General features: G+C 66.8%; 104 protein-coding genes and 1 pseudogene (1 of these 105 running past the window's edge). 55 read left to right on the top strand and 50 right to left on the bottom strand.

What is annotated here, in order from left to right:
• From ppgK to A5784_RS35070, 9 genes are all read left to right on the top strand, one after another.
• Positions 1-622 carry the 3' portion of a polyphosphate--glucose phosphotransferase gene (ppgK, locus tag A5784_RS35110; protein WP_064949466.1) on the top strand. It extends 185 nt beyond the left edge of the window, so 622 of the gene's 807 nt are visible here — the last part of the coding sequence; the start codon falls outside the window, past its left edge; the stop codon is at positions 620-622.
• 247 nt (positions 623-869) lie between these two features.
• Positions 870-2,294: an RNA polymerase sigma factor gene (locus A5784_RS35105; RefSeq protein WP_082945282.1), complete on the top strand. Its 1,425-nt coding sequence runs from the start codon at positions 870-872 to the stop codon at positions 2,292-2,294.
• A gap of 149 nt (positions 2,295-2,443) precedes the next feature.
• Positions 2,444-2,881: a MarR family winged helix-turn-helix transcriptional regulator gene (locus A5784_RS35100; RefSeq protein WP_064949464.1), complete on the top strand. Its 438-nt coding sequence runs from the start codon at positions 2,444-2,446 to the stop codon at positions 2,879-2,881.
• Positions 2,882-2,933: 52 nt separating this feature from the next.
• Positions 2,934-3,803: an LLM class F420-dependent oxidoreductase gene (locus A5784_RS35095; RefSeq protein WP_064949463.1), complete on the top strand. Its 870-nt coding sequence runs from the start codon at positions 2,934-2,936 to the stop codon at positions 3,801-3,803.
• A 136-nt stretch (positions 3,804-3,939) separates the two neighbouring features.
• Positions 3,940-4,566, top strand: a complete 627-nt coding sequence (locus A5784_RS35090) for a LuxR C-terminal-related transcriptional regulator (RefSeq protein WP_064949462.1) — start codon at positions 3,940-3,942, stop codon at positions 4,564-4,566.
• A gap of 21 nt (positions 4,567-4,587) precedes the next feature.
• Positions 4,588-5,445 carry a hypothetical protein gene (locus A5784_RS35085; RefSeq protein ID WP_064949461.1) on the top strand — a complete coding sequence of 286 codons (858 nt, stop codon included), beginning with the start codon at positions 4,588-4,590 and terminating at the stop codon, positions 5,443-5,445.
• 87 nt (positions 5,446-5,532) lie between these two features.
• Positions 5,533-6,210, top strand: coding sequence for a Pvc16 family protein (locus A5784_RS35080; RefSeq protein WP_082945275.1), 678 nt, complete (start codon positions 5,533-5,535; stop codon positions 6,208-6,210).
• 11 nt (positions 6,211-6,221) lie between these two features.
• Positions 6,222-8,258, top strand: coding sequence for an ATP-binding protein (locus A5784_RS35075; RefSeq protein ID WP_064949460.1), 2,037 nt, complete (start codon positions 6,222-6,224; stop codon positions 8,256-8,258).
• Entirely contained in the window at positions 8,255-10,291 is a 2,037-nt protein-coding gene (locus A5784_RS35070) for a zinc ribbon domain-containing protein (protein WP_064949459.1), read from the top strand. Before A5784_RS35075 ends, A5784_RS35070 begins: the two co-directional genes overlap by 4 nt.
• Before the next feature lie 6 nt (positions 10,292-10,297).
• On the opposite strand, the gene A5784_RS35065 is transcribed toward A5784_RS35070, so the two are convergent.
• Genes A5784_RS35065 through A5784_RS35055 form a run of 3 tightly spaced genes read right to left on the bottom strand, consistent with a single transcriptional unit; the run spans position 10,298 to position 13,201 of the window.
• The gene (locus A5784_RS35065; RefSeq protein ID WP_064949458.1) at positions 10,298-11,206 is read right to left on the bottom strand and encodes an RsiV family protein; all 909 of its coding nucleotides are present in this window, start codon (positions 11,204-11,206) and stop codon (positions 10,298-10,300) included.
• A gap of 16 nt (positions 11,207-11,222) precedes the next feature.
• Entirely contained in the window at positions 11,223-11,717 is a 495-nt protein-coding gene (locus A5784_RS35060; RefSeq protein WP_064949457.1) for a hypothetical protein, read from the bottom strand.
• A complete protein-coding gene (locus tag A5784_RS35055) occupies positions 11,714-13,201 on the bottom strand; it encodes a peptidoglycan DD-metalloendopeptidase family protein (protein WP_082945274.1) in 1,488 nt (495 codons plus the stop codon). The genes A5784_RS35060 and A5784_RS35055 overlap by 4 nt, the downstream gene beginning before the upstream one ends.
• 226 nt (positions 13,202-13,427) lie before the next feature.
• Between A5784_RS35055 and A5784_RS35050 the strand changes: the two genes are divergently transcribed.
• Positions 13,428-15,017, top strand: a complete 1,590-nt coding sequence (locus A5784_RS35050; RefSeq protein WP_064949456.1) for a hypothetical protein — start codon at positions 13,428-13,430, stop codon at positions 15,015-15,017.
• Here the strand turns inward: A5784_RS35050 and A5784_RS35045 are convergent, their stop codons facing one another.
• Entirely contained in the window at positions 15,018-15,716 is a 699-nt protein-coding gene (locus A5784_RS35045; RefSeq protein ID WP_197514983.1) for a hypothetical protein, read from the bottom strand.
• A 152-nt stretch (positions 15,717-15,868) separates the two neighbouring features.
• Between A5784_RS35045 and A5784_RS35040 the strand changes: the two genes are divergently transcribed.
• The 5 genes from A5784_RS35040 (at position 15,869) to A5784_RS35020 (ending at position 19,684) form a co-directional block, all read left to right on the top strand.
• Positions 15,869-16,645, top strand: a complete 777-nt coding sequence (locus tag A5784_RS35040; protein ID WP_064949454.1) for an IclR family transcriptional regulator — start codon at positions 15,869-15,871, stop codon at positions 16,643-16,645.
• Between the two features lie 62 nt (positions 16,646-16,707).
• Positions 16,708-17,544, top strand: a complete 837-nt coding sequence (locus tag A5784_RS35035; RefSeq protein ID WP_064949453.1) for an ABC transporter substrate-binding protein — start codon at positions 16,708-16,710, stop codon at positions 17,542-17,544.
• Positions 17,545-17,562: 18 nt separating this feature from the next.
• Positions 17,563-18,276 carry an amino acid ABC transporter permease gene (locus A5784_RS35030; protein WP_064949452.1) on the top strand — a complete coding sequence of 238 codons (714 nt, stop codon included), beginning with the start codon at positions 17,563-17,565 and terminating at the stop codon, positions 18,274-18,276.
• A complete protein-coding gene (locus tag A5784_RS35025) occupies positions 18,273-18,917 on the top strand; it encodes an amino acid ABC transporter permease (RefSeq protein WP_064949451.1) in 645 nt (214 codons plus the stop codon). The genes A5784_RS35030 and A5784_RS35025 overlap by 4 nt, the downstream gene beginning before the upstream one ends.
• A gap of 2 nt (positions 18,918-18,919) precedes the next feature.
• Positions 18,920-19,684: an amino acid ABC transporter ATP-binding protein gene (locus A5784_RS35020; protein ID WP_064949450.1), complete on the top strand. Its 765-nt coding sequence runs from the start codon at positions 18,920-18,922 to the stop codon at positions 19,682-19,684.
• 447 nt (positions 19,685-20,131) lie between these two features.
• Here A5784_RS35020 and A5784_RS35015 read toward each other — a convergent pair whose 3' ends face one another.
• Positions 20,132-24,130, bottom strand: a complete 3,999-nt coding sequence (locus A5784_RS35015; protein WP_232006371.1) for a phage tail protein — start codon at positions 24,128-24,130, stop codon at positions 20,132-20,134.
• A 21-nt stretch (positions 24,131-24,151) separates the two neighbouring features.
• Complete coding sequence (locus A5784_RS35010; RefSeq protein ID WP_064949449.1) at positions 24,152-24,847, bottom strand: eCIS core domain-containing protein; 696 nt, start codon at positions 24,845-24,847, stop codon at positions 24,152-24,154.
• Between the two features lie 280 nt (positions 24,848-25,127).
• Between A5784_RS35010 and A5784_RS38940 the strand changes: the two genes are divergently transcribed.
• The 13 genes from A5784_RS38940 (at position 25,128) to A5784_RS34950 (ending at position 38,350) form a co-directional block, all read left to right on the top strand.
• Complete coding sequence (locus A5784_RS38940) at positions 25,128-26,879, top strand: hypothetical protein (protein ID WP_064949448.1); 1,752 nt, start codon at positions 25,128-25,130, stop codon at positions 26,877-26,879.
• Between the two features lie 242 nt (positions 26,880-27,121).
• On the top strand, positions 27,122-28,666 hold the full coding sequence (locus A5784_RS35000) for a phage tail sheath family protein (RefSeq protein WP_064949447.1): 1,545 nt from the start codon (positions 27,122-27,124) through the stop codon (positions 28,664-28,666).
• A gap of 24 nt (positions 28,667-28,690) precedes the next feature.
• On the top strand, positions 28,691-29,137 hold the full coding sequence (locus A5784_RS34995; RefSeq protein ID WP_029370186.1) for a phage tail protein: 447 nt from the start codon (positions 28,691-28,693) through the stop codon (positions 29,135-29,137).
• Complete coding sequence (locus tag A5784_RS34990) at positions 29,137-29,586, top strand: hypothetical protein (protein ID WP_156750945.1); 450 nt, start codon at positions 29,137-29,139, stop codon at positions 29,584-29,586. The genes A5784_RS34995 and A5784_RS34990 overlap by 1 nt, the downstream gene beginning before the upstream one ends.
• Positions 29,583-29,729, top strand: a complete 147-nt coding sequence (locus tag A5784_RS38935; RefSeq protein WP_197514982.1) for a DUF6760 family protein — start codon at positions 29,583-29,585, stop codon at positions 29,727-29,729. The genes A5784_RS34990 and A5784_RS38935 overlap by 4 nt, the downstream gene beginning before the upstream one ends.
• 13 nt (positions 29,730-29,742) lie before the next feature.
• Positions 29,743-31,962, top strand: coding sequence for a hypothetical protein (locus A5784_RS34985; protein ID WP_156750944.1), 2,220 nt, complete (start codon positions 29,743-29,745; stop codon positions 31,960-31,962).
• 16 nt (positions 31,963-31,978) lie between these two features.
• Entirely contained in the window at positions 31,979-32,446 is a 468-nt protein-coding gene (locus A5784_RS34980; protein WP_064949445.1) for a phage tail protein, read from the top strand.
• Positions 32,439-33,212, top strand: a complete 774-nt coding sequence (locus A5784_RS34975) for a CIS tube protein (protein ID WP_064949444.1) — start codon at positions 32,439-32,441, stop codon at positions 33,210-33,212. The genes A5784_RS34980 and A5784_RS34975 overlap by 8 nt, the downstream gene beginning before the upstream one ends.
• Positions 33,213-33,217: 5 nt before the next feature.
• Positions 33,218-35,032 carry a VgrG-related protein gene (locus tag A5784_RS34970; protein ID WP_064949443.1) on the top strand — a complete coding sequence of 605 codons (1,815 nt, stop codon included), beginning with the start codon at positions 33,218-33,220 and terminating at the stop codon, positions 35,030-35,032.
• Positions 35,033-35,072: 40 nt separating this feature from the next.
• Positions 35,073-35,330: a PAAR domain-containing protein gene (locus A5784_RS34965; protein ID WP_232006370.1), complete on the top strand. Its 258-nt coding sequence runs from the start codon at positions 35,073-35,075 to the stop codon at positions 35,328-35,330.
• Between the two features lie 4 nt (positions 35,331-35,334).
• Positions 35,335-35,784, top strand: coding sequence for a GPW/gp25 family protein (locus A5784_RS34960; RefSeq protein ID WP_064949441.1), 450 nt, complete (start codon positions 35,335-35,337; stop codon positions 35,782-35,784).
• 2 nt (positions 35,785-35,786) lie between these two features.
• Positions 35,787-37,751 (top strand): putative baseplate assembly protein, encoded by a 1,965-nt coding sequence (locus A5784_RS34955; protein ID WP_064949440.1) that lies wholly within the window; start codon positions 35,787-35,789, stop codon positions 37,749-37,751.
• Positions 37,752-37,780: 29 nt separating this feature from the next.
• Positions 37,781-38,350, top strand: coding sequence for a phage tail protein (locus tag A5784_RS34950; RefSeq protein ID WP_064949439.1), 570 nt, complete (start codon positions 37,781-37,783; stop codon positions 38,348-38,350).
• A 1-nt stretch (position 38,351) separates the two neighbouring features.
• On the opposite strand, the gene A5784_RS38015 is transcribed toward A5784_RS34950, so the two are convergent.
• The 3 genes from A5784_RS38015 to A5784_RS34940 all read right to left on the bottom strand — a co-directional run bounded on the left by A5784_RS38015 (position 38,352) and on the right by A5784_RS34940 (position 40,644).
• Positions 38,352-38,606, bottom strand: a complete 255-nt coding sequence (locus tag A5784_RS38015) for a hypothetical protein (RefSeq protein ID WP_082945270.1) — start codon at positions 38,604-38,606, stop codon at positions 38,352-38,354.
• A 9-nt stretch (positions 38,607-38,615) separates the two neighbouring features.
• Positions 38,616-39,632: a C45 family autoproteolytic acyltransferase/hydrolase gene (locus tag A5784_RS34945; RefSeq protein WP_082945269.1), complete on the bottom strand. Its 1,017-nt coding sequence runs from the start codon at positions 39,630-39,632 to the stop codon at positions 38,616-38,618.
• Positions 39,633-39,726: 94 nt separating this feature from the next.
• The gene (locus A5784_RS34940; RefSeq protein ID WP_064949438.1) at positions 39,727-40,644 is read right to left on the bottom strand and encodes a LysR family transcriptional regulator; all 918 of its coding nucleotides are present in this window, start codon (positions 40,642-40,644) and stop codon (positions 39,727-39,729) included.
• 107 nt (positions 40,645-40,751) lie between these two features.
• Here A5784_RS34940 and A5784_RS34935 point away from each other — a divergent pair, with 107 nt between their 5' ends.
• A complete protein-coding gene (locus tag A5784_RS34935) occupies positions 40,752-41,093 on the top strand; it encodes a CBU_0592 family membrane protein (protein ID WP_064949437.1) in 342 nt (113 codons plus the stop codon).
• A gap of 330 nt (positions 41,094-41,423) precedes the next feature.
• On the opposite strand, the gene A5784_RS39520 is transcribed toward A5784_RS34935, so the two are convergent.
• Positions 41,424-41,618, bottom strand: a complete 195-nt coding sequence (locus A5784_RS39520; RefSeq protein WP_232006369.1) for a hypothetical protein — start codon at positions 41,616-41,618, stop codon at positions 41,424-41,426.
• 380 nt (positions 41,619-41,998) lie between these two features.
• On the opposite strand from A5784_RS39520, the gene A5784_RS39515 reads away from it, so the two are divergent.
• On the top strand, positions 41,999-42,205 hold the full coding sequence (locus A5784_RS39515; protein ID WP_232006368.1) for a hypothetical protein: 207 nt from the start codon (positions 41,999-42,001) through the stop codon (positions 42,203-42,205).
• A 39-nt stretch (positions 42,206-42,244) separates the two neighbouring features.
• Here the strand turns inward: A5784_RS39515 and A5784_RS34925 are convergent, their stop codons facing one another.
• Both A5784_RS34925 and A5784_RS34920 read right to left on the bottom strand, forming a co-directional pair.
• A complete protein-coding gene (locus A5784_RS34925; RefSeq protein ID WP_064949436.1) occupies positions 42,245-45,142 on the bottom strand; it encodes an AfsR/SARP family transcriptional regulator in 2,898 nt (965 codons plus the stop codon).
• A 189-nt stretch (positions 45,143-45,331) separates the two neighbouring features.
• The gene (locus A5784_RS34920) at positions 45,332-46,195 is read right to left on the bottom strand and encodes an IclR family transcriptional regulator (RefSeq protein ID WP_064949435.1); all 864 of its coding nucleotides are present in this window, start codon (positions 46,193-46,195) and stop codon (positions 45,332-45,334) included.
• A gap of 214 nt (positions 46,196-46,409) precedes the next feature.
• Between A5784_RS34920 and A5784_RS34915 the strand changes: the two are divergent.
• A pseudogene (locus tag A5784_RS34915) lies at positions 46,410-47,235 on the top strand (alpha/beta hydrolase).
• 103 nt (positions 47,236-47,338) lie between these two features.
• Here A5784_RS34915 and A5784_RS34910 read toward each other — a convergent pair.
• The gene (locus tag A5784_RS34910; protein WP_064949434.1) at positions 47,339-48,973 is read right to left on the bottom strand and encodes a flavin-containing monooxygenase; all 1,635 of its coding nucleotides are present in this window, start codon (positions 48,971-48,973) and stop codon (positions 47,339-47,341) included.
• A gap of 123 nt (positions 48,974-49,096) precedes the next feature.
• On the opposite strand from A5784_RS34910, the gene A5784_RS34905 reads away from it, so the two are divergent.
• From A5784_RS34905 to A5784_RS34895, 3 genes are all read left to right on the top strand, one after another.
• Entirely contained in the window at positions 49,097-49,537 is a 441-nt protein-coding gene (locus tag A5784_RS34905) for a wax ester/triacylglycerol synthase domain-containing protein (RefSeq protein WP_286159457.1), read from the top strand.
• 104 nt (positions 49,538-49,641) lie between these two features.
• Positions 49,642-50,418, top strand: a complete 777-nt coding sequence (locus A5784_RS34900) for a glucose 1-dehydrogenase (RefSeq protein ID WP_064949432.1) — start codon at positions 49,642-49,644, stop codon at positions 50,416-50,418.
• 40 nt (positions 50,419-50,458) lie between these two features.
• Positions 50,459-51,250: an SDR family NAD(P)-dependent oxidoreductase gene (locus A5784_RS34895; RefSeq protein ID WP_064949431.1), complete on the top strand. Its 792-nt coding sequence runs from the start codon at positions 50,459-50,461 to the stop codon at positions 51,248-51,250.
• Between the two features lie 23 nt (positions 51,251-51,273).
• Here A5784_RS34895 and A5784_RS34890 read toward each other — a convergent pair whose 3' ends face one another.
• Positions 51,274-52,332: an acyl-CoA dehydrogenase family protein gene (locus A5784_RS34890; RefSeq protein WP_064949430.1), complete on the bottom strand. Its 1,059-nt coding sequence runs from the start codon at positions 52,330-52,332 to the stop codon at positions 51,274-51,276.
• Positions 52,333-52,576: 244 nt separating this feature from the next.
• Between A5784_RS34890 and A5784_RS34885 the strand changes: the two genes are divergently transcribed.
• Positions 52,577-53,380, top strand: coding sequence for an IclR family transcriptional regulator (locus A5784_RS34885; protein ID WP_064949552.1), 804 nt, complete (start codon positions 52,577-52,579; stop codon positions 53,378-53,380).
• A gap of 3 nt (positions 53,381-53,383) precedes the next feature.
• Here the strand turns inward: A5784_RS34885 and A5784_RS34880 are convergent, their stop codons facing one another.
• The gene (locus A5784_RS34880; RefSeq protein ID WP_064949429.1) at positions 53,384-54,481 is read right to left on the bottom strand and encodes an acyl-CoA dehydrogenase family protein; all 1,098 of its coding nucleotides are present in this window, start codon (positions 54,479-54,481) and stop codon (positions 53,384-53,386) included.
• A gap of 83 nt (positions 54,482-54,564) precedes the next feature.
• Between A5784_RS34880 and A5784_RS34875 the strand changes: the two genes are divergently transcribed.
• Complete coding sequence (locus A5784_RS34875) at positions 54,565-55,527, top strand: acyl-CoA dehydrogenase family protein (RefSeq protein ID WP_064949428.1); 963 nt, start codon at positions 54,565-54,567, stop codon at positions 55,525-55,527.
• Here A5784_RS34875 and A5784_RS34870 read toward each other — a convergent pair.
• Positions 55,474-56,967, bottom strand: coding sequence for a wax ester/triacylglycerol synthase family O-acyltransferase (locus tag A5784_RS34870; protein ID WP_232006367.1), 1,494 nt, complete (start codon positions 56,965-56,967; stop codon positions 55,474-55,476). The two genes, A5784_RS34875 and A5784_RS34870, sit on opposite strands and share 54 nt — an antisense overlap.
• 94 nt (positions 56,968-57,061) lie before the next feature.
• Between A5784_RS34870 and A5784_RS34865 the strand changes: the two genes are divergently transcribed.
• The 6 genes from A5784_RS34865 to A5784_RS34840 all read left to right on the top strand — a co-directional run bounded on the left by A5784_RS34865 (position 57,062) and on the right by A5784_RS34840 (position 62,882).
• Positions 57,062-58,708, top strand: coding sequence for an AMP-binding protein (locus tag A5784_RS34865; RefSeq protein ID WP_082945267.1), 1,647 nt, complete (start codon positions 57,062-57,064; stop codon positions 58,706-58,708).
• Positions 58,705-59,661, top strand: coding sequence for an alpha/beta hydrolase (locus A5784_RS34860; RefSeq protein ID WP_064949427.1), 957 nt, complete (start codon positions 58,705-58,707; stop codon positions 59,659-59,661). The genes A5784_RS34865 and A5784_RS34860 overlap by 4 nt, the downstream gene beginning before the upstream one ends.
• 129 nt (positions 59,662-59,790) lie before the next feature.
• Positions 59,791-60,489 carry an SDR family NAD(P)-dependent oxidoreductase gene (locus tag A5784_RS34855; protein WP_353651932.1) on the top strand — a complete coding sequence of 233 codons (699 nt, stop codon included), beginning with the start codon at positions 59,791-59,793 and terminating at the stop codon, positions 60,487-60,489.
• Positions 60,489-61,262, top strand: coding sequence for a glucose 1-dehydrogenase (locus tag A5784_RS34850; protein ID WP_064949426.1), 774 nt, complete (start codon positions 60,489-60,491; stop codon positions 61,260-61,262). The genes A5784_RS34855 and A5784_RS34850 overlap by 1 nt, the downstream gene beginning before the upstream one ends.
• Positions 61,263-61,610: 348 nt before the next feature.
• The gene (locus tag A5784_RS34845; RefSeq protein ID WP_064949425.1) at positions 61,611-62,405 is read left to right on the top strand and encodes an alpha/beta hydrolase family protein; all 795 of its coding nucleotides are present in this window, start codon (positions 61,611-61,613) and stop codon (positions 62,403-62,405) included.
• Between the two features lie 72 nt (positions 62,406-62,477).
• On the top strand, positions 62,478-62,882 hold the full coding sequence (locus A5784_RS34840) for a RidA family protein (protein ID WP_064949424.1): 405 nt from the start codon (positions 62,478-62,480) through the stop codon (positions 62,880-62,882).
• Here A5784_RS34840 and A5784_RS34835 read toward each other — a convergent pair.
• A complete protein-coding gene (locus A5784_RS34835) occupies positions 62,834-63,196 on the bottom strand; it encodes a DUF952 domain-containing protein (RefSeq protein WP_064949423.1) in 363 nt (120 codons plus the stop codon). The two genes, A5784_RS34840 and A5784_RS34835, sit on opposite strands and share 49 nt — an antisense overlap.
• Positions 63,197-63,355: 159 nt before the next feature.
• On the opposite strand from A5784_RS34835, the gene A5784_RS34830 reads away from it, so the two are divergent.
• Positions 63,356-63,547, top strand: a complete 192-nt coding sequence (locus A5784_RS34830; protein ID WP_029370160.1) for a DUF7455 domain-containing protein — start codon at positions 63,356-63,358, stop codon at positions 63,545-63,547.
• Positions 63,548-63,608: 61 nt separating this feature from the next.
• Entirely contained in the window at positions 63,609-64,589 is a 981-nt protein-coding gene (locus A5784_RS34825; protein ID WP_064949422.1) for a YihY/virulence factor BrkB family protein, read from the top strand.
• Here A5784_RS34825 and A5784_RS34820 read toward each other — a convergent pair.
• On the bottom strand, positions 64,579-64,815 hold the full coding sequence (locus tag A5784_RS34820; RefSeq protein ID WP_018600547.1) for a DUF3039 domain-containing protein: 237 nt from the start codon (positions 64,813-64,815) through the stop codon (positions 64,579-64,581). The genes A5784_RS34825 and A5784_RS34820 overlap by 11 nt on opposite strands.
• Positions 64,816-64,920: 105 nt before the next feature.
• Here A5784_RS34820 and A5784_RS34815 point away from each other — a divergent pair, with 105 nt between their 5' ends.
• The 3 genes from A5784_RS34815 to A5784_RS34805 all read left to right on the top strand — a co-directional run bounded on the left by A5784_RS34815 (position 64,921) and on the right by A5784_RS34805 (position 67,310).
• Positions 64,921-65,337: a DUF3099 domain-containing protein gene (locus A5784_RS34815; RefSeq protein WP_064949421.1), complete on the top strand. Its 417-nt coding sequence runs from the start codon at positions 64,921-64,923 to the stop codon at positions 65,335-65,337.
• Positions 65,338-65,454: 117 nt separating this feature from the next.
• Positions 65,455-66,444, top strand: coding sequence for a sigma-70 family RNA polymerase sigma factor (locus A5784_RS34810; protein ID WP_264028723.1), 990 nt, complete (start codon positions 65,455-65,457; stop codon positions 66,442-66,444).
• Between the two features lie 173 nt (positions 66,445-66,617).
• Positions 66,618-67,310: an iron-dependent transcriptional repressor DtxR gene (locus A5784_RS34805; RefSeq protein WP_064949420.1), complete on the top strand. Its 693-nt coding sequence runs from the start codon at positions 66,618-66,620 to the stop codon at positions 67,308-67,310.
• Here A5784_RS34805 and A5784_RS34800 read toward each other — a convergent pair.
• On the bottom strand, positions 67,291-68,358 hold the full coding sequence (locus tag A5784_RS34800) for a DUF4192 domain-containing protein (RefSeq protein ID WP_064949419.1): 1,068 nt from the start codon (positions 68,356-68,358) through the stop codon (positions 67,291-67,293). The two genes, A5784_RS34805 and A5784_RS34800, sit on opposite strands and share 20 nt — an antisense overlap.
• 176 nt (positions 68,359-68,534) lie before the next feature.
• On the opposite strand from A5784_RS34800, the gene sthA reads away from it, so the two are divergent.
• Positions 68,535-69,941 (top strand): Si-specific NAD(P)(+) transhydrogenase, encoded by a 1,407-nt coding sequence (gene sthA, locus A5784_RS34795; RefSeq protein ID WP_197514987.1) that lies wholly within the window; start codon positions 68,535-68,537, stop codon positions 69,939-69,941.
• On the opposite strand, the gene A5784_RS34790 is transcribed toward sthA, so the two are convergent.
• On the bottom strand, positions 69,938-70,771 hold the full coding sequence (locus A5784_RS34790; RefSeq protein WP_064949417.1) for a trypsin-like serine peptidase: 834 nt from the start codon (positions 70,769-70,771) through the stop codon (positions 69,938-69,940). The two genes, sthA and A5784_RS34790, sit on opposite strands and share 4 nt — an antisense overlap.
• Before the next feature lie 178 nt (positions 70,772-70,949).
• On the opposite strand from A5784_RS34790, the gene A5784_RS34785 reads away from it, so the two are divergent.
• The 3 genes from A5784_RS34785 to A5784_RS38930 all read left to right on the top strand — a co-directional run bounded on the left by A5784_RS34785 (position 70,950) and on the right by A5784_RS38930 (position 74,833).
• A complete protein-coding gene (locus tag A5784_RS34785) occupies positions 70,950-72,002 on the top strand; it encodes a proteasome assembly chaperone family protein (RefSeq protein WP_064949416.1) in 1,053 nt (350 codons plus the stop codon).
• A gap of 36 nt (positions 72,003-72,038) precedes the next feature.
• Positions 72,039-73,061 (top strand): alpha/beta fold hydrolase, encoded by a 1,023-nt coding sequence (locus A5784_RS34780; protein ID WP_064949415.1) that lies wholly within the window; start codon positions 72,039-72,041, stop codon positions 73,059-73,061.
• A gap of 230 nt (positions 73,062-73,291) precedes the next feature.
• On the top strand, positions 73,292-74,833 hold the full coding sequence (locus tag A5784_RS38930) for an eCIS core domain-containing protein (RefSeq protein WP_197514981.1): 1,542 nt from the start codon (positions 73,292-73,294) through the stop codon (positions 74,831-74,833).
• Positions 74,834-74,855: 22 nt separating this feature from the next.
• On the opposite strand, the gene A5784_RS34770 is transcribed toward A5784_RS38930, so the two are convergent.
• From A5784_RS34770 to A5784_RS34665, 22 genes are all read right to left on the bottom strand, one after another.
• Complete coding sequence (locus A5784_RS34770; protein WP_064949413.1) at positions 74,856-76,217, bottom strand: eCIS core domain-containing protein; 1,362 nt, start codon at positions 76,215-76,217, stop codon at positions 74,856-74,858.
• 3 nt (positions 76,218-76,220) lie between these two features.
• The gene (locus tag A5784_RS34765; protein ID WP_197514980.1) at positions 76,221-77,237 is read right to left on the bottom strand and encodes an eCIS core domain-containing protein; all 1,017 of its coding nucleotides are present in this window, start codon (positions 77,235-77,237) and stop codon (positions 76,221-76,223) included.
• 62 nt (positions 77,238-77,299) lie between these two features.
• Positions 77,300-78,940 carry an eCIS core domain-containing protein gene (locus A5784_RS34760; protein WP_082945265.1) on the bottom strand — a complete coding sequence of 547 codons (1,641 nt, stop codon included), beginning with the start codon at positions 78,938-78,940 and terminating at the stop codon, positions 77,300-77,302.
• 4 nt (positions 78,941-78,944) lie between these two features.
• Positions 78,945-80,348 (bottom strand): DUF6519 domain-containing protein, encoded by a 1,404-nt coding sequence (locus A5784_RS34755; protein ID WP_064949410.1) that lies wholly within the window; start codon positions 80,346-80,348, stop codon positions 78,945-78,947.
• 11 nt (positions 80,349-80,359) lie between these two features.
• Entirely contained in the window at positions 80,360-82,483 is a 2,124-nt protein-coding gene (locus A5784_RS34750; RefSeq protein WP_064949409.1) for a hypothetical protein, read from the bottom strand.
• Positions 82,480-85,758, bottom strand: coding sequence for a putative baseplate assembly protein (locus A5784_RS34745; RefSeq protein ID WP_064949408.1), 3,279 nt, complete (start codon positions 85,756-85,758; stop codon positions 82,480-82,482). Before A5784_RS34745 ends, A5784_RS34750 begins: the two co-directional genes overlap by 4 nt.
• Entirely contained in the window at positions 85,755-88,517 is a 2,763-nt protein-coding gene (locus A5784_RS34740) for a putative baseplate assembly protein (RefSeq protein ID WP_064949407.1), read from the bottom strand. Before A5784_RS34740 ends, A5784_RS34745 begins: the two co-directional genes overlap by 4 nt.
• Positions 88,514-88,873: a GPW/gp25 family protein gene (locus A5784_RS34735; protein ID WP_064949549.1), complete on the bottom strand. Its 360-nt coding sequence runs from the start codon at positions 88,871-88,873 to the stop codon at positions 88,514-88,516. Before A5784_RS34735 ends, A5784_RS34740 begins: the two co-directional genes overlap by 4 nt.
• Positions 88,874-88,878: 5 nt before the next feature.
• Entirely contained in the window at positions 88,879-89,205 is a 327-nt protein-coding gene (locus A5784_RS34730; RefSeq protein ID WP_064949406.1) for a hypothetical protein, read from the bottom strand.
• Positions 89,206-89,218: 13 nt separating this feature from the next.
• Complete coding sequence (locus A5784_RS34725; RefSeq protein WP_064949405.1) at positions 89,219-89,737, bottom strand: phage baseplate assembly protein V; 519 nt, start codon at positions 89,735-89,737, stop codon at positions 89,219-89,221.
• A complete protein-coding gene (locus A5784_RS34720; protein WP_064949404.1) occupies positions 89,734-90,855 on the bottom strand; it encodes a hypothetical protein in 1,122 nt (373 codons plus the stop codon). The genes A5784_RS34725 and A5784_RS34720 overlap by 4 nt, the downstream gene beginning before the upstream one ends.
• 25 nt (positions 90,856-90,880) lie before the next feature.
• Positions 90,881-91,207 (bottom strand): hypothetical protein, encoded by a 327-nt coding sequence (locus A5784_RS34715; protein ID WP_064949403.1) that lies wholly within the window; start codon positions 91,205-91,207, stop codon positions 90,881-90,883.
• A gap of 12 nt (positions 91,208-91,219) precedes the next feature.
• Positions 91,220-91,852, bottom strand: a complete 633-nt coding sequence (locus tag A5784_RS34710) for a hypothetical protein (protein WP_064949402.1) — start codon at positions 91,850-91,852, stop codon at positions 91,220-91,222.
• Positions 91,849-92,109: a hypothetical protein gene (locus A5784_RS34705; RefSeq protein ID WP_064949401.1), complete on the bottom strand. Its 261-nt coding sequence runs from the start codon at positions 92,107-92,109 to the stop codon at positions 91,849-91,851. The genes A5784_RS34710 and A5784_RS34705 overlap by 4 nt, the downstream gene beginning before the upstream one ends.
• The gene (locus A5784_RS34700; protein ID WP_064949400.1) at positions 92,106-94,181 is read right to left on the bottom strand and encodes an ATP-binding protein; all 2,076 of its coding nucleotides are present in this window, start codon (positions 94,179-94,181) and stop codon (positions 92,106-92,108) included. The genes A5784_RS34705 and A5784_RS34700 overlap by 4 nt, the downstream gene beginning before the upstream one ends.
• Positions 94,178-95,422, bottom strand: a complete 1,245-nt coding sequence (locus A5784_RS34695; RefSeq protein WP_064949399.1) for a Pvc16 family protein — start codon at positions 95,420-95,422, stop codon at positions 94,178-94,180. Before A5784_RS34695 ends, A5784_RS34700 begins: the two co-directional genes overlap by 4 nt.
• 6 nt (positions 95,423-95,428) lie before the next feature.
• A complete protein-coding gene (locus A5784_RS34690) occupies positions 95,429-96,127 on the bottom strand; it encodes a hypothetical protein (RefSeq protein WP_064949398.1) in 699 nt (232 codons plus the stop codon).
• Entirely contained in the window at positions 96,124-96,816 is a 693-nt protein-coding gene (locus A5784_RS34685) for a hypothetical protein (RefSeq protein WP_064949397.1), read from the bottom strand. The genes A5784_RS34690 and A5784_RS34685 overlap by 4 nt, the downstream gene beginning before the upstream one ends.
• A gap of 4 nt (positions 96,817-96,820) precedes the next feature.
• Positions 96,821-97,345: a phage tail protein gene (locus tag A5784_RS34680; RefSeq protein ID WP_064949396.1), complete on the bottom strand. Its 525-nt coding sequence runs from the start codon at positions 97,343-97,345 to the stop codon at positions 96,821-96,823.
• Positions 97,346-97,364: 19 nt separating this feature from the next.
• Entirely contained in the window at positions 97,365-98,951 is a 1,587-nt protein-coding gene (locus A5784_RS34675) for a phage tail sheath family protein (protein ID WP_064949395.1), read from the bottom strand.
• A gap of 26 nt (positions 98,952-98,977) precedes the next feature.
• Entirely contained in the window at positions 98,978-99,379 is a 402-nt protein-coding gene (locus A5784_RS34670) for a hypothetical protein (RefSeq protein ID WP_064949394.1), read from the bottom strand.
• A 267-nt stretch (positions 99,380-99,646) separates the two neighbouring features.
• On the bottom strand, positions 99,647-100,258 hold the full coding sequence (locus tag A5784_RS34665) for a LuxR C-terminal-related transcriptional regulator (protein ID WP_197514979.1): 612 nt from the start codon (positions 100,256-100,258) through the stop codon (positions 99,647-99,649).
• 463 nt (positions 100,259-100,721) lie between these two features.
• Here A5784_RS34665 and A5784_RS34660 point away from each other — a divergent pair, with 463 nt between their 5' ends.
• Positions 100,722-101,408 (top strand): PhzF family phenazine biosynthesis protein, encoded by a 687-nt coding sequence (locus A5784_RS34660; RefSeq protein WP_064949392.1) that lies wholly within the window; start codon positions 100,722-100,724, stop codon positions 101,406-101,408.
• Positions 101,409-101,414: 6 nt separating this feature from the next.
• Here the strand turns inward: A5784_RS34660 and nrdR are convergent, their stop codons facing one another.
• Both nrdR and A5784_RS34650 read right to left on the bottom strand, forming a co-directional pair.
• Positions 101,415-101,867 (bottom strand): transcriptional regulator NrdR, encoded by a 453-nt coding sequence (gene nrdR, locus A5784_RS34655; RefSeq protein ID WP_064949548.1) that lies wholly within the window; start codon positions 101,865-101,867, stop codon positions 101,415-101,417.
• A gap of 160 nt (positions 101,868-102,027) precedes the next feature.
• On the bottom strand, positions 102,028-102,510 hold the full coding sequence (locus A5784_RS34650) for a LysM peptidoglycan-binding domain-containing protein (RefSeq protein ID WP_232006366.1): 483 nt from the start codon (positions 102,508-102,510) through the stop codon (positions 102,028-102,030).
• A 296-nt stretch (positions 102,511-102,806) separates the two neighbouring features.
• Between A5784_RS34650 and lexA the strand changes: the two genes are divergently transcribed.
• Positions 102,807-103,514, top strand: coding sequence for a transcriptional repressor LexA (lexA, locus tag A5784_RS34645; protein WP_064949546.1), 708 nt, complete (start codon positions 102,807-102,809; stop codon positions 103,512-103,514).
• Between the two features lie 19 nt (positions 103,515-103,533).
• Here the strand turns inward: lexA and A5784_RS34640 are convergent, their stop codons facing one another.
• Both A5784_RS34640 and A5784_RS34635 read right to left on the bottom strand, forming a co-directional pair.
• Entirely contained in the window at positions 103,534-105,783 is a 2,250-nt protein-coding gene (locus A5784_RS34640; RefSeq protein ID WP_064949391.1) for an LGFP repeat-containing protein, read from the bottom strand.
• 168 nt (positions 105,784-105,951) lie between these two features.
• Positions 105,952-107,112: an acyl-CoA dehydrogenase family protein gene (locus tag A5784_RS34635; protein WP_064949390.1), complete on the bottom strand. Its 1,161-nt coding sequence runs from the start codon at positions 107,110-107,112 to the stop codon at positions 105,952-105,954.
• 102 nt (positions 107,113-107,214) lie between these two features.
• Between A5784_RS34635 and A5784_RS34630 the strand changes: the two genes are divergently transcribed.
• Both A5784_RS34630 and A5784_RS34625 read left to right on the top strand, forming a co-directional pair.
• A complete protein-coding gene (locus A5784_RS34630) occupies positions 107,215-109,509 on the top strand; it encodes a molybdopterin guanine dinucleotide-containing S/N-oxide reductase (RefSeq protein WP_064949389.1) in 2,295 nt (764 codons plus the stop codon).
• A gap of 106 nt (positions 109,510-109,615) precedes the next feature.
• Positions 109,616-111,097 carry a PE-PPE domain-containing protein gene (locus A5784_RS34625; RefSeq protein WP_064949388.1) on the top strand — a complete coding sequence of 494 codons (1,482 nt, stop codon included), beginning with the start codon at positions 109,616-109,618 and terminating at the stop codon, positions 111,095-111,097.
• 12 nt (positions 111,098-111,109) lie between these two features.
• On the opposite strand, the gene hflX is transcribed toward A5784_RS34625, so the two are convergent.
• Genes hflX through A5784_RS34605 form a run of 4 tightly spaced genes read right to left on the bottom strand, consistent with a single transcriptional unit; the run spans position 111,110 to position 115,030 of the window.
• On the bottom strand, positions 111,110-112,510 hold the full coding sequence (hflX, locus tag A5784_RS34620; RefSeq protein ID WP_064949387.1) for a GTPase HflX: 1,401 nt from the start codon (positions 112,508-112,510) through the stop codon (positions 111,110-111,112).
• Between the two features lie 45 nt (positions 112,511-112,555).
• Positions 112,556-113,422: a diaminopimelate epimerase gene (dapF, locus tag A5784_RS34615; RefSeq protein WP_064949545.1), complete on the bottom strand. Its 867-nt coding sequence runs from the start codon at positions 113,420-113,422 to the stop codon at positions 112,556-112,558.
• A gap of 19 nt (positions 113,423-113,441) precedes the next feature.
• Positions 113,442-114,347 (bottom strand): tRNA (adenosine(37)-N6)-dimethylallyltransferase MiaA, encoded by a 906-nt coding sequence (gene miaA, locus A5784_RS34610; RefSeq protein ID WP_064949544.1) that lies wholly within the window; start codon positions 114,345-114,347, stop codon positions 113,442-113,444.
• Entirely contained in the window at positions 114,344-115,030 is a 687-nt protein-coding gene (locus A5784_RS34605; RefSeq protein WP_064949543.1) for a class III extradiol ring-cleavage dioxygenase family protein, read from the bottom strand. Before A5784_RS34605 ends, miaA begins: the two co-directional genes overlap by 4 nt.
• Positions 115,031-115,343: the final 313 nt, after the last annotated feature.

Here is a 115,343-nt window from a genome sequence, read left to right as displayed (position 1 = left end):
GACGGTCGCCGCGGTGGTTCGGGAGTTCGGCTGGACCGGCAGCCTCGGGGTCACCTACCCCGGCGTGGTCACGAGCGGCGTCGTGCGCACCGCCGCCAACGTCGACAAGGGCTGGATCGGGGTCAACGCCGCAGAGGTCATCAGCGCCGAGCTGGGCGGCCAGCACGTCACGGTGCTCAACGACGCCGACGCGGCCGGACTCGCCGAGGAGCAGTTCGGCGCGGGCAAGGACAACAGCGGCGTGATCGTCTTGCTGACCTTCGGCACCGGGATCGGCTCCGCGGTGATCCACAACGGTGTGCTGTTGCCCAACACCGAGTTTGGCCACCTTGAGGTCGGCGGCAAGGAAGCCGAGCACCGAGCCGCCTCGTCGGTCAAGGAGCGCAAGGACTGGAGCTACGAGCGCTGGACCGAAGAGGTCACCAAGGTTCTGACCGTCATCGAGAACGCCATCTGGCCCGATCTGTTCATCGCAGGCGGGGGCATCAGCCGCAAGGCCGACAAGTGGATTCCGCTGCTGAAGAACCGCACCCCGGTGGTTGCTGCGACGCTGCAGAACACCGCGGGCATCGTCGGCGCCGCGATGGCCGCCGTCGCGGATGTCACAGCTACCGGTCGGTAGCTTCGCGTTCGACTGTCGGATACCGGCGGTTCACCACGGCCGTGCGCGATCCGCTCCGCTTCTCGACGGCGCAAAATTTGCCGCTCGGCACGGTGTACGCACACACTGTCGTTACAATGGTGCTCGGCGGCCGCCTACCGAATAGCGGCGAAGATCCCAGCCGATACCAACGCCAACATTCGACAGCCGACGCTTTCGGTGGTGTATGCCCATGCCCACCGAACTACGAAAGACCGAAAGGGTGTACGTGGCAGCGACAAAAGCAAGCCCGGCAACCGACGAGCCGGTGAAGCGCACCGCTACCAAGACCCCCGCCAAGAAGGCCCCGGCCAAGCGGGCGGCGAAAGCAACTGCGGCCAAGGCCCCCGCCAAGAAGGCCCCGGCCAAGCGGGCGGCGAAGGGTGTCGCGACCAAGCCCGAGGACGTCAATGACGATCTCGAGGCCACCGACGATCTCGAGGCCGAGCCCGGTGACGATCTCGACGTCGACGACACCGATCTGGAACTCGACGACGACCTCGATACCGACGACGACACCGTCGAGGACGAGTCCGACGAGGACGAAGAAGAGGAGGCCGAGGAGGCCACCCCGGAAGGAGCCGCCGCGACCCCGGCTGCGCCTGCCGCCAAGCCCGCCGCCGAGGACGAGGTCGAAGAGCCCTCGGAGAAGGACAAGGCCTCCGGGGACTTCGTCTGGGACGAAGAGGAATCCGAGGCACTGCGGCAGGCCCGCAAGGACGCCGAGCTGACGGCATCGGCCGACTCGGTCCGCGCCTACCTCAAGCAGATCGGCAAGGTGGCACTGCTCAACGCCGAAGAGGAAGTCGAGCTGGCCAAGCGCATCGAGGCCGGGTTGTTCGCGACCCAGAAGATGGCCGAGTTCGCCGAGAAGGGCGAGAAGCTCACCACGCAGGTGCGGCGCGATTACCAGTGGATCTGCCGCGACGGCGACCGCGCGAAAAACCATCTGCTGGAAGCGAACCTGCGTCTGGTGGTGTCGCTGGCCAAGCGCTACACCGGCCGTGGCATGGCATTCCTGGATCTGATCCAGGAGGGCAACCTCGGTCTGATCCGCGCCGTCGAGAAGTTCGACTACACCAAGGGCTACAAGTTCTCCACCTACGCGACGTGGTGGATCCGCCAGGCCATCACCCGCGCCATGGCCGACCAGGCCCGCACCATCCGCATCCCGGTGCACATGGTCGAGGTCATCAACAAGCTGGGCCGTATCCAGCGTGAGCTTCTGCAGGACCTGGGCCGCGAGCCCACGCCCGAGGAGCTGGCCAAGGAAATGGACATCACGCCGGAGAAGGTGCTGGAGATCCAGCAGTACGCGCGTGAGCCGATCTCCCTGGACCAGACCATCGGTGACGAAGGTGATTCGCAGCTGGGCGATTTCATCGAGGACTCCGAGGCCGTGGTGGCGGTCGACGCCGTCTCGTTCACGCTGTTGCAGGATCAGCTGCAGTCGGTGCTGGAGACGCTGTCCGAGCGCGAGGCCGGCGTGGTCCGGCTGCGGTTCGGCCTCACCGACGGCCAGCCGCGCACGCTCGACGAGATCGGTCAGGTCTACGGGGTCACGCGTGAGCGCATCCGCCAGATCGAGTCCAAGACCATGAGCAAGCTGCGTCACCCCAGCCGCTCCCAGGTGTTGCGCGACTACCTGGACTAGCAACGTCGATACAACGGCGGACCGGATTGTTCCGGTCCGCCGTTGTCGTTTTCCAGGTGCGTTTCGCTCAATCACTTTGGCGCTCCCCGGCCTTCGCCTAATCATCAACCCAGATTGACAATCTAGGTTGATAAACCTAGGTTGGCCATATGGCGGAGCCGTCGTCCCCTGAGCACATCGCCGCCGCACTGTTCGGTGGTATCGCACTGATCACCCGGCGCGTCCGGCAGTTGCAGGCGCCCGGTGACTTGACCCTCCCCGAGCGGGCCGCACTCGAGCGCCTCGATCGGGGCGGGCCGACGTCGGCGGCTGATCTGGCACGGATCGAACAGATCAGCCCCCAGGCGATGGGCGTCACCCTCGCAACGTTGCAGTCCCGCGGTTTCGTGCAACGCACGCGCGATCCGCGCGACGCCCGTCGGCACATCATGTCGATCACCGCAGCGGGATCCGAAATCCTGCAGCACAAGAGAGATGCCCGGGTCCGCCATTTCGCCGAGATCCTCAAGGAGCAGTTCTCCGCTGACGAACTGCACACCCTCGCGGCCGCGCTGCCGCTGCTCGAACGACTGGGCGAACACATCTGAGGCCGACGCCTCGGGCGTCAGTAGACACCAAACCAGAAAGGACACGATCCACATGGAGTTGGGAATTCACTACATCGACTTCCTGCCGGGCGCACCGGAGAAGCTCGGGCCGACGCTGGCCCAGACCGCCGTCGCCGCCGAGCAGGCCGGCGCCACCATGTTCACCCTCGCCGACCACTTCTTCCAGATGGAGCGAATCGGCGACGCCCACGACCCGTTCCTCGAGGGCTACACCTCGATGGGTTTCCTTGCCGCCCATACCAAGACGATCACGCTGAGCATGCTCGTCACGGGCGTCACCTACCGGTATCCCGGCATACTCGCGAAAACCATCACGACGCTCGACATCCTCTCCCAAGGCCGTACGACGCTCTCGATCGGCGCAGCGTGGTACGACCGCGAGCACCATGCGCTGGGCGTGCCGTACCCGCCACTGCGGGACCGGTTCGAGATGGTCGAGGAAACCCTTCAGATCTGCGCACAGATGTGGAGCGAAAACGACGGCCCGTACCGCGGGAAGCACTACACCCTGGCGGAGACCATCTGCGAACCGCAACCGATCCGGCGCCCGCCGGTACTCATCGGCGGCGACGGCGAGAAGAAGACGTTGCGCCTGGTGGCGCAGTATGCCGACATCTGGAACAGCACGAACGGCGCGGCGCTCAAACACAAGATCGAGGTGTTGCAGCGGCATTGCGACGACGTCGGACGCGATTACCGCGAGATCCGCAAGACCCTGGGCCTCGGTCCGGACACCGATCCGTTCGCCGACCAGGCGACGTTCATGCGCGCCATGCAGACCTACGCGGAGTTGGGCGTCGAGATGGTCAACATCCCGGTGCTCCCTGGCAACCCCGACCCGGTCGGATTCGTCCGCAGGCTCGGAGATGAAGTGGTGCCCGAACTGGCGGCCCTGGGCTGACGGCGCTGCCCTTCTGGCAGCGCTCTGAGCTGCGCGTTGAGCGTTTGTTGAGCAACGCGTTTGCACTGTTGAGCCGCCGTTGATGCCCGTCCGGATACTCATTGGCAACAGTCCGCCCGCCCAAAGGGGAAATGTCATGCAGCGCCGAGTGTCCACCTACGTATACGCCGACGACCCGATCCTGCAGGCCGGCGTGATCAGTCAATTGCGGATGCGCCCGGAGATCGACGTCGTCGAATCCGGCGACCTCGCCGCCGTCGACGTCGGCATCGCAGTCGCCGACACTCTCGACGACGAGACCGTGCGCATCCTGCGCTCGCTGAAGAAGGCCGGTGTCTCACACACCATCCTGGTGATGAGCGCCATCGACGACAACACCGTGGTGACCGTCGCCGAGGTCGGGGTGAGTGGGTTGCTCCGCCGCAGCGAGGCCACGCCTGACCTGCTGGTGCGCACCATCCAGAAAGTGGCCGCGGGCGAAGGGGTCATCCCGTCGGATCTGCTCGGCCACCTGCTCGGACAGGTGGGCCGGCTGCAACGGCAGGTGCTGTCACCGCGTGGCCTGACCTTCACCGGACTGTCCGACCGCGAGGTCCAGGTGCTGCGGTTGATCGCAGACGGCCACGACACCAACGAGATCGCCCGCCAGTTGTGCTACAGCCAGCGCACCGTGAAGAACGTCCTGCACGACGTCACCACCCGTCTGCAGTTGCGTAACCGCTCGCACGCGGTCGCCTACGCGGTACGCGAAGGGCTGATCTGAACCAGGCCCAGGAGCACACCGATGACTGGTGACCCGAACGACCCGACTCGGCGGCTGGGCCGTGCGCAACTCCCCACGGAGCAGGCATGGTCGCAAGACCCGGAACCGGATCTGGAGCCGACCCAATACTCGCCACATCATGATCGCGAGTTCCTGGATCGCGACGTCGCCCGCGCGCCGGGCCCCTACTCCGACCCGCCGGTGGCGGACATCCCCTGGTTCCGCCGACCGGGTGTGCTGTTCACCGGTGCCGCTATCGCCGCAGCGATCGCTCTGGTGGCGTTGTACGTCAGCTTCCAGCCCAGCGAGGGTGGCGGAACACCAGTGCCAAGTACTGTCACCCAGACCCAGACGTCCACATCCATCGTGGAAGTGCCTGTCAACCAAGGAAATCCGAACGGCAACGGCTCGAACGGCAACGGCTCGAACGGCAACGGGCAGTCGGTGCCGGACTACACACATTGCCCCAACGGCCAGGACGTGCCGGCAGGCCAGGCATGTCCATCGGATAAAACCTGCCCGACAGGCACCGTGAACTCCGGCGGGCAGTGCAAGACCGTCACCGAATGCAGCGACGGAACGACGGTCACCGCACCGACGACGTGCGAAGCTCCCGCAAAGTGCCCCAACGGGAGTCCCCCGGCGAGCGGCCAGACCTGTCCCGGCACATCGGATGTCATCTGCCCGGGTGGCAGCACCGTGTCCGCCGGCCAGACATGCGCGGTCGACCCGGTGCATTGCCCGAACGGCACGACAGTGCCGCCCGGCCAGACGTGCCCGGCAACCAATCCCCCGCCCGACGTGAAATGCCCCGACGGAACGACCGCACCGTCGCCCGCCGACTGCCCGCCTGCGGTCCGAACACCCGGGGGCAACTGACCGCCGCCCGATCGGGCAGAATCCCCTGCCTCCACAACGGGACTCACGCTCGTACACCACAACCGAATCACACGGAACGATGGGCCAGTGATACCAGAAGTCGACCATGCGCTACGCACCCTCATCGAGCGTGAGGCGGTCGATCCTGCGGAGGTCGAGGTCGAATTCGACGCGCCCACCAAGGACTGGGCCAGCCGGCGTAACGCTCCGACCATAGGGGTCTACCTCTACGACATCAGGGAGGACTTACGCCGGCGCGAGCGGGGACTGCTCAACCAATACGACGGCAACCGGGTGACCGCGCGACACCTGCCGCCGCGGCACTTCAAACTGTCCTACTTGGTGGCCGCTTGGACCCAGCGTCCCGAGGACGAGCACCGACTGCTGTCCGCATTGCTCAGCTGCTTCCTGCGCCACGAGGCACTGCCGACGGACGTTCTCACCGGTTCCCTTGCTGCACTGGGACTTCCGGTCCCGGTATCGGTGGCGCTGCCGCCGCCGGAGGACCGGTCGTTCGCCGACGTCTGGACCGCGCTGGGCGGGGAGTTGAAGCCGTCGCTGGACGTCGTCGTCACCGCCCCGACCGACACGGGACGCAGTTTTGCCGCCGGGCCGCCGGTCGAGCGGCCACCGGTGTTGCATGTCGAAGCCGTCGACAATTCGGTGCCGCGCGAATCCGTGCGGCGCCGCGCCATCGGCGACCCCGCGTTCGGTGCCGAAGCCCGCGAGGGCCTGCGAATCCGCAAGCGCCAGCGCAAGCAGTAGGAGCCGCGCCGATGGACAGTACGCGATACCTGCTCGGCCGCGCCATGCTGGTGGAGGAGCGGATCCGAGCCCTGGTCGCCCACCGCCGCAGCCATGACCCGGCACCCGATGACCCGTTCCGGGGGCTCTACCTCAGTGACGATGTCGTCGACGCGCTGCTGGCTCACACCCCGGCGCCACCGGAAGTGCCGCAGCCCGCGCGGGACACCCTGGAGCAGCACGCCGACGCCGCGGAACGCGCCGGCACCGAATTGCGACTACGCCGCCTGGCCCGCTCAGCGGGCCTGGGTTCGCAAGAGGTCGAGTTTCTCGTCATCTGTCTGCTACCTGATCTCGACGCCCGATTCGAACGTCTCTACGGCTACCTCAACGACGACGTGACCCGCCGGCGCGCGACCGTCGGTCTGGCACTGGAGCTTTCGGGCCTGTCCCCCATGAACGCAGCCGCCCGCGCGATGCTGGCGCCGGGGTCTGCGCTGGTGGATCAGGCGTTGGTGATCGTCGACGATGCCGACCGGCCGTTTCTCACCCGCGCGATGCGCGTTCCGGACCGCGTGACCGCCTACCTCCTCGGTGACGACACTCCCGACGCCGCGCTGACGGATCTCCTCATCGAACCCGATGAGCATCACTGCCCGCAATCCCGCGATATGGCACGGGCTTTCGCCGCTGAGCAGAAACTGTGTTATGTGAGGGAATCCGTCAACGACGCCGGCGTGGCCATCGCCGCTGCGGCGCTGCGATCGGCCGGCCACACCGTGATCTGCTGCGACGCCGCACGATTGGCGCGGTGCGCAGAGGTCGAGAGCACCGTCGTCGTATTGGGTCGAGAAGCGCTGCTCACCGGTGCCAGCCTCGTGGTCTCTCCGGTGGAAGCGCTCGGCGTCGCCACCGCCGATATCGTGTTCCGGTTGGCGCGCATGCCGGTACCGGTGGTGTTGACCGGCACCGGCGCGTGGAACCCCGACTGGTCGGACGAGGTGCCACTGATCGCCGAAGCCGCCCGCCTCAGTGTCGGGGAGCGTGCCGAGGTATGGCGACGCGAACTCGGTTCGCTGATCGACGGTATCGATGTCGATGACATCGCCGCGCAATACGTGTTCGGGCCTCGCCAGATCACCGCCGCGATCACCGCCGGGCAGGCACTGGCACGGACCCGCAACGGCGCTGCCACAGGCGCCGATCTGCGCCGCGGTGCCCGCTCCCAGAACGCCGCAGGCCTCGAGCACTTGGCTCGGCGGATCGAACCCGCGGTGGGCTGGGACGACTTGGTGCTGCCCGCCAAGACGTTGAAGCAATTGCAGGACTTGACCATTCGGGCCCGCAAGCGCGAGGTGGTGTTGTCGGACTGGCAGATGCGTCCCGGAGGCGGCCGCGGCACCGGCGTCACCGCGTTGTTCGCAGGCGACTCGGGTACCGGCAAGACCATGGCGGCCGAGGTCATCGCCGGTGATCTCGGCCTGGACCTCTACACCGTCAACCTCGCGACCGTGGTCGACAAGTACATCGGCGAAACCGAGAAGAACCTGGAACGGATCTTCACCGAGGCGTCGCGGGTGAGCGCGGTGCTGCTGTTCGACGAGGCCGACGCGATCTTCGGTAAGCGCAGCGAGGTCCGTGATGCACACGACCGGTACGCGAACATCGAAAGCGCCTATCTGCTGCAGCGGATGGAGACGTTCGACGGCCTGGCGGTGCTGGCCACCAATCTCCGGGCCAACCTCGACGACGCGTTCACCCGTCGCCTCGACATGGTCGTCGACTTTCCGCTGCCGGACGAGGCGGCTCGGCTCGCCCTGTGGCAACGCTGCCTGGCACCGCCGGTCCCCACCAAGGGTGATCTGGAACTGTCCGGATATGCCCAGTCATTTCCCTTGTCGGGCGGCAACATTCGATCTGCCGCCATCACGGCGGCATATCTCGCCGCCGATACCGGTACCGCCGTGTCCGCCGGACACGTCGGCGCCGCCATCCAACAGGAGTACCGCAAGTTGGGCCGGCTGTTGCCCACCCCCGAATCCGATGAGCGGCAGGAGATTCGACGATGAGTGAACACCACTGCGAGCAATGCGGGGCCGAGAACGCCCCGGACGCCCAGTTCTGCACCAAGTGCGACTTCTACCTGGGCTGGAACACCGGCGACGGGTCGCTGGGCGGCGCTCCGCTGACGGCGGCGGTGCCGGTGGTACGGGAAACCCATACGCAGCGATTCGCGGCGCCAACAGCGGATCGTTCCAGACGACCCGACCCACCGCGCATCTCCCGCCCCGGGCCGGCCTCCGGTCCCGCCTCCGCACCGACGGTCACCATCGAACACCCCGAGGTCGAACTCGACCCGACCACTGGCGGGTCCGTGGACATCCGGATCCGCAACAAGTCGGCAATCGTCGACGGCTATACCGTGATCGCCGCCGGGGCGCCGAAATGGCTGGACCTGCAGCACCCCCAAATCAGGCTGCTGACCGACGAAGAGGAGACCACCACAGTCACCCTCACGATCCGGCCCGGATTCGATGTTTACGTGCAGCGGTTCCGCCTGCGCGTGCAGGTGTGTTCGATCGAAGATCCCGCCAAGCGGACTGACGCCGAGCTGGTCGTCACGGTGCCCCGCGTCGGCGGACCGATCACGATGACCTCCGAACCACAGGTGGTGCGGCTGCGTGACCAGACGAGGGGCCGGTTCCGGGTTCGGTTGGACAACACGGGAAGCAACTATCCGCAACGGTATTCACTGTCCGGCGCGGACCCGGAGAACGTCGTCCGCTTCTCCATCCGGCCGCAGGTGGTGGAGGTGCCGCCGCGAGGCGTCATCGCCGCCGATGTGCAATTCGACACCCCGCCGATCGATTACGGCCAGCAAGCGCCCCGCCCCCTCAAGATCACCGCAGCGAGTGACCAGGTACGGGTGGAGGCGCTGGTCAACGTGGTGCAGGAACGCTCACAGGCGCCGGCGGACAGTCCGGTGAGGCTGCGACTGGAACGGACCGTCACCCGGCTGCAAGACGCGACCTCCGCGGAGATCGCCGTCATCATCGACAACCGCCGTGGGAGCCGCGACCGGCGGCTGGTGTTCTCCGGACGCGATCCCGAGGGTGTGGTGCGGTTCGCCTTCTCGCAGCCTCAGATCTATGTCCGCGCCGGCGAACAGGCCCGGATACAGGCGAGCGTGCAGGCTCCTCTGCCGCATCCCGGCCAGCAGGTCGAACGCCCCATCATGGTGGTGTGTAACGACGGCACCGATGAGAGCGAGGCGACCGGTTCACTCGTGCAGGCCGCGAGCACCTCGCCGATGACGACGGCACAGTTGCGTTTGGAGCCCGAACATGTGTCGGTGCGCAACCGGCGGCGCGGCCGGTTCCGCGTCACCGTGGACAACACGCGGGGGGCACTGCCGCTGAGCGCTTGGCTGTCGGGCACCGACCCCGAGGGCGCGGTACGTTTTGCCTTCAACCCGCAGCGTGTCGACGTGGCACCGGGCCAGAATGGCGTTGCCCTGCTTCAGGTGTGGGCCAATCTGCCCGGTGCGGGCAAAGAGATCGCCAGAGAACTCACCGTACGGGCCGACGACGGCACGGGTTCGGTAGAGGACCACGGCCGGTTCACCCAGACGATGTCGGACAGGCTGCCGCTGATCCGACTGGTGGCTACTCTGCTCGGTGGGTTGTTGATGGTGCTCGGCGCAGTCCGGCCATGGTTCCTCGGCGGCCCGACGTTCTACGCCAGCTACCTGACCGAGCTTGGCGCACTGGACAAGAACGGCGACTTGAACAGGATGCTCACCGCCATAGAGTCAGGTGCAGAGCCGAACCACCTTACCTGGATGCAGGCCAGCCAACCCGTGTTACGTGCCGTCATACTGGTGCTCGCCGGGGTCATGCTTCTCGGAATCCTCAGTGCCCGTGGCCGTTACACGATCCTCGCCGGAATCCTCGCAGTGCTGGCCGCTGTGGTCTACATCGTGTTCACCGACAGCAAGATCGATGCAAACGCGTCGCCCGGATACGGCGTGATCCTGGTGGTAGCTGGGGCCATCATCGGGATCATCGGCGGCTTCTGCATCAGGCGGGGCAACTCCGGCTGACCGGTATCAGCTGGAAACGATCTGCTGTACACCGGATTTCATGACACCGTCGAGATCGCTCCACGGGATGGTGATGTCGACGATCCCTGAGCTACTCGGCGCCACCGTGCCCTGATCGAAGAACACATGCAGGCCCGCAGTCTCGGCGGTCCAATGGTTGAACGTCTGCTCGGTCGCCTGCAGCTTGGTCCCGTCGAAATTGGCACCCGCGGCACTGGACGGGCCGAGCTTCTTGGACTCTTGCACCAGAAGCTTGAGACCCGCATTGAGATCGTTGAAGAGCGATGTCAATGTGATGACGCTGCCGCTCTGCGCGTCGACCACGACCGTGCCGACCAACGGCCGAGATGTGGCCTTGGTGGTGTCGACCGCTGCGGTGCGCAACAACCCACTGAGCACTCGCTGACCGATCCGCACCCCGCTGCCGGGCCGGTCTTCCAGCCGGCCCCCGGTGAGCGAATCAGCTTGGCTCTGCAGCACTTTGTGCATCTCGTCGTTGAACACGCCGGCCACGGCGGAATCACCACCGTCCACCTGCGGCAGCGAGACGTTGGCGTAGGTGGTGCCGAGGAAGGTGTTGACCTTGTCTGTCTTGGCGGTGAACGGTGTGGCAGTCGCGCTGGAGGTCGTCGTGGTTGTGGCGGTCGTGCTCGACGTTGCCGACGATCCGCCGTCAGTGCCATCGCCCCCACCGCCACCGCCAGCTGGTGTGCCTCCGGTGCCTCCGGATGTGTCGGCTGCGCTCATCGCCGTGGTGGCAGGGGTGCTGACCGTCGTCGTTGCGGACGGAAGTTGGTTCAGTGACGTGGTTTTGCTGGCCGGATCCCACCAGACCGAGCGGACCGCGTAGACGGCCACGACAATGAGCACGATGGCGCCGACAGCTGCCACCACGATCCGTCCACCGCTGAACATTACGGGTCACCCTCCATCAGAACTGGATACCTGTCACGCGCCATTCGTTGTTGGTCTTGGTGGCGGTAACCCACGCGGTGTGCCTGATCTGATCGATGAGCCGATTGTCCGACGTCGCGACGGTCTGCGCGACCACGACGACACGGTGCATGGAAGTGTCGGAGTTGGGCGGGGTTTCGTCGCCGAGAAAATACACCTTCGCCGTGATCGCCGCGCCGTCGGCAGCCCATTGCTTCCACTGCGAACCGGGGCCCGGCGCCGACTGCCCGCCCTGCCCGGCAAGGTCGCCGGACATGTACACCGCAGCGCGCTGATAGGCCACGTCCGGGGAGGCGTCTTTGGTGGGATCCCAGGTGAACATCGTGGTCAATGCGTTGGTGATGACCGTGTCGGGATTACTGAGGTCAGCTTCCTCTGCAGTGCTGATCGGTACTGCGTCGGACCTACACCCCGTGACTGGCGCCATGACCACGATCACCAGGCAAACCACCAGGGAGACCACGGTTCTCATGACAACCGCCGAGCCTTGGATTCGGGATAGTAGTCTGCCACCACGACGCCGCGAGCCGGATCAGCGTGGATCATCTGGCCGTTGCCTACCGCGATTCCGACATGCGACGGCCGGCCGTGCTGATCCCATCCGCTGAAGATGAGATCGCCCGGTTGCGCCTGCGCGAGCGGGATTTCGTTTCCGACGCTCCACTGCTCATCGGCGGTGCGGGGCAGCACCTGCTTCCCGCCGGAGCCGTGCGCCACCGCATAGTACGTCAGCCCACTGCTGTCGAATCCATCGTTGGTGGGCCCGTCGACACTGCCGCCGCCCCACACCCACTTCTTGCCCTTGAACTGGCTGGCCGCATCGACAGTAGTAGTCGGTCCGCCGGAGATCGCCACAGTTTGCGCGGGCATTCCACCGAGACCCGGTGTGGCTTCGAATGCCTTGGAGCGCTGCATGATCTTGGCCACATAGGGCTGGGTCTGCGTCGTGTAATCCCCGCCCGACGGCATTCCTCCGGCCCGTTGCACCGCCCCGAACCCGGCGTTGTAGGAAGCCAGCGCCAACGCGACGGGATCGCCCGCGATGGATCCGTTCGCGATCCCCGCGGCGCACTCCCGGTAGTTCTCACACATCAGCGCGCCCTGCGACATCACGGCGTCGGGGATGCTGTTGACGTCGGGCGGCGGGCCGCTGTTGTCGTAGTCCTTGCCCCACGTCTGCCACGTCGCAGGCATGAACTGCGCCGGCCCCTGGGCCCCTGTCGACGACACGGGGGCGCTGGCCCCGTACCGGAATCCGTTCTCCGCCTCCAGCTGCGCAGCGAGGATCGGGGCCTTGATGCCCTCACATATCGCGCCGGCCTTCACGATCCACGGCACGAACACCGGTGGCACCAGTCCGGGCTTGAGCACGACACCGGTCTGGCAATTGGCGGCGGCCGAGGCTTGTTGACCGGTTGACGGGTTCGTCGGCGGCGGAGGGCTGTTCAGGATGAACGACGGGTCGATGGCATGGCCGTGGGTGAGGCGGCCGCCTTCCCAGTACTCGAAATGCAGGTGTGGGCCGGTGGATTCCCCGTTGTTGCCGATGTTGGCGATGTGCTCGCCTTCCCGAACGGACTGCCCCTGACGTACCAGAACGCCGTCGGGGAACATGTGCCCGTAGACGGTCGACACCAGTCCGGTGCGGGTTTGTGAGTCGATCACGATCCACTGCCCGAAGCCGCTCGCCGGCCCAGCTGCGGAAACGGTGCCGTCCATCGATGCGAAGATGTTGGTTCCGACAGTGCCTGCCAGGTCGATTCCCCGGTGGATGCTGTTGCCACGTGGCCCGAAACCTGATGTCTCGGTGTAGGTCCCGTCAGCCACCGGCTTGCCACTCGTCGCACACACATCAGCCGCCCACGCCGGGGTGGCCGGCGTGACCAGCACCGCGACGACACTCACGCACAGCGCGACCAGAACCGCCCGCCTCGGGATCGTGAACAGGCCCGTCATGGTCAATCTTTCGTCGCGTCAACGAGTTCAGCGCAAGCGAGTGCCCGCACTGTGCAGTGTCGCGCCACTGTCGGCGGTTCGTCACGACCCCGCCGGGCGGTGTGCCCGTTCGGTCCCCCAGAACTGCCCCACCGGCGCAAGACCATCGCACCGATGGCCGTCGCGGCGGCCACCCGCACCACGAACAATGAAGGAGCCGTACGCATACCCGGCTCGAGGAGTAGGCATGGGAGACCGACGCGTCGTCGGCGCCCTCGTAGCGCTGCTGGCTGCGATCATGTTCGTAGTCGGCGGCTGCGGCCAGTCGGGTAGTGGAAAACCCACCGGGTCCGATTCCGACGAGCCCGCACCCCCTGAGGCGCAGGACGCAATCGTCAAGGGCCTGCAGACGATGTTCACCTGGTACCCGGCCCGCGACGCGTCCCCGCGCGACGCCTACATCCGGGCGCTGCCCTATCTCGGCCAGAAGTTGCAGGACGGCAAAGACAACACGATCGAACGGGGCAACAGCGTCTGGTGGCAGGAGTGGAAGGAAAAGCGCGCCGAGGTCAATGCCACCGCCCTGCTGGTCGCGGGCGAACATCCCGCCGACCAACCCGATACGGTCGAACGGTCCGTCCTGGTAACGCAGACCGTCAAAACGCCGGACGGCCAGGTGCTCGAAACCGACCCGATGCTGATCGAAAGCGTCGTCGCCAAAAAGAACCCACAGGGCTGGCACGTCGAGACCATCGACTTCTTCAAGACGAACCAGTTCCGCACCCCAGACTGCCCGCCGGGCCAGTCTCACCAGCCGGCGCCGAGCGGACCGTGCGCGCCCAATCCCCCGCCGCCCATCCAATGTCCTGACGGGACCGCAGTGCCGCCCGATCAGACCTGTCCTGCACCGGTCACGGGGCCCGGCAACCCGACGGGCCCGGGTACGACAACGAAGACGACACACCAGTGCCCCGACGGCAGCACGATTCCGGCCGACCAAGCCTGCCCGACCAATCCCGGCACGACGTCGCAGCCACCCAAGGAATGCCCTGACGGCACAACGGTTCCCGCTGATCAAACGTGTCCGACACCGGTCACCAAGCAATGCCCTGGTGGCACGACCGTGACGGGTACTGAAACCTGTCCGCCGCCAACCACGTGCGGCGACGGCAGCACGGTCTATTCGCCCACCACCTGCCCGTCGCCTACGACGTGCGGCAACGGCAGCACCGTCTACGCACCGACCACCTGCCCGTCACCGACCACTTGTGGCAACGGCAGCACGGTCTACCCACCAACCACCTGCCCATCACCGACCTCATGCAGCGACGGCAGCACCGTCTACGCCCCCACCACTTGCCCGCCGCCGCCGGTCAAATGTGCGGATGGTTCGACAGTGCCCGCCGGCCAGACATGCGCGCCGGTCAAATGTCCCGACGGTACCTCGGTACCCAACGGCCAGACGTGTCCGCCGGTGAATTGTCCGAACGGCACCACGGTGCCCAACGGTCAGACGTGTCCGCCGGTGGTTATCGAACGCCCGGCAAATGCACCCGGATTCACGTGTTCACCCGGCGGCGGCATTCTCGGACCATCCTGCTCCTGCAACGCTTCGGGCTGGGACTACGTGGGCAACAACGACGGCTCGAATGGCAAGTGTGTGCCCTCGGGTCCGGGGCCGGTCGTGCATTTCGCGCCGACCGTCGGCGGCTGGGGTAAGACCGCCGTCGCACCCGGCCGCGACGTCCGCATGAGGCCGATCATTCAGTCTGATACAGGGCCAGATCCATGCCTGACGGGTGGGCTCACGATGTGCGTGATTCGACCGATGCGGTAGTCAGTCCTGGCAGTCGAGATCGATCGGGCGGTTGAAGGGATCGATTGCGGCAGAAAGGGAATCGGCCGCGGCGTGCCGCGTGGCCTCCTCGTTGTCGTGGATCGACTGCAGGTGTTCCTGTAGTGCACTCATGCCGCAGCCGGTGAAGTCGACGCGGTGCGTGGTGGTTCCGTCGTAGGTGTGGAAGCGACGGGCGTGCTCGCGCTCGTGCGGGGTCAGCACGTCACGCAGAAACGCCCGGACCCTGCGCTGCTGACATTCGGTCAGACCGTCGGGCATGTCAGGCATCGTGATCGTCACGTTGGCGTGGTAGGCCACGCTGAACATCCCGACGGCGTGCACGCATGGGTCGTCGTCGGGGCAGTCGGTGCAACTCTTGGCGCGCTTGATCGACTTCGGCGCCCATTTCGACACGCCGCCGTCGTAGTCGGCGGTGGTATCCCCGTGTAGCGACACACTCGGCCCGCCACCGTGCACGCTCGGGCTCGGCCGGTGCGGCTCGGTGAGCAGTTGGCACACCGCGGCGTTGCCGGCCATGCGCTGTAGGTCGGTCACCAGCCGGGCCCAGGTACGCGCCGGTGTCTGCATAAGAAGCGCCTGCGATGGCGCCATCCGCAACGGTTGGATGTCGGGACCGGTTGCCACCGCTCGGGTCGCCCGTTGCCGGCCCACCGCGGCTATTCGGCGATTGCGCCTCATCGGTCCAGTGGACGCTCCCTGCGATGCCGTGTCCAGATGCCGATGTGGCCCTGGCCCGAAAAAGTTCGGCATGTGGTCTAGCGCACAGCAGTGTGAATGCCATACCATTTTGCAATACAGAACATAATTTTGCATTGCAGAACGGATTGCGGATGCGGAACAACTCATCGTCACTGCGACGGGCGCTGAACCTGCTCGCCCTGGTGGCGGCCACAGCGGGCCGCGACCAGGGCGCCAGCCTCACTGAGCTCGCCGCCGGCATCGAGTCGACGAAGAGCACCGTGCTGCGACTGCTGGCTCCGCTGGTCGAGACCCAGTTGGTCCGGCAGGAGGCCGACGGCACCTACCGGATCGGCATGGGCGTCCTGAGCCTCGCCGGCGCCTATCTCGCCGATCTCGACATCCGGACCGCCGCCCAGCCCGTGCTGCGCGAATTGGCCGACGCCACCGGTCACGCCGCCCATCTGCTCGTCTACAGCGAGGGCCGGGTGACCTACGTCGACAAGGTCACCGGCAAGTCCCCGATTCAGATGGCTTCGCGGATCGGCGACACCGGCACGGCCTACTCGACGGCCAGCGGAAAAGCGATGCTGGCCTACCTCGACGAGGACGAGGTACGACGCGTCATCGAACTCGGTATGCCCGCCAAGACACCGTCGACCATCACCGACGCCCAGCAGCTGCGCGACCATCTTGCCGTCGTCCGCAAGCAGGGCTACGCCTACGACGATCTGGAGAACGAGGACGGAATCCGTTGCGTCGCAGCGCCGGTGTTCAACCACACGGGCGCGGTCGCGGCCGCCGTGAGCGTGTCGGGACCTGCCGAGGCGGTGTGGAACAACCGCGCGGCCTATACCGGCCTCGTCGTCGACGGCGCACAACGAATATCGGCCCAACTCGGCTACCGCGGCGGTGACCGGAGCCCCTGACCACCCCGAGGCGTCTCCTCGCCGATAGCTCCCCACCTCCACCCCTGCACAGAAAGACATCCATGAAGCTCTCACGTTCACTGCGCAAGGTCGTCGCGTTATGCGCTGCCGCGGCAGTCATTCCCGCTGCGGCGGCCTGCACCCCGATGCCGGCAGGCGGTGGCGCGGCAGCCGCCGACTCGACGCTCAAACACGTGCTGGCGGCGGGCACCTTGAAGGTGGCATCGTGCCTGTCCTTCACTCCCTTCGGCTTCACCAACTCCGACGGCAAGCCCGACGGCTACGACGTCGACATCGCCAACGAGCTGGCCAAGGAAATGGGCGTCAAGCTCGAGGTCGTCGACACCACATCGTCGAACCGCATCCCCAATCTGCAGACCAACAAGGTGGACGTCGTGTTCTGCAACTTCACCCGGACGCTCGACCGGGCCAAGGAGATCTCCTTCACCAATCCGTATGTGGTGGCCACCGAGGGCCTGCTGGTGCGGACCGGTAGCGGCGTCAACTCCCTGGAGGACATGAAGGGCCGCACCATCGCCGTGGTCAAGGGCAGCACCAACGCCGACGTCCTACGCGAGCGGGGCATCGACGTGAATGTCGCCGAATTCGACAGCTCCCAGGCCGCCGTACTGGCCGTCAAGCAGGGCCAGGCCGACGCGATGGTTGAGGATTCCAACTTCCTGCAGTACCAGGCCAAACTGAACCCTGGCCTGACCGTGGTCACCAGCAAGTTGGTTCCCCTGGAGTACAACGCCTTTGGCGTCAAGCAGGGCGATCAGGTGTGGATCGACTATCTGAACCTGTTCTTGTTCGAGCTGAACACCTCGGGTAAGAACCTCGAGCTCTACCGCAAGTGGTTCGGCGCCGATCCACGCTTCCCGCTGCAGCCGGCATTCTGAGATCGGCGGTCCGAGAACATGTTCGAATATCAATGGCGAACCGTGCTGGCCTTCTGGCCCGACTATCTGCACGCTGCCGTGCTCGCCTTGCAGATCACCATCGCCGGTTTCGTCTTGGCGTTTGTGATCGCCGCGGCGGCAGCGCTGGCCCGCAATTCGTCATCGAGGCTGCCGCGATTCATCGCCACCTGCTACGTCGAGGCGATTCGTAACACCCCGGTGCTGCTGCAGATCTTCATCGTCTACTTTGCGATGCCGAGCTTCGGCCTCCGGCTCTCGGCAGTGACAGCAGGCACGATTGCCCTGGGCATCAACGTGGGCGCCTACCTGACCGAGGTGCTGCGTGCCGGCATGTCCTCAGTAGGCAAGGGACAGCTGGAGGCCGCGCAGATCCTCGGGTTGTCGAAGCCGACCGTGCTGCTGCACATCGTTGCCCCGCAAGCACTCCGCAACGTGTACCCGGCGCTGGTGAACAACCTCATCCAGGTGCTGCTCGGCACGTCACTGCTGTCGACCATCGCCGTGCCGGAGATCACCGGCGTCGCGACCGTCGTCAATGCCCGCACCCTGTTGTTCGTGCAGGTATTCGGGATCGCAGTGGCGCTGTATCTAGTGCTGAGCTATGGGCTTTCAGCGGTGGCGACGCTCATCGAGCGGTTGGGCTTCAAGGCTCCCGCGCCCAGCGGTGCACGTAAACGGCGTGCGCTGCGACTGATCGGAGCACGGCCATGAACTTCGGCCTGATCTGGCACAGCCTGCCGTTCCTGTGGTCGGGCTTCCTCATCACGCTGGCGCTCGCAGCGGTATCCATTGCGGGCTCGACGCTACTGGGCCTGGCCGTGGCGGCCGTCCGGACGTCGCGTCTGCCGGTATTGCCCGTCGTCGCACGCGCTTACGTCGAGATCTTCCGCGGCTCGCCGATCCCCATCACCCTGCTGTTCGTATACTTCGGGGCCGCACTGTATCTCGGGTACAGCGTCAACCTGTTCGTGGCCGCCGCGGTCGGGCTGAGCGTGTACCACAGCGCATTCGTCGCCGAGATCATCCGATCCGGGATCGAGGCCGTGCCCGTCGGCCAGCACGAAGCCGCCCAGATTCTCGGGCTCAAACCGGCCCAGACATTCCGGTGGGTGGTGCTACCGCAGACCGTCAAGATCGTGCTGCCGCCCATGGTCGGCCAATACATATCGCTGATCAAGGACACGTCCATCGCATCCATCATCGGGTTGGCGGAGATGATGAAAGTCGGCCAGTCCATCGTCGACCGCACCAGCGACCCAGTGTCGATCTACCTCGCCGTCGCCGTCTTCTACTTCATCGTGTGCTACCCGCTGTCGGTGTGGGTCACCCGGACCCAACGAAAGGCCATCTAGTCATGACAACCTCGACGCTGACCGACAACAAGGTCGGCCGCAACATCCAGTTGTCCGGTGTCACCAAGAGTTTCGGTGATCTGCAGGTTCTGCGCGACATCACGCTCGACGTTGCCGACGGCGAGGTCGTCGTCCTCATCGGCGCATCCGGGTCGGGCAAGAGCACCCTGCTGCGCATCATGAGCGGGCTCGAAACGGCGACCACCGGCGAGGTCGTGGTCGGCGGAGTACCCATGCACGACCCCAAACGCGCTCCGGAGATCCGCGGACACGTCGGCATGGTGTTCCAGCAGTTCAACCTGTTCCCGCACCTCGACGCGCTCGGCAATGTCACCCTGGCGCTGCGCAAGGTGTACAAGATGTCGAAGGAGCAGGCCAACACCAAGGGCATGGAAGTGTTGGCCCGCGTCGGCATGGATGAACGCGCACACCACTATCCGAGTCAGCTATCCGGAGGCCAGCAGCAACGCGTGGCGATCGCACGCGCGCTTGCGGTCAATCCGCGAATCATCTTTTTCGACGAGGCCACCTCGGCGCTCGACCCCGAGTTGGTCGGTGAGGTCACCAACGTCATGCGCAGCCTGGCCGCCGACGGTATGACCATGGTGGTGGTGACCCACGAGATGGGCTTCGCCCGACGCACCGCCGACCGCGTGGTCTTCATGGCCGACGGGGTCATCGCCGAGCAGGGCGTGCCCGAGGAGCTCTTCGGAAACCCGCAACACCCCAGGACCATTCAATTCCTCAGTCGTATCGCTGAGGCGTGAGTTCTTGATGTCGTCGGCGCATCGAGAACGGCTCAGCCCTCCTGCTGCGGGCCGGTCATAGTCTCGCCGAGATTGACACCAGGGTCGTGAATTCCCCGTCACAACAACCCCCACGTCAAACTCGGTGACGGGCACAGCTCAGCCTCGCGGCGGCCAGCCGTTGTCTCGTCGAGTTTGACACCAGGGTCGTGAAATCGCCATCACAACAAACCTCACGTCAAACTCGATGACGGGCAGGGCTCAGCCTCGCGGCGGGCCGGCCATGGTCTCGCCGAGATTGACACCACGGTCGTGAAATCCCCACCACAACAACCCCCACGTCAAACTCGGCGGCGGGCACTACTCAGCCCCGCAGCGGGCCGGCCATGGTCTCGTCGAGTTTGACACCAGGGTCGTGAAATCGCCGTCACAACAGCCCTCACGTCAATCTCGATGACGGGCAGGTGCCTACGCCCCGCTGATGAGCCACCGGGCCCCGCGCAACTTGGCGAGGTCAGTAGGCGTGGTCTGGGCAGCCTGCCGGTCAGGCATGTTGTGACTCTCTCGCGGCTGGTACAGCTCGCTATATGCAAACGTCAAAGCGGCAGTTGGGATCTTCGGTCCCGACGGCATACTCGGGTCGGCGGGCGCGCGCTCCTTGTCCAAGGTCCGCCGAATGCCCACCAACATGTCCGTGCAAGCCGTGCATGGGCTGAGGTTGCTCTTGATCTCGACCGCGACAATCCGCTCGCGGAAGGCGGAGCCCTGCTGCTCCAGAAAGTTGTCGAACTGGCTTTCGGTGTGGCCGGTGTTGGATCTGAAGAACGCAGCGCCACCAGATGCCCAACCGTGTGTCACGACTTCGCGTTGCTGGGGAAGTCCGGTCAAATTCGGTTCATTGGTGCCTGTGTAAACGCCGCCGCGTGGCTTGTTTCGTGACTCTGCGGGTAGTCGGTCGTCGGCATTGAACAGTTCATAACCCGAACCTCGAGGAGGCGTTGCACCTGTACCGCGCGGAACGGCACCGGCCATCTCCAACGGTGTATGGGCGGGTGGTTCCGGCTGAGTTTCAGTGGGCAGGTTTCGGGGTGGAACGCACACGGTGATTCTGGCGGTCATCTGCTGTCCGCCGCGTGGCTCCTCCGCCATGCGCGCGCGGTTCGGTTGGCCGAATTGCGCCTGGATGCTAAGCAATTTCGCCAGATTGCGGGCATGCTTGTCGTTCGCTTTCTCAACATCTTTTGGTGTCTTTGCTGCCGCGAGCTCTCGCGTCGCGTTGTCGATGTTGTTCATCGCGGTGACCGCTTCGGAGCGAGGATGCTGCTTGCCCTGTTGTTCTGGAAGCTCCGCCAAGCGGCCCCGATACAACCCAAGGAGGACTCCGAGTTCGGTGGGTTGGCTGGCGACGATCGTCTTGACGCCGCCGTCCTGACCGATCGTGCTGGTCACGGTGTGCCGCTCTGTTCCACCCTCAGGTTGACGTACCGTGAACGGAGTCTGGTGGCGCCCTGTTATTGCAGCGATCTTCCCCTTCGCCCACTCCTTACCCGCTTCAACCTTCCCCTTCACCCACGCCTTGCCTGCGGCCACCTTGGCTTTGACCTTGCTGCCGATGCCCTTGAGCCCGCGGATGATCGGCCCGGCGAGTTTGAGTCCGGTCTTGATGACGAAGTCGATGGCTTTGTTTACAGGCTTCTGCAGGGTGGCGATGATTTCTCGGATCTTCTCGCCGATGCCGCCGATGCCGATGGCACTGGCCAAGAAGCCGATCAGGATCGGCACCATCTGCCCGAGCACATCCTCGATCTTGGCGACGACGCCGCCGACGTTGCCCCGGACGATGTCGACGGCCGAGTCGATCACCGTGTTGACGAACTTGAGGATGCGTTCAGCGTTGTCGACGAAGAACATGATGATGTCGTAGATCAGCTTGCAGGCCTTGATGAATGCCGCGGCGGGGTTCAGCAGGCCGATCAGCCAGGTGATGCCGGCGGTGATGATCCGGGTGATGACGAAGTCTTTGACCTTCTCGAGGATCATCTCCTTGATGTCGCCGAGCTTGTCCATCAGCATCTGCCAGAGCCCCGCCAGACCCGTGGAGGCGATGGTCCGGAAGATCTCGACACCTTTCTCGATCGCGGCCATCGCCGGCTCGCCGATCTGCTTGACCAGCCGGTTGCGAATGTTGGTCCAGGTCAAGCCGAACAGCGACAAGAGCAGTTTGATGATGCCCTGCAGGTCGAACTTTTCAGGCAGCTCGACGCCGCCCTCGGCGAGCGCACCGAACAACCACGTCATCAAGCCCTTTCGCAGGTGCTCCAGGATGTTGTCCTTGAAGCGCATGATGCCGCCCTTGACCCCGTCGATCAGGTTGCCGAGGAATCGCACGGGGTGCTTGACGATGTCGCCGACGACGCTGGCCACCCGCGCCAGCGTGTTCATCAGCATCGAGGTGAGTTTGCGGATGGTTTCGATGACGGCCTTGATCGCTCCGATGGCCTTGTCCACCAAGCCCTTGTTCTCGGCCTGCAGCTCCTCGATGCGGTCGTCGAGACCCTTGCGGGCTTCGACGTACTTGGTGGCGAGCGTGTCGACCAGGGCGTCTTGCTTGGAGTTGACGTCGCTTTCCAGCTGCTCGAACTTGTCGTTGATCTCCTTCGACGCCTCAGCGCCGACCTTCTGCAGATTGGCAGGCAAACTCTTGACGTACGAGGCGATCTCGGTGCGGCCGGCCGCGATTCGCTTCTTCGCTGCGGTCAGATCGTTGCCGACGATGTCGGCCACCCGGGAGATCACCGTGTCCATCTGCTTGAGGTACAGTTCGCGGCCGGCCTCGTAGAACCGATTGACCGCGTCCGGCATGCCCAGCAATTTGTCCTTGGCCCAACGCAACCCGCCGAGCCAGCCGCTGTAACGATCCGCCTTGTACGCCGCCATCTTGGCTGCGACGAACGTCTCGAACGATTTGCGAGCGCTCGCCTCCCCCTCGTCGAACGCCTTCTCCACCTTGGGGTCGATGCCGTCGAGGATCTTCTTCACGTCGGCTTCGGTCGCCGCGAAGATGGCTTGCACCTTGGCCGTGACCTCGGCCCGTTTCGCCTCATCCTTGGATTTGGTCTTGCCCTTGTCGGCGACGAGGTGAGCCAGTGCCGCCGCCTTCGAACCTTGCATGCCGGTGATCCCGGCGGTCGTCGCCGCGGCGGCTTCGGTCTTCGACTGGTCGATGGTGTCCGCTTCGTGCTTGCGGTACTCGGCCGGCGCGGTGTCGGCGTGGGCCGCCGCTTCTTTCTTGTCGGCCAACGCCTGCTGAAATTGCGGCTCATTGGACTCGGCGAGTTGCTTTTCGTCGACATCCGCACTGGCCATCTCCTGGTTGGCCTCTTGCTTGCCTGCTTCGAGATTGAGTTGCTCGGCCGGCGCGGGCTTCGGTACTGCGCCGGCAGCGGGGACGGCCGGGGCCGGCGCCTGTTCCTCCGGCCCCATCGGCGTCACCGGCTTCGCGACGGCCTTCGAGGTGTCCGGTGGGGCGTCCGTGGCCGCCTCGATGTCCTTGGTCTCGCCCTCCTTGCCCTGGGTCACCATGCCCTTGATCTCGTCCTTGACCTCGCCGGCCTTGCCCGACTCCGCATACGAGTCGGCTTCTTTGAGGGTTTTGGGTGACTTCGCCTCGATCGCGGCCTTGACCGCGGCGATGAACGCTTTCTTGTCGAACGTCCCGGCCTGCTGGGCGTCCATCGTGTCGACCTTGGCCGCTTTGGCCTGCCCTGCGATGTCGTCGGACGGTGCCACCGCCGCGTCCTGCGCCTCCTTGGCTTTCGACCCGGCGGCAGGATGAGATCGCTTGTCGTGAGCCACCGACCGAACACCACCGGTGACAGCACCGAACGCGGGATCCTGGGCAGGCTTGACTCCCGGCGGCGCCACCGGGGGCTGCAGCAGTTGATCAGCACTCAACGCGGCGGGGCCGGGCGCGGCGGCACCGGCCGGTAGCGCCGGAGCGGCGGCCCGGCCACCACCACCGGCCGCGGCTCCTCGCTTGGCCGGAGCGGCCGCGACCTTGCCAAGTGCACTCTTGGCAGGCACCGGTTTGGGTGGCGGCACAGGCTTTTTCGGCGCAACCGAAGCCGGCCCGAATCCGGTGGTGGTCACCGCCAATGCCGATGCAGGCGGCTTCGGTCCCTCCAACTCGACAGGGACACCGACAGCCTGCGCGGCCTTCAACCCTTTCTCGACCGTGTCGACGGCAGGCTCGTCGCGGCGCATCTCCCCCAGCGCAGATTCGATCTCTTCCTTGCCGGGCGCTCTGAGTTTCCCCAGGAGCAGGGCGTTGACCGCGGCGTTGCCCGCCGCCCGCTGCAGCGCGGCCAACCCGGTCACCCCCGGCTGCGGTCGCGGCCGCCGAGTCTGCGCTCGCCCCGCCACCAGCGCGTCAGTGACCTCTCGCCCGGCCCGCGCCGGCTCGCTCATGGTGCCCCCGGTGGATTGGTTTCAGGCCGATTCTTCTTCGGCCTGCTCTTCTTCGCGCTGCACGAAGGTCTGCGCCGTCTCCTCCTCTTCGGGCGCCTCCTCGGCCACCCGTTGCACCCCGGCCGGTGCCGCCGCAGCGGGCGCCGGGCTGGACATCACATGATCGGCGTTGGCGACGGCCTCACGCTCGAACCGGTCCGACGGATGGCTGACCTTCACTCCGCCTCCGGTGTCGGTACCGTCGACCGGACCGCTGCGCTGCTGCACCACGTGCGTGAGCTCGTGGGCGATCATGTGCTTGCCCGCATCCGAACCGGGATCGTATCTGCCGCTGTCGAACACGATGTTCGAGCCGACCGTATAAGCCTGCGCATTCACCGATTTGGCCGACGCATGTGCGGCGGCGTCATTGTGCACACGGACGTCACCGAAGTCGTGTCCGAACCGGCCTTCCATATCTGTACGCAGATCGGCGGGAAGCGGTGTGCCCGCTGAGGACACCACATCGTGGACAGGTGAGCGGTCCTCGTCCATCAGCGCCGCCGTACCGGAGTTGCCTGCCGCGCGCTGCACGCCCAAGATCCCGGCCGGCCCGGCCACGTCGAGCCGGCCCGACAAGGCTGCTCGCATCGCGACCGCAGATTCGGGATCCTCGAGTCGAGAAGCCTTCGGGCGCAACTCTGATGCGCGTTCGTGCTCGCTGTCGTGGGTACGCATGCCGCCTCACCTCCTGAAGGTATGAGGCAACGATCCAGCGCCGGCCGGCACGGCGGAAGACGCGAAAGCGTGTCCGTTCGGACAGCGACACATGCCCGAACGGGCGGTCGACGACGATATCCCGATCTCACGGCTCGCATCAGGCCAACGTTGCACTCTTGGGCACACATCCGTGCCTTTCCAACGGGACTGGCGCTCGTATGCGTGCGGCCGCTGCCACGGAACACTGCCGCGAGACGACTCTGATCATGCTGGACAACGTTGCGAGGACGGTGGCTCCATGGCGCAGATCCTTTGCAAGGAGTGCGGGGCCGCAAACGACTCCGACACGCACTTCTGCGTACGCTGCGACGCCTACCTCGCCTGGGAGGACGACGCGCGGCCCGACACGCCGCAGGAGTCTCCGGCCACTGAGATACCCGAGCGCCAACCCGACGTGCCGGTGACCGCGGCCGACGACACCCAGCGCACGCCTGCACCGCGTGCGGACGGTGCCGCCCGGCCCCCACAGCTCACGCTGTTGACCACGATGGCGACCCTGGAAGCAGACTCCGGCGCCCAGATCGACATCGAGGTGCGCAACCGGTCTCCGATCGTGGACGCGTTTCGGGCCGACCTGATCGCTCCACCTCGGTGGTTGACGGTCGCCCCCGCGGAAGTCAGGGTGCTGCCCGACGAAAGTGGTTTACTGCCTGTGGCTTTCGCCATCCAGCCGGGCGCACAAGTCGTCACGCAGACGGTCGATGTGGTGATCCGGGTCTCTTCGCTGCGCGACACGGACCAATTCGCCGAGGCGAGCGTCTCGCTGCAGATCCCGCCCTCCGGACCACCCGTGTCGGTCAAGGTACAACCCTCGGTGGTGCGGTTGGTGGATCAGACCGAGGGGCGCGTCCAAGTCCTGCTCGACAACACCCGAAGCAACTACCCACGCGAGATCACCCTTGCCGGATCCGATGACGAGGCCGCACTGGAGTTCATGTTCTCAGCGCCCCGGCTGGAGGTCGCTGCGGGCCGGGTCGGCGAGGTCGACGTGCACTTCCGCGCACTGGAGATAGCAGAGGGCACGACGCAGACGCGCACGGCATCGATCACCGCCACCGACGGTCAGAACACCACCACAGCAAGCCTTACCGTGAATCAGGCGCGCTCGGCCGTGCTGCCGCTGCACTTGCGGTTGGAGCCCAGTGTGGCTCGGACCAAGGGGCGCCGCGACGTCCAACTGCGCCTCGTCATCGACAACCGCGACGGCCGCCGAGACCGGCTCGTCAACCTCGAAGGGCGCGATCCCGAGGGCACCATGCGGTTTTGGTTCGAACGTCCCAGTCACGTGATCCCGGCAGGAGCCGCCGTCAACGTGCCGGTTCGAGTGTCAGCGACCGGGCCGATCACCGCACAGCAGATCCGGCGACCGTTCAGCGTGGTCGCCGTGGAAAACGGCCGAGAAGTGGAAACGTCCGGAACGCTCGAGCAGATCAAAGGGTCGAATTGGGCGCGGGCGGTAGTGATCGCCGGCGCGACGGGGCTCACCGCTATCGCACTCGGCACGGGGTGGGTCCTATGGCGATCTCAACCAGTGTCGACGGCCCCTGACCCGCCCAGACATCCCGCGGCCGCCCCACATGAGCCAAAGCCATCGCATCTCGACATCGGCGTGGCCGATCCGTCCGGCACGCCGGACGTAACCGATACGCCCGATCCGCCGCTGAGCCTGCCCGGAACCAACGCCCAGGGATTCATCGATTATCCGGAAGCAAGCTGCGACCCGGGTAGCAGTCCGGCGGCCTTGGCAAGAACCACGAAGTCTGTGCTCGTGGTGTGCCGGGCCGGACCCGGGGACTTCTACTACCGCGGCGTGCGCCTCAGCGACCGGGCGAGCATCGAACTCGGCGATGCGGTCCGCTCGTCAGACGGATTCGACGTCACCAATCCGGCTGACGGTACTCGCTACCAAATACGGCCGCACAGGCTGACCATCATCACCCCCAGCGGCAAGGCGTTGATCGAGGACATGGTCGACTACGCGTCGATCTGAGCGACATCGCCTGTCGAGCCGCGCACCCCGCACCATGGCGGCCGGTCGACACTTGAGTCCTGTTGGCGGGCAGTCGATTCCGTCCGAACACCGGCACGTCACCGGGTCGACCACGGCTCGCCTACAGAGCGTGCCTCAAAGTGCACGATCCGTTGCCCGCACGACAGTCCCGGTGCGCCTCGCGGCACCGCCTCAACACGAGCACGATCATGGCCAGCCCATCAGACCATCGAGGAGGCGCAATGCCGACGTATCTGTCGCCGGGAGTCTATGTCGAGGAAACCGACTCCGGCTCAAGGCCAATCGAAGGAGTGGGCACCGCCGTGGCGGCGTTCATCGGCCTCGCCGAGAAAGGCCCGTTCAACAAGCCCACACTGATCAGCAACTGGACGCAATACCGCAAGACCTTCGGCGGCGCGATAGACGGAGCCTGCCTTGCTGAATCGGTCGCCGCGTACTTCCAGAACGGCGGCGGCAACTCCTACGTGGTCCGCATCGGGGACGGCGAGGGCGAAAACGGCTCTGCCGGCGCACAACAGCAACTGGTCGCCGGGCCGCAAGGCGTCCTGGCCAACTATCGGGTGGTGGCGCTGGACCCCAGTACGCCGCCGGACCGGTTACGCCTCGAGGTCGCGGCGTTCCACAGCGACGGCGAGGAGCAGCAGCCCGGCGGGGTCAAGCTGATCGTGCGGCGTGACGGCCAGACCGTCGAGGAATTCCCCAATGTCACCACTGCCCGGGGGAAGAACAACGTCGCCACCGTTGTCAACGCGGCCTCGCAGACGATCAAGCTCGAACAGATCTCCGGGAAACCGACCGAGGAGCTGCAGGCCGGCATGCAGATCGCACTCGCCGCACCGGCTGAGCTCGCCACGACGACGGCACCGGAACGACTCACCACCGACGACTACGTGGGCAACGTCGACGAACGCAGCGGTGTCGCGGGTCTGGAAACCATCGATGAGATCACCATGGTCTGCATGCCTGATCTGCTGACGGCCTATCAGCGCGGCGCCATCGACATCGATACCGTGCAGTCGGTGCAGCAGGCAATGATCACGCACTGCGAGCTGATGGGCGACCGGATGGCGATCCTGGATCCGCCGCCGGGATTCAACGCACAGCAGATCAAAGAGTGGCGCGTCGACAAGGCCCGCTACGACTCCAAGTACGCGACTCTCTACTGGCCGTGGGTCACCACCGGGGGCGGGAAGTACCTGCCGCCGTCGGGATTCGTGGCAGGCATCTGGGGCCGCAACGACGACACCCGCGGTGTGCACAAGGCGCCGGCCAACGAAATCGTCCGTGGTGCAATCGATGTGGAGACTTTGATCACCCGGCGTGAACACGATCTGCTCAATCCGGTTGGTATCAACTGCATCCGGGCGTTCCCGGGCCGCGGCATCAGGATATGGGGTGCCCGCACCCTGTCCTCGGATCCGGCCTGGCGCTACGTCAACATCCGGCGGCTGTTCAACTACCTTGAGGAGTCGATCCTCACCAGCACCGACTGGGTGGTGTTCGAACCCAACGACTACTCGCTGTGGGCCAAGCTGCGCCGCACCATCAGTGCGTTCCTGGTCAACGAGTGGCGTAAGGGAGCACTGTTCGGGCTGACCCCCGACGAGGCCTTCTACGTCAAGTGCGACAGCGAGACCAATCCCGCCGAGGGTATCGACGCCGGTGAAGTGGTCTGCGAAATCGGGGTTGCCCCAGTCAAACCCGCGGAGTTCGTGATCTTCCGCCTCTCGCAGTACTCCGGCGGCACCAGCCTCGTCGCCGAATAGCCCACCTGACACGAGGAGACAACCATGGCACTGCAGGACGACGACAGCTCGGTAGGCCACTCATTCGGACTCGAATTCGACGGAATCCAGATCAAGGCCATCACCGAGGTGACGGGCTTGAAGATGGAGCAGGACGTCATCGAGTACAAGTCGAACGTGGCCAAGGACGGCAAGTACAACATCAAGAAGCTGCCGGGCCGCTGGAAGGCCGGTGAGTGCACTCTGACCCGCCCGTTGACCAAGGACGGCAGCTTCGACAAATGGGTGAAGGATTCTCAACTGGGCAAGATGAAGGATGCCCGCAAGGGCGGTTCCATCATCGTCTTCGACTACGAGGGTGAAGAAGTCAAGCGCTACAACCTCACCGCGGCGTGGCCCAAGAGCCTGGAACTCAGCTCGATGAAGGCAGGCGACACCAGTGTCATGACGGAGAAGCTGGTACTGACGTACGAGAAGTGCGAACCCGCCTGATGCGGCGAGCAAATGTGCACGGCAGTTCTGCCCTGGCCGATGGGCCAGGGCAGAAGCCTTCCGATGAGCTGGTGCGCGAACTGCGCACCGAGTTTCCGTTCGTCCTGCCACGCGGCTACGTCGACGCTTCGGGCACCGTGCACCGTGACGGAGTGATGCGGCTGGCGACGGCCCGTGACGAACTCGTGTCCCAGCGCGACGACCGCGTGCGGGAAAGCCCGAATTACCTTGCGGTGGTGCTGATCGGCCGGGTGGTGACCCGCATCGGTGACATCGAGGATGTGCACGGTGGCATCATCGAGAACCTGTTCGCCTCGGATCTGGCGTTTCTGCAGGATCTCTACCGACGGGTGAACCAGGACGGCCACACGCATGCCCGGGTCACCTGCCCCCACTGCAACAACGATTTCGCCGTCGACGTTGCCGGGAGCCGCCTGGGGGAATCGTGACCTGCGGAGCCGACGCCATCTACCAGGAGGCGGCTTTCCTTGCCTACCACCTGCATTGGCCGCTCGACGACGTTCTCGACCTGGAGCACGCGGACCGGCGGCGGTTCGTGCAGCTCACCCGAAACCTGACCGCACAGAACTAGCTGGAGGCTCGTGATGCCGAAGTGGTGGCCCTGGGGTCGGCGCCCGGAACCGGTGGCGCCGCCCGCGCCCGCGGCTCGCCAGGAACCGGTGTGGCAGCGCCTTGCGGCCGTCACGCCCACCGCCGGCAACATCGAACCGACGGCACACCTCAACGGTTTCACCGCGACGCTGACCACCTCGCAGAACCCCGCTCTCACCAGACCGGTGCAACTGCTGGCGGTTGACGAGCACCATCGGCTGCCGGTGTTGGACACCGGATCGGCACAACCGGCAGAGCCGCCCCCAACCCCGGTACCCGCGACGCAGTCCAGGAACTGGGGACCGCGGTTGCCAAGTGTGCAGCGGGCCTATGTCGGCAGTCCGGTGCAGCGCGACAGCATTGCGGACCAGCCTGCCGCCGCAACGTTGCCGGTGATCGACACCGGCGGCGAACCCGAGCCTGAGCGCGCCATGGTCCAGGCCGCCGATCCCGACGAACGCCGACCCCTCGACGCGGTGACGGACGATTCGACACCCGCCGCACTACCTGCTCCATCACCAGCCACGAGTGAGCCATTCACGATGGCGCCGACGGCTATCGAGCGCCCGGCGCCGCCCGCGATCCAGCGCCTGACCACCGACACACCCCTGTTACCGGCCGTCGTACAACGGGTCCCGGCGGCGGCGCCGCTTCCGGCGGACTCGTCGAGCACCGCGCCGGCCGTGACATCCGGAGTTCCCGCCGCCAGCGTGCCCGAGGTCTTCACCGCCCATCACACCGAGGCCGAGACCACACCACTGCGCCACCTGCACACCGTCCAGCGCACCGACGCACCGTCCATCCCGACGCTGGCACCGCTTCCCCAGGTGACGTCGCCGCCGAGGACCGCCCGTTCCGAGCAGGATTCACCGCAACTGCCGCCGACCACCGCAATCCAGCGGATACCCGACGCCGCCGCCGAGGCCGCTGCCGACGTCGCCGACAACGTGGCGCAGCCTGCGCCGGAGGTCAACTTGGCCGTGGTCGACACGCCTGACAGTGAGCGACCGATGCGCACTGAGACTGCGGCTGCCGCCACGCCATCGGCCATCGCCCAGACCCCGTCACACGCACCGGCAGCCGTGCAACGCCTGATGCCGCAGCAGAGTCCGATGCCGGGGCCCACGGCGTCAGTTCCGTCGACTCCGCCGATTTCTTTACCGTCGACGCCGTCTTTACCTTCGACACCGTCGACGCGCGTCGACTCCCCCGCGGCACCCCGCCCGGACCTCACCACACCGGCGGTCGAGTCCGTCGTCGCCACCGACCTTCCGACAGTCATGCCCGAATTGCCCATGGTGACCGATGATTACGAGCCACCCGTGGCGCAGCGATCGGAGACGGTGCCGTTCACTGTAGCCGACACCCACCCGGTACTCGTGCCCCGTGTACAACCCGTCTCTGTTCTCGCCGAGCCACAGGCACCGACCGTGATGCGCACTGTTGGTGACGCCCCACATGGCGCACCGACCCCGACGGCACCGGTGCCCGTTGCCGCCCGATCCCCGATCACGCCGGACCCAGTACCGGCGGTCGATCTGCCAGTCGCACAACGGATCAGCTTGCCCGTGGTGAACAACGCTCCTGCCCCGACCGCTGCACCGCCCACTCGCAGACCCATACCGCCCACGCCACCCACCGTGCAGCGGTCGACCGGGTCGCCCCGGCGCCTCGTAGTGCTGCCCCCGATACGCAGCACCGATGATCCTGGCTCGTCTCCCGGGGTTGCCGCGGACGGGCCCGACGGAGCCGAGGTGTTCAGCAGCCCCCGCCCCGTCGGCCTGCAGCGCATGTTCGATGCCGGCACCCAGCGCATAGGGCAACGGGTCACGGTGCCCAGCACCCCCGTCGAGTCAGCACCGGCGCCGCCCCCGCCGGATCACTGGAGCTCAACGGAGACAGCACAATCCACGGCGAGCGCCCACGGGTATGACGCCGCCACCAACACCATCACCTTCGGCTCCCCGGGACTGCCGAGCATCCAGCGGGCGACCGAGGATCCTGCACCTGCCGCAGAACCGGCTGCCCCGATCGCCGCGGCACCGGCTATGACGTCTGCGCCCGCCGCGTCGGGTTCAGGCGCCCCGGCACCGGCGGCGACTGACGTCGACGAGTTGGTCAACCGGGTGTACGACGCGCTGGCCGCGCGGTTGCGTGCTGAGTTGTGGCTGGATCGGGAGAGGGCGGGCGCCCTCATGGATTTGGGCCGATAAGGAAGAGACGAGACCGATGAGCACGCCACAACTCCCCCCGGAGGACGCCGACGAGGTGTTCGTCGGCGTGTGTTTCGCCGTCAAGTTCGACAAGATCGATATCGGGAAGTTCAGCAGCTGTGAGGGTTTCGGCCTGGAAGTGGTGATGGAGCAGCGTGAGGAGGGCGGCAACAATGGCTTGGTCTGGCAGCTGCCGACCCGCATGAAGTACAGCAACATCAAACTGACCCGGCCGGTGGGTCCCGACAGCGCCAAGCTCACGAAGTGGATTGTCAAGGCCCTCAACGGTTTGACGCCGACCACCGGGGAGATCAAGGCGATGGACGCGGCCGGCCATCCGGTGATGACCTGGCAGTTGGAGGGTGTCGTTCCGGTCCGATGGACCGGGCCCAGCCTGAACCTGGACTCCCCCAAGGTGTTCACCGAGACCCTGGAAATCGCCCACCATGGCTTCACCCCTGAGAAGGGCTCTCCCAATGGCTAACACCGCAGTCGCACTCAAGGCCCCGCCGCCGGACAAGACCGGCGGCAGCGCGCCCGACACCTGGTCGCAGCCGCAGTACGCGTTCTTGGAGCTGTGGGAGCCCAAGCACGTCAAGGGCGGCAAGCCCGAACTGGGGACGCTGAAAGACAAGCTCACGTTCCAGTTCAATCCGAAAGAGGTGTCGATCACCAAATCTGCGAAGTGGGAACGTAAACCGACCAAGGAGAAGAAGGCCGGCCCCCCGGAGTATTCGGGCGCCGAACCGTGCAAGCTCAGCCTCGAGCTGTATTTCGATGCCACCGCCAAGGACGGCGTCGACGTAGTGGCTTCGGTGGACAAGCTCTTCGGCTGCTGCGTGCCGTGCAAGGAGGTGAAGAAGGGCGAACAGGCCATGCCGTTCCTGGTGGTGTTCAACTGGGGCCAGGTCAAGAGTTTCGCCGCCTACATCAGCCAGGTGCAGGCTAAGTACACCCGGTTCGCCGCCAACGGCATCCCGATCAGAGCGGTCTGCACAGTCAACCTGGAAGAGATCGACGTCACGCCGGATCCCAAGCAGAATCCGACGTCAGGATCGTTGTCGGCCGACGACGTTCACACCGTGGTAAGCGGCGACTCGCTGGCACTGGTCGCCTACCGGGAGTACGGTGACCCCCAACTGTGGCGATCGTTGGCCCGCTACAACGGGATTGACGATCCGATGCGGGTCCCCACCGGCACCCGGCTCAAGCTGCCCAGGCTCGAAGCCCTGACGGCGGCGGTGGGTTGATCGAGATGGCCACCGCAGCAAGCTTTCTCATAGACATCGACGGCTCGCCGTTACCTGACGACATCAGCCCACTGCTCACCTCTGCCTACGTCGACTCCAGTCTGCGGCTGCCGGACGCGTTCATGCTGCGCTTCCGCGATCCGAACCGGATCGTCATCGAGAAGGCCAAGGTGACAATCGGCGCCAAGGTGAAGATCACCGTCGGCAGCACCCAGACCGACACACCCGAGAAGCTGATCGAGGGTGAGGTGACCGCATTGGAAGCCGAGATCGGTGGCCCCGGTTCGTTCACCATCATCCGCGGGTACGACCCGGCGCACCGGTTGTTCCGCGGCAGGCACACCCAGTCCTACACCCAGACGACCGCATCGGACGCCGTCACCCAGGTCGCCCAGCGTGCCAAGATCCCGGCAGGCCAGATCGAGCCCAGCAAAACGGTTTTCGACCACCTCGGCCAGTTCGGTCAGTCCGACTGGGAGTTCCTCGACGGGATGGCCCGACGCATCGGCTATGAGCTGACGGTCCGCGACAACAAGCTGAGCTTCCACCCCCGCCAGGATGCCAACACCGCGCCGTCCGACGATGCCCAGAAGACCGACCCGCTGGTGTTGCGCCTCGGCACCGATCTGCTGCGGTTCCGGTCGGTCATCACCGCCGCCGAGCAGGTCACCGAGGTGGAGGTTCGGGGGTGGGATGTGGCGCAGAAGCGCAAGATCGTCAGCACGTCGCAGGCGGCGACCAAGAGCGTGGACCTACCCACGGTGAAACCCGCCGATGTGGCAAAGCCTTTCGGTGATCCGCGGTACGTGGCCTCCGACACCGCCTACCGGACCCAGTCCGAGGCCGATACCGCCGCTGCGGCGCTCACCGAGCAGATCAGCAGCTCGTTCGCCGAGATCGACGCAGTGGCACGGGGAAACCCGAAATTGCGGGCGAATGTCGGGATCACCGTCGACAACGCGGGCAAGCCGTTCGACGGTAAGTACACCATCACTGCGGCACGGCACCGCTACGATCCGGCCAACGGTGGTTACACCACCGCGTTCTCGGTGACGGGCCGCCAGGAACGCAGCCTGTACGGTCTGACCGCGGGTGGTGGGCGTCCCGCTGCCGGCGCAGGCGTCGTCATCGCACAGGTCAGCGATGCGAACGATCCGACGCACCAGGGCCGCGTGAAACTGACGTTCCCGTGGCTGTCCGACGACTATGTCAGCGACTGGGCGCGCACGGTACAGCCGGGAGCCGGGAAGAACCGGGGCGCCATGATGATCCCCGAGGTCGGCGACGAGGTGCTGGTGGCCTTCGAGCAGCAGGACCCCCAGCGGCCGTACGTGCTGGGCGGACTGTTCAACGGCGTCGACACCGCAAATGCCAAGGGCACCACGCTCATCGACACCGGCTCCGGAGCGGTCAACCGCCGGTCGCTCATCTCGCGCAACGGCCACCGTATCGACCTGCTCGACGAAAACGGCAAGACCGAAGGCATCACGGCCGAAACCGGCGACGGGAAACTCAAGCTGACACTGGATTCCGTCGGCACCCGCATCATCGTGCACAGCGACGGCACAGTGCTCATCGAGGGCCGCAAGGGCATCGTCGTCGATGCCGGCAACAGCGACCTCGAGCTGAAAGGCAAGAAGATCTCCGTCACCGCCACCAACGGCGTCTCGGTGTCCGGCGGTTCGGGTGCGGTGAACGTGGAAACCCAGACCGCTCTTTCGCTACAGGGCGCCACCGTCAAGGTCGCGGCGAAAGCCGCCGGTGAGTTCAAGGCCGGCGGCCCCAACGTCATCACCGGCACTCCGGTCAAGATCAACTGAGAGGGTCCAGAGCATGCCTCCTGCAGCACGTGTCGGGGATATGACCGGTCACCCGGGCGCCATCGGTCCGCCCGGCGTACCCACCGTGCTGATCGGCGGAAGCGCGGCGGCGACGGTCGGAACTCCGCACATCTGCGCGTTTCCCGGTGTGGTGCCTCATCCGCCGAATGCGATCATCCCGCCGGGAAGCTTGACGGTACTCATCGGTGGAATGTCCGCGGCCCGCGTCGGAGACATGACCGCCTGCGGCGCTCCCATCGTCGGACCCGGCTGCCCGACCGTGCTGATCGGAGGGTGAGCAGATGACCAACGAATTCATCGGGGCCGGTTGGAACTTCCCCATTCAGGTCGACCCCACGGATGCGATCGCGCTCGCCACCGACGTGCGCGACGTCGAACAGGCCATCGAGATCATCATCCGCACCGCACCGGGTGAACGGCCCATGAGACCTGAATTCGGCTGCCGCATTCAGGATCACCTGTTCTCACCGATGAACGACGCGACGCTGGCGGCGATCGCCAACGATGTCCGTCGGGCGCTCGAAAGGTGGGAGCCCCGAATCGATGTGGAGGACGTGCGGGTGCTGTTCAACCGTCACGATCTGGGCATGGCCCACATCGATGTGGGGTATCGGATCCGCGGCTACAACGACGAACGCAATCTTGTCTTCCCGTTCTACGTGATCCCCGACGAGCCAGGCGCACCGGCGCCGGCCGAGCTGTCCCCTATGTACCGGTGGAATGAGGTCTGAGGATGCTTCCCGCACCGAATCTCGACGACCGGACATTTCAGAACCTGGTCGACGAAGCCCGCCGCCGGGTCCGGCAGCGCTGCCCGGAATGGTCCGATCACAACATCTCCGATCCCGGCATCACATTGATCGAGACCTTCGCGATGATGGTCGACCAGCTCATCTACCGGCTCAACCGGGTGCCCGATCGCAACTACATCAAATTTCTGGAACTACTGGGGATGGAGCTCCGTCCGCCCGGCGCGGCTCAGGGCGAGGCGACGTTCTGGCTGTCCGCACCGCAGCCGCAAACCATCACGGTGCGTGAGGAGATCGAGGTCAGCACCGATCGCACCGACCTCGACGAACCGATCGTGTTTTCCACCACGGAGAAACTCGACATCGTTCCCTGCTCGCTGGACGGCGGACGCGTCGCGACCCAGTCCGGTGGCGGCGAGCCCGTGGCGCAGCGCAACGAGCCCGGTGGCACCGAGTTTCGCTGTTTCTCAGAGCGCCCCGAGCCCGGTGACGCTCTGCTGATCGGGCTGGACTGCGCGGTGCCGTCGTGTGCGGTGCTGCTGAGGGTGGACTGCCGGGTGTCCGGCGTCGGCGTCGACCCGACCAATCCCCCATATGTGTGGGAAGCCTGGACCGGCGGTCCCGACTGGGTGCCGTGCGAACCGGGACGCGACGAGACCAAGGCCTTCAACAAGCCGGGCGATGTGATCCTGCACGTGCCGCGCGGACATGTCCTCGACTCTCCGCCTCGGGTCGGCGGCGAAGCGAGAGGCTGGCTGCGGTGCCGACTGGTGGATACCACCCCCGGTCAGTCGACCTACAGCGAATCACCGTTCATCACATCGATTTCCGCGTGCACCGTCGGCGGCACCGCACGGATCATTCATGCCAGGGTGGTGCGTGACGAGCCGCTGGGGACGTCCGACGGCACTGCCGGGCAACGCTTCGGACTGCAGCATCGACCAGTGCTGCCATGGAACGGCACTGCGTTGACTGTCTCGGGCGAGAGCGAGACCTGGCAAGCCGTGGAACACTTTGGCGAACAGGATGATTCGAGCCGGTCGTTCCACATCGACCCGGTCGCGGGTGAGATCGTGTTCGGCCCGATGGTGCGTGAAGCGGACGGCGCGGTCCGACAGTACGGCAAGATCCCGCCACGTTCCTCAGCGCTGGTGATGGCCGCTTACCGCACCGGCGGCGGCCGCAAGGGCAACGTCGGGGTGGGCCGCATCCGGGTGCTCAAGACCAGCGTTCCCTACGTGGCGCGGGTGGAGAACCGCCGCGCGGCTGTCGGCGGCGCCGAGGCCGAAACGGTTGACGAGGTGAAGGTACGTGGTCCGATGCTGCTGCGGAGCCGCGGTAAGGCCGTCACCGCCCAGGACTTCGAACAGCTGACCCTCGACGTGGCACCCGAGGTGGCCCGGGCCCATTGTCTGACGGCCGTCGACGCCCGGGAAGCAGGGACGGTACGGGTACTGATCGTGCCGCACGTGGCCAGCGATGAGATGGACCTGGTGCGCCGCGAAGATCTGATCCCCGAACCCGAGACCATCCAGCGGATCAAGAACCATCTGAACCGGCGGCGCCTGGTCGGCACCCGCGTGGTGGTGGAACCACCGCGCTACCGCGGGGTCACCGTCGTCGTGGCGCTCGCGGTGCTGCCTGGCTACTCCCGCACCCAGGTGAAAACCGATGTGCAGCGGGCACTCAACAGCTTGCTGCATCCGCTGACCGGTGGCCCCAACGGCACAGGGTGGCCCATGGGACGCGCCGTGCAGGTGCACGAGGTGGCCGCGGCGCTCGCCCCGGTCCCCGGGGTCGACATGGGCCGCAAGGTGACGGTGCAACTGTTCGCGTTCGACCCCATCACCGGGGAGCGCTCCACCGAGCCCGCGGAGGTGATCCCGCTGGCGCGCAACGAGTTGGCCTACGCCTTCGGTAAACACAGTGTCCGGATGGCCGACCGATGAGAGCGGGAATCGACAACCTCGGCACGCCAATGCCTTTCATCGACACGATGCCGTCGGTGTACTGGGACGACTGGCTGGCCGCGGAACTGTGTGCGGCGTTCGATGAGGTGCTCGCACCGGTGTTCGCGACGCTGGACTGCCTGCCTGCGTATCTCGATCCCGGGACCACCCCGGCCGACATGCTCGACTGGCTCGCGGGCTGGATAGGTCTGACTGTGGCAGGTCGGGAGCCGGCACACAAACGACAGCTGATCACGGCGGGTGCGGCGCTGTTGGGTTGGCAGGGCACCACGCAGAGCATCCATGACTCCGTCGTCGCCGCGTTCAACCGGGACACCGAGGTCATCGAATCAGGCTCGGCCACATGGTCTCTCACGCCGGACTCGCGCCCCGGCGGCCAATCGACTCCGGGCCTGCTGGTTCGGGTCACTGTGAACGTCGACGATGAGGTGGATGCGCGCAGTGTCGACGCACTGGTCGACGCGATCAAACCGGCTCACATACCGCATCGGATCGAACTCGTCACCCGCGCGGCACCACCTGTGCCTCCCCCGGCCGACGATGCGGCAACCGAGCCTCCCGCCGCGGCGGGTGCCTGAGCTACGACCGCCAGCGCTCCCAAGCGGCCTGCTTGGAAGTACCGGACACCTCGGCGACCTGCGCCCACGAGTTCGACGTCGCCAACAACCGCGCCGCTTCGCCGACCTTTTCGCCGGTGTACGCCACCACATGCAGCAGTTCGGCGAATGCCTCGCGGCTGCCCCGAGCGCTCAACTCGTCGATGCCCCGGCGGATGAGCGCCGCCAATTCACTGTCGGTCAAGGCGTCCACGGGAGTGTCTGGGTCTGCCGGCATGCGGGCATTCTACGGTGGCAACGCTGCCCCCACGTCGAGACGCAATTCGGCATCGGTCGAATCGAATGACCTCGTCCAAGTGGTTCCCGGCCATCGGTAGTGAACGATCCCGGAGTCAGGACGGTAGTCCGCGGTGTACAACGTTCCGAAGCCGCCTCTGTAGTCGGTGCTGCGCAGTGGGGTCCGAAGGAACTCGCGAGCCACGGCATCCGGGTCCGGGTGGTCGCGCAGCACCTCGATGAGGTGTGTCTGACGTTCCACGCTACGGAAGCGCTTGGCGTGCAACGGATCGGCAGGCCGATCGAACCTGTGGTTGGTGGCCAACGGCACAGCGCGTACTTCCATCGGTCGGCCGGGAGCGACGTAAGCCGTGCGATGGCACCCGGTCTTATCGGTCAACGTCAGGTTGTACGACATGGCGACCGGCACGCCGGACAGTGCAGACAAGGCGTCGGGCACGGTGCCCGCGATCTCGAGCAGATACCGCACCACAAGTGGGATCCCGAAGCCAGGACCGGACCCTTTCGCGCCGCCGAACGTCAGCGACACCGCGAGCCCGTCGGAATTCATGCCGTCCAGCAGGCCCCACAGACAATCACTGGTGCCGGTCACCACCCGCTCCCCCAGCCGCGTCGTCAGCACGACCTGCTCGAACAGATCCGGGTGGTAGTCGTAATTGCGGATCAGGGCCCGGCTTCCGGGCCCTGTTTGTCCTCCTCGCGTGCGGGTGTCGACGACGACTTGCGAGCAAGCCGGTGCGAACGCGGGCATGTTCCAGTGCGTGAGCATCGCGGCCGCGGTTGGATCGCGATCGGTCAGTGCCACGAGGCGCTGCCACGCCGGATGTAGCTCGGGCATGTACCGCAGCAGCGCAGCTTCGGCCTGGGCGGCGGTCGGACGCCGACCGGAGCCTGGCCGTAGATACCAGGCGCGGTAACCGGGCCACGTCGCGTCGTAGAGCGCACGCCACCGCGGGCCCGGCAGGTCTTCGCGGAATGCGTGCAGGCTGATCGATTGGAACACCATGCGTCAAGGTTTACTTGACGAGCGTCCATCCGTCAAGGACACCCTGACGCCCTGAGGCGGCGCGAGCGCCGCGAAGGCACCCGACACGCGCGGTTTACGCCTGGCCGACGTCGATCTTCGACAGCGCATCGCGTATCAAGGCCGTCACCGGGGCCAACAATCGGTGCGCTTGTTTACCCCGGAAGTAGCTCCTCAGCACGATTCGACGGGCGCCAAGACCTGGAACATCCAGCGTCTCAACACCTTCCAGTGACAGACCGTGTAGCGCCAGCGTCGGGATGACCGCCATGCCCTCACCTGCGGCGACCAGCGCGAGCGCAGTCTGGGTCGCAAAGTAGCGGTGGATTGTCGGCTGATCGATTCCGGCCACCCGCCGCAACCGCAGGAGCGCCTGCGCACTGGCATCACTCGGACCCACCCCGAGCCACGGGAGCTTGATGCGACCCAAATCCGCCGTATCGGTCAGCAGGGTGCCCGACGGGACAACCAGCTTCCACGGTTCGTCGGTCAACGGGATTTCCGTGACACCGCTCGGCAGCGGCTTGGGTGGTTCACCCGCGTCGAATTCGATGACCGCAGCATCGAGTTCGCCGGCCTTGAGAGACCTCAGCAGCACGTCGCGGTCGGCTTCGACCACCTCGAAGTGGATACCGGGCAGATCGCGCTTCCACTCCGCCAACGCCGGGGCGATCACCACCGAGAGAAAACTCTGGAAGCCGCCGATCCGCACGGCTCCCTGCAGCTCGACGGCGCCTCGGTCGAGCCTCGTCCTGGCCTCGAGAAGTGTCCGTTCGATTTCCTGGGCCGCCTCGGCCAGCACGAGCCCCTCGGCCGTGAGCGCCGAACCTTGCGAGGTTCTTGTCATGAGCGTGCAACCGGTTTCACGCTCAAGGTGGGCGATCTGCTGCGACACCGCCGAAGGGGTCATGTGCAGCACATCCGCGGCCGCGAGGACTCCCCCGGCGCGGGCGACGGCCAGCAGAAAGCGCAGTCTACGCGGGTCGATCGGCATTCAGTAATGCTAAACAGGACATCAAGATCAATTCAATTGTCATGAATGAAACCCGCGGGCAATACTGGCGCAGACATTGCATTGTTGAGAGAAACGGAGTCTTGGCGATGTTGGCAGCGATCCTCGGCTGGCTTGGAACGGTAGGGACTTTCGTTGCATATGTACTGGTCGTCCGCGGTCGGCTGATCGCCGATTCCTGGCGCTACGGGCTCCTGAACGCACTCGGTGGCACCTCCGGCGCCATCGCCGCGGGGCTGTACGGCGCGTGGCCGAGCGCTGTGTCGAACGTCATCTGGGCCAGTGTTGGCTTCGTTACCGTGGCCGCCGCCACAAAGACCCTCTTCCCGATGCCTGGCCGTGAGAAAGATCACGGGTTCCCCGCGCCGTCACCGGCCACTGACGTCACGAACGGACAAGGCGGCCTGTGCGCGGCGCCCGCCGACGCCTGACGACTCCGAAGGCTTGGCCCGCGATTCGCGAAACCTGCCGTCCAGCAAAGTATCTCGCAAGAGACGGTCGTGGAGGCCAATTACGCGATCGCCCAGCGCCTGCTCGAAGCGCAGCGCGACTTCACCCTGGCCGTGATCGAGAAGTCCACTCCGGCCGAGGCCAAGTAGCAACGCGGCACTGAGGCCGCCGGCCACTCATTGGCCGACCAGGACCCGCCACCACTCTCAGGTGGCGGGTCCTTCCACACTGCAAGCGGTCGGGGCCTTCGCGACATCAGCAAACCCCACCCGAACGCGTCGGTCCGCATCTACTGTCGACTCGGCTGCCGTTCACGTCACCGCCGTGCGGCCCGCCACCGACTCGAAGGACGGAAGCCGACCATGAGCGATCGAGGCGCAGTCGAGGCGCCGAGCCTGTACCACTATCTGGCCGAGCCCTACCGAGCCGTGGCCGGCCACATGGCGTTCGTCGGTGCCATCCCGGCGTTGGGCATGGCGCATGCCGGCGAAGGGCACGGCCGACATGTGCTCGTGATTCCCGGCCTGATGTCGGACGATCTGTCAACGCGGTTGATGCGCAAGACGATTGATCTGGCCGGCTACCGGTCTCATGGCTGGCGATTGGGCCGAAACATCGGCCCGACCCGTACGGCGATCGAGGGTGTGGTCACCAGACTGGAAGATCTCGCCACGCGGCAGCACGGACCGATACCGGTGATCGGCTGGAGCCTGGGTGGTTTGTTCGCGCGTGGACTCGCCACACTGCGACCGCAGCTGGTCGACCGAGTGATCACCATGGGGTCACCGATCAAGCACCTGCCGCATACTCGTTGGACCAGTGGCCCACCCACCACGCAAACCCGGTCCAGCCGACCACTTCGATATTTTCGAAGTCGGACGGCATCGTGCACTGGAAGGCCGCCCGCGTGCACGACGGACCACGCGCCGAAAACATCGAGGTCTACGGATCCCATTTCGGGCTCGGCGCCAACCCCACCGTCGTCCACGTCGTCCTCGACCGGCTCGCAGTGTCAGTGCACGACTGGCAGCCCTTCCGCGCCGAACCCCTTATCGCACACCTGTTTCCGCATTCCCACCCAGTCGTCGTCTGACTCACGCCGCGACTGCCGCCACCGCGCGTACCGGCCAAATCACGTATGTGATGGTTCCAGGTCGGCCTGCATCCGCGCGTACTCGTGGCGCACCAATTCGGCGGAGCTGTGGTCGCCCAGTGCCTCGTGCAGTTCGGCCAGTACCGCCCACGCGGTGTCCTGGTACGGCTCCAGCTGCACTGAGCGTTGCGCCATGACGAGCGCGTGCTCGAACTCGCCGAGGCTGCGGTGATCCGCCGCGAGCGCCGCGGCGGCCGCTGCGGCCGCACGCTGTAGCCGATCACGTTCCGCGTCAAGGTAGGACGATCCCGAGATCTCGGGCAGAAGTTCGCCGGTGTACAGGTTCATCGCCTCCTGTCGCGCGGTCATCCGGCCGTGCAGATCTCCGCGCGCCGACGCCGCGGCAGCCCGGGCCAGGGCATCGGTAAAGTCCCGGACGTCGACAGTGGACCGCTCACCCAATTCCAAGCGGTAGGACTCGCCGCGGCGACCGATGACCAGATCAGCCTGAGCGAACATGGTCCGCACACTCGACACCGCCACCTGTAGTCGGTGACACGCAACCGTGTGGTCCACACCCGGCCACAGGATGTCCTCCAGCAGCTCGCGGTGGTGGTCGCGCCCCGGCGCTGCCGAGAGGATCTGCAGGACCCAACGTGCTTGAGGCCGAAGTTGATTCAGTCCAACGACCTCGCCGTCGATCGCGATGCGGTATTCGCCGAAGCACGTGATCGCCACCGGTGGCAGGCTGGCCTCGACCACCTCCGTCGCCGTGGCGACCGCACCGCGTGGCGCGTCGGCGTCACCACGGCCCAGCAGCGGTACGCCGCAGGTCTCGGCCATCCGGGCAGCTTCGGTCAGCTCCGCACCGGTGCCCATCGACGCCAGCAGGCCGAGCGCCACAGCCTGTGCACCGCGTGATCGCAATGCCTGGCCGGTTGCCACCAGTTCCCGGATCACAGGCTCGGTGGCGTCCAGATCCGTCGCCACCAACCGGCACCACAACTGCAGCACCGGCGCACCGAGTTCACCGAATATCGTGTTGGCACTGACCAGTTCGCCACTGCCGTCCTGACCCACCCGCTTCTTCGCAAGACCCGCCGCAAACAGCAGCAGGCCGGCGCCCCAACGATCCCCCACCCGCTCGGCAGCGTCGATGATGTCCGAGCAACTGTCCAGGCGCCACAGCGCATCCCGCGACACGATCAGCGAGACTTGCTCCAACCCATGGCAGAGTCGCGCAACCCACGGCAAGCCCTCGTTTTCGGCCGCCACCGCGATGGTGCTGAACCGCGCGGACGGATCGGCAGCGGCGCCGTCGAACAGATCGAGCGTGGCCAGCGCGAGGTCGGCACCGACCGCCGCCAATGCGTCGACGGGCCCCTCGGCCTGCACCGTCCCGGCGATCGATTCGAGCAGCGCCCGGGCTGATCTGAGCTCGCCCGCAGCGATCGCTGCCAGCCCACAGGTCAATTGTTCGCGAGCATCCGCGCACCGGTGCCCGCCGGTGGGGTCGGGTGAGCGGACCAGGGCCTGCCGCAGCGGCCCGCTCCAGTGCTGGGCCAGAGTCCCCGATCCCGGCGACCGCCTGGCGTGGTCGGCGGACAGCCAAGCCGCCGCCACGCCGGATTCGGCGCGGCACATCTGTTGATAGTTGGGCTCGTCGTAAAGCGTGCGGGCGTGCCGGTACGCCTCGACGGCACGCGTCAATGCGCCTTCGCGGACCAATCGCCGCGCATGGGCCAGCGCCAACCACGGATCGTGCTGCCAGGTGCTGGCAGGCAGGAGATGGGCGTCGTCGAGCGCTGTCGCATCGATGCGCGGCCCACCGGTGTCCTGGACCAGGCGCGACACCGAGGACCAGTCGCCGGCCTTCGCGAAAGCCCTTGCCGCCGACCGAGTCTCACCGAGCGATTCGAGGACGGCTGCACTCTTGCGGTAGCACTCCCGGGCAGCTGCCGGGCCGTACTGCTCGACCAGCGCCAGCTCCAGATGCGACTGCAGCACCTCGTGATAGCGGAAGTAAACCCCGCCGTCGTCGGTGAAGGTGAACAACTGGGCACTTTCCAGGTCTTCCAGGATGCGGTGGCTACCGGTGATCCCCAGCAGCGCGTCGCAGGCCGTACCGGAGAGCCGTCCGAGCGCGCAGGTGCGCAACAGGAACTCGCGACGATCAGCGGGCAGTTCAGCGAGCACATTGCGGGTCAGATAGGAACGCACCAGTTTGGAACGGCCGCCGAGGCCGGCGACAGCCTGATGACGCTCGACCGCTGTGCGCCCCACGGTGGCCAGGTGGAACAGCTGCAGGCCCGCGGCCCAGCCGCCGGTGCGACGCGTCAACGCCGCGGCGGCCTCCGGGCGCAACGGCTCGCGGTAGACCGAGGCGAACAACTCTTCGACCTCCCACGACCGGAAACGCAAGTCGTCACTTCCCGTTTCGGAGATCGACCCCGACACCCGGATGCGGGAGATGTTGAAATCGGGCATTCGGCGCGACCCGCAGATCAGTTGAAGGCCCCGCGGCCGCAGCGAGATGAACTGCTCCAACGCCCGCTCGGCCGGGGTCTCCGCGATCTCGTGCACATCATCGAGGATCAGGACGCCACACACGCTCCTCCTGCGATCTAGAGCAGAAAGCAGATCATCCATCGAACCCGCATCGTCGGTATCGGTCACCACCGACAGGGCCGCTGCCAGGTGCGCGACCATCCGAGGTTCGGTCGAATCGTCGGAGGTGATCCGATACCACCCCACGGGCCGGGCCGACGCGGTCGCGACGTGGGCCAGCAGAGTGGTCTTGCCGCAGCCCGCGGGCGCCACCACGAGGTCGACATTGGTTTGCGAGCCCGACAGCAGCGGCCCTTCCAGCCGAGCCCGGGAGAGACCAGAAACCTCGGGCACCCGCAGCTTTTCCTGCAGCACAACGCGTTCAATCATGGTTGTTCGTCCACCTGTCCGAACAATCGACGCTTCCCGCCGGATCGCGCTTCATCTTTGCCAGTGATCCTTGCTCGCGTTTCCTGTGCAATACCTTGTGGCGAGCATATGGCCGGGGTCGGCATGCGGGATCGAGTAATGCACTACTCGAATTTTCGGCGCAGGGCGGCGGGTAATCGCCCGATCGGTTCAGAGGGTCGGCTTGTGGCAGGCCGGCAGCAGATGGTCGGCGGCATTCGGTCCGGTGGTGCGCTTTCGGGACCGCTGCCGCGAGCCTGAGCGGCCGAGTGCGGCATCGTCCAGATTGCGCCAAATCTGCAGGGCCGTGATGCGCACCGGTGCGGCAAGCCGGTTGTCGAACGGCAACCGGTCGACCGGGCCGCACACCGACACCGCGGCAACGGGCTCGTCGACCGGCCCGACCGGGGCCGCCACACACCCGAATCCCGGGGTGCACTCCTCGCGGTCGAATGCGACGCCACGAGTCCTGATCTCGCTCAAGGCGACCCGAAGCTCTGCCGCATCCGTGATCGAGTAGTTGGTTTTACGGGTCAGCTCGGCCTCCTCGAGGCGCTCGAGCCGGGCCAGGGGGCTGTAGGCCAGAATCGCTTTGCCGACACCCGTGCAATGCGCCGGTTGGCGCGAGCCGATCTGCGTCGGAATCGACAGGCCCATGCGGCCGCCTACCTTTTCGAGGTAGACGACATCGGCACCGTCGAGTATCGCCAGATGCACCACCATGCCCGTCGCACGATGCAGATCCCACAGGTACGGTGCCGCGGCCCGGTACACACGATTCTGGTGCACGGCACGGTGGCCCAGTTCGATGAGTTTGGTCCCGAGCTCGTACTCGTGGCCGGTGCGGAGCAGCCACTGCAGCCGCACCAACTGGTCGAGCATGCGGTGTGTCGAGGACCGCGGCAGGCCGGTCCGGCGGGCAATCTGGGCCAACGTCAGTCGATTGCCGCCGTCGAAGGCATCCAGCAGCGCTGACACCCGCCCGATCGCAGCGATCGGCGGGGTATCGGGGCTGTCCTTGACGGCCGGCACCATGACTGTCTCCTCATCTGCTTGATCATGAAATCGCCTCCGGCACCTGGGTTGGTTTTGTGCCGGGCATTGTGATGGTGCAGCGCGCGGGACCTTTCAGTGGGCCGTTGTCCCGCTCAGCGGTACAGGTTGTGCAATATTTCGGCCCCCGCGATGACGATCGTCGGTCATGACGTACTCGGCGCCAGTGGTAGGTCTCGACAGACAACCCGAGCAGATGCGACTCGATCCCGAAATCGCCGAGTTGCTGCGGGTACTCAACACCGGCTTCCCCGCCGTCGAGACCATGACGGGCGCGCAGGCCCGCGCCGCCGTCCGGGCACGGTTCCGGCGGCCCGCCCGACCACGACCCGTCGGCGCAGTACGCGACAGCGTGACACCCGAGGGCATACCGCTACGGATCTATTGGCCCGCAATGCCTTCCATGGCAACACTGCCGCTGGTGGTGTTCGCCCACGGGGGTGGGTTCGTGTTCTGCGACCTGGACACCCATGATGACCTGTGCCGGTTACTCACCAACGACGTCGGGGCGGTCGTGGTTTCGGTGGACTACCGGCTGGCCCCGGAAGCGCGGTGGCCCACGGCCGCCGAGGATGTATATGCCGCGCTGTGCTGGGCTGTTGCGCATGCCGGAGCGCTCGGGGGCGACGCGGCCCGGTTGGTGGTCGCCGGCGACAGCGCCGGCGGCAACCTGGCTGCGGTGACGGCGGTCTTGGCGCGCGATCGCGGTGGTCCCCACATCGCAGGTCAGGTCCTGCTATACCCGGTGATTGCCGCCGATTTCACCACGGAGTCCTACCGCCGGTTCGCGACCGGCTACTACAACACCGCTGCCGCCATGGCGTGGTACTGGGATCAATACGTTCCCGGCATATCGGACCGCACCCATCCCTATGTCAGCCCTCGCGGCCGCAGGTGTTCCGGTGACGCATCGACGCTACTCCGGCGCCATCCACGGATTTATGACGATGCCGGTGCTCACCGTGGCCGGCGAGGCCCGACGCCAGGTGGCCGCCGATATCACCTCACTGCTGGCCCGCTGAGCAGTTGACTGGCAATCGGCCACTGCCGTCGCGAGCGTGAATCGTCTGCGAAAAACGGGCCCGGACATCGCAGAGGCTGCACACTCGCGGCGGCGCCGGGCCGTCAGTCCTGGTGAATGTCGAACCCCTTGTAGCCGGCTGCGGCCACATCGGCGATGATCTGGCCGTATACGCCGAAGCCACCGACGAACGGCATGAACACTCGCGGCTTGCCCGGGATGTTCGCGCCGAGGTACCACGAATTGGCCTGCGGCATCAAGGTTGCCGCGGCCCGACGGCTGCACTCCTGCACCCACTCGGCAGCGGCGTCCGCGCGTGCCTCCAGGGCTCGTGCATCGCGCTCGTCCAGGTGGGCGATCGCGTCGGCCACCCAGTCCACGTGCAACTCCGAATGCAGCACCATGTTCGCCAGCACCGACGGGCTGCCCGGTCCGGCGATGTTGAACATGTTCGGGAAGCCCGCGACCCCGAGACCCAGGTAGGTGACCGGCCCGTGCGCCCACGCCTCGTTGAGGGTGCGTCCACCGCGACCGACCACATTGAGTTTCTGCACCGACCCGGTCATCGCGTCGAACCCGGTGGCCAACACCAAGGCGTCCAGTGCGTAATGGGTGTCGGAGGTGTCGACACCGGTGGCATCGATCCGATCGATCGGTGTCGCCCGCAGGTTCACCAGGTGCACGTGGTCGCGGTTGAAAGTCTGAAAGTAGTTGTCGTCGGTGCAGATCCGCTTGGCGCCGATCGGATGATCCTTGGGGATCAGCAGCTCCGCCGTCGCGGGATCGTCGATGACATCGCGGACCTTCTGCTCCCAGAACCGGCGTGCGGTGTCATTGGCCTCGATGGTGATCAGCTGATCGGGAAACGCCTTGGAGAACAGCACGCCGCCCAGTTCCCAGCGACGTTCGTAGGTCTCCCGAAGCTCGTCGTCGGAAACCTCGAGTGCCGATTTGGGATGCGGCTGGTGCGGGGAGCCACCACCGCTGGCGCGTGACAGCCGCCGCCGCTGCGCGTAGTTCGCCTTCTGCCGGGCGCGAGTCTCGTCATCGAGCGGCACATTGCCTGCCGGCACGCTGTAATTCGGGGTCCGCTGGAAGACGTACAGCTGCGCGGCCTGCTCGGCGATGCACGGAATCGCTTGTATGCCAGAGGATCCGGTACCGATGACGCCGACCCGCTTGCCCGTGAAATCCACGCCTCCGTGCGGCCAGTGGGCGGTATGGTAAACCTCGCCGGCGAACGAGTCGAGACCGTCGATCGCCGGGATGTTCGCGTTCGACAGCGGGCCCACCGCCAGGATGCAGAAGCGTGTCGAGACCACGTCGCCGCGGTCCGTGCGAACCTCCCAGCGCAGCGTCTGCTCGTCGAGCACCATGTCGGTCACCCTGGCCCCGAACGTGATGTCCCGGCGCAGGTCGAACCTGTCGGCCACGTGGTTGAGGTAGCGCAGGGTCTCCGGTTGGGTCGCGTACTTCTCGCTCCAGTCCCACTCCTGCTGCAGGGCCTCGTCGAACGAATACGAGTAGTCGACGCTCTCGACGTCGCAGCGGGCGCCCGGGTACCGGTTCCAGTACCACACGCCGCCCACGCCGTCGGCCGCCTCGAACACCCGCACCGAAAGCCCCTGACCGCGCAGGCGATGCAACGCGTAGAGCCCGGCGAAACCGGCGCCGACCACCACGACATCCACCGTGGCCGCAACTTCCGCGTTCTCTGCCGATGGTGCTTGGACTGCCACTATGGTCGCCTTTCACGTGGTGTTCGGAAATGCCACGCTACGAATCGAATCCGGGCGGCACAGCCGTTGTCTCACTGACCGGCACAACCCCTCCGCGCCGCCCGGGCGCTATACGGCTGCCACCTGCGGCGCGACAACCCGCCGCCACGGCCGATGAGCGCCCCGAAGACGAGTTTCGACGGCGCGCTGAGTTCCCACCGCAGCTTCGCCTACACGTCGCTGCCGATGGCCGACATCAAGCACGTCAAGAACAGCCTCGGCGTCAAGGTCAACGACGTGATCCTGTGCGTCGTCGCGGGCGCACTGCGCAGTTATCTGCTGAAACGCGATGAGCTGCCGCAGAACTCGGTGCTGGCCACCGTCCCGATGTCGACGCGCGACGCAGGAGACGACGAACTGGGCAACTTCGTGCACGCGATGGTCGCGTCGATCTGTACCGACGTGGCGGACCCCGTCGAGCGACTGTCGGCCGAGGGCGCCAAGGCCGAACTCGAGAAACTGATGGCTGCCGCCGGGTTACCGGTTCCGCCCACCGAGACGGCCCGACACCCGAATTCCCACTGAGTAGGACTAAACCCCGCGCAGCGTCCCGCGATGTGATTGCGTCAATGCGCGGGCGGACCCGGCCGAGGTCTCTGCCCAGCCGATGCTGAAAGGAAGTTGCTGGGATGCAGGCGGATTCACAAGGCTTGTCGGACGTCGTGGCCATCGTCACCGGCGGCGCCCGGGGGCTCGGCGCGTCGTTCGCGCGACACATCGTCGCCGGTGGCGGCAAGGTCGTCATCGCCGACGTGTTGGACGACGAGGGTGGCCGACTGGCGGCCGACCTCGGGTCCAGCGCGCGCTACGTCCACCTCGACGTGACCGATCCGGCGCACTGGGCTTCGGCGGTCGAGCTCACCCTTGCCGAGTTCGGCACCCTCACCGGTCTGGTGAACAACGCGGGCATCTCGACCGGGCAGTTCATCGAGCACGAACCGCTCGACCACTTCCGCACCGTGCTCGAGGTCAACCTCGTCGGGGTATTCAACGGCCTGCAGGCGGTCATCGCGCAGATGCGCGCGGCCGGGGGCGGTTCGATCGTCAACATCTCGTCGGCGGCAGGCCTGATGGGCCTGGCGCTGACCGCCGGCTACGGCGCCTCGAAGTGGGGTGTGCGCGGTCTGACGAAGATCGCCGCCGTAGAGCTCGGCGGCGACCGTATCCGGGTCAACTCGGTGCATCCGGGCATGACCTACACACCGATGACGGCGCAGGTCGGCATCGTGCCGGGTGAGGGCAACTATCCCAATACCCCGATGGGCCGCGTCGGTGACGCCGACGAGATCGCCGGTGCGGTCACCTATCTGCTGTCCTCTGCCGCCTCCTACGTCACCGGCGCGGAGATCGCCGTCGACGGCGGCTGGACCGCAGGCCCCACCGTGAAATATGTGATGGGCCAATGACATCCGGCGCCCAGATCATCTGAGACAGGAGCAACACAGCATGAAGCGACTCGACCACCACCGCATCCTGGTGACTGGCGCAGCATCAGGTATCGGGCAGGCCACCGCCCTGCGCCTGCTCGACGAAGGCGCGACTGTGGTCGCCGCCGACATCTCCACCGATGGACTGGTCCACACGGGCGAACTCGCCCAGCAGGCAGGCACCGACTCCCGGTTCACCGCTCTGACCATGGACATCGGGGACGAGACCTCGGTCGTCGAGGGGGTCAAGGCCGCGATCGAGGCGCTCGGCGGTCTCGATGCGGTGGTCAACGCGGCCGGCATGCTGCGCGCAGTACACACCCACGAGATGAGCCTGGCGGCGTGGAACCAGATCATCGCGGTCAACCTGACCGGCACCTTCTTGGTGATCCGCGAGGCCCTGCCCGCGCTGCTGGCCAATCCGCGCAGCGCGATCGTCAACTTCAGTTCGACCTCCGCGGCGTTCGCCCATCCCTACATGGCGGCGTATGCGGCCAGCAAGGGCGGAATCCAGGCGATGACACACGCGCTGGCACTGGAGTACGGCAAGCAGGGGCTGCGCGCCGTGAGCGTCGCGCCGGGCAGCATCAAGTCCGGGATCACCGATGCGACAGCGGGATTCATTCCTTCCGACGCCGACTGGTCGCTGTTCGCCAAGCTATCGCCGATCATGCCGACGACGCTCACCTCCGGCACCGCGGCCATGGGCGATCCCAGTGCGGTCGCGGGTGTGATCGCGATGTTGGTGTCCGACGACGGCGTGTTCATCAGTGGCACCGAGATCCGCATCGACGGTGGCACCCACGCCTGATCGGGCGGGGCGCGTCGGGGCGTTCAGCCCATCAGCCCCGACGCGGCAACCACCCCGGCGAGCCCGACATGGGCATCCCGCCAGAACCTCTGCAGCGGGTGGTCACGACGCAGTGCGTCGATGCTCGACCGCGACACGATGTCGTCGACCGCACGCACCGCACGGCGCGCCGCCGCCACCTGATCGCGCCGTGCCCGTTCCCGCACACCCGCATCGATCGGCCCGTCGAGGACAAGATGGAACGACGCGCTGACGGTGTCGAGCAGCGCCAGCCGCGAAGCCCGGATTTCCGCAGCAGCCTGCTCGACGACCACACCGTCGAATTCCCCCGCCGCGTCGTGATGAGCCAGCGCACCGTCGGCCATCCCGATCACCGCAGCCGTGATGCCCAGCGGCACGACCATGCCGAACGGCAAGTGGTAGACGGGATTACGCAGGCCGGCCTGTTCAGCCGCGGTCCCGTCGGCGACGCCGCGATGCACCCGGTGGGTGGGCACGAATACGTCGTCGGCAGCGATGGTCTTGCTGCCGGCCCCCGCCAGCCCGACGCCGTTCCACGAATCCTCGACGATCAGCAGCTCGGCGGTCGGTGCCAGGACATATACGGGCCCCGCGGCGTCGGCGGTGTCGACCACGCGGGCGCCCAGAACGATCCAGTCACAATGATCGACGCCCGCCACAAAGTGCCACTCACCCGACAGCCGATAGCCGTCGGCGACCGGAAGCAGCAGTCCCGCAACGGAATACGCCGATGTGATCCAGCTACCCGGGTCAGCTTCCCACACCTCGTCACGGGGGCGCCGGTCGGCGGTGGCCACGATCCACGGGGGAACGCCGACCGATCCCGCTACCCAGCCCGCCGAACCGTCCAGGCGGGCGATCTCGTACACGGCGTCCGCGAAATCCGCCGGATGCGTTTCTACGCCGCCGAACTCTTCGGGCTGCAGCATGTGCATCACCCCGCAGCGGCGCAGCGCTTCGGCGCAGCGGTCGTCCAACCGACCGAGTGCCTCGTTGACGGGTCCGAGGGCCCGCAACACCGCGGCCTGCTCGTCGATGCCTTCCAGAACGTCTCTGGTCATGTCAACACCACGCATCCACAACTCCCTTGTCGCCCGCATTGCGCGCTGTCGACCATCGTGGGGGAAGTGATCGCGGGGTTGCGCCGCAATCTCACTCAATGGGATCGTGGTGGGCCGAGGATCCGACGTCCACGCAGAAGGGACGGCGCAGATGCCGAGTTACACAAGCCGTGAACCGGCGCAGCCGCGGCCCGTCCAAAACAACCGCGCACGCGAGGAGCACCAAAATGGCACCGCGGTGTCGATGGTGGATCGAGTCGCGCTGATCCTCAACACGTTCGACGAACCGGGCAAGCACCTGCGGCTGGATCAGATCGCCGGCCGCACCGAGCTGCCGCGCTCGTCGGTGCACCGCATCCTCAAACAGCTGCACAAGGCCGGCCTGCTGCAGCACCGCCGCGACGGCTATGCGCTTGCCGCCTCACCCCTGCCCGTGACCAGGATGGTCGACCACTCGCAACTGCGTGGCGTGGCCTCGCCGACCCTGTCGCGGCTGCACGCCGACACGGGGCTCGTGGTGCACCTCGGGGTCCTTTTCGGAGGCGACGTCGTGTACCTCGACAAGGTGGCGGGCCGCAACAGCGCCGTTGTGCCGACTCGCGTCGCCGGTCACACCCCCGCACATGCCAGCGCACTGGGCAAGACGATGCTGGCGCAGCTTCCCGCCGAAGACGTCGACGCCATCGTCGGGCAACGGCTCGTGCGCTGCACCCGGGCCACCATCGGTGATCTGCCCACGCTGCACCGGGAACTGGCCCGCATCCGCTCGCGCCATGGGCTGGCCTACGACAACGAAGAACTCGCCATCGGCCTGACAAGCGTGGCGGCCCCGCTGCGCTCGGTCGACGGCGAGGTGGCCGGCCTGTCGCTGAGCGGTACCGTTCCACTGCACCGGTTGCAGCGCACGGCCCCGTTCGTCATCCGCGCCGCGCGGCACATCTCCCAGCAGCTCGGCGCCGAGGCGGCACCGTCGAGTGCCCCGGCCCTGGCCACCGACAACCTGCTGTCCCGGGTGCTACGGACCATCACCTCCGATGCGTGGGTCTGACACTCACCAGAGGATGTCATCGACCTCCATGCCGAACGAGTAGCGCCCGACGACGGCAAGCACCTGCTCGACATTGCTCGCGACGTGGGTGCGCGCGGTCTGCACATCGCGCCAGACCCGTTCCACCGCAGCATCATCGGTGGCGCGGCCGGGTGCGTGCCGCATGAACGTCTGGATCGCGCCGTAGGCACGATCCGATGCCAGCACCTGGTCGCGCCGCGAGCGCAACACCAGCCCGGTGTCCGGCGCCGCGTCGGCGCGGGCGCAGTCCATCAGGGCGCGGATGTTGCCGTCGATCTGCCGCATCGACAGCTCGACGTCGGAGCTCGCCATCGCGACCGGACTCAGCGGCGAGGAAGCATCCGGCCGCAGCGCCGCGAGCACCCGGTCCGCCGCGCCGATCAATGGCACTGTGCCGGTGTGGATGTACATCGTCGGCTGCGGCAGCCGATACAGCGGCCCCGGAACCTCCCGCTGCTCACCACTGACCCAGCCGAAAGTGCGGTAGCGAGGCACCGGTGCGCCCGACACGACGACATCGTGCGCGCCGATGCCCCGCAAACCCACGCTGTTCCAGCTTGATTCGACGGTGTAGTCGTCACGGGGCACCAGCGCCACCACGAAATCCTGGGCAGCTCCGTCGTCACCGACGAGAACGGCCGCCGCCATCAACCACGACGCGTGCCCGATCCCGGTACATCGACTCCACCGGCCCGACAGCCGGAACCCGTCACCGACCCGTTCTAGTCGCCCCGTCGGGGCATACGACTCACACACGAGCGTGTTCGGGTCGGCACCCCAGACGTCGCTCTGGGCCTGTTCGTCGAATAGCGAGAGATGCCAGGTGTTGACCCCGAGCCAGCCCGCCATCCACCCGGTGGACATACAGGCCGCCGACAACTCCCGAACCACCGCCAGATACTCGACCGGGTCGGCTTCAAGCCCGCCGAAGGCCCTCGGGCGCAGCATGGCGAAGAACCCGGCATCATGCAGACGTGCGATCACCGACGCGTCGACCGCACCGCCGCGGTCCACGTCCGACGCGGCGGCCTCGATCACCGGCAGCAACCGACCGATCGCGCTGCGCACGCTCTGTGTCATCGCCTGCCGCCTATCCCGCCTGCGCGGCGTGTCCGGTGTGTCACCATCGTGGATACCATTCGTCACCCCGCCCAGGAGGTCATATGGCCCAGCCGCCCGGTGAATCAATTGCCGTGCTGGACGATTCGTCCACGACGCGGCTGCTGCAGCCGGCAGGCCACGGCGGTCGGGCGGTCCCTGTCACCGAATTCGTCTCGGCGGTATCCGAACTCGCCGGGCGCGACGGGTCCGCAGGTTGGCTCACGGCCATTCTCAACGCTGCCGCCAACCAGGTGGCCGCCATCGGCGCCGATGCCGCAGACCGCGTCTGGGGTCGCGACCCGAGCGCGCTGGTGACCATCGCGACCCGCGCCGACGGTCGATTGATCCAGCAGGGCCCCGACTTTCGGTTGACCGGCCGGTGGGACACGGTCACCGGCGCCGCATTCGCGGACTGGCTGCTGTTGCGCGCCGATCTCGACGGCACCGCCCGCTGGGTGCTGCTGGCGCGCGATGCCGCAGACCTGGTAGCCCGCAACGACATCGTCGGCCTGCGCACCACCGGCATCTGCGACGTGACAATGGCCGATACCGTCGTCGACGGGTCGGCCGTGTACCTCTGTGCCGACGAAAACAGCTCTGCGGATGCCGAATTCGACGTCGGCCCGGCGGTCGTCACCGGCGCTGGCGCCGCGGCCGCGGTTCTCGGTGCCGCCGCGGGCGTCTGGCAGGCACACGTCGACCAGGTACGCGATCGGCTGGCCACCTCGTACGGCAGCGAGGACACCGCCGAGCGCACGGCATCGGCCGTCGCGGTGGCCGAAACCGCGTCGGCAATCGATGCCGCCACGTTGCAACTCGAGGAATCACTGCACTTTCCGGCAGCACCGGCAGCCCGCGCGCAACTGCAAGCCGTTGCCCGGGCCCGCGACGCCGCCGACCGGCTCTTGGCCAGCGGCAGCCGCCACGCTCTGGACGCCACCGACCCGGTCACCAGGCTGTGGCTGGACGTGTCAGCCGGATACCGCCTGGCGCTGCGCATCCTCGACGATCCCGGCGCCGGCTGAGCCCGCCCGCTCGGCCAGCTCGGCGAGCACACCCGGCAGCCCCTCGGCGATGCCGTACGGGTCCGGGACATGATCTCCGCAGGTCAGCACACAGATCGTCATGTCATCGCGATAGCTCCAGCCGGTGAAGTTGAGGCCCATCGGGAACACCACCGGCCCGGACGAGATGAGCTGCTCAATCGGGGCGCCGCCGAAATACAGCGTCTGCTGCGGCCCGCGCATGTTCGAGGCGATCAGGCTGAACATCGGACGCTGCTTGATCCGAGCACCCAGGATCGGCAGCACCCGCGAATACAGCCAGAACAGCGGCCAGTACTCCATCCAGTCGTGCTGCAGCCACGCGTCGCGCTCACCCTGAACCTCACGAGCCGTGCGGGTGGCCGCCGCGACGGCTGCCAGACGCGCCACCGGATCGGCGATGTGGGTCGCGAGATCGATGTTCCAGCGGGCGACCTGATTACCCCACTGCGCTTCGCTGCCGGCCGGCCGCATCGACACCGGCACCACGGCAGTCAGCGGCTCGTCGCTGAGTTGGTCGCGCTCCTGCAGATAGCCCTGTAGCGCTCCCCCGCACATCGTCAGGAACACATCGTTGACCGTGGCCCCGAAGGCCTTGGCGACCCGTTTGATCTCAGCGGCGTCACAACAGCGGTAGGCGAACCGGCGGCGGGCCGACAGCGGTTCGTTGAAGGTCATCGCGGGCGCTGTGAACGCCTCGGCATAGCCGGGCTTTCCGGCCTTCTGCCGCCGCCGGATGACGCCGGTGACCTTGGCCGTGCGCCCGACGATGCGCGGGAATCGGCTGAGCGCGGCGACCTGATGCCGCAGCACCAACGGCCACCAGAGCACGGCGGCCGGCCGCTTCTCGTTGGGCAGCGGAACCTTGCGCGGTCGCGGGAGCGGCATCTCGGGGTCGGTGCTGTAGAGCATTTCCAGCAGCCGCAGCGAGGCGCTGCCATCGGCGACCGCATGATGGATCTTGAGTACCAGTGCAATCCGGCCGTCGGCCAGGCCGTCGACGTACCACAGCTGCCAGGCGGGCCGGTCCCGGTCGAGTGCGACCTCGAAGATATCTCCGATGGTGGCCGCGAGTTCCGCATCGCCGCCGGGGGCCGGCGCGGTGGTCCGCTGGACGTGATGGTCGAGATCGATCTGCGGCCGCGACACCCACCACGGGCGCCCGACACCGACACGCGGTGTGAGCAACTGCCACTGCAGCGGCTCGGCGCGGTCCACCCAACCCTGGACCACACTCTTGAGCCGATCGAAGCTGAGCGGTTCGGAAATCCGGGCAGGATCGAGCACAACCGCCTTGATGGTGTGCTGCGGTTGCACCGAGCTCTCCCATGCCAGGAAGCTGTTGTCCTCACCCGTCAAACGGCGCATGTTCACCTCGCTTGTTCGGCCGCCGAACGCGGCGGCGTATGTGGCTGTGGTCACTCTTCTCCATTTGTGTGTCCCACGAGACAACCTGTCCCGGCCAGCGGGATTTGACGATCCACCGGCGGTGCGACGCGCCGTACGGTTTCGTGCCATGAAGCGAGCTATTCCAGGAAGCGAGGCCGTCGCCGCCAAGATCAACCGGATGCGGGTCATCGCCCGCAGCGTCGCGGTACTGCGCGAATCCGGGCTGTCCGCAGGGGCCGCCGACGGCATCCGGCAGGCCCGGCTCGTTCGTCAGTTCGGTGGTTTCGCGGCCGTCATCGAAAGTGCCGCCCTGCGCAATCCCGACGCGATCGCGCTCACCGACGAGATCGGCGACATCACGTTCGCGCAACTGGGCGCCCGGGTCAACGCCCTGGCGCGAGCGTGGAATTCGCGCGGTATCGGTCAGGGCTCGGTGATCGCCGCGCTGTGCCGCGACCACCGCGGGCTCCTCACGGTGCTGGCTGCCACGGGAAAGGTCGGCGCCCAGCTGCTACTGATGAACACCGGATTCGCCAAACCACAGCTCGCCGACGTCGCCGCCCGCGAGAAGGTCAACGTGCTCGTCTATGACGAGGAGTTCACCGATCTGGTCGGCGCGATCGATCCGGACATTCGGCGATTCCTGGCCTGGACCGACGACCGGTCGGCCACCGACATCGAAGGCACCCTGGAGGGCCTGATCGCGGCGACCTCACCGGCGCCGGTGGCCGCACCTGCCAAGCCGGGCGGCATGACACTGCTGACCAGCGGTACCACCGGTACGCCCAAGGGCGCCCCGCGCGGCAAGACCTCGCCGCTGTTTTCCGCGCAGCTGCTCGACCGTGTGCCGCGCCGACGCGACCAGACCTGCATGCTCGCCGCCCCGATGTTCCACGGCACCGGGCTGGGCCAGGCCGTGCTGTCGCTGGCTCTCGGTAACCGGTTGGTGCTGCGCCGCAGGTTCGACCCCGAGGCCACGCTGCACGCGGTGCAGACCTACAAGTGCGACGTGCTCGTCGTGGTGCCGACGATGCTGCAGCGAATTCTGGCGCTGCCGAACGAGGTTCGCGACAGCTATGACACGTCGTCCCTCAAGATCATCTTCGCGTCGGGCTCGGCCATGCCACCCGCCCTGGTCGAACGTACGCTCGCCGAATTCGGCCCCGTGCTCTACAACCTCTACGGTTCGACCGAGCTTGCGGTGATGACCGTCGCCATGCCCGAGGATCTGCGCCACGATCCGCGCACCGCAGGCCGGCCCCCGGTGGGTTGTGCTGTGCGGCTCTACGATTCGGCCGACAACGAGATCACCGAGCCGGGTGTGATCGGCAGGATATTCGCCGGCAGCGACGTGAGCTTCGGCGGCTACACCGACGGCCGCACCAAGCAATCCATCGGTGGCCTCCAAAGCAGCGGTGACGTCGGCCATTTCGACGAGACCGGTCGGCTCTATGTCGACGGCCGCGACGACGACATGGTGATCTGCGGCGGCGAGAACGTCTACCCGCTGGAGGTCGAGAACCTCATCACGGGCCACCCCGATGTGGACGAGGTCGCCGTGATCGGGGTCGGCGACGCCGATTTCGGCCAGCGACTCAACGCCTACGTGGTGCTCAACGACGGGGCCACGCTCGACGCCGAGGGTGTCAAGGAGTTCGTGAAGGCAAACCTGGCGCGCTACAAGGTGCCTCGCGACGTCGAGTTCCTCACCAGGCTGCCCCGCAACGCGACCGGGAAGGTGCTGCGCGGCGAACTCATCGGAGGCGCCAAATGACTGACTCCGACACCATGAAGCGCGAGGTCGCCGGCCGCATGGGCGACGCCTTCGCCCCGATCGCCGAAGGCGGCATGGATCCCATCGCCGCGGCGGCCGAGGTACGGGCGCGGCTCAAGGCCAGCCGCCGGCCCGCCAAGCCCGTTGAGGTCGGCACCATCGAAGACCGGACCATCCCCGGCCCCGCCGGCCAGATACCGGTACGCATCTACCACCCGTTCGGCGCAGACGACGCCGGTCTGCCCGTGGTGATCTACTTCCACGGCGGCGGATTCGTGCTGTGCGACCTCGATTCGCACGACTCGTGCTGCCGCAGGCTGTCCAACGGCATTGGCGCCGTGGTGGTTTCGGTCGAGTATCGGCTCGCCCCCGAACACCCGTACCCGGCCGCCGTAGACGACGCGTGGGCGGCCACCGAGTGGGTGGCCGGCCATCTCGACGAACTCGGCGGTGACCCGGCCCGGCTGGTGCTCGCCGGTGACAGCGCAGGCGGCAACCTCGCCGCCGTGATGGCGATGACGGCCCGCGACCGCGGCGCCCCGGCCGTCGCGTTCCAAGTGCTGATCTATCCCGTCGTCGACCAGCGCCGCAAATCCTCGCTGTCGAGCCCGCACACCAAAAGCGGTGTGCTCACCGCGGCGCACATGCAGTGGTTCACCGAGCAGTACCTCGGCACAGGCGGGAACCGAAGCAGCGCGCAGGTATCGCCGATTCTCGGTGACCTGTCCGGACTTCCGAACGCTCACGTGCTCACCGGCGCGCTCGACCCGCTGTGCGAGGAGGGCGAGGAGTACGCGCGCAAGCTCACCGCGGGCGGCGCGAAGGTCAGCGTCCGACGTTATGACCGTGGTTTCCACGGATTCTTCAACCTCGCCGACCATCTGCCGGATGCAGCGCAGGCCACCGACGACGTCTGCGCCGTCGTCCGCGATGCGCTGGGCATCGAGCCCTGAACACCAAGCCCCACATCGAAATCGTGAAAGGCACGCCCATGGAACTACGCAACGCGCGGGTGCTCGTCACCGGCGCCAGCCGCGGTCTCGGCAAGAGTATCGCCGAGACGCTGGGGCGCCGAGGTCGCGCTGGTCGCGCGCAACGGCGCAGCCCTTGAGGCACTGGCACGAGAACTGGACGGCAAGGCCTACCCGACCGATCTTGGCGATCCGGCGGCTGTCGAGAGCCTCATCGACCGCGTCGAGGCAGACGGTGCGGTGGACATCGTGGTCAACAACGCCGGTATCGACCACGTCGGCCGGTTCCATCAGATCAGCCCCGAGCAGGTCCGCGATCTGCTGCAGGTCAACCTCGCCGCGCCGATGGAGATCTGCCGCCAGGCGATGCCGCGCATGGTGTCGCGCCGCCGCGGCCACATCGTCAACGTGTCGTCGATGGGGGCCATATCCCAAGGACCAGGGCTGACCCTGTACGGCACATCGAAGGCCGGGCTGAGCCACTTCACGGCCGGGATTCGCATGGAACTGCGCGGCAAGCCCGTCGGCACGACCCTCGTTCAGATCGGCGAGGTCAAGACCGACATGATCGACAACATCCGCGAATTCGGCCCGGCCCGACGCACCATCGAGCGGTCTATCCGGTGGCGGATGATCCCCCGTGAATCACTGGACCCGGCAACGGTTTCCGAGGCCATCGCCGATGCGATCGAACGCAACCGTCGGCACGTCATCCTGCCGCGCAGCATCGTGGCCATGGCGAAGTTCACCGAGTTCCCGCGCCGGGTCTCCGAGCTCATGCTGACCGGCATCGACCAGGACAGCGACTGATGGCGGGCGTCGACCTGGCCGACAAGGTCGCGATCATCACCGGTGCGGCGCAAGGGCAGGGCGCAGCAGAAGCCCGCCTGTTCGCCGATCTGGGTGCCCGGGTGGTGCTGACCGACGTCCTGGACGACAAAGGCACACAGGTCGCTGCATCGATCGGTGCCGCGGCGCGGTTCCTGCACCATGACGTATCCGACGAAAGCGGTTGGGCCGCAGCGGTGGACACCGCCGTGAGCGAATTCGGTCGCCTCGACGTGCTGGTGAACAACGCCGCCATCTGCAAGGTGGTGCCGTTGACCGAGCAGACGGCCGACGGTTTCGACCAGATGTTGCGGGTCAACCTCATCGGCGCGTTTCTGGGCATCAAGGCTGTCGTGGAGCCGATGAAGGCGGCCGGCGGCGGTTCCATCGTCAACATCTCGTCGCAGGCCGGTATGCAAGGACTCGCCGGCTACACCGCCTATGGCGCGTCCAAATGGGGCCTGCGCGGCATGTCGAAAGTGGCGGCAATCGAATTGGGACCGTTGGGTATTCGAGTGAACACTGTCTACCCCGGGATGATCGACACACCGATGATCGCGCACCTCGGGGTCGAACGCGGTCCGGGCGGGCATCCCGGCGCACCACTGACCCGGGTCGGGACGCCCGAAGAGGTGGCCGAGGTGGTGGCGTTCCTGGCGTCCGACGCGTCGTCCTACATCACCGGGGCCGACCTCACCGTCGACGGCGGTGCCAGCGCAGGCCGGATCCCGATCACCCCAGCGCATTCCGGCTGACCGAACTGCGATACGACCACCGAACAAGGAGGTTCCGTTGTCGGCACGCCGCGAAGGCGTCGGGCTGTCCACCCGCACCCGTTCGGACTGCGTGACTCTGGCGCAGCGTGCGACCATCACACCCCACATCGCGCTCGACGAGGCGGTGCTGGCCGTCATGCGCCGCAGCAGGCCGCCGAACACCGCTGCGGCCGAACAGACCGCTGCGGACATGACCACTGCGGCACAGCTTTTCGCCGAGCGCGGCTGGTTGGCGAAGCCGGCACAATATCACCGCACTCCCCCGCCGCTGATCGATTCCGAGATACGGGGCCGGCGCGCGCACTCCAAACCCTCAGCCACGAGACCATGTCGTTCTCATCGGGATTCCGGCCCCGTGCCATCGAACCGGGTGCGGCGCGGTGGCCGAACAACGACCGCAACGACACCGTCTCGGTGCGAGTGTTGCGCCGTAGCGAGCCCCGCGCTCCGTGGGTGATCTGCCTGCACGGTTTCGGAATGGGCGCGTCACGTTTGGACCTCGCCGTACCGTGGGCCAACTACCTGCACGCCGAACTGGGTTTCAATGTGGCACTTCCCGTTTCACCTCTACACGGAGCACGCAAGGCGGCCGGTGACGGACAGTTGCTGTCCCTGGATCTCACGGGGATGCTCCATGGCATCACCCAATCGGTGTGGGACGTCAGGCGTTTGGTGAGCTGGATCCGCGGCAACACCGACGCGCCGGTGGGGGTCTACGGGGTGTCACTGGGTGGATTCCTGGCCACCCTGCTGGCCGGTCTCGAACCACTCGACGCGGTCGCGGCAGCATTGCCGTTCACCGACGTGCTGGGACTGCTGCAACATCACGGACCACCGGACGCGTACCGGGAGGTGATCGGAAGTTCGGAGGCCAGGGACACCTTCCGCGTCACGTCGCCGCTGGAGCTACCGCCGGTGGTCGCACCGCAGGAGCTGACTCTGTTCGCGGCGCGGGCCGACCGGCTGATCCCGATCGAGCAGTCCCGCGCCCTGGCACAGGCCTGGCGGGGCGGACATATGCAGTGGTTCAACACCGGGCATGTCGGCTTCACGTGGTCGCGAGCCGCCCGGGGTGTGCTGGCCGCCCGCATGCGCGACGCGCTGGGCCGAGGGTGCTCCTGAGACCCGCGACCGCACATCGACGAGCGTGTCCCGCCCCAGGGCAGCCGAGCGCGTGCCCACTACGCTGACCGCATGTCGCAGCCGCGTATCAACATCAGCTCCGGATCCGAGTTCGAGGACATCGTCGGGTACTCCCGCGCTGTCCGGATCGGCGATCACGTCGCGGTCTCCGGCACCACCGGCGCCGGAGCGGACGTCGCCGCTCAGACCCGCGATGCGCTGGCCCGCATCGAGAAGGCCTTGCACGACGCGGGCGCCAGCCTCGCCGATGTGGTACGCACCCGAGTGTTCGTCACCGACATCAGCCGATGGAAAGATGTCGCGGCTGCCCACGCCGAGGTATTCGGAAGCATCCGTCCCGTGACGACGATGGTCGAGGTTTCGGCGCTGATCGCCCCCGAGCTGCTGGTCGAGATCGAGACCGACGCCTACGTCACCGGGAGCGGCGAGAACGTGCCGTCGGAGGCAGGCAGGTAGGCAGCAGCGGCCGTCACCGCCGCGGCAGGCAGCGGCCCGTACAGATGCGGGAAGAGCATGGCCTCGGGATCGGACGGCACGCCCGGCTCCCACCGCACCGGCGCAGTCAGCGCTGCCGCGTCGATGTAGAGCAGCACCAGGTCGGTCCGGCCCGCGTAGAGCCGGTTGGCAGGCAGGTGGACCTGCTCAGGAGCCGACAGATGGACGAAGCCCTGAGCGCCCAACGAGGAGGGGCGGTGCTCACCGGACGCCTGAGCGGCCCGCCACTCATCGGCACTGCACAGGTGAACCAGCACGGGCGGCGACGGACGCATAATGCCAGCTTGCCGGTCAAGCAACTCGGCAGACAAGTGAGACACGACACACCGGTAAACCCCTAGGGAACAAGGCCGGAACCGAAAACGTCTGAGAGAGTAGACATACGCAAACCCGGCGCCATTGCCGGGAGGCGCAGAGCAGAAGACGGAGGAGCCATGAACGCAACTCTGACCACCCCGGAGCTAACCAGAGCCGATCGTTGCGACCGCTGCGGTGCCGCCGCACGCGTGCGCGCGACCCTGCCGTCAGGCAGCGAGCTCCTCTTCTGCCAGCACCACGCCAACGAGCACGAGGCCAAGCTGATCGAACTGGCAGCCGTGATCGAAGTCAGCCCGGTCGAGGCATAAACGCCTCTGCGCACCACCCGACTGGGCAGGAGCACGCTTCGTCCGTAATGCTGGTCTGAACATGACCGGCCAGCCGCTTCCACTACCCCCATCACGCCATCACATCTGGCATATCGCACGGCGCACACTCTCCAAGAGTTGGGACGACTCCATCTTCTCGGAATCGGCCCAGGCTGCTTTCTGGTGTGCGCTGTCGTTACCGCCGCTGCTGTTGGGGGTACTGGGCAGCTTGGCGTACATCGCCCCGCTGTTCGGACCGGACACGCTGTCGGCGATCATCAGCCAACTGATCAACGCGGCGAACAGCTTCTTCTCGAAGAACGTCGTCAACGAGATCATCGAACCCACAATTCGTGACATCGCTTCCAGCGCCCGCGGCGAGGTGGTGTCACTGGGGTTCGTGATCTCGTTGTGGGCGGGGTCCTCGGCGGTCTCGGCATTCGTCGACTCGGTTGTGGAGGCCCACGACCAGACGCCGCTGCGACACCCCGTCCGCCAGAGGTTCTACGCCTTGGGGCTCTACGTGATGATGCTGATCGGCGTCATCGCCACGGCGCCGTTCATCGCGCTCGGGCCGCGCACCATCAGCGAGCACATCCCCGACAGCTGGGACAACGTCCTGCGCTACGCCTACTTCCCCGCCCTGTTCCTGGCCGGGGTGGCCGGGGTGACACTGCTGTACCGGGTGTCGTTGCCCAAGCCACTGCCGTCACACCGGCTGCTGCTGGGCTCGGTGCTGGCCACCGTCGTGTTCCTGGTGGCGACAGTGGGCCTGCGGTTCTACCTGAACTGGATCACGCGCACCGGCTACACCTACGGCGCGCTCGCGACACCCATCGCGTTTCTGCTGTTCGCGTTCTTTCTGGGCTTCGCGGTGATGCTGGGGGCCGAACTCAACGCCGCCATCCAGGAGGAATGGCCCGCGGCGGACACACACACCCAGCGTCTGCGGGATTGGTTTGAGGACAAGGCCCTCAACGGCAACGGCGCGGCGGCCAAGGACTCGGCCGCCGACGCCACCGACGAGCCGACTACTTCTTGAGCGATTCGTAGATGCGCTTGCAGTCGGGGCAGACCGGAGAGCCGGGCTTGGCGGCCTTGGTCACCGGGAACACCTCGCCGCACAGCGCGACCACGTGGGTGCCCATCACGGCACTCTCGGCGATCTTGTCCTTCTTGACGTAGTGGAAGTACTTCGGGGTGTCGCTGTCTGTCCCGTCGTCGACGCGTTCGTCTGCGTCGGTGCGCTCGATCGTCTGGGTCTGCATGGTTTTATTGTGCTCCTCGCGTCCGCGGTCCTTTATTGTGCCCGCCGACGCTGCCAACCGAAATCCGCCTGCGCCGACGCCACTCAGGTGTGGAACAGTAGAGGTATGAAACAAAGCCACGAGCTGAGTTTCGACGACGACTTCGACGGCGAAGGTCGCCCGGTTCTCATCACTCGCGCCGCGCCGGCCTATGAAGAACAGCACCGCGCCCGGGTACGCAAGTACCTGACGTTGATGGCGTTCCGCATCCCGGCGTTGCTTCTGGCGGCACTTGCCTACAACCTCTGGGGCAACGGCCTGATCTCGTTGGCGATCATCTTGGTCTCGGTACCACTGCCCTGGATGGCCGTGCTCATCGCCAACGACCGTCCTCCCCGCAAGGCCGAGGAGCCCCGGCGGTATCAGCACGGCGGGCAGCGGGTACCCCTTTTCCCGACCGCGCAAAGGCCGGCACTGGCGCCTGACCAACACGTCGCGCCGCAACCGGATGAGGACCGGCACGGGGGCGACGTTCCAGGCTGAGGGGCTTCTTTAGCTATTCTCAGGATAATCTCAGGTCGTCGCCGAAAAACTGCAGGTCAAGCGGCATGAAATCGGCAACTGGTGGGAACTCTTACTGGGTCCACTGCGTTATAAGTGGTGACAGTTCGAGCCGATCAGGAGGCCGTCATGGCAAATGCCACCACAAGCCGCGTTGACACCGATCTGGACGCCCAGAGCCCGGCTGCAGACCTCGTGCGCGTGTACTTGAACGGCATCGGCAAAACGGCGTTGCTCAATGCTGCCGATGAAGTAGAGCTCGCGAAACGCATCGAGGCCGGGTTGTACGCCCAGCACTTGCTGGACACCAAGAAGCGCCTCGGTGAAACCCGCAAACGCGAGCTTGCGACCGTAGTCCGGGACGGCGAGGCCGCCCGACGCCATCTACTCGAAGCCAACCTGCGCCTGGTGGTGTCGTTGGCGAAGCGCTACACCGGCCGCGGCATGCCGCTGCTGGATCTGATCCAGGAGGGGAACCTGGGACTGATCCGCGCGATGGAGAAGTTCGACTACACCAAGGGTTTCAAGTTCTCCACGTACGCCACGTGGTGGATCCGCCAGGCCATCACCCGCGGCATGGCCGACCAGAGCCGCACCATCCGGCTCCCCGTCCACCTCGTCGAGCAGGTGAACAAGCTGGCGCGGATCAAGCGCGAGATGCACCAGAACCTCGGCCGGGAAGCCACCGACGAGGAACTCGCCGAGGAGTCGGGCATCCCGGTGGAGAAGATCAACGACCTGCTGGAGCACAGCCGGGATCCGGTGAGCCTCGACATGCCGGTGGGCACCGACGAGGAGGCGCCGCTGGGCGACTTCATCGAGGACTCCGAAGCCATGTCGGCGGAGAACGCGGTGATCTCCGAGCTGCTGCACACCGACATCCGCTACGTGCTCGCCACGCTCGATGAACGCGAGCAGCAGGTGATCCGGCTGCGGTTCGGTCTCGACGACGGTCAGCCGCGCACGCTCGACCAGATCGGCAAGCTGTTCGGGCTCTCCCGCGAGCGGGTGCGCCAGATCGAACGCGAAGTGATGGCCAAGCTCCGCAACGGCGATCGCGCCGACCGGCTCCGGTCGTACGCAAGCTAGACGTGCCCCTGGATGTGCCCCGCCGGATATCCGGCGGGGCACATCGCATTTGCGCCGGTTTTGCCGCGTTGAGCGGCGCTGCCGCAGGGACGCGCGGCACGACTACGTTGGCCGCCAGTTGACGGCTCCCGAACGGTAGACTGTCGTGTGACGTTTGGGCTTGGAAGGCGCGAATGAACGATCTTGTCGATACCACCGAGATGTATCTGCGGACCATCTACGACCTCGAAGAAGAGGGCGTGGTGCCTCTGCGTGCCCGAATTGCCGAGCGGCTCGACCAGAGTGGTCCCACCGTCAGCCAGACGGTGTCGCGGATGGAGCGCGACGGGCTGCTGCACGTCGCCGGTGATCGGCACCTGGAGTTGACCGACAAGGGGCGCTCGCTGGCAATCGCGGTGATGCGCAAGCACCGGCTCGCCGAGCGGCTTCTCGTCGATGTCATCGGACTCCCGTGGGAAGACGTGCACGCCGAGGCGTGCCGGTGGGAACACGTCATGAGTGAAGACGTCGAGCGACGCCTGATGCATGTGCTGAACAACCCGACCACCTCCCCCTTCGGCAACCCGATCCCGGGTCTTTCCGAACTCGGGGTCGGAACCCCCGGTTTCTCCGACGATGTGAGCCTGGTCCGGCTGACCGAGCTGCCGGTCGGACTGCCGGTCGCGGTCGTGGTGCGTCAGCTGACCGAACACGTCCAAGGCGACACCGAGCTGATCGGACGGCTCAAGGAAGCCGGTGTCGTGCCCAACGCCCGTGTAACCGTCGAGGCCAACGACCACGGCGGCGTGATGATCCTGATCCCCGGCCACCAACAGGTCGAGCTGCCCCACCAGATGGCCCACGCCGTCAAGGTCGAGAAGGTCTGACACCTCCGAAGGTTCGACGCGGCGGCAACCGCACGCCGAGACGATCGGCCTGCCGGTAGCCGCTGAGCGCCAGTTCACGGACCTGCTCGGGACGCATCCCCGACTGCAGCGCGGTGTCGAGCATGCCCGCCATGCGGTGCTCGGGATCGCAGTCGAGTGCGGCGTCCAGCGACACCCCGGTCAGCGGTCCGTCACCCCGGACGTAGGCCGAGAATGCCAGCAGCACAAGGGCCTCCGCCCGCCATGGTGGTGGCAACGCGCGGGCCAATTCGGCCCACAGTGACTCCGCCGGGCCCGCGCTGTCCCCCACTGCCAGCGCGTACAGCGTGTCGCGGACCTGAGGATCGGTCAACGCCACGGCGATCCGGGCAATCTCACCGTCGGTGGGCGGGCGCCCGTCTGCGAACCGGTCCGCAGCGGCTATCGCGGCTTCGATGTCCGCGCGGACGCGAGCCCGGCCGCGGGTGGGTGGCGCAGCCGGCAGCTCATCGATCGCCCGAGCCAGCCGCGCACCGCGCACGGAGTCGGCCTCGACAATCTGTTGCAGTTCCTCGCGCCGCCGGTAGAGCCGGCGTCCGTCGAGCACCGCGGCAACAGCTAACGGCGACGCAGACGGATCCTCGACTATGCCGTGGCTGCCGCAACCGTCGGCGCAGTGCCAGATGCCGCCGGCCTCCACCCGGTCGACGACGTGAGCGCCAAGCAGTTCGATACCGCCGGCCGCAAGCCGCTCGGCCAGGATGCCCGCCAGTGCCCGGAACTCGTCGTTGCACTGCTGACAGTCCGCACCCTTCTCGTCGACGAACACCGCGACGGCGGTCTGCGGCTCGGCAGCTGAGGCCACCTCGGCCAGATGGTCGATCCGCGCCGCTATGTCTGGTGAAAGATCAACGCGCATAACGCATCCCAGCGCGCCGTCGTCGACGGTGACCAGCACCAGGGAGTGCATGGGTACGAAACCGAGGACCGCGGGCAATGCGGCGATCAGGGTGCCGGGCCGGTCGAGGCTGAACTGCTCGGTGTCCGGTGAATCCGATGAATATGTCATGGCTTGACCGTCGCAGCAGGCACCGTCAACGCGATTCTCCGCGCCGCCCGATCACGGCCACCTGTGGATGAAACTCGTTTTGGGGATAACGGTCCGGAGCAAGTGTTCATGCGCAATTTGACGCGGTCGGCGTGCGAGATCCGAGCAACCGGCGTAAACACTCTCACATGGGTTCGATGCAGGAGTACGACCTCGTCGTCATCGGTTCAGGTCCCGGCGGCCAGCGTGCAGCCATCGCCGCCGCAAAACTGGGCAAGTCGGTCGCCGTCATCGAACGCGGACGGATGCTCGGCGGCGTGTGCGTCAACACCGGCACCATCCCGTCCAAAACGCTGCGCGAAGCGGTCGTCTATCTGACCGGCATGAGCCAGCGCGAGCTCTACGGCGCCAGCTACCGCGTCAAGGAGAAGATCACCCCGGCCGATCTGCTGGCGCGAACACAGCACGTCATCGGCAAAGAGATCGACGTGGTGCGGTCACAGCTCATGCGCAACCGCATCGAGCTCTACACCGGGCACGGCCGCTTCGCCGACGAGCACACCATCCTGGTCGAAGATCCCAACCGCGCCGAGCTCGTCACGGTGCGGGGCCGCTACATCGTGCTGGCCACGGGCACCAAACCCGCCCGCCCCGCAGGCGTCGAGTTCGATGAAGAGCGCGTGCTGGACTCCGACGGCATTCTCGACCTCAAGTCGCTGCCCACCTCGATGGTGGTCGTCGGCGCCGGCGTCATCGGCATCGAGTACGCCTCGATGTTCGCCGCGCTCGGAACCAAGGTGACCGTGGTCGAAAAGCGCGACTCCATGCTCGATTTCTGCGACCCGGAGATCGTGGAGGCACTCAAGTTCCACCTGCGCGACCTCGCGGTGACCTTCCGGTTCGGCGAGGAGGTGACCGCTGTCGACGTCGGCTCCGCCGGAACCGTCACCACCCTGGCCAGCGGCAAGCAGATCCCCGCCGAGACAGTCATGTATTCGGCTGGCCGCCAAGGCCAGACCGACCACCTCGACCTGACCAACGCCGGCCTGGAGTGTGACAACCGCGGTCGGATCTTCGTCGACGACAACTTCTGCACCAAGGTCGATCACATCTACGCCGTCGGCGACGTCATCGGCTTCCCGGCCCTGGCCGCGACCTCGATGGAGCAGGGCCGCCTGGCGGCCTACCACGCGTTCGGCGAGCCCACCAAAGGCATGATGCAGCTGCAACCCATCGGCATCTATTCGATTCCCGAGGTGTCCTACGTCGGTGCCACCGAGGTGGACCTCACCAAGGACTCGATCCCCTACGAGGTCGGTGTGTCCCGCTACCGTGAGCTGGCCCGCGGTCAGATCGCCGGCGACTCCTACGGCATGCTCAAACTGCTGGTGTCCACCGAGGACCTGCGCGTGCTCGGGGTACACATCTTCGGCACCAGCGCCACCGAGATGGTCCACATCGGTCAAGCGGTCATGGGTTGCGGCGGCACCGTCGAGTACCTCGTCGACGCGGTGTTCAACTACCCGACGTTCTCCGAGGCCTACAAGGTGGCTGCGCTCGACGTGATGAACAAGCTGCGCGCGCTCAACCAGTTCCGCGCTTAGCAGTCGCTGCTGTAGGCGGAGGGGGCGGAGTCACCAGCCCCGCCGGCCTCTGCGCGCGCAAGCAGTCCCACGATCGATTCGTCGAATCGGGGCGAGAAGGACAGGTCGTCGTCGCACCCGCCGCCGTCGGGCCCGCCGATCAAACCGATCACCGTAGAACCCACGATCCATGGCGCGCCGCTGAAGCCGTCGGTGAGACCGATACACGGCAGCGACGGATATCCGTCGTGCGAGAGCCCCGTCACCCCCTGACACCGCAGCGGATCGCCGCCGGACCCCATCGGGTAGCCGGTGACCGCGACGGATGTGCCCGCCGGCGGTGCCGAGCCGAGCGTGAGGCCGCCCGCGAACGACTGGACCGCTCCCTCTTCGGACTCGTGATGCACGCGCGCGATGGCGAAATCGGCGTGCGGATCCTGCGATGCGACCCACCGCGGGTCCAGATAGATCGTCGTGATCCGCCAGATGTCGTCATCACCGTCGTGGAAGCCAGGGATGAATGTGGTGCCGATGCCGTCGGCCACACAGTGCGCGGCGGTCAGGATCAGATCGCCGGTGCTGCTGTCGAGGACCGCAGCGCTGCACGTGTGCACCGACTCGCCGGATCCGCCGCCGAGAAACACCGCCCCCACGCGAGGGTCCGGCGCGACGGGCGCGACGCCCGAGACGGCATTGGCCTCCGGGTCGACCTGGGGGGCCGACGCCGCCGAGGTGGTCGGGGGGGTTGCCGCAGACCCGGTGTGCCGCACAGGCGCGGGCGTCGCACATGACGCGACCACGGACGCGATGGCCGCCGCTGCCGCGACCGTCCGAACCCTCGCCACCTGCATGACCACCGATCCTGCCCGAAACCGTCGCTCAGGCTGGAATGCCGGGTGGGCGCTGCCTGTTCGATTCCACATGCGGGGCATAGCGCGCCGCATGATGGGAATGCGCGACACTATATGGCACAGCACGAGGGTTCGGCACGATCTGGACCAGGGCGTGCAGTGACAAGGAGACGGAGTGATGGCCGACAGTAGCGACCACCCTGAGCACCACTACCAGCCCGATCAGAGCGGGATGTACGAGCTGGAGTTTCCCGCGCCGCAGTTGTCGGCGTCCGACGGGCGCGGACCGGTGCTGATCCACGCGCTCGAAGGGTTCTCCGACGCTGGCCACGCGATCCGGCTGGCGGCCGAGCACCTCAAGAACAGCCTCGACACCGAACTGGTCGCGTCGTTCGCCATCGACGAACTCCTCGACTACCGGTCGCGGCGGCCCCTGATGACGTTCAAGACCGACCACTTCACGGGCTACGAAGACCCCGAGCTCAATCTGTACGCCCTGCATGACAGCGTCGGCACACCGTTCCTGCTGCTCGCAGGCATGGAACCGGACTTGCGCTGGGAACGCTTCATCACTGCCGTCCGGCTGCTCGCCGAGCGGCTCGGTGTGCGGCAGACCATCGGACTCGGCACCATCCCGATGGCGGTACCGCATACCCGCCCGGTCACCCTCACCGCGCACGCCAACAACAAGGAGTTGATCGCCGAGCACACCCCGTGGGTCGGCGAGGTGCAGGTGCCTGCCAGCGTGTCCAACCTGCTGGAGTTCCGGATGGCTCAGCACGGTCACGAGGTGGTTGGCTTCACCGTTCATGTTCCGCACTACCTGGCCCAGACCGCATACCCGCCCGCGGCGGAGGCGCTGCTGGCCGAGGTGGCGAGGACGGGTTCGCTACAGTTGCCGCTGGCCGCACTGTCCGAGGCAGGCGCCGAGGTGTACGGAAAGATCAACGAGCAGGTAGAGGCCAGCACCGAGGTGGCCCAAGTGGTGGCGGCGCTGGAGCAACAGTACGATGCGTTCGTTGCCGCACAAGAGAATCGGTCTCTGCTGGCACGGGACGACGAACTGCCCAGCGGCGACGAACTGGGCGCCGAGTTCGAACGATTCCTCGCCCAGCAGACCGGTGACAAATTCAAAGACGACAAGTACAAAGACGACAGGTATCGAGACGACCTGTACCGCGACGACAGACACCCGGACGACCCCGACGACACAGACCCTGACCACCCATAGGAGCCCGCACCAGGGCCGACAGCGAGGTTGGCGAACATGACGGAGCGAAAGCCCAATTTGCGGTCGGTCAGGGAGGTCACACCGGCACTGGAGTTCCGCACCGTGCACGGGTACCGGCGTGCGTACCGCGTGGCCGGATCCGGGCCGGCGATCCTGTTGATCCACGGCATCGGTGACAACTCGACCACCTGGCTGACCGTGCAGACCGCGCTCGCGCAGCGATTCACCGTGATCGCCCCCGATCTGCTCGGCCACGGCCGATCGGACAAGCCGCGGGCGGACTACTCCGTCGCGGCGTACGCCAACGGCATGCGGGATTTGCTCAGCGTCCTCGACATCGACCGGGTCACCGTCGTCGGGCACTCCCTGGGCGGTGGCGTGGCCATGCAGTTCGCCTATCAATTCCCGCAGTTGGTCGACCGACTGGTTCTCGTCGGTGCCGGCGGGGTGACCAAAGACGTCAACGTCGCGCTGCGCATCGCTTCACTGCCCATGGGCAGCGAAGCGCTCGCCCTGCTGCGGGTCCCCCTGGTACTGCCCGCGCTGCAGATCATCGGCCGGGCCGCGGGGGCGTTGTTCGGTTCCACCGGCATGGGCCGGGACATCCCGGACATGCTGCGCATCCTGGCCGATCTGCCCGAGCCCACTGCGTCATCGGCGTTCGCCCGCACTCTGCGTGCCGTGGTGGACTGGCGCGGCCAGGTCGTCACCATGCTGGACCGCTGTTATCTGACCGAATCCGTTCCCGTGCAACTTATCTGGGGCGCTGCGGACTCGGTGATCCCGGTCAGTCATGCGCTCATGGCACACGCGGCAATGCCCGGCTCCCAGCTCGAGATTTTCGAGGGGTCCGGGCATTTTCCGTTCCACGACGATCCCGACCGCTTCGTCGAGGTCGTCGAACGGTTCATCGATTCGACCGAGCCTGCGGTCTACGACCAGGAGATGTTGCGAAACCTGCTGCGTGCCGGGATCAGCGAGGCCAACATCTCCGGGCCGTTGGACACCCAGGTCGCGGTGCTCGATGCGATGGGCGCCGACGAGCGCAGCGCCACCTGAGCACTGACTCTCCCCGCAGCGACTGATCAGCGCTAAAGTCCACAATGACCGGCCCCGACGCGGCAGCGCCGGGGTTCGATTCGGCGTCCACCGGCACGCGCGGGCGCCGGGCGCTACCACGATGCGGGTGGGTCACCATGCTCCGATCACACAGCGTCACGAGGCGAACCGCGACACCCGGCCCAGTTCCGCCTGGCGTGCGGGCAGTCGTGCAAACGCCGGGACAACCGTTGGACATCAACACCCGGCGTCTGATGGAGAGCCGTTTCGGTCGGGACTTCAGCAGGGTGCGCGTCCACACCGATCCGCGCGCGGCCGCCTCGGCCGAGGCCGTTGCGGCCCGCGCCTACACGGTGGGCCCGGATGTCGTGTTCGCCGCCGGCCAGTACGGTCCGGGCACCGAGCGTGGGCTCGAACTACTGGCGCACGAACTGGCGCACACGATCCAACAGGACCCGAGGTCTGCTACCGACGGCCCACCGGCCACCGGCGGACAACTCGAGACGAGTGCCGACGTGGCGGCCGGCGATGCCGTCGCGGGACGCCGAGTGGCGGCGACGCTGCCGACATCGGGACTCGGGTTGGCCTGCGCGCCGGCCGACGACGAACGCGCCAAGGCGGTCGCCGAGGCCGAGGCGGTCGCGCGGAACGACGACGAGGCCGAGGATGCGCCGATCGCGAAGGCCGGCGCGGTGCCTTCGATGTTCTCCCCTGGCGGCTTCACCGACGCGGTAGCCGCCGCGCTGCTGCAAAAGTACGAGAGCCACAACAAGCTGTTGTCGATGGCGTTGACCCTGGCCGAGCGGCAGGCGCGCAGGCGTGAGTTCTGGGACGGCAATCCGTCCTACAACGACGCCGATCTCAAGGAGGCATTCGCCCTGGATCTGTATTGGGATCCCAAGGAGGAGGGCTATATTCGGCAGCCCTACGTGAGCCAGACGGAAAAGGCCGTACTCGACGATCCGGAGGCCCGCAGCCTCTACAGCAGCCGACTGTGGGACCTGACGGAGAACAAGCAGGAGACGCCGTCGCGGTTCACCCGCGGCGTGCACTGGGTGTGCGAGCACACCGAACCGTGCGCGAGCAACCTCGAGCAGTTCCGCAAGGACCGCGAGGGAGGCATGAGCCGGGGCGAGGCACTCAACCGCGGCATGGCCCGGCTCGCAGTGAATGTGGAAACCATGGCTTTGCCCACGCCCGGCCCGCGGGGACCCATCGCGCTCGGACCCGGAAGCCAGCCCCCGACACCGCAATTCACCCTCCCTGAAGGCCCCACGCTGCTGCCCGAGGGCGCCACAGCGGGCGGGGGCAAGACGTCGGCACCGCCGGCACCGGACCCGATGTTGACGACCGGATCGAAGTCGGGCGGGACCAAAGGCGGTCCCGTCGGTGACACGGCTGTTCCCGAGACGGTCGTCGACGAACCCACCAACCCCATCCGCCAAGGAGACCCGACTGGCGGCGAGAAGATGGGCGACTTCCGGATCTACGGGGAAAAGCGATTGAAGGGCAACACTTTCGAACGTGACATCTATGGGTTGAAGAGCATCGAGAAGCCGACCACGGCAAGGGGTGTCGGCCCGCTGCTGAAGTTGTTCAAGAGCCTGCTGGGTGAGGCCCGAGCGGCAGGCGCGACCAAGTTGCGGATCACCGGCAGGGTGGTCGTCAACGAGAACATCCTGGAGATGGGTCCCGTCGTCGAGAAGATGGGCGGCACGTTCCGTCAGGTCGACGCGATGACCGTGGAAATCGAGATTCCCGTGTCGCAGTGACGATCCTCAGGCAGGGACTCGGTCAGAACAGTTTCATGAGGTCGATCGTGAGCCCGCCCCCGAGCCCCTTCGTCTTGACCTGAACCTTGAGCCATGGCGCACCCGGTACTGCGACGGACTTGCCATCGATCTGATCGAGCGCGCCCGCGCGCAGGCCGGGATCCGATGCGACGGCGACCACAGCAGCGGCCGCCATTGCGCTTCCCACTACGACGACGGCTGCTTTCTCGCCGGGTTTCAAGTTCTTCCAGTCACGTTGGGCCCGCGCCACCGCGTCATCGATCATGCGGGCAATCTCCGGATACTTGATGACGGCTTCAGCAAGGTCGCCCGCGCTGCCCGACCGGGGTACGGTCGCGGGGGCACGATCGTCTCGCGACGGCGGGACGGTTTGGGGCGTCGTCCCGCCGCCGGGAGCGGGAGTGGATCCCTGCCCTGCCGGTGGCAGAAAGATCGGGTTGGGGCGGGGCGGCAGCTTGCCGGCGTCCGGCGGCACCTTGCTGGGGTCGATGGGACTGAAAGTCCATGTGTTCGGCGGCTTCTCGAACTTTGACGGAACCTGTTCGAATCGGGCTTCGACGCGGCGATTTCGGGGTTCCCGGCCCGGGGTCTGCACCACCGGCTCATTCTCCCCAGCCGATTCGATGCGGATGAAGTCGATCGGCACGCCCGCAGCCACAAGACTCGCGGCGACCGCAGCGGCACGTTGGCGGCCCAACTCGACGTTCTGCCGTTCCTCACCCGTCAGATCGGTGTGCCCGGTCAGCAGGAGTACCACGCCCGGCGATGCGGTCGCCATCCGGAAGTACAACTGGGCGAGCGACTGGACCAGCGGAGCGTGCTCGGCGGTCAATTGTGATCCGCTATGGGCGAAGCCGGCCAAGGTCGCCGCCGTCGGTGCGCGCAGCAGTGGTGTGGCGTTCTCGGTATCGGGCTTGGCCTGCAACCGTGTGCCCGACCTCGACTGCTGCACCACATGAGCCAGTTCATGGGCTATCAGTCGCGTACCCGTTTCCGTTCCCGGCGCGTACCGGCCCGCGCTGAAGGTGATGTCATGCCCGAGCGTGCAGGCGGCCGCGTTCAGTGCGCGTGCGGAACGGGCTGCGGCAGCATCGGTGTGGACCCGCACCCGCGAGAAGTCCTCGCCGAACCGCGATTCCATCGATTCCTGGATCTCCGCGGGTAGCGGTGCGCCGGCTCGCGCCGCAGCCCGGCTCGCATGATCGCTCGGCCCTTCGTCAGTGTGCGCCGGCCGGATGTGTTGGGCCAGGCCACGGGTAGAGGTTGTCATGATGTCGTCGGCGACCCGGTCCGCCTCGGCCTCCGCGGCGCTGGGTCGCACCTGCTGTGGGCTGTTGCCGGATTCGGCTGCTCGGGCGAACATGTCTCACTTCTTGCATGATGTCGGTGGGCTGGTGGGGTCGTTGCCGGCTTTGCCGTCGACCTCGGCCCGGCGCTTCATCAGGGCATCCTTCTTGGTGGTGTTCTCCTTTTGTTCGTCGGCGGTGAGGCAGTGGAAATAGCCCAGGGCGCCGTCGATCAGATCGCGGCGCGTCGCGTAGCTCATCCGTCCGGTGCCTGATTTCTCGGCCGCCAGGGCCTCGTCGTGAAATGCCAGAAACTCGCGGAGATTCTTGTGCTGCCCGCCGGCGAGTCCGGTGCGGTACTGCTCGATGTGCTGCAATTCATGGCCGACCTGCAGCACCCGCCGGGCGAAGTTGTCGACGCTGTTCAGAAAGGTGTCTCCGACAGAGACTTTGCCCTTAGCATTCGAGCCCGAGCCGACGCTCTCGGTCTGCAGACCGGTTCCGGCGGCTGCGTTGTCATAGACCACGGCGTCCAGCTTGGCCGCATCGCCCGGATAGTAAGCGGTCACAATGTCTTTGATGAGATGCACCGCACGGTCGGCGGCAGGGGTCTTGCTGTCCTTGGCTCGCGCGATGATCGCCTTTGCCGTGTCGTCCTTCGGGTTCTTGTTCTCCTGACGTTGTATCGCTCCTACCGGCGCACGGGTCGACACGCGGGCCGCGCCGTTCGCGTCGATCGTGTCGCTGAGCCGGCGCGCCTCGCGTTCGGCGGTCGCCGGCGATGCCGTGGTGTTGACGTGCCCCCGATCAGACTGTTGGACGACATGAGACAGCTCATGGGCCAGTAACTTTCGCCCATCCGCCGTGTGGGGCTCGTATTCTCCCGCTCCGAACACGATGTCGGTCCCCACGGTGTAGGCGTGCGCGTTGTGTATGAGGGCAGATTGCGATGCGGTTGCGTCGGTGTGGACGCGCACGTGGCTGAAGTCCGACCGAAACGTCGCTTCCATGAGGGCGCGCACAGACGCGTCCAGTGCCTGCCCGGTCGAGTTCAACGCGTCGGTGACCGGTGTACGAAAATGCTCGGTTACCGGCATCGCGACGGCGGGGGCGACCTTCCATCGCCGCGCGGGTGTGTCCCGGGTTCCTTCGCCGGGTGTCATTGCTGCCGTTTGGTGTCGGGCTTGGCGGGCGGGACCGCGGCGGTTTGTCCGCGGGACGTCTGCTCCAGCAATTCCAGCAGTTTGGCGCGCAACCGCCGCTCGGAATCGGTGTCGATCGTGAAGGCGGGCTTCCACTGGCGGATGGCGGTGCTGAGCATCAAACGCGCCCAGCGGAGCTGCTTGTCGTCGGTCGTTCCGCCTTTGGCAGCCGCGGTTGCCTTCTGCCCCAGTTCCGACCCGGCAGCACGAACCGCCTTCTCGGCCGCTGCAGCTGTCGCTGCTCGGGCCAGCGTCTTGCTGAATTTCGCCGCGTCGGCAGTGGTGGATTCGGCAACCACGCCGGCCTTTTGAGCCGCCGGTACCTTCTGCTCCGCGGTGGTCAGCGACGGCACACAGCGGGGAATCTTCGAGACAACGGACGTGCCGCCTTTCACGTCTGCGATCTCGGCATCGAGTTGCGTGTCGTTGACGCCCAGTGCGCTGCGCAGCTCTTTGCGGGTCTCGGCGGTGTGCTTCCGCAGATTCTCGAGCTCGGCCTTCGTGTACAGCTTTGCCCGCTCCCCGTCGGGTGGCTTCGCTCCGGCGTCGCGGAAGTCCTTCTCCCACTCTTTCTGCAGGTTGGCGTGATCGCACCGGGGTTGCGCGGTACCGGTCACCACTACTTTGGTCACCCCTTCGCGGGCGCCGTCGAAGATCGTGTGCGCCGTGTCCTCGTCGAGCCGCACACACCCGTGTGACAGTGGCGTGCCGTCGACCGGCGAGTACTGATGCAGTGCGACGCTCTTCGCATCGTGGAACTGCGTCCACCAGTCCGGGAGCGCTGAGTTGTGGGCGTACTTCTTTGTCACCGTCCAGGATCCGACGGGGGTGCAGTTGTTGCCGACCTCCGCCGAGTTGGCCGGCGAACACGCACCGCCCTCGGCCATGCCACTCGCGGCGTCGAAACAGCAGTGCCCCTTGCCGGTTGAACAGTGGTCGCCGAGCGTCGTCCCGTCGCTGAAGGTCGCTTTGACCCGTTGTGCCTGCTGGTCGACATTCACCTGTGTGATATGGGGCGCGGGTTTGCTCTTGCCGCTGCCCTTGGGTTGACGTTGCAGCGCCGTCGGGGACGACCCGACCGCGGCATGGGCCCCGGGCTGCTGGACGGAGATGTCCCGGGCGGCCAGCTGGGCGTGCGCTTCCAACCCCGGGTCGGGATCTATGGTGGTTCGGCCCGCGTGCGCCGCGACGCCTGATTCCTGCTGCATGACGTGCGTGAGCTCGTGTGCCAGGAGCGCTCGACCCGCCGCATTCTCCGCGTCAAAGCCGTTGGTGCCCACCACGATGTGTCGCGATACGGTATAGGCATCGGCATCGACCGCCCGCGCGGAGGCGGCTGCGGCGGGATCCGTATGGATGCGCACACTGCTGAAGTCGCGCCCGAACCGCCGCTCGAAGAACGACTGCGTCGCTGCGCCCAGCGGCTGCCCCGGCCGGCTGAGCGTCTCCTCGACGATCGGCGGAATCGCGTCAATGTCCCGCTGTGAGGTACAGCTGCGTTGTATCGGGCTGTGTTGCTCACTGCAGGCATCGCATTTGTCCTCCGCGGCCGTGTGGTCGTCGCATTGGCACTTACGCTGCAGCACTCGGGCTTTCATGGTTTCAGGTCAGCTTGAACGTCTTCGGCTGGTTCGCCACGGTGACGTTGGGCGGCTTCAGCGTCCCGAGCAGCGCGTAGTGGTAGTGCACACCGCGCGGCGGCTCGGGCTGCGGACCGTTCGCGCCTTGCGACCACTCGACGTCACCGGTCACCGTGCGGGCCGGGATCGTCCAGTAGTTCCCGCTGCGGTAGGTGCCGGCCGGGCCGTCCTGGTTCGGGCCCGTGAATTGGATTTGAACGCCGTCTTCCAAGGTGATCCATTCGCCCTCGATCACGGGAAGCGCGCCGTCGGATTCCACGGAGCGACGCGTGGAATCGTAGCTGGTGGACGAGGCGTGGTCCCAGAGTCGCAGGATCGGGTGCAGGGCGACTTGCGAGCCGGTGGCATCCGGGACGGCGTCTGACAGCGTCACCGAACGACCCTCATAGTCGATCGAGGCGATCTGGAGCAGCGGGCGGGCCCAGTGTGCCTGGGTCAGTGGGCGGTCGTCGGCGATGCGACTGGCGGCGGCGTCGTCGGAGATTTCGACCCAGTCGCCGACTTCGAGCCCGAGTTTGCCGTCGCGGCCGAGGGAGCCCAGAAAGACCTTGGTGCCCTTGAGGGATTGGATCGGCAGCGCCACCGATCCGTTCTCCCGCGACCATTTGAAGGTGGCTCCGCCGGGGTCGTTGTTCTTGTTCGTCGGCGCATCGGGGTTCCATGCCGGTCCCCCGCTGTGAATTTCGACGCGATAAAGCTGGTTCTCGGGTCCGCGGTACTTGGCCTCCGGCGGGGTGTGGCACGGGTCTTTGTCGAAGTCTTGGGGACGTTTCGCGCGGGCGGCAAGAAGCCCGGGGTTGGCGTTGAATCCCTTGACGGCGTCGGTGAATTCCTTCAATTGCTGGGCCGCGGTCCCCTCGGCGGACAGCGGCAGCAAGGCCACCTGCCAGACGGTCTTGGCGCGTGCAGCTGTGTCGGGCCCCGGGTCACCCAGGGCGATTTCGCGGATCGTCGGGTCCTGCAACGCGGTGATCAACCGTTCCCACACCCGCAGATAGACGGCGAACGGGGTCTTGGCGGGCACCGCGTCGGCCGGGTTGTCCGGATCGAGATAGCCGTCGGGTTGACCGGTGTAGTCGACGTTCGACTCGTTTTCGACCAGGATCCCGTCCACGTACGCGCGACCGGCCGAGATCGTCAGATCGAGCTTGCCGTTGTTGTTGACCGCCGTGATCTGAAATCCGGGGTGCTCTTTGGGTATTGCGGTGGGGCCGACAAGGTCGATCATCATGGTGCGCAACTGATGCAGGAGAATCAGCGCCTGTTCGTTGAGGTCGGCGTCCAGCGGCAGCCGTCCCTGTTGGTGCAGCAGCGCAGCGAAGTGTTTGGTCGCATCGAAGGTGGGTCGTGACGTGTCGAGATACATGAGAGGTCCTCCTAGGTGGCGATCAGGATGGCGGCATCGGTACCCGCCGGGCTGTATTCGTCGAGGCGGGCACGCAGGTTGTCCTCGCGTTGCGGTTGGAACAGGTCGTGGAAGGCGCCCATTTCGGAGCCGTCCTCGGCGCCGCGCCTGATCTCGTCAGGACACCACGGTGCGAGCTGGCCGTACCCGGGCATTCCGTAGCGGGTACTCGTGAATCGAGGGATCACGTGCGCGGGGTCATGGGAATGCGCTGGTTCACAATGGAACTGACCGGGCACGTGCGAGCCGGGAAGCAGCCAGCAGAAGCGGATGCAGCCTTGCTGCCTGCGGGCAACGCAGACCTCCCCCATCACGATGGAGTTCTCGACCAGGTTCACGGCATGGGTTCGTACCGCGCCGAAGACGGTCACCCGCCGGGCGCTGAACACCGCGTGGGCGTGGCGATCGTTGGGCGCGGTGATCGCAGGCAGACACCAGCCTGCCGAGTCGAGAATGCTGTCGGACAGCCACACGTGATTCGGCTCGTTGTGCACTTCGTCGACGTCGACGAGGATGGTACCCAGGATGCTGCGTTCGACCTGTAAACACGCTGGGGTGTCGAATAATTCGACGCTGGCTTCCTCGGAGTGCTCGGGGTTGCAGTCGCAGTCCAGGCTCCAGCCCGGTACCAGAGTCGAGTGCCGGATCACGACGGTGCCGACCCGGCCCTGCACCCGGACGCCGCGGCCGGTGATGAGCAATCCGTCGAGGATCACGGTCGGCAGGTGGTCGTCGCCGTCTTCCGGTCCGGTGATGCGCAACGCGTCGGGCCGATTGCTGTACCAGTCCAGCAGGCGGATCACCGGTCGCTTGTGTTGTCCGGCACGCAGAGTGAGGCGGTCGCCATGGTCAAGTTTGATGTCGATCTGCTCCTGATAGGACCCGCTGTCGGCCAGCTCGATCACCGCCTGATGCGACGCTGCCGGGTTCGTCTGCTTGTCCTCCTGCCACTTGCGCACCGCGGCCATGATCGTGTCGAAGTGACCCGCGCCGACGACATAATCGGCGACCCGGGGCGAGACCGGCCGGGTGTATTCGCCACCGCCGAGATCGTCGGAGAACCCGTAGTGATAGTCCACCCACACCCCACCGTCGGGGGCGTTGCGGCTGGGGAACGCGATCCTGCCCAGCACCGGGTCGATCGCAACCTGGCCGCGCGCGGGCAGATAGCGCCAACCCGAAAGATCCGCGGCGACAATCGCGTTGAGCGGCACCGGCTGATCCGGACCGGTGTAGACACAGAAGCTCTTGCCGGGCCCGTAGTAGCGAGCCGGATGTTCGGCAAAGGCGCGCCGGCGGATGAACGCGGGCACATTGGTCTCGTCGGCGATATGGGTCGGTGACGGCTCGGGCTGGGGTTTGGTGATCAAGGGCGCGTCGTTACCCAGGATGCTGAAGGTGAACTGGGCCCGCGCCCGGTCCTCGCAATAGGCGGGACCATAGGTGACCGAATAGGGCCGCAGTCTCCATACGTAGAGCCCGATTTCGGGGATGTTGAACTTGCCCACACCGCGTGGCGAGGTGATCCGTCGCACGTCCACCAGGTGCGCGAGGTGCTCGAACGGGCCGTCGAGTCGGTCGAGTGCGTCGCCGTCGCGAAGGTCGACGAGATTGCCGCGGTCCAGGCGGCGGGCGTCGGCCCGCGGGTCGTGGCCGTAGAGCCGGATCGCCGGCGTCACGGTGAGCAATCGGCGGAATTCCACTGCCCGCGACGGCCACGAAGCCACGTCGAGTGCGAGCTGTTCGAGCAGCGCCAGGGTGCCTTTACGGCGGCGGTTGGCGACGGTGTGAGCGACGTCGCGCCGAGACGCCACCGCCGCCAGCAATTTACGGGCCTCGGTTGTGTCAGCCGTGAGTGATTCCTGCCCGCCCGGCAGCATGCGGTAGCCGACGAGGTCGCCGAGATAGGGCACGACCCAGTCCTGGCAGGTCTCGATGAACCAGTCCTCGTACAGCGCCCTGATGTCGGCGTCCAGCAGGTCGGCCTGCTCGGTGATCGCGGCCAGCAACGCTTGCAGGGGCCCGCCGAGTTCCTCGTCGCGCCTTTGGTGGACGCGGGGCAGCAGGGAGAACAGCCGATCGGCGTTGTCGGTCATGGGATCCTCCGCAGCATGAGGGCTTCGGGAACGTCGGGGGGCAACACCACGATCTCGGCGGGCCGGATGCCGCGGAACGTCGTCACGTTGGTGTTCGCCGGGACGGTCGCCACAGTGAGAGTGGGATTGAGCTGACACAGCTCCTCGACGGTCAGCCCGGTGCGCACGGCGATCTGGCTGAGTGTCAGATCGTGCTGAGCCGAGAACTGCTCCACTTGGAACTCCGCGTGCCGGGTGTGCACAACGCGATCGGGTCCGAGTTGATCAGCGAGACTGATCAATTCGAGCGGCGTGACCGTCGCGGGTATGCCATGGAAGACGTCGATGTCGACATAGTCGACACCGGGCACCGCCTGGGCTGCGGCGAATGCCTCACTGAGATAGGCGTCCTGGGCCAGGTCGCGACGTGCGAAGGAGAAGGCGTCGAGGAGGGCCGCGCGTACTGCGGGTTCGACCAGGTCCCAGGAGTAGTCGGGTTTGACTTTGACGCCGGCCCGCAGCACCAGCAGCAGCATGGCGCGCACAGCCACCCGCGCGGTCACCCCCGGGTCACCGAATTGCGTCAAAGAGTCCGCGAGAGCGGTCAGCAGACCCGATTCCGGGTCGATTGGAACATCTCCGACACCCGCGACGGTCACGTGCACTACCTCCTGCCGGCCGTCGAACAACCTGCGGGCACTAGCTTTTCCGATACCGGCCCTGGCCCGGGTGTAGTCCTCGTAGTCGCCCACCGACAGCAGCCGGTCCAACGCGAGCATGCGCAGCGGGGTGACCACGCGGGCATCGTCGGGACCGTCACCGTCCGCACCGCCGGTGGCCGGCAACGGATTCGTCACCGCATTGACGCCGAGGGGCCGACCGGACAGTTCTGAGATCTGGCCGGCCACCACGTTGCCTCCGCGCCCGGCGCCTAGCCGCAGTGTCGCAGCGATGTTCTGATTGCCGCTGGGCGGGCGGGCGCCGTGGACCCCGTCCCCGAACTGGACGGCGACGGTCTTGTCGGTGCCGAACGCAGGCCGGTACACATGGTCGGTCGCCGACGCGTCGGCCAGGATCTCGGCGGGCTGCCACCGCACCCCTCCGACCGTGACGCGCAACGCGTCGTCGAACCCGGTGGGGTTGCTCGCGGGCAGCGCGGTCAACGGATTGTCGCCGTTGACCTGGCGAATGGCGAAGGATTGGTTGGCAAGACTCGCATCGGCGCTACCGAGCACCTCGTTGCGCGTCTCGCCCTGGTCGGCCGCCACGACGTTGCCGTACACGGTGACGCTGTCGCGCCGGTAGCGGTAGGACAGTTCACCGGTCAATGTCAGGATCGTCCGAACCGACGCTGCCGGCTGGTCGGGGTCGACATGTTGTCGCACACCGGCGACCATCGTCAGTTCGGCGGCGTGGACGCCGGTGGTGTAGGGCACGTCGGTGCGTTCACCGCTGACGACCAGCCAGCGGCCCGGCGTCAGCCCGTCGTGGACCCGGTCGAGTTCGAGCGTGTCACCGGCGATGTCGTCGGTGATGGGATCACCGACGGGAGTGAGGCTTTCACCCTGCGCATACAGGGCATCGCCCTGCTGCGCAGTGATTTTCATATCCAGCGTCAGAACTGTCGCCGGCACGCTCAGCGCGGGCGCGGCAGCGGCGACGGCGACACTGCGCACCGTCTGCTCTGCCGAGACCACCCGGCACACCTGGTCGGCCCCGAGGATGATCCAACTGCCGACAGCGATGCCGTCGTAGACGGTGTCCAGAACGACGGTGTTGACGTCCGCTCCGGCGGCCAGGGTCGCTTTGATCCGCATCACCTGGACGTTGGACAATGCTGGTGCGGGCGTGAGGTGTTCGTTGCGCCAGGCCAGGTGCAGCGAGGGTGCGATGCGCGGATCGGCGGCGGCCAGCAGCTTGGCGTGGACGTCGGAGTCGGGCCGGAACAGCTCGCGGGTCGCGGTGTCGGCCTCCCGCGCCCTGCGCGGCGGTTGCGAGGGTGGACGCCGCAGCCACGGCAGCATCGGGGTGAGCCCCACCAACGCCGCGCCGTCGTCACAGGACACATCGGCGAATCCCGCGACGAATCCGCCCTTCTCGTCGGGGCAGAGGATGTCGTGTGCGCGCCAGCGGATGGCATCGATCTCTCCGGGCGTGCGCCCGGTGGCGGCCTCGGCGAGGGCAATGACATGTCGCGCGGCGGCGAGCAGCGGCGGGAGGTAGGTGGTGTACCACTGCACCACGGCCGGCGATTCGTGCACCGACGCCAGGGCACTCGTTTCGATGAGGTGGTCGAGCACGTCGGGCAGGGACATCGCCGATTGGTCGTCCAGGACGTTGGAGAAGATCGAGTTCACCGTCGGCGCCGTCTCGGCTTCCAGCGTCTTCGCCAGCTTCTCCAGGTAGTCGCTCGACAGCCGGATGATCGACGCGGCTGCGGGAAGATCGTCGGCCGCACGGATCGCCGCGTTGACCGTGGCGTCCAACGCTGCGAGCGCATCGGCGAACGCGGTTCGTTTCGACACCAGCGAGACTGCGGTCATACCCGACGCGAAGTCCGGCTTGGCAACGTTCACGATCCGCACGGCTGCGCCCGAGCGTGGGCCGGGATTGTCGGCGGCGGGCGTGGGGTCTGGGTCGAACAGGAACAGCAGGCGATCGCCCGCCCTGAGATTCGCGGTGGTGCCTGCAATGTTCAGCGTGGCGAACTCGTTGACGTCGTCGGGTTCACCCGTGTGCCCCTTGGGTGGACCGTAGTATCTGATCGCGGGCGGCCTGCTGACAGCCGGAGTGAGGTTGTTCCATTCCTCGCGAGCCGCGAGATCCTCGGAGGTTTCGAAGGTCTGTGGCAGTTCGTTCTGCCGCGGAACGCTTTTCGCTCCCGAGCCCGCCAGGATGAGGGTCTTGGCGCCGGGGTCGAGGGTATACGCCAGGTAGGTGGTAGCGCCGAGCGCGGGCCTGGCGCGGTAGCCGACGAGTTTGCCGAGTTCGGCCAGCGAGCGCGGCTCCGTCGCTGTTCGCAGGTATCCCTCGTTGGCGATCCGTTCCTGATAGAACGTCAGGATGTCGGCCACGACGGCAAAACAGTCGAGCAGGGCAATGCTCGGGTCGTCGGAATCGCGAGTGGCCAGTGAGCTCAATGCCGGGTACGCGGACAGCCGGGCTTGCATCGATTCGCGGAAAGCGGCGTATGTCCCGATGCGATAGTCGATTGCGTCGCGCTGGGGCGGGTTGTAGGTGTCGGCGGGCGTGATCGCATGTACGCCGTCGCAGCAGCCACAGGTGCAGCAGCTCATCGTCCACCTACCAGTGTGAGATCGAGTCGACCGTTTTCGGGCCGGGTCGGATCGGCGTCAAGTTGCGCGACTTCCAACGGCCTGATCGCCAGTACCCCGGTGTCGAGCGCATCGCCGGGCGGCCCGAAGAGGCGCTCGAGTGCGGTGACGTCCGCGCTGAGCACTCCGGGCACCGACGCGGCGGCCGCCACGATGGAACTGACCCTGATCGGGGTGCCGAAGGTGAGGCGGTCGGGATTGAAGTAGCCGCCGGGACCCGACCCAAAGGTTTTGAGCAGCGCCGCCCGGACGTGGCCGGCCAGGTAGTCGGGTTTGACCTCGATGCACAGGGCCAGCGCAAGCGGCACGAGGACGGCCGCGGACACCGACAGATCGTGACCGATCTTGCGGTAGCGATGCAGTGAGCACCGGACGTCGTCGAGCAGCCGGTCCGGGGCGACGGGCGTGCCGAGCGCGTCGATCGCCACCTCGGCCTCATACCAACTGCCGGTCCACGCGAGTGTCGCCGCGGCCCGCTGCACGCCGGGCAGGCGGGCAGCCAAGTCCACGTAGTCCTGTGCGGTGATCGCCCGTAATTGCCGGAGCCGGGCTTCGTAGGGCGCCCGGATCCGTGCCGCGGCAACGTCTTCGGGATCGGTCCCGCCAGCGGCGGCTATCGGATTACGGACCGAGCTGATCGGGGCTCCGCTGGTATCGGCGATGGTGATCCGGTTGATCGTCTCGGCACCCACGTTGCCTGCGGTCCCGTTGCCGATGCGGTAATGCGCTCGCGCAGTGCGGTCAGCTGCCGGCGAGTCAGGCTCGGGCAGTGGGAAGTCCGCGCCGTTGCTGCCGTCACCGAAGCGCAGGTGCAGCACCCCGTTGTCGTCGGTCTCGCCGACGAAGTGCCGGTCGTCGGGGCCGCTGTCGAGCAGGTCGCGTCGCGGCTGCCAGTCATCGTTCCAGCGGTCGAAGACAGTGATCGCGGGCAGGGCGTCCCGCGGATCGGTCTGGGTGGCCGCGGTGGCGGGCCCGAAAAATCGAGGATCTCCGGGATCGAGATCGCCGGCGTTCACCCCCCAGGTCTGCGCGATCTCCCAGCCTTCACCGTCGGCGCTCAGCAGGCAGCCACCGAGGGCGCGGGTGAGAAGTTCGTCGAGCCGCTCCAGCTTGGTGACCAGCAGTTCGTCGAACCGTACGAGGAGAACGCCGAGTGCGGTGCTCGGGTCCCCCGACAGGTTCACCGCGTCCAGCGTGCGCCGGCCGAACAGCGTTGTGAGGTAGTCGATGTCGTCCTGCGACAGCGGTTGGTCGGCGGTCTTGGCGCGCAGGGCCGTCACGTGCGCCCGCGCGCGGTCGGGTAGCTCGCGCAACCATTGCGCCTGCGTTCGGGCGGCGACGTCCGGCGGCGGGAACGCCGAGGTCTGTGTCACCGGGACCCGGGAAATACTGGGCCGGAATCGTTTCGGGATCGGCGGGTAGTGCACGACGCGTGCCGGGGCCGCTGCGTCCTGGCAGCCGAAGCAGACCGGATCGGGGCAACCCGGGTCGGTCGGGTCCTGAGCGGGGACGGGTAGCCGTTCGTCGGGCGCGCCGCCTCCGTGTTCGACGAGCACCACGTTGCCACTGGCGACACCGACCACCTGGTCGCAGCAGTCGGGACCTCCGCGGGCGTTGACGCACAACGGGAAACGCAACGCGTCGTCGGGCGCCCACGTCACCTCCATGACCGGCTGATCGAACAACGGGTCGAGACCGGGTACGACCGTGGTCAGGCGCACCGCCTGCCGGTGGGTGACGTCACGGTCGGCTGCGGCCCCGGTCTTCGGCCCGATGACCTCTTCGAGGATCAGCACGTCGCCGGGCTTGAGCGCCAGTGTCCGTTGCGTGCCCGGTTCGCCGTCGACGAGAGTGGCCGCGGTAGCTCCGATGGGCAGGCAGCAGTCGTGATCGCCCCAGGTCCAGATGCCGATCCTGTTGTGTGAGGGGTACAGCGACACAGGTTCCTGACGAACGGGTTCGAAGATCTGCTCGCCGCTGCTGAACTGCACGGCGTCGGTGTTGAGGACGAGGTCGCCGTCCACCGCCACGCACACCCAGGCCCTGGCCGCACAACCGTCGTGCAACGGGTAGTCGACCAGCCGGGCGTGCCGGCGCACCGATGTGCGCAGCCGGGCAGTGTCGAGGTAGGCCTCCGTTGCGGCCGCGTCCTGCTGATAGCTGAGCCGGTCGGCCTCGTAGGCGAGCAGTTCGACAAGGGTGATGCCGATGTCGGGGATGTGCCGTTCGGTCCACGCGGGCATGCTGAGGCTCAGCCGTTCCAGCATGAGCTGCCGGAAGCTGGCGTAATCTTTGGCCAGATAGTCGATTTCGACGCCGGAGCTGATCTCGTCCGGGCATTGGCAGAGCGGTGCACAGTCGATGTCGTCGCAGCCGGTGATGAACGCGAAGTCGATGCAGCGATAGCGCGGATCGAAGCCCTCGACATCGACCACGCACAGGCGGTAGGTGGACAGGTCCCCGACCCGATCGACGGTCAACCGCACACCACCCTCGAGCTCGGGATCCTCTGTGGGGCACGGCGTGACCGCGGTAACGGCGATGCCGGTGATCCGGGTGCCGCCCTCGATGCGGAAGTTGGCCGGCTGCAATCCTTCGGGCGCGTCGCCGAAGAACATCACGGTGAGTTCGTGCCGGTCCTCACCGACACTGACGGCATCGATGCCGTTGCGCCCTTTCGCCCGCGCCGTGCCGCGTCGGCGTTCGTCCGCACATGTCATGCCGGGCTCCCGTCGATGGATGTCTGGACCTGTTCACCGGTCGCCGACAGCCTGTATTTCAGGTAGATCCGCAAGGTGGCGTCGTCGGCGCTGATGGTCAGCGAGTCGACGTCGATCAGATCGCCGAGCCAGCGGTTCAATGCACCCTCAGCGGAAACCTGCAGTGCAGCAGCAAGTTCCGGGCAGTTGGGTTCGAAGACCAGGTCCAGCAGCCCGCAGCCGAAATCCGGGCGGTTCACCCGCTCCCCCGGCCGGGTGAACAGCAATTGCTCGATCATGTCCCGGACGTGATCGGGATAGGTGGTGTCGGCGGTGCGCCCGGTGGCGCCGATGTGGTAAGGAAAGTCGATGTTCATGGCGGTCACGTCCCCAGCGCGGCCTGTTGCATCGCCACCAGGACGGGCGGCGCCGGTGTGGGAGCGCACATCCCGTTGCCCGGGCCCGGCGGGATCGACGGGGCCTGCAGCAGCACCGGCGTGCCGTTGATCAGTGCCTGTCCGACGTTGGCCCACTGCACTTTCACACAGGGAGCGGGCTGCGTGCACCCGACGACCGTGATCTGGTCCGCCGCGGTCATGACGGGCTGCCCGTTGACGAATACGGTCGGCGGTCCGACCGGGATGAAGGTGACCTTGCCGCCGTGCGGGCAGGTCATCGTGGTTGCGCTGTCGACGACGAAACCTGGCATGTTCCACCCCTTTTTACTGCGGGATCACGAGGGACTTGTTGTTGATCATCACGGCGGTGCCGGTCAGCCTGATGGAGGCCAGCCCGGGCCCGCAGGACAGTTCGATGGAGGCTTCGGTCATCTTGATCGACGGTCCCGCCGGGCCTCGGATCTGTATCTGGATCCCGCCGACGGGCCCCGGCGCATCGGTGATGAGAAGGTAGTTCTGGCCCGGAGTTCCCATCACGATCTGGGGAACGCCGGGGGGCAACGTCTGCGCGACCGGTGGCGCGTCGACGAGGCCGCCCCGCCAGAAGCCGGTGTAGGTGGCGCGGTCGGGGTCGCCGTCCTGGAACTGCACCCAGACTCCCGAATTCACCATGGGCACAACGTTCATGCCGGGCGTGGCGTAGCCGGGGTCGGCCCAGATGCACGGGTCGTTTCCCAGCACGTCTTCGACGCGCACCATCACCCGGTTGCCGCCGGTGGCGTCGACGTTCGACACCACGACGCCCTTGTAGGCGCCATGGAACTTCTTGGCATCGGTTGTCATGGGAGCACCGCCGGGATCAGTGGGAGGAAGCCGTCGCGCGTGAGCGTGAAGCTCTGCTTGTATTCGCCGCGTTTGATGTCGTGGGTGACACTTTTGACGTAGTAGGTGCCGTCGTAGGTCAGACCGGCGCCACGCACCCCGACGATGCTGCGCGCCTCGAGGACGTGGCCGTAGCGCAGGACGTCGAGCTTGCCCTGCCCGGTGACCGCATCGGCGGCATGCGTGGTCTTGCTCAGCCCGCGCAGCGCGATGTCCAGCGGATCGCGACCCGCCAGATTGGGCAGCGGTTCTTGGCGCAACGCGACGGCCGGGCGCGAGGCCAACGGCGGGCGCAGCAGCGACACGTCGGGAACCGGGATCGGGATGCCGATCTTCGTGTTCGGCTCGGTCAGGGTGATGGTGTATTGGGTGCGCGACAGCCCGTCGAAACTGAACGACAACGACTCCACATTGGTTGCGGCGCCCGAGTTTACGGTGAGTGCGGGCTGCGGCATCCCGGCCCGGGCCTCGGGGCCCCAATAGGCGACGCTGACCCCCGGAGTGGGCCCGGGGATCAGGAAGAACGAGTAGCCCGCCTCCAACGCAAGGGCCTGGATGTAATCCAAATCGGTACTCGATTGCACGGGGATGGTTTTCAACGGGTTGGGCACATTGAAGATGACGGCGGGGACCGCCGCCGGAATGATGCCGTACAGCGCGTATTTGGCGACGATCGCCATCACCCGCAGGTTCAGTGGCATTGCGGGGAAACACATCCGCTCATGGGCCATGTCCATCAGCGCGGTGAGGTCTTCCCCGGTCACGGTCAGCGTCGAACCGCCCGGTGTGTCACTGGGACTAAGTTCGTGCCTGGTGATGACCCCGTCCATCAACACCTTGGGCAGGCCTCCGAGCAGCGCGACGACGATCACCCGCGCGGGCGGGTCGAGCAGTCCGGCGGGGAGCAATGTGGTGGTGATGACGGACTTCTTGCTGATCGCGAACGACAACTGGAACCCGCTGCGCTGGCCCGCGCTCGTGGTGACCTGCACCGACTGCAGCGAGTCGATGAGCGCGGCGGGCGCCGGGACCGCCAGCGCGGACCCGATCATCAACAACAGCTGAAAGCTCTTGGCCATCACGACCGCGCTTTCGCGCGCGCGGTCATGGCGTGACTCCCGCGGCCTGGAGCAGGCCACCCTGGGGAATGCCCGCCAAGGTGATCCGAAGCCGCACACCGACAGCGGTGAGGTCGGTGAGGTCCAGCGTGGGGTTGCCGTCGGCGATCATCCAGAACTGTTCGGGATCCCCGAAGACCGCGAACGCGACAGTGTCGAGACGCTCCCCGACGCGGACCTCGTGTGTGCCGATCTGGGTCAGGTCCGCGGGCCGCGGCAGAAACCGTCGCCGGACGTAGGTCACCTTCCTGCCGTCGGGCAGTTCGTAGACCGAGGTGGGGATCCCTTGGTAGCGGCTGGTGATGGCGAACATCGGCACACGTCCTTAGATGGTGTTCACACCGACGGCGGTGATGGGGTCGTTGACAGTGGCGGCGAACCGTTGCTTCTGGTCCTGGTAGCTCAGGTACAGCAGCCCGCCCTTGTGGCGGAAGCCGAGGTCGTCGACGGTGAGCACGCGTACCCCGATGCTGACTTTCGCGCGGATCGGGTTCAGCGCCTGGTCGAACGCCTCCTCGGCGATGCTGACGTCGGTGAGCCGCACCGGCAGGACCCGTTTGGGGCCCAGCACCAGCACCATCAGGGCGGACTCCGCCGGGGCGATCTCGAGCTGTCCCCCGGATACGAGCTGATCTTCCGCGCGCAGTTGCGCTGTCGTCGGGTAGATCGACAGCTCCAGCGCCGAGAGCACCGGGTAGAGACCGTCCGGGTACTTCTCGGGAGCGTCCGTCGCATCGAATTCGGCGTCGAACTTGAGCGACTCGTGCGGAGGCCCCTTGAGCCGTAACGCTTCGAGTCGGTCGCCGGGCTCACCACCGATACCCTGCGGCTGCAGGGTCCTGGTCAGCGTGTCGGGGTTGTATTGGAACGCTATCGTTTTGACCGGACGGCCGGTGTCGGGATCGACCAGCACGAAGCCACCCCGAACGGGGTTGGCGGACTGCGGGAAGGTGCTCATGGCTGCCGCACCTCGTGCGTCACTGCGCGGTGCAAGGCCACGGCGGCCACCCGGCCGATCTGGTTCGGTGTGGTCACCGGCAGCGACCGGCCGCGGACCCGGGCAACTGTGCGCGAGTGCCGCCATGCCGAACGTGGCGTGGCGGCAATCTGTTTGGCGAGCTCCGCCTGGATGGCGCGACCGATCTCGTCGGCGCTCGGCGCGTCGGCGCCCAGGCAGTCGAGCACGATGCGGTCGATGTGGATCTCGATTCTCATCGCGCACCTACCGGACTCAAGGTGAACTCACGTTCGCGGATCGGCAGCTCGAGCTTCTCGAATTCCATGCGTGCAGAACTCAATACGGTCTCCATGGAAATCTTCGTGCCGGCGGCTGCCGCCAGGAATGCCGCGTTGAGAGCGATGTTGCGGATCACCCCGCCGCTCGCCGGCAGTTGGGCCAGGCGGTCGAAGTCCAGCGTCGCCGCGGGCGAGTTCGCGGGAAACGACTTCTGCCAGATCAACCGGCGTTCGGCGACATCGGGGAAGGTGAACTCGATGACGAACCGCAGCCGCCGCAGGAACGCGGGGTCGAGCGCGGCGCGCATGTTGGTGGCCAGGATCGCCAGGCCGTGGTACTGCTCCATCCGCTGCAGCAGGTAATTGATCTCGATGTTGGCGTAGCGATCATGAGCGTCCTTGACCTGGCTACGTTTGCCGAATATCGAGTCGGCTTCGTCGAAAAGCAGGATCGCGCCGCCGCTTTCCCCGGCGTCGAACAGCTTGCGCAGGTTCTTCTCCGTCTCACCGATGTACTTGCTGACGACCGCGGAGAGGTCGATGCGGTACAGATCCAGGTGCAGGCGGGCCGCCAGCACCTCCGCGGCCATCGTCTTGCCGGTACCGCTCGGGCCTGCGAATAGCACGCTGACCCCCAGGCCGCGGTTGATGCGCTCGCCGAATCCCCAGTCGTCATAGACAACGTTGCGGTACGAGACCTGGTCGGCCACCCGCTCGAGCAGGGTGCGCGCGGCGTCGGGCAGCACGATGTCGTCCCAGTCGACGCGTGGCTCCAGGCGCTGGGCCAGGGCGTCCAGTCGGGGCCGGGTACGCGCGCGGCACTCACGCCACGCGTCGGCGGAATCGGTTGCCATCGCGGCGATCTCGCTGATGTCACAGATCTCCAACGCGAACTGCGCCGACAGCGCGTCGCCGGCGGCTCGGTCGGTGTCGCCGGGCAGGCAGGCGCGCCACGCGTCGGCACGCTCGGCCGGCGTCGGCGCCTCGACATCGACGACGACGGATTGACGACCGACATCGGACCAGCTCTCCCGCACCGCCAGCGCGCTCGCTCCGCCGATCCGGGCCAGCAGCCGCCCGATGGCAAGGCGGGTGAGGTTGTGTTCGTCGTCGACTTCTTCGGCGTCGATGTACAACGCAAGTGGCAGCAGTGCGCTTTCGCGCTGCCACAGTCTCGCCAGGTTGTCCAGGTCGGTCGGCTGCGACGGAATGAGATCGGCCGGCAGACGGTAGGCCAGCAGGCCGCACTGCCGGGCCGCAGCGGTGGCGATCAGTCGCTTGCCCGCCTGGTCGACACCGGCCAGCTGCACGGTCGGCGTGCCGGTCGCCGCGAGCAACCATTCCCGTCCGATCCTTTCGGCCACCAGCCGCTGCGACGGCGGAAGATCCTGCGCACCAGGCGACTCGAGGCATGTCATCAACGGGGCGAGCCGGTCGTCGAGACAGTTGAGGCCCTTGATGTAGTTGACGATGCGCTCGTCGGCGCGCAGTGCCGCGGAGATCAGCCCTTCACCGGAACGCGGCGTGACCTCGACCAGCTTCCAGAACCGCAGACCACCCTGTGGCGAGACGGCATCCCAGGCCGGATCCGCGAAGATCTCCAGTGCGAGGCCGAAGGTCGGGTAGCGCATCTGGCTGTTGCCGTGCGCCCGTGCACACAGATAGGCCACCGATGGAGCCAGTTCCAGGGCGGCACACAACAGCAGCATGTCCCGTTCGAAGCGCGAGAGTCCCAGGCGCACAGCCAACTCCACCAACGCCGGCCGCGGGGCCAGCTGCTCGGTGTCGGCCACCCGCGCGGCGGCGTTCGCGATGGCCTCGTCGGACACGGACTGGCGAGCCGGCGCTCCGGCCGATTCGTGCGCCGCGTGGTCCCGGCCGAGGAAGCGGGACAGGCCGCCGTTGCGCTGGGGCGTGGCCGTCGCGGTCGGCACATCATCGGACAGCCCGTCGTGCCGTTGCAGGACCAGCCGCAGCCATGCCAGCGACGCGGCAAGGAATTCGCCGTTGCCGGTCTCCCATCGAGCGCGGTCGTCTGCGGGGTGTGTCATGGGGTCACCGTCACGGCCTGCGAGTCGTCGAACCGCGGCTTGGCGCCCGACCGGTCGACCAGCCGGCTGTCGACGCCGGCGACACGTAGTCGCATGATGTGTCGGCCGGCAACCGCGTGGTCGACGGTGAACGACAGGTTCTCGCCGACGACAGCAGTGCCGATCCGTGCTCGGTCCTCGGGGACGGCCCGGTCACCGACGAGGAGGAATACCGGCTGCCCGTCGACCACGGGTGGTGCGCAGCTCAGGGCGATCTGCACCGAGCCTTGCGCATCGGGATGGACGGTCATCGGCACGGCGCTCGTGATACGCGGGGCCACCGCGAGCGGAACGGCGTTGGTGATGGTCGTGACCTGTTCTGCGGCAACGGTGTCCGTCAGGCTCACGCTGGCCGAGGACACACCGGCCGGCACACCCGATGCGGCGGCCAGGTCGACGGTCACGGCAGTGGCGGTGACCGCGGTGGGCGCCAGGAGTATCGGGGCGGGCAGCAGCGGGTGGCCGACGCTGACGCTGACGGTGGCCGCGGACAGGTTGATGCCCTGCAGTTCCACGGATTCGCCGATCTGAGCCGCGGTCTGTCCGTTCGCGGCCACCGCGGCGTCGAGTTCGGGGAACGGCGATGCGGTGTCGGCGAGCGCGGTCGGTCCCTGGTCGTCCTGGCCGCGGCGGATCACCGGAACCGGTGTCCGCGGGGGCCGGCGGTTGTCGATGAAGACGACGCGCACTTCGAAGGCGGCCGACAGCCGGTAGGGCGTCTGGAAGGCCGACCACAGCGAGTAGATGTCGTTCTCGGCCAGCGCCTGCCAGGTGATGCGGATCCGGTCGAGCTGGGTGGACACGTTGCTGAACGCGGCCGAGTCGTGCAGCTGGGTTTGGCTCAGTTGGCTCTGTTCCTGCACCGCCCGGGACGCCAGACCGAGCAGCCGGTGCGCGTCGAGATCCTTGCCGCCCTGGACATATGGGGTGATGAGATAGTGCAGGGCGAGCGGGAGCGGTGGTTGCCCGGTCTCGCCGGGGGTGATGTCGAGGGGATCCTCGTTGCGAAGCCCCGGGGCGATTTCGGTGCGGTAGAGAAAGAGATTGACCTGCAGTGGTTCGATGTCGGTCTGCACCTCGTGCGGCGGCTGTGCGATCACTTTGACCCCACCCCCGTAGGACTGCGGCCCTTTGTTCACGGCGTCGTCGATCACCTGCAGCAGCGTCTGGGTCACCCCTTCAATGGCACGCGCGTCGCTCATCGCCGATCAACTCCCCCGGCTCTTGAGGTAGTCGTCCAGAGTCAGCTGCGGTCGCCGGCCCGGCTCGACGCGGCGTTGGGGCTGCGCGGCGGGCATGGCGGCCTTGATCTCCACGCGCCCGATGCTGATGTGCACATCGGGCTCACGGACGCGGTCACGTTCGTGCACGAAGGTCTGCTGAAACGCGTTGGGACGCTCGCGGAAACGGCCTTCGGGAGCCGCTGGGACCGCCGGTCTCGCCGGCTGGGCCGGCTGCACGGACGACGACTCCGCGACCGCTGATGGCCCGGGTACCGGACCCGCGGCGCGGGAATCCTCATGGGGAGCCCGGCGGTCGACCGGAACCGCCGACCTGCGCAGGTGCGGTGACGCCGGTGAGACCGACACCACCGAGGTGCTCTGGTGCGGCGCGGCGGTCGGCAGCGGTTCGGCCTGGCCTGGTGGCGTCAGTGGGATGGCCACGGCGGGCTGCGGCGGCGCCGCATGGGGTGCTGCGGGCACCGTCACCGGAGGCGCAATCTCCGGGAGTCCTTGCACTACAGATGATTCGGTGTCAGTCCGATGATCGACGGCGTCGGTGAAGGTTCCCATCGGCAGTGGTTCCTCAACGCGGCTACGGATCATCGGTTCGTAGAGCGTCGGCAACAACGGCCGGATCACCGCACCTGCGGATCGGCCGAGCACCCTGTCCACGAAATCGGTCATGACGTGGCCATTTCCAGGTAGCGGCGACGCCGGGCCGGACTGACGGCCAACACCTCGGCCTCCGACCAGCCGTACAGCGACGCCAGTTCGTGGACCTCTCGGAGAATCCGCAGGGCGTGAGTGTTGAGCTCCGCCCACAGGTAGCCGGCGATGTCGAACGGTGCCGCCCAGCGGTGTTCGCAAACCGCACAGTCGATCTCGACGCTCACATCGGCCTGCGGATCCAGTGCCGCCATGGCAGCCGAGAGCTGGTCGAGCGTCGAATCAGGCAACGGGCCCGCACCACCGGCGGTGATACAGCGGTGGATGAGGTCGCGGCGCGCGGCGGGCCGGCCAGCCACCGCGAGCAGATCGCGAGAAGTGATCGCGCGGAATTCGATCACCGCGCCATCGACGGTCAATGTCGCGCGGTCACGATCGCCACCCCGCACGGCGAGGTCGGCGGCAGTCAACTCCAGTTCCAGCTCTGCACCACACTCGGGACAGTTCACGATGCAGGCGAACGTCGACCCGAAACACTCCTGCCGCATCGCCAACAGATATCCGTCACGTTGTCCGATGCTCAGATCGGCGCCGCCGCCGGAGGGTGCGCCGCCCGCGGCGGCGAGGGTCAGCGTGCGAAGCAACGGCGAGGTGTCGGCTGCCGCTTCCCACAGGGCGAGTACCCGGGCTTCGGGTGGGCCTTGCATGGCATCACGCCGGATCTGTGAAGCTGACCTCGGGCGGTTCGGGCAGGTCTTCCCGGACCCAACCTTCGTTCTCCAGCTTGATGTGTTGAATGGCAACGGCATTGGCGTTGGCGTCCAGATCCGACACCGGCTGCCATTCGGACACCCAGCAGTTGAAGACCTGGTAGGACAACACCTTTTGGCCCGCCTCGTTGTAGACGTCGACGATGAGGTCGCGGCGGAAGTCTTTCAGCGACGTCTCCAGACCGCCTGAGGCGTTGGTGAAGCTCCAGACTCCGTTGGCCCACTGTTCGAACACCTTGTCGGTGGTGACTCCGCGTTCGAGGCTGATCGGGTCGTATTCAGTACGCCCCGGCAGTTTGGTGCTGGTGGCGGGATCCCCACCGTTGCGGTGCTTGATCACCTCGGTGCTCCGCTTGAAGCCGGTGACCTTGCTGACACCGAGCATGTACTCGTTGCCGCCAGCGAATTTCACCCGAAATCGGAAGTTCTTGAACGGATCACGTCTCTTGGTCTTGCTATCGGCCATAGCCGTGCCTTTCTCGTACCTAGACCTGAATCTGGCCGGCGAGCTGCTGGATCTGGATGATCACGAACTCGGCGGGCTTGAGCGGTGCGAAGCCGACCAGGATGTTGACGATGCCGCGGTCGATGCTGTTCTGCGGGTTATTGGTGCTGTCGCACTTGACCAGGTAGGCCTCTTGCGGTGTTTGCCCCTGGAATGCTCCCTGGCGGAACAGGGTGTTCATGAAGGCACCGACGTTCAGCCGGATCGACGACCACAGCGGTTCGTCGTTGGGCTCGAACACCACCCACTGCGTGCCCCGGTACAGGCTCTCCTCGATGAACAATGCCAGCCGGCGCACCGGGACGTACTTCCACTGGTCGGCGAGCCGGTCGGCGCCGCGCATCGTACGGGCGCCCCACGACACGTGGCCCACCACCGGGAAGGTGCGCAGGCAGTTGATGCCGAGCGGGTTGAGCCGGCCGTTGTCGCCGTCGGTCATCTTCACGTCGAGACTGTCGGCGCCGTTGAGCGACGCGTCGGTGCCGGCCGGTGCCTTCCACACACCCCGTTGCACATCGGTACGGGCCCACACGCCTGCCACCGCCCCACACGGCGGAAACGCTTCGACCGCACCCTCTTTCAACGGATTGGAGAACTTGATGTTAGGGAAGTACACCGCGGCATTCTTGGCGCTGTCGCCGGTGAGCGAGTGCGCGGTGGTGACCGCCGCATTCACCGACCCCCAGGCACTGGGCGGGTCGACGATCAGCATCGCGCGTCGATCGCCGCACAGCTGCAGCGCCGCGGAGAGCACACCGTTGTCGTCGGCCCGGCCGGGCAGGCACAGCATGTTGAAGATGTCGGTGGTGAGCAGCGCATAGATGCCCTGCTTGTTGAGCGAAAAGCTATCGCCGGCGCCGCCGATGTAGTCGTCCGGGCCCACGGCGGGGTCGTCCTTACCGCTGTTGGCGTCGGCCTGCGTGTACCACCGGGGGTGCCCGGGCTCCTGGTCCTGGCCGTGCCCGTCGGCGAACGGGTCCTGCCCCACCGGCACGACGGCGTCGTCCTTCGGGCGCGTCGCCTGGTTAGCGACCGCCTTCACCAGCTCCGAGCCCGCGAGGACGTTGTCGAGGGTGCGCGCGTCGGTGGCAACCGTACTGACGTTGAGGTAGGTCTCCTGCGCACCGGTTCCGGTGTCGCGCACTGTCAGGTTGTAGAGCGTGGTGTCGGCCGGATCCTTGGTGGTGTAGTCGACCCGAGCCCGCAGATTGTTGCCCCAGCTCCCGACGCTGACGGCCTGCAGTTTGGGAGCGGTGCCGTCAGGACCGAGCTGGATGGTGGCCGCCGCCGCGGTGCCGCCCTTCTTTCCCGCCAGCCGCACGATCACCGCTTCGCTGCCGCGGTTTTGGTAGAACTGGTAGACCGCCTGGCTCATCGGGCTGCTCACGTGCAGGCCGCCATAGATCCGCTGGTAGTCATCCCAACTCGTGATCGCCTCGGCTCCGTCGGGCCCGCGCGGCGCCCAGCCGACGAATGCCGCGATCGATGTGGGGACACCGATGATGGTGCGCACCGCGCTCGGCAGTTCCTCGATGTATACGCCCGGATAGGTCGGTGATGTGGGCATGGCTGGATCTCCTTTCGCCCGGCGGTTCAGGGTTGATCGGGCATCAGCGGCGCAGCCGCGTCACGCAGCGCCGCGACGATGTTGTCGATGGAAGGTGGATCGAGGACGGTCCGGTGTGGGCGCAGCTGCCAGCACGCTGTACTGCGACCGTCGTCGAGCACAGCGATCACGGATCGCCCGCGCCCGGTATGGAACAACTCGGCGTGCTCGGCGATGGCGCGCTCGTCGTCGAGCACCCAGACCACGACGTCTGGGTCACTGCGGCACAGGGCTTCGGCAAGTTCCGTGACCCCGTCGAACGGCACGTCCGCGACAACTGCCACGTCGGGTACGGCGGCCAGATTGCGGCGAATGACGTCACCAAGGATCCCGGAGCAGCACACGAGCGCGACGTCCATCGCGTCGTGGTGGATGTCATTGTCGGCCATGTCCGTCCCAGCGAGGTCAGCAACCATTCACCTAAGTACGCCGCTAAATGCCTTCTGGTGCAATAGATCCCAGGTTGTGAATCGATCCGGATCCCGAGATCCGGATCCACGTGGACCCCGGTTCGGATCCTCGGCGAAACCGGATCCTCGACGATCGATCAGCCAGGCACGGCGCCTGCCGGCTCGGGCATGGGGCGGGGTCGGTTCTCCACCGCGAGTGCGCAATACAGAATTGACGGCCGAGGCGGAAATACGGGTGTGCCAGGCCTACCGCCCTATGCACGCCGCGACATCGGCACGACGCTCGATTCCGAGTTTGTCGAGAATATTGTGGACATGGTTTTTCACCGTGCAGAGTTCAATTCCCAGACTGCTCGCGATACCGCGATTGGTGGTCCCGAGCGCGATGTGTTCGGCGATCTCGAGTTCACGGGGCGTCAGCCGATTGGTGACGCTGTTGTCGTGGGCGAGCATGGCCACCCGACGCATCAATCCCCCCGTGATCGAGGGCGAACACAGCGCTTCGCCTCGCGCGGCGTGCCGAATGGCGCAGACCAGATCGTCGATCGATCCCTCCCGCGCGACATAGCCCATGACGCCGGCCTCCACGCACGCCAGCACATGGTGCTCGGTCTCGGGCACGGCAAGGGCCACGACCTTCACGGACGGACATTCCCGACAGAACAGCCGGGCCGACGACGCGCTGCCCAGCGCCGACATGTCCAGCAGGATGATGTCGGATTCGACGCGGTCGATCAGGCCGACGCATTCGGCCGCAGACTCGCACGTGACGACCGACTCGATGTCCGGCAGCAGCGCCAGCACGCGCGCCAGCCCCTCTCGATACAGCCTGATGTCGGAAACGATGACTACATGCAAGCGATCGACTGGGTGATGAGAATGATGGTGTTCGAGCATCAATCCCCCTCGCGTCGCAGCCAGTTGAGGTGATTATCGAGTAATTGACAGCACATTGAGCGAGTAGTGCAATACTCGAATTTCGCCGGAGCCGCGGCGGCCGCAATTCCTCGATGTGCTGTCTTACCCACCGACTTTCGATTGATATCACCGTCTGGCGCAATCACCGCCGGTTGCCCGATCGGCACGAATTCAGGGTGTCCCCGTGGTGCACGCCGTCATAGAGCCGCGACGCGGTCGCTGGCAATTCCGACAGCAAACTTCGTCAGGATGCGCCGGACCGGTAATCATAGCGACGAGATCGCCCGGCATCCGGATCGGGCCGCGTGGGTCCGATTCCGCTGAACGCGTGAGGCTCCAGTAGATCGTGGCCCCGCCAGATCGGGCAGCCGCCGGCGTGTGGATCGCCCCGTAGCATCGGTTTATGGCTATTGACGTCACCGTCTTGCGTGTGTTCACCGATTCCGACGGCAAGTTCGGCAACCCGCTGGGTGTGGTCGACAACAGCACCGTGGACCCGGCCGACCGGCAGCGCATCGCCACCGAATTGGGTTACAGCGAAACCATTTTCATCGATGTACCACCGCCAGGCGGCACGTCGGCGCAGGCCCGGATCTACACGCCGGCATCCGAGCTGGCATTCGCCGGTCACCCGACCGTGGGCGCATCGTGGTGGTTGCGCGACACCGGCAAGCCGGTCAAGACCCTGCACGTGCCGGCAGGCATTGTTCAGGTCGAGTACGACGGCGACGTGGCTGCGGTGAGCGCCCGCTCCGAATGGGCTCCGGAGTTCGTCATCCACGATCTGTCGTCGACCGAGGAACTGATGGCCGCCCAACCGGACGACTTCTCCGACGACGTCGAGACCTACCTGTGGACGTGGATCGACGAGGATCAGGGCATCCTGCGGTCACGGATGTTCGCGCCGCACCTGGGCATCCCCGAGGACGAGGCGACCGGCGCCGCGGCCGTGCGGATGACCGACTATCTCAGCCGCGACCTGACCATCATCCAGGGCAAGGGGTCGGTGATTCAGACGCGCTGGAGCCCGGAGGGCTGGGTTCGGGTGGCGGGCCGCGTCGCCAACGACGGCAGCACCCAGTTGGACTAGGGGCGGTCAGCCCGACCGGTGCGCACGCAGCGCCTCGATCTCCCGCTCGAAGTCGTCGGCCGACGTGAACGACCGGTACACCGAAGCGAACCGCAGGTAGGCGACCTCGTCGAGCTCGCGCAGCGGCCCGAGGATCGCCAGGCCCACCTCATGACTGGGGATCTCCGGTGTGCCCAGGCCGCGCACTGCATCCTCGACCTTCTGTGCCAGCAGGTTCAGCGCATCGTCGTCGACCTGCCGGCCCTGACAGGCGCGCCGCACGCCGCGGACGACCTTCTCCCGACTGAACGGCTCCGTGACGCCACTCCGTTTGACGACAGCCAGCACGGCGGTCTCGACCGTAGTGAATCGGCGGCCGCATTCGGGGCACGAGCGCCGGCGCCGGATGGCCTGCCCCTCGTCGGTCTCTCGCGAATCGACCACCCTGGAATCGGGATGGCGGCAGAAGGGACAGTGCATCACCGCTCCTTCGTCATTCCGCCAGACCACAAGTTCGAGCGCCCTTGAGCCTACCTGCGCCGCCGGCGGTACGGTCCACGCCGGGTCCAATGGCACGTAGGTCGCCGGACATTCGGCGGGTGCCGTTGCACACCAAGCCGTTTCGCCGCTCATGGCACGGTCAGCCGACCGGTGCGATCAGCGTCTGGCCCGCATCCACAGCGACCGACTTGAGCTGGTTCAGGTCGCGGATCTGCTGCACAACCTCGGCGACCGGGGCGTCGGGAGCCACCCGCCGGGCCACCTGCTGCAGCGATTCGCCGCTGCGTACCTGCACGACGGCCAACTCGTCGGGTGTCGGCGCCGCGGTCCCGACCACACCACCCAACTGCGCCACCAGGCCCAGCCACACCGTGATCCCCGCGGCGACCAGCGCCAACAGGACTGTGGTAACCGGCGTGATCGGCTTGCGGCGGTGCGATGCCCGCGACATGAGCACGCCCGTGCCGCGGTACCGCAGTGGGGCCCCCGCCGGACGCATCGGCGCAGGCCGATACACCGAGCGAGGCCGACGCACAGGGCGGGCGTCACGCTGAGGCAGCGGAGCAGGCCGGCTCGCCAACACAGCTGCGCGGCTCTCGGCGGGGATGTGGAGGATGGCCATCTGACTGCCTTTCGGGTCCGGGCGATTCGCTTCTGTGTTCGAATATAATCGATCAGGTGTTCGAACGATAGAACGTGTGATCGAACTGTTGCCAAACGATAGACCGGGGTACCGACAAGTTCGGTCGACGCGAACCGCCCCCGAGATCTCGACCCCGGCCGCGGCGCAGCCAGACCCGACACACCTCGAACACATGTTTGATCAATGGGCGTTCAGCGACTAGATTCGGCGCCATGAGCGACGAGAGCACCGACCATCCTGCTCCTCACGTGCGCGGCGACAAATCTGCTCCTCACGTGCGCGGCGACAGCTCGGCTGACCCCGACGGCACCGGCGCCGGCCGGCTCCGCAGTCCAGACAGCAGCCTCACCGAACGGCAGCGGACCATCCTCGAGGTGATCCGGGCATCGGTCACCAGTCGCGGCTATCCCCCGAGCATCCGCGAGATCGGCGACGCGGTCGGCTTGACCTCGACATCCTCGGTCGCACATCAATTGCGCACGCTCGAGCGCAAGGGCTACCTACGCCGTGACCCCAACCGGCCGCGGGCGGTGGACGTCCGGGCGGCCGACGATCCTGTGGTGACGCCGCTGGTGAGCACCGACGTGGCCGGCTCCGATGCGCTGCCCGAGCCCACTTTCGTCCCCGTGCTCGGTCGTATCGCCGCGGGCGGCCCGATCCTGGCCGAGCAAGCGGTCGAGGACGTCTTCCCGCTGCCCAGGGAACTCGTGGGCGAAGGTTCGCTGTTCTTGCTCAAGGTGGTCGGCGACTCCATGGTCGATGCCGCGATCTGCGACGGCGACTGGGTGGTCGTGCGGCAGCAGAACGTCGCCGACAACGGCGACATCGTGGCCGCGATGATCGATGGCGAAGCGACGGTCAAGACGTTCAAGCGGACCCGCGGCCAGGTGTGGCTCATGCCGCACAATCCCGCCTACGACCCGATCCCGGGCAACGACGCCGCCGTGCTCGGCAAGGTCGTCACCGTCATCCGCAAGATCTAGAGCGCGGCCGAGGCGCTTCTCAGTCGGCCCGGACGAATCCGTTCGTCCGGGCGAACTCTTCGCTGGCGAACCAGATTTCGGCAACCGCGTCGTCGTACTGACGACTATCGGGCGACCAGTACATGCCCGACTTGGTGTCCGCCTTGATCGGGTAACCCTGCGGTGCCCGCTGTGGATCGTCCAGCGGCAGGTGCAGTGCCGTCGTGCTGGGCACCGGCTCGTCCAGTTCGATCGCCGCATGCCGCCCACTGTGGGTCTCGGCGTCAGGATCGGTCCGCGGCATCAGCGTCGGGATGGGCGTCGGCGCGGTATCGACGTTGTCGGTGTCGAAGTCGGGATCCAGCGGCGCTGCGGCGTGCTCACGCGACTCCTGCGCACCGTCGGCGGTGGCATCGGTGTCGGTGTCGTCCTGCTCGTCGAGGTCGTCCTCGTCATCGTCGTGGCCGCTGAGCAGCTCGACCGCCTCTTCCGGTGGCTCGTCGTCATCGACGTCGCCGATGGGGTCGACGCCCCCGTGGGGAGCCCACTGACTCACGGGCATCGCGATGTCCGTCGGATCGTCGTACGGCGAGGCAGCCGTCGAGGCCGCAGGGGTATAGGACGGTGCCGGCGAAGCGGACTCGTAGGCACCTGCGAACCGCGCGGTCCCCGCCTCGGCAGCCGCGTATGCGGCCGGTTCGAACGGGTTCGAATCGTCGGCGTGCTGCGTCGGCGCGCGGGCCTCGTCGTAGTCGTGAGCCTCGTAGCGGCCCTGCTGATATCCGGGCTCGTCGTAATGGCCGTCATCGTGCGGCGCGTCATCGTCGTGCGCGTCGTCGTAGTGGGCCTCGTCGTAGTGGCCATCGTCGTAGTCGGAGCCGTAGTGGTCGTCGTCCTCGAATGCGTCGTGGTCGAAGTCGTCGTCGGCCCGCCCCCGACGTCGGTGCCACAGGGCGGCGCCGACGATCAGCCCGGCCAGCAGCACGACCGGGACCACCGCGAGCAACCACCACCAGTTCCAGTGCCAGGCGAACGGCTTGCTCGGCTCAGACGGTGACGCCTGGGGGGTGCTGTGCGGCTGACCGGCGTCCAGCCCTGGGATCTCGAGGCCGGCCAGCGATGACGCGAGCTTGGGCGGCTCGGTGGTAAAGGTGTTGTCCGAGCGGTCCCAGGAGATCGCGCCCCCACTGAACTTCTGCGTGATCACGCTGCCGTTCTCGGCCTGGTCCGACATCGGCGCGCCCAAGTCACCGTGTGCGCCGCCGAGCTTCTGCCATGCCGCGTTCATGGCGCCACGCACGATCACCGCGCCGTAGTCCGGCGTCAAGAAGATGACGGGCTTGTCGGAGGCCGCGAAGCTCACGGTCCGGCTGTTCTGCGCGAACCCGCCGTCGGCCTCGCTGCTGGTCGGAAAGCCGAGGTCGCCCTCGGGGCCGCCGACACTCTGGTACTTCTCCAGCAACTGGCCGCTGATCGCGGCGGCTCCGGTGGCGGGCGTGTAGAAGATCGCGCCGTGCGCGTACTTCTGCCCGACACCGTCAGCACCGATCGGGTACTGATCGCCGTCCTTGGCGCCCAGCGGCCCCATATCGCCACCGGCGGCACGGTGGGCAGCGCTGATGGCGGTGGTCGGGTCGTCGGCAACCGTCAGGCCGCTGAGTTGGCCGGCCAGGTCAGGTGGATCGGTGGTGAACTCCTTGGTCTTGGGATTCCAGGACAGCTCGCCGCCGGTGAACTTCTGCGAGACGACGTCGCCGCGGTAGGCCTCATCCTCCGATGGGACGCCCAGCACCCCGGCGGATCCACCCAGCTTGTCCCATCCCGCGTTGATCGCGCCGCGAACCACGTGCGCCCCGGTCGCCGGGGTCCAGAAGATCACCGGTTTGTCGGATGCGCTGAATGTCGAATTGCGGCTGTCGGGCGCGCGTCCGGCGCCTTCGTCGATGGTCGGGAAGCCGAGATCGCTTTCGGCCGGACCGCCGAGCGCCTCGTATTTCTCCAGGATGGCGCCCGTCACGTAGTGCGCACCCGTCGCGGGGGTGAAGAAGATCTTTCCGGAGGCGAAGTTCTGCCCGAACCCAGAGCCGGTGGCGTAGACGTCACCGTTGTGCGCGCCGAGCGGTCCGCCGTCCCCGCCGCTGGCATCCCAGGCCGCGGAGATGGCGCCACCGGCATCAGATTCGGGGCTCGCGGCGGCCACCGGTGCAAACAGGCCGGCGACGGCCACTGCAAACAGACCGGCCGTCACCCGCCGAACGGTCCCGTTCAGCCTTGTTCCCGGCCTCGTCATGCATCCTCCCCGCTGTTCGGCAAAGTTCCGAAGAATGTATCCCGCCCGACAACTCTGCTTTAGTCGGCGGCGATAACCAAGGAACATCGCCGATCACAAGGCAAAAAACCCTGCAATTCAATCGTCCAGCGGGCTGTGCACCGGCGTTTTAGGATCGTCCTGGCCGGGTCAGACCCCCAGACTACGGCCGATGATCTCCTTCATGATCTCGGTGGTGCCGCCGTAGATGGTCTGCACCCGGGCGTCGAGGTAGGCCCGCGCGATCGGGTATTCACGCATATATCCGTAGCCGCCGTGCAGCTGAAGACACCGGTCGATGAGATTGACCTGCTTCTCGGTCGAGTACCACTTGGCCATCGCGGCCTGTTCGACCGACAGCTTCTCGTCCAGGTGCAGCCGCACGAATTCGTCGACCATCATGCGCACCACGGTGGCCTCGGTGGCCAGTTCTGCCAGCAGGAAACGGCTGTTCTGGAAACTGCCGATCGGCCTGCCGAACGCCTTGCGTTCCTTGGCGTACTGCAGCGTCTGCTCGAGCACCGTCTCCATGGCCGCGGCAGCCATGATGGCGATCGAGATGCGCTCCTGCGGCAGGTTCTGCATCAGGTAGACGAAGCCCTGTCCCTCTTCACCGAGCAGGTTCTCGACGGGGACCTTGACGTCGGTGAACGACAGCTCGGCGGTGTCCTGGGCCTCCAGGCCGATCTTGTCGAGATGGCGGCCGCGTTCGAAACCCTCCATGCCGCGCTCGACGACCAGCAGCGAGAAGCCCAGCGCGCCCCTCTCGGGGTCGGTCTGGGCCACGACGATCACGAGGTCGGAGTGGATGCCGTTGGTGATGAAGGTCTTCGAACCGTTGAGGATGTAGTGGTCGCCCTCGCGCACCGCGCGCGTCTTGATGCCCTGAAGGTCACTACCGGTGCCCGGTTCGGTCATTGCGATCGCGGTGATGATTTCTCCGGTGCAGAACTTCGGCAGCCAACGCTGCTTCTGCTCCTCGTTGGCCAGCCGCAGCAGGTACGGCGCAACCACGTCGTTGTGCAGCCCGAAACCGATGCCGCTGTAGCGCCCCGCGACCGTCTCTTCGGTGATGATCGTGTTGTAGCGGAAGTCCCCGTTGCCGCCACCGCCGTACTCCTCGGGCACGGCCATGCCGAGAAACCCCTGCTTACCGGCCTCCAGCCAGACGCCGCGGTCGACGATCTTGTCCTTCTCCCACTGGTCGTGGTACGGCGCGACGTGCCGTTCCAGAAACGCCCGGTAGGACTCGCGGAAGAGTTCGTGCTCAGGTTCGAACAAGGTGCGCTCGTACTTCACAACACCGCCCATGGTGTGACCTCCGGTACTGGGTTTTCGACTTGGCGCCAACTTATACCAACCGGATGGTTGGGCACATCCGAGGTGTCTGCGCTACGCCGTAGACTGGCCGTCGTGCCGGCGTCCCCGACCAGCCTCACGCACTGGGGTGCGTTCACCGCCCGAGTCGACGCCGGAGACATCACGGCAGTCACACCGCTGACCGGCGACACCGACCCGTCCCCCTTGCTGGACAACCTGCCCGGCGCCGTCCGGCACCGCTCACGCATCACCGGCCCCGCGGTGCGGCGCGGCTGGCTCCGCGACGGGCCCGGCCCCAGCCGCGGGCGCGGCGCCGACGAGTTCGTCGCAGTGTCCTGGGATGAACTGACCGAACTGCTGGCCGCCGAACTGCGCCGGGTGGTCGACACCCACGGAAATGAGGCCGTCTACGCCGGCTCTTACGGGTGGGCCAGCGCCGGACGGTTCCACCATGCCCAGAGCCAGGTGCACCGCTTCCTCAAGATGCTCGGCGGCTACACCTCCTCGCGGAACTCATACAGCCTGGGCGCCACCGCAGTGATCATGCCGCGCGTCGTCGGCACCCACGATGACCTGTTCAAGCGGTCCACCGATTGGGACGTCATCGTCGCGCACACGGATCTGCTGGTCAGCTTCGGCGGCCTCGCGTTGAAGAACACCGCCATCAACCACGGTGGTACCACCGCACATCCAGCCCGCGATGCACTGTGCCGGCTGCGGGACCGGGGCGGGCGCATCGTGTCGTTCAGCCCACTGCGCGACGACGTCGACGGCGCATGCGAATGGCACGCACCCGTCCCCGGCACCGACGTGGCCGTCATGCTCGGGCTCGCCTTCGTGCTGGCCACCGAGGGATTGGCGGACCGCGCATTCCTGAACGCCTACTGCACCGGCTACGAGCGGTTCGAGCGGTATCTGCTCGGTCGCGACGACGGTATCGCCAAGTCGCCGCAGTGGGCGGCTCAGATCAGCGGGATCGCCGCCGACGAACTGACGGCGCTGGCCCGGCGCATGGCCGCCGGGCGCACGATGGTCACCGTCAGCTGGTCCCTGCAACGGATCCGCCACGGCGAACAGGCTCCGTGGATGGGCCTGACGCTGGCCGCGATGCTGGGCCAGATCGGGCTGCCCGGAGGCGGATTCGGCCACGGCTACGGGTCGATGAACGAACCCGGGCTGCCGCCGCTGCGCTGCCGGTTGCCTGTGCTTCCGCAGGGCCCCAACCCGGTGCAGACCTTCATCCCGGTGGCCGCCGTCAGCGACATGCTGCTGCATCCCGGCGAGCAGTTCGACTACAACGGTCAGCGGCTGAGGTATCCGGACATCAAATGTGTGTATTGGGCCGGCGGTAACCCGTTTCACCATCACCAGAACATCCCCCGGCTGCGCCGCGCGCTGGCTCAGGTCGACACCGTGGTGGTGCACGACCCGTACTGGACCGCCATGGCCAAGCATGCCGACATCGTCGTGCCGTCGACCACGGCCTACGAACGCGAGGACTACTCCGGTTCCCGCAACGATCCGCTGCTGGTGGCCATGCCGCAGCTCGTCGAGCCCTACGCGCAGTCCCGCGACGACTACACGACCTTCGCCGCGCTGGCCACCGCGCTGGGCTTCGGCGAGCGGTTCACCGAGGGCCGCACAGCCCGTCAGTGGCTCGTGCACATGTACGAGAAGTGGTCTGCCGGACTGGATTTCGAGGTGCCCACGTTCGACGAGTTCTGGGCGGCCGGCCAGCTGCGGTTGCCGACCGAACCGGGCCTGACGCTGCTGGGCGACTACCGCGCCGATCCCCAGGCCCACCGCCTCGCCACCCCGAGCGGCCGCATCGAGATCTTCTCCGAGGACATCGACGGCTTCGGTTACTCCGACTGCGTCGGCCATCCGGCGTGGTACGAACCGGCCGAATGGCTCGGCGGTGCACGCGCGCGCCGCTATCCGCTGCACCTGCTGGCCAACCAACCGGCGACCCGGCTGCACAGCCAGCTGGACGGCGGTGCCGCCAGCCAGGCGTCGAAAATCCAAGGGCGCGAACCGATCCGGATGCACCCGCTCGACGCTGCGCGCCGCGGGCTGGTCGACGGCGACATCGTGCGGGTGTTCAACGACCGCGGCGCCTGCCTTGCCGGCCTTGTCGTCGACGACCGGCTGCGACGAGATGTGGTGCAGCTGCCGACCGGCGCCTGGTTCGACCCTGCCGACCCTGCCGACCCGGATTCGATGTGCGTGCACGGTAATCCGAATGTGCTGACCGACGATGTCGGGACCTCGTCGCTGGCCCAAGGTTGCACCGGGGCTCATGCATTGGTCGAGGTGGAGAAGTTTCACGGGCCGCTGCCCCCGTTGCGGGCCCATGAGCCCCCGGTGATCCGCACCTCTTCGGACTGAGGTTTGACACGGCCCGGTAGTTCGCTCGATTTGCATGTGACCGATGCGTGACGATGCAAAGATCCCCTGAGCGCTGACGTCGGCGTCAGCGGAAGGAGGAGGCCGCATGCGAATCTCAGCCCGCTCGATGGTCCGCACCATGCTGGTGGCCGGCGTGGCGATGTCCGGATCCGCGGTCATCGGGGTGACGACGACGCTGGCGGCCGAGGTCGCGCTGAATGCGGCGGTGACGCCGTTGGTCGTGCCGGGCACGGGAACACCGAACCCGGCGGATTCCAACAACTACATGGCCAATGCCGTCAGCTACTACGTCGAGCCGGGCGGCACCTGCGGTACCGACGGTTGCGCCGCACCGGTGCCGGTGCCCTACATCGCCCAGTTCTGGCCGTTCCCGTTCGCCGGGTGGGGCGGGCTACAGGGGGCGAAATGGAATGTTTCGGTAGCCAGCGGGGTGACGAGTCTGACCAGCCAACTCGTCGGGCCCAACAATCCCACCGCCGATCATCCGGTCATAGTCTTCGGCTACTCGCAGGGCGCGACCGTTGCCAGCATCGTCAAGGGCCAGCTCGCCGATCTGCCCGCCGACCAGAAGAACGACCTGACATTCGTGCTGATCGGCAACCCGAACCGGCCGAACGGCGGACTGTTCGAACGGCTCGCGATCCTGGGCACCGTGCCGGTCCTCGACGCGACGTTCGGTCAACCGACACCGACCGACACCGGCATCACCACCTACGACATCGCGCTGCAGTACGACGGTGTCTCGGATGCGCCGTCCTGGGTGCTCAACCCGCTGGCCATGGCCAATGCCGTCGCCGGGTTCGAGTACGTCCACGGCACCTATCTGGCCCCCGACGGCACCGACCCGGCATCGGCCACGCCCTACGGCTACACACCCGAGCAGGTGCAGGCCGCCGTGGACAACGCCAAGACGGACTGCAGCGCGGCGACGCACTGCCAGAAGCAGGGCGACACCTACTACATCACCCTGCCGGCCAAGTACCTCCCGATCATGCAGCCCGCGCTCGACCTCGGCGCGGCGACGGGCACGTCGGCGCTCGTGGTGCCTGTCGTCAACCTGATCTCGCCGACCGTGCAGACCCTCATCGAAACCGGTTACGACAGAACCAATTACGGCACTCCCACCCCGTTCCAACTGATTCCGCGGGTCAACCTCGTCACGTTGGCGACCGATCTCGTCAATGACATTCCCGAAGGGATCACCGCCGCAAGCCAACCGGGACTCGCCCCGCTGCCCGGCTGGACCGACCCGACCCAGAGCACCACCACCGCGACGGTCACGACTGACCCGACACCTGCCACGGTGACGTCCACCGACACCCCGGATGTCCAGAAAGTCACCGCTGTCACCAAGGGATCGCCGCGGCTGAGCAGTGTGGTCAAGGCGGCCTCAGCGAGCCAAACCGACCGCCCGTCGCTGCGAAAGACGTTGGGGATCAACGGACATCCGGTCCGCGATCTGGCGAAGTCGCTCGGCAGCACGGTGCGCAAGGCCCTCGGGCAGGACACCGCGAAGGCCACCGACAAGAGCAGCGCGGGCGCCGATGCCTCGAAACCCGCGGCCTGATACCTCTCGCGGTCAGAAGGTGGCGAACTCGCCGAGGCTCGCCGCCAACGGGATCGGTACGCGCGCTTTGATTCTCGTGCCGTCGGCGCCGTGTTCGGTGGCGTCGATGCGGCCCTCGGCGTGCAGTTTGGCCACCAGATCGCCACGCTCGTACGGGATGGTCACGTCGACCATGGTGTCGGTCGGTTCGACCAACTCCCCCATCCGCTGCCGCAGCCGGTCCAGCCCGTCACCGGAATGCGCCGAGACGAACACCGCGTCGGGCAGCGCCCGCCGCAGCTGCGCGAGAGCCAGGCCTTCGGTGGCGTCGATCTTGTTGACCACCAACAGTTCCGGTGCCCGGCGCCCGTCATGCTCGGCGATCACCTCGCCGATTACCTGACGCACAGCACTGATCTGCGCAAGGGGGTTGGCGTCGGAGCCGTCGACGACGTGCACGAGCAGGTCGGCGTCCACGACCTCTTCGAGGGTCGACCGGAACGCCTCCACCAACTGCGTGGGCAGGTGCCGTACGAACCCGACGGTGTCGGTCAGCACGAACGGCCGCCCATCGTCGAATTCCCCACGGCGCGAAGTCGGTTCGAGGGTCGCGAACAACGCGTTCTCCACCAGCACCCCGGCCCCGGTCAGGGCGTTGAGCAGGCTCGACTTACCGGCGTTGGTGTAGCCGACGATCGCGACCGACGCGACATCGGAGGTCAGCCTGCGGCTGCGCTGGGTGTCACGGACCTTCTTCATGTCGCGGATCTCGCGACGCAGCTTGGACATGCGCTCGCGGATCCGCCTGCGATCGGTCTCGATCTTGGTCTCGCCCGGACCACGGGTTCCGACACCGCCGCCTGCGCCGCCGGCTCGACCGCCGGCCTGCCTGGACATCGACTCGCCCCAGCCGCGCAGCCGCGGGAGCATGTACTCCATCTGCGCCAGCGACACCTGCGCCTTACCCTCGCGGCTGGTCGCGTGCTGGGCGAAGATGTCGAGGATCAGCGCGGTGCGGTCGATGACCTTGACCTTGACCACTTTTTCCAGGGAGTTCAGCTGCGCCGGGGAAAGCTCGCCGTCGCAGATCACGGTGTCGGCCCCGGTGGCGACGACGACCTCGCGCAACTCGGCGGCCTTGCCGGAGCCGATGTAGGTGGACGGGTCAGGCTTGTCGCGGCGCTGGATGAGGCCTTCGAGGACCTCTGAACCCGCGGTCTCGGCCAGGGCCGCCAGCTCGGCAAGGCTGGCGTCGGCGTCGGCCGAGGTGCCGTCGGTCCAGACGCCGACGAGCACGACTCTTTCCAGCCGTAGCTGGCGGTATTCGACCTCGGAGACGTCGGTCAGTTCTGTGGATAGCCCGGCGACGCGGCGCAGTGAGGCGCGATCCTGGAGGGCGAGTTCGCCGGTGCTGGGTGTATGTGGGTACGTCATATGTACTTCCAGATTGTCACGCCGCCCACCAGGCGCGCATCCCAATTAGGCGTGCGCAGTGTTCCACCAGACCTCGGACAGTTCACCGCGCGCCACCAGCACCGACGGACCGCGCAGGTAGCTGGTGGATTCGGTGACGGTCACCGACACCTGCCCGCCGGGTATCCGCACCTGCAGCGTCCCGGTGTCGGCACCTTGGTGCGCCAGGGCGGCTACCGTTGCGGCGACGGTCCCGGTGCCGCATGAGCGGGTCTCGCCGACACCACGTTCGTGCACCCGCATGCTCACCGCGCCGTCGACCGGTGCGGTCAAGATCTCGACGTTGACACCGTCGGGGAACAGCGCGGAGTCGAACGACACCGGCGCACCCACGTCGAGGTCGGCCAGCTCGGCCCGGTCGATTCCCACACAGGCCAGATGCGGATTGCCGACGTCGACGGCCAGGCCGGAGAAGCTACGGCCGCCGACCACGGCCGAGCCGGTGCCGAACCGGTTGGCCTTGCCCATCTCGACGGTGACCTCGGCGGTGTCGGCGTCGGCGTGGTGCAGCACCACCGGACGCGGCCCCGCCAGCGAGCCCACCACGAACTCGTCGGCCGTCTCCAAGCCCGAGGCCTTCAGGTAGTGCGCGAACACGCGGACCCCGTTGCCGCACATCTGCGCGATGGACCCGTCGGCATTGCGGTAGTCCATGTACCAGTCACCGGCCGCGACGCCGTCGGGCAACCGGTCGAACACCCCGGCCGCCAGGGCGGCGCCCGCCGTGGTCACCCGCAGGACGCCGTCGGCACCCAGGCCGCGGCGGCGGTCGCACAGCGCGGCCACTGCATCGGGCTGCAGCGACAGGCGCGCATCGAGGTCGGGCAGCACCACGAAATCGTTCTGGGTGCCGTGGCCCTTCACAAAACTCACGCCGCCGAAGATCACCTGATCAGGATACGTGTCGCCAGATCCGCTCTGCGTCGTCGACCGTCCCGTCGGAGGCTCCGTCCAGCCACGCCACCCGGTGATCCCTGCGGAACCAGGACCGCTGCCGACGCACGTAGCGGCGAGTGCCGATGAACGTCGGCTCTTGGGCGGCCGAGCCGTCGCCGCCGGCGTCGAGGTCGGCCAGCACCTGGGCGTAGCCGAGCGCTCGTGCGGCCGTCACGCCGTCGCGCAAACCCTGCTCGCGCAGCGCGCGCACTTCCTCGACCAGACCGTCGGCGAACATCTTCTCGGTACGCTGCGCCAGCCGCTCGTCGAGAACCTCGGTGTCCCAGTCCAATCCGATGATGGCAGTGTCCCAGCGGGGTGTCCCGATGCGCGGTGCGGACGCCGCGAACGGCTGCCCGGTCAGCTCAACCACCTCCAGCGCCCGCACGATCCGTCTGCCATCGGTGGGCAGGATCGACGCGCCTGCCGCGGGATCGACATCGGTCAGCTCGGCGTGCAGGGCCGCCACCCCGATCTCGGCCAGCCGCTGCTCCCACCGCGCCCGCACCGCCGCGTCGGTGGCCGGAAACGCCCACTCGTCCAGCAGCGACTGGATGTAGAGCATCGAGCCGCCCACGATGACGGGCACCGCGCCGCGCGCCGCGATGGCTTCGACGTCAGCCGCCGCCGCCTGTTGGTACCGGGCCACGGTGGCGGTCTCGGTCACGTCGAGCACGTCGAGCTGGTGATGCGGGATGCCGCGGCGTTCGGCGACGGTCAGTTTGGCGGTGCCGATGTCCATGCCGCGATAGAGCTGCATGGCGTCGGCATTCACTATTTCGCCGCCGATCCGTTCGGCCAGGGCCAGCGCCAATGCGGACTTACCGGTTCCGGTCGGCCCGATGACCGCGATCGGCCTCACGGGTGCCACACCCCGGCGAAGTACCCGACGCCGTAGGGCGCGCCGCGGTAGAGCTCACGCGCCTGCGCGGGTGCGGGCTCGGTGAGCCCGGCCAGCACCTGATAGGCGACCCGGCCCACGATCGCATCGGACAGCTTGAGCAGCGCGGCGGCATCGCCTGCGGCCAGCGCATCGTCGAGGGCCGACTGGATCGCGCCTGATTCCGGGTCGTAGCCGCCGGGAGCGCCCGCGGTGAGGGTGTGCGCGCCGTCGGCGACGACCAGCACCCCGACCGGATCTGCTGCGTCGTCGATCAGGGCACGCAGCCGTCTCCCGCGGGCCTGCGCGGCGTCAGCCGAATGGGAGTCGGCGTACACCCGCACCTCGGCGGCGGCACCGGGGTTGACCTCTCCCCTGATCCAGCCCGCCACGAGCGCGCTGAGCGGCAGGTCGGTGGGTGTGTGCGGGCCGCCGGGGCCCAGCGCGACCGCCACACCGACGCCGTATCCGGCGAACGTCCCGGCTGCCTCAGGGCCGACGACGGTGTCGGCGTCGCCGACGCCGATGACCACCCAACGGGCGGGCAGCGCCTGCGCCGCGGCCACGACGGCGGCACGCAGGTCGGTCAGTTCGGCGGCGGCCGCACCCATGAGCTCGGGCACCAGGACGGGTGCCGACGGAACGATCGCGATGGCGCTCAGCACCACACCAAACTAGTGCGCGGTCCCCACTGCACCCGCCCGGAGGGCGGACCATCGGTCCTAGTCACCCGGTGTCCACAGGTGTCGGCGCCGAGTTTGTCAGCCCATTGACCCGAAAGGCATGGGCAGGACACAAGCCGACCTGCTTGAATAGCGTTCGAAACTGACAGCTATCGGGCGCCGCGTCGCGCGGCAGATGCGCGGGTAGACCGCGGGGAAGTACGAGGAGCCGATATGACAACCAGCCAGCCTGGCGAGCACACCCCCAAACCCAGCCCTGTCTCTTATACACATCTGACGCTGCCGACGATCGCAT

Origin of the sequence: Mycobacterium sp. 852013-50091_SCH5140682 (assembly GCF_001665685.1) — a bacterium.
GTDB lineage: Bacteria > Actinomycetota > Actinomycetes > Mycobacteriales > Mycobacteriaceae > Mycobacterium.
This window is presented reverse-complemented; position numbering and strand designations above follow the sequence as displayed.

Excerpts from the sequence above, each read along its gene's own strand:
- A5784_RS35100 (WP_064949464.1), top strand. The coding sequence starts at position 2,444 with ATGGCGGAGCCGTCGTCCCCTGAGCACATCGCCGCCGCACTGTTCGGT.
- A5784_RS35095 (WP_064949463.1), top strand. The coding sequence starts at position 2,934 with ATGGAGTTGGGAATTCACTACATCGACTTCCTGCCGGGCGCACCGGAG.
- A5784_RS35090 (WP_064949462.1), top strand. The coding sequence starts at position 3,940 with ATGCAGCGCCGAGTGTCCACCTACGTATACGCCGACGACCCGATCCTG.
- A5784_RS35085 (WP_064949461.1), top strand. The coding sequence starts at position 4,588 with ATGACTGGTGACCCGAACGACCCGACTCGGCGGCTGGGCCGTGCGCAA.
- A5784_RS35075 (WP_064949460.1), top strand. The coding sequence starts at position 6,222 with ATGGACAGTACGCGATACCTGCTCGGCCGCGCCATGCTGGTGGAGGAG.
- A5784_RS35070 (WP_064949459.1), top strand. The coding sequence starts at position 8,255 with ATGAGTGAACACCACTGCGAGCAATGCGGGGCCGAGAACGCCCCGGAC.
- A5784_RS35065 (WP_064949458.1), bottom strand. The coding sequence starts at position 11,206 with ATGTTCAGCGGTGGACGGATCGTGGTGGCAGCTGTCGGCGCCATCGTG.
- A5784_RS35060 (WP_064949457.1), bottom strand. The coding sequence starts at position 11,717 with ATGAGAACCGTGGTCTCCCTGGTGGTTTGCCTGGTGATCGTGGTCATG.
- A5784_RS35055 (WP_082945274.1), bottom strand. The coding sequence starts at position 13,201 with ATGACGGGCCTGTTCACGATCCCGAGGCGGGCGGTTCTGGTCGCGCTG.
- A5784_RS35050 (WP_064949456.1), top strand. The coding sequence starts at position 13,428 with ATGGGAGACCGACGCGTCGTCGGCGCCCTCGTAGCGCTGCTGGCTGCG.
- A5784_RS35045 (WP_197514983.1), bottom strand. The coding sequence starts at position 15,716 with ATGAGGCGCAATCGCCGAATAGCCGCGGTGGGCCGGCAACGGGCGACC.
- A5784_RS35040 (WP_064949454.1), top strand. The coding sequence starts at position 15,869 with ATGCGGAACAACTCATCGTCACTGCGACGGGCGCTGAACCTGCTCGCC.
- A5784_RS35035 (WP_064949453.1), top strand. The coding sequence starts at position 16,708 with ATGAAGCTCTCACGTTCACTGCGCAAGGTCGTCGCGTTATGCGCTGCC.
- A5784_RS35030 (WP_064949452.1), top strand. The coding sequence starts at position 17,563 with ATGTTCGAATATCAATGGCGAACCGTGCTGGCCTTCTGGCCCGACTAT.
- A5784_RS35025 (WP_064949451.1), top strand. The coding sequence starts at position 18,273 with ATGAACTTCGGCCTGATCTGGCACAGCCTGCCGTTCCTGTGGTCGGGC.
- A5784_RS35020 (WP_064949450.1), top strand. The coding sequence starts at position 18,920 with ATGACAACCTCGACGCTGACCGACAACAAGGTCGGCCGCAACATCCAG.
- A5784_RS35015 (WP_232006371.1), bottom strand. The coding sequence starts at position 24,130 with ATGAGCGAGCCGGCGCGGGCCGGGCGAGAGGTCACTGACGCGCTGGTG.
- A5784_RS35010 (WP_064949449.1), bottom strand. The coding sequence starts at position 24,847 with ATGCGTACCCACGACAGCGAGCACGAACGCGCATCAGAGTTGCGCCCG.
- A5784_RS38940 (WP_064949448.1), top strand. The coding sequence starts at position 25,128 with ATGGCGCAGATCCTTTGCAAGGAGTGCGGGGCCGCAAACGACTCCGAC.
- A5784_RS35000 (WP_064949447.1), top strand. The coding sequence starts at position 27,122 with ATGCCGACGTATCTGTCGCCGGGAGTCTATGTCGAGGAAACCGACTCC.
- A5784_RS34995 (WP_029370186.1), top strand. The coding sequence starts at position 28,691 with ATGGCACTGCAGGACGACGACAGCTCGGTAGGCCACTCATTCGGACTC.
- A5784_RS34990 (WP_156750945.1), top strand. The coding sequence starts at position 29,137 with ATGCGGCGAGCAAATGTGCACGGCAGTTCTGCCCTGGCCGATGGGCCA.
- A5784_RS34985 (WP_156750944.1), top strand. The coding sequence starts at position 29,743 with ATGCCGAAGTGGTGGCCCTGGGGTCGGCGCCCGGAACCGGTGGCGCCG.
- A5784_RS34980 (WP_064949445.1), top strand. The coding sequence starts at position 31,979 with ATGAGCACGCCACAACTCCCCCCGGAGGACGCCGACGAGGTGTTCGTC.
- A5784_RS34975 (WP_064949444.1), top strand. The coding sequence starts at position 32,439 with ATGGCTAACACCGCAGTCGCACTCAAGGCCCCGCCGCCGGACAAGACC.
- A5784_RS34970 (WP_064949443.1), top strand. The coding sequence starts at position 33,218 with ATGGCCACCGCAGCAAGCTTTCTCATAGACATCGACGGCTCGCCGTTA.
- A5784_RS34965 (WP_232006370.1), top strand. The coding sequence starts at position 35,073 with ATGACCGGTCACCCGGGCGCCATCGGTCCGCCCGGCGTACCCACCGTG.
- A5784_RS34960 (WP_064949441.1), top strand. The coding sequence starts at position 35,335 with ATGACCAACGAATTCATCGGGGCCGGTTGGAACTTCCCCATTCAGGTC.
- A5784_RS34955 (WP_064949440.1), top strand. The coding sequence starts at position 35,787 with ATGCTTCCCGCACCGAATCTCGACGACCGGACATTTCAGAACCTGGTC.
- A5784_RS34950 (WP_064949439.1), top strand. The coding sequence starts at position 37,781 with ATGCCTTTCATCGACACGATGCCGTCGGTGTACTGGGACGACTGGCTG.
- A5784_RS38015 (WP_082945270.1), bottom strand. The coding sequence starts at position 38,606 with ATGCCGGCAGACCCAGACACTCCCGTGGACGCCTTGACCGACAGTGAA.
- A5784_RS34945 (WP_082945269.1), bottom strand. The coding sequence starts at position 39,632 with ATGGTGTTCCAATCGATCAGCCTGCACGCATTCCGCGAAGACCTGCCG.
- A5784_RS34940 (WP_064949438.1), bottom strand. The coding sequence starts at position 40,644 with ATGCCGATCGACCCGCGTAGACTGCGCTTTCTGCTGGCCGTCGCCCGC.
- A5784_RS34935 (WP_064949437.1), top strand. The coding sequence starts at position 40,752 with ATGTTGGCAGCGATCCTCGGCTGGCTTGGAACGGTAGGGACTTTCGTT.
- A5784_RS39520 (WP_232006369.1), bottom strand. The coding sequence starts at position 41,618 with ATGTCGGCCGTGCCCTTCGCCGGCATGCGCCATGCCCAACGCCGGGAT.
- A5784_RS34925 (WP_064949436.1), bottom strand. The coding sequence starts at position 45,142 with ATGATTGAACGCGTTGTGCTGCAGGAAAAGCTGCGGGTGCCCGAGGTT.
- A5784_RS34920 (WP_064949435.1), bottom strand. The coding sequence starts at position 46,195 with ATGGTGCCGGCCGTCAAGGACAGCCCCGATACCCCGCCGATCGCTGCG.
- A5784_RS34900 (WP_064949432.1), top strand. The coding sequence starts at position 49,642 with ATGCAGGCGGATTCACAAGGCTTGTCGGACGTCGTGGCCATCGTCACC.
- A5784_RS34895 (WP_064949431.1), top strand. The coding sequence starts at position 50,459 with ATGAAGCGACTCGACCACCACCGCATCCTGGTGACTGGCGCAGCATCA.
- A5784_RS34890 (WP_064949430.1), bottom strand. The coding sequence starts at position 52,332 with ATGACCAGAGACGTTCTGGAAGGCATCGACGAGCAGGCCGCGGTGTTG.
- A5784_RS34885 (WP_064949552.1), top strand. The coding sequence starts at position 52,577 with ATGGTGGATCGAGTCGCGCTGATCCTCAACACGTTCGACGAACCGGGC.
- A5784_RS34880 (WP_064949429.1), bottom strand. The coding sequence starts at position 54,481 with ATGACACAGAGCGTGCGCAGCGCGATCGGTCGGTTGCTGCCGGTGATC.
- A5784_RS34875 (WP_064949428.1), top strand. The coding sequence starts at position 54,565 with ATGGCCCAGCCGCCCGGTGAATCAATTGCCGTGCTGGACGATTCGTCC.
- A5784_RS34865 (WP_082945267.1), top strand. The coding sequence starts at position 57,062 with ATGAAGCGAGCTATTCCAGGAAGCGAGGCCGTCGCCGCCAAGATCAAC.
- A5784_RS34860 (WP_064949427.1), top strand. The coding sequence starts at position 58,705 with ATGACTGACTCCGACACCATGAAGCGCGAGGTCGCCGGCCGCATGGGC.
- A5784_RS34850 (WP_064949426.1), top strand. The coding sequence starts at position 60,489 with ATGGCGGGCGTCGACCTGGCCGACAAGGTCGCGATCATCACCGGTGCG.
- A5784_RS34845 (WP_064949425.1), top strand. The coding sequence starts at position 61,611 with ATGTCGTTCTCATCGGGATTCCGGCCCCGTGCCATCGAACCGGGTGCG.
- A5784_RS34840 (WP_064949424.1), top strand. The coding sequence starts at position 62,478 with ATGTCGCAGCCGCGTATCAACATCAGCTCCGGATCCGAGTTCGAGGAC.
- A5784_RS34835 (WP_064949423.1), bottom strand. The coding sequence starts at position 63,196 with ATGCGTCCGTCGCCGCCCGTGCTGGTTCACCTGTGCAGTGCCGATGAG.
- A5784_RS34830 (WP_029370160.1), top strand. The coding sequence starts at position 63,356 with ATGAACGCAACTCTGACCACCCCGGAGCTAACCAGAGCCGATCGTTGC.
- A5784_RS34825 (WP_064949422.1), top strand. The coding sequence starts at position 63,609 with ATGACCGGCCAGCCGCTTCCACTACCCCCATCACGCCATCACATCTGG.
- A5784_RS34820 (WP_018600547.1), bottom strand. The coding sequence starts at position 64,815 with ATGCAGACCCAGACGATCGAGCGCACCGACGCAGACGAACGCGTCGAC.
- A5784_RS34815 (WP_064949421.1), top strand. The coding sequence starts at position 64,921 with ATGAAACAAAGCCACGAGCTGAGTTTCGACGACGACTTCGACGGCGAA.
- A5784_RS34805 (WP_064949420.1), top strand. The coding sequence starts at position 66,618 with ATGAACGATCTTGTCGATACCACCGAGATGTATCTGCGGACCATCTAC.
- A5784_RS34800 (WP_064949419.1), bottom strand. The coding sequence starts at position 68,358 with ATGACATATTCATCGGATTCACCGGACACCGAGCAGTTCAGCCTCGAC.
- sthA (WP_197514987.1), top strand. The coding sequence starts at position 68,535 with ATGCAGGAGTACGACCTCGTCGTCATCGGTTCAGGTCCCGGCGGCCAG.
- A5784_RS34790 (WP_064949417.1), bottom strand. The coding sequence starts at position 70,771 with ATGCAGGTGGCGAGGGTTCGGACGGTCGCGGCAGCGGCGGCCATCGCG.
- A5784_RS34785 (WP_064949416.1), top strand. The coding sequence starts at position 70,950 with ATGGCCGACAGTAGCGACCACCCTGAGCACCACTACCAGCCCGATCAG.
- A5784_RS34780 (WP_064949415.1), top strand. The coding sequence starts at position 72,039 with ATGACGGAGCGAAAGCCCAATTTGCGGTCGGTCAGGGAGGTCACACCG.
- A5784_RS34770 (WP_064949413.1), bottom strand. The coding sequence starts at position 76,217 with ATGTTCGCCCGAGCAGCCGAATCCGGCAACAGCCCACAGCAGGTGCGA.
- A5784_RS34765 (WP_197514980.1), bottom strand. The coding sequence starts at position 77,237 with ATGCCGGTAACCGAGCATTTTCGTACACCGGTCACCGACGCGTTGAAC.
- A5784_RS34760 (WP_082945265.1), bottom strand. The coding sequence starts at position 78,940 with ATGAAAGCCCGAGTGCTGCAGCGTAAGTGCCAATGCGACGACCACACG.
- A5784_RS34755 (WP_064949410.1), bottom strand. The coding sequence starts at position 80,348 with ATGTATCTCGACACGTCACGACCCACCTTCGATGCGACCAAACACTTC.
- A5784_RS34750 (WP_064949409.1), bottom strand. The coding sequence starts at position 82,483 with ATGACCGACAACGCCGATCGGCTGTTCTCCCTGCTGCCCCGCGTCCAC.
- A5784_RS34745 (WP_064949408.1), bottom strand. The coding sequence starts at position 85,758 with ATGAGCTGCTGCACCTGTGGCTGCTGCGACGGCGTACATGCGATCACG.
- A5784_RS34740 (WP_064949407.1), bottom strand. The coding sequence starts at position 88,517 with ATGACATGTGCGGACGAACGCCGACGCGGCACGGCGCGGGCGAAAGGG.
- A5784_RS34735 (WP_064949549.1), bottom strand. The coding sequence starts at position 88,873 with ATGAACATCGACTTTCCTTACCACATCGGCGCCACCGGGCGCACCGCC.
- A5784_RS34730 (WP_064949406.1), bottom strand. The coding sequence starts at position 89,205 with ATGCCAGGTTTCGTCGTCGACAGCGCAACCACGATGACCTGCCCGCAC.
- A5784_RS34725 (WP_064949405.1), bottom strand. The coding sequence starts at position 89,737 with ATGACAACCGATGCCAAGAAGTTCCATGGCGCCTACAAGGGCGTCGTG.
- A5784_RS34720 (WP_064949404.1), bottom strand. The coding sequence starts at position 90,855 with ATGGCCAAGAGCTTTCAGCTGTTGTTGATGATCGGGTCCGCGCTGGCG.
- A5784_RS34715 (WP_064949403.1), bottom strand. The coding sequence starts at position 91,207 with ATGTTCGCCATCACCAGCCGCTACCAAGGGATCCCCACCTCGGTCTAC.
- A5784_RS34710 (WP_064949402.1), bottom strand. The coding sequence starts at position 91,852 with ATGAGCACCTTCCCGCAGTCCGCCAACCCCGTTCGGGGTGGCTTCGTG.
- A5784_RS34705 (WP_064949401.1), bottom strand. The coding sequence starts at position 92,109 with ATGAGAATCGAGATCCACATCGACCGCATCGTGCTCGACTGCCTGGGC.
- A5784_RS34700 (WP_064949400.1), bottom strand. The coding sequence starts at position 94,181 with ATGACACACCCCGCAGACGACCGCGCTCGATGGGAGACCGGCAACGGC.
- A5784_RS34695 (WP_064949399.1), bottom strand. The coding sequence starts at position 95,422 with ATGAGCGACGCGCGTGCCATTGAAGGGGTGACCCAGACGCTGCTGCAG.
- A5784_RS34690 (WP_064949398.1), bottom strand. The coding sequence starts at position 96,127 with ATGACCGATTTCGTGGACAGGGTGCTCGGCCGATCCGCAGGTGCGGTG.
- A5784_RS34685 (WP_064949397.1), bottom strand. The coding sequence starts at position 96,816 with ATGCAAGGCCCACCCGAAGCCCGGGTACTCGCCCTGTGGGAAGCGGCA.
- A5784_RS34680 (WP_064949396.1), bottom strand. The coding sequence starts at position 97,345 with ATGGCCGATAGCAAGACCAAGAGACGTGATCCGTTCAAGAACTTCCGA.
- A5784_RS34675 (WP_064949395.1), bottom strand. The coding sequence starts at position 98,951 with ATGCCCACATCACCGACCTATCCGGGCGTATACATCGAGGAACTGCCG.
- A5784_RS34670 (WP_064949394.1), bottom strand. The coding sequence starts at position 99,379 with ATGGCCGACAATGACATCCACCACGACGCGATGGACGTCGCGCTCGTG.
- A5784_RS34660 (WP_064949392.1), top strand. The coding sequence starts at position 100,722 with ATGGCTATTGACGTCACCGTCTTGCGTGTGTTCACCGATTCCGACGGC.
- nrdR (WP_064949548.1), bottom strand. The coding sequence starts at position 101,867 with ATGCACTGTCCCTTCTGCCGCCATCCCGATTCCAGGGTGGTCGATTCG.
- A5784_RS34650 (WP_232006366.1), bottom strand. The coding sequence starts at position 102,510 with ATGGCCATCCTCCACATCCCCGCCGAGAGCCGCGCAGCTGTGTTGGCG.
- A5784_RS34640 (WP_064949391.1), bottom strand. The coding sequence starts at position 105,783 with ATGACGAGGCCGGGAACAAGGCTGAACGGGACCGTTCGGCGGGTGACG.
- A5784_RS34635 (WP_064949390.1), bottom strand. The coding sequence starts at position 107,112 with ATGGGCGGTGTTGTGAAGTACGAGCGCACCTTGTTCGAACCTGAGCAC.
- A5784_RS34625 (WP_064949388.1), top strand. The coding sequence starts at position 109,616 with ATGCGAATCTCAGCCCGCTCGATGGTCCGCACCATGCTGGTGGCCGGC.
- hflX (WP_064949387.1), bottom strand. The coding sequence starts at position 112,510 with ATGACGTACCCACATACACCCAGCACCGGCGAACTCGCCCTCCAGGAT.